This is a genomic window from Pseudomonas sp. W2I6 (assembly GCF_030815935.1).
GTDB lineage: Bacteria > Pseudomonadota > Gammaproteobacteria > Pseudomonadales > Pseudomonadaceae > Aquipseudomonas.
This window is the reverse complement of sequence record NZ_JAUSXJ010000001.1, coordinates 5,663,884-5,779,226: the sequence shown is the minus strand read 5'-3', so window position 1 is coordinate 5,779,226 and position 115,343 is coordinate 5,663,884. Positions and strand designations below refer to the sequence as shown.

The 115,343-nt window shown below is 57.5% G+C and carries 102 protein-coding genes, 1 tRNA gene and 1 pseudogene (2 of these 104 only partly in view); 48 read left to right on the top strand and 56 right to left on the bottom strand.

What is annotated here, in order from left to right; all coding sequences use genetic code 11:
* The 9 genes from bioF to QF039_RS26720 form a co-directional block, all read left to right on the top strand.
* Positions 1 to 737 carry the 3' portion of an 8-amino-7-oxononanoate synthase gene (bioF, locus tag QF039_RS26760; protein ID WP_307521544.1) on the top strand. Its footprint begins 442 nt before the window's first position, so 737 of the gene's 1,179 nt are visible here — the last part of the coding sequence; the start codon falls outside the window, past its left edge; its stop codon occupies positions 735 to 737.
* Complete coding sequence (locus QF039_RS26755; RefSeq protein WP_177122386.1) at positions 730 to 1,461, top strand: alpha/beta fold hydrolase; 732 nt, start codon at positions 730 to 732, stop codon at positions 1,459 to 1,461. Before bioF ends, QF039_RS26755 begins: the two co-directional genes overlap by 8 nt.
* Positions 1,454 to 2,263 carry a malonyl-ACP O-methyltransferase BioC gene (gene bioC, locus QF039_RS26750; protein ID WP_134327422.1) on the top strand — a complete coding sequence of 270 codons (810 nt, stop codon included), beginning with the start codon at positions 1,454 to 1,456 and terminating at the stop codon, positions 2,261 to 2,263. The genes QF039_RS26755 and bioC overlap by 8 nt, the downstream gene beginning before the upstream one ends.
* Entirely contained in the window at positions 2,260 to 2,940 is a 681-nt protein-coding gene (bioD, locus tag QF039_RS26745) for a dethiobiotin synthase (RefSeq protein WP_003211064.1), read from the top strand. Before bioC ends, bioD begins: the two co-directional genes overlap by 4 nt.
* Before the next feature lie 107 nt (positions 2,941 to 3,047).
* The gene (locus QF039_RS26740) at positions 3,048 to 3,329 is read left to right on the top strand and encodes a hypothetical protein (protein WP_008434375.1); all 282 of its coding nucleotides are present in this window, start codon (positions 3,048 to 3,050) and stop codon (positions 3,327 to 3,329) included.
* Between the two features lie 338 nt (positions 3,330 to 3,667).
* Entirely contained in the window at positions 3,668 to 5,473 is a 1,806-nt protein-coding gene (locus QF039_RS26735) for a phenylacyl-CoA dehydrogenase (RefSeq protein WP_087694738.1), read from the top strand.
* 206 nt (positions 5,474 to 5,679) lie between these two features.
* On the top strand, positions 5,680 to 6,969 hold the full coding sequence (locus QF039_RS26730) for a diguanylate cyclase (protein WP_023659318.1): 1,290 nt from the start codon (positions 5,680 to 5,682) through the stop codon (positions 6,967 to 6,969).
* Between the two features lie 90 nt (positions 6,970 to 7,059).
* Complete coding sequence (locus tag QF039_RS26725; protein WP_307521536.1) at positions 7,060 to 8,847, top strand: acyl-CoA dehydrogenase C-terminal domain-containing protein; 1,788 nt, start codon at positions 7,060 to 7,062, stop codon at positions 8,845 to 8,847.
* A gap of 119 nt (positions 8,848 to 8,966) precedes the next feature.
* Positions 8,967 to 10,745 carry an acyl-CoA dehydrogenase C-terminal domain-containing protein gene (locus tag QF039_RS26720; RefSeq protein ID WP_307521534.1) on the top strand — a complete coding sequence of 593 codons (1,779 nt, stop codon included), beginning with the start codon at positions 8,967 to 8,969 and terminating at the stop codon, positions 10,743 to 10,745.
* Positions 10,746 to 10,971: 226 nt separating this feature from the next.
* Here the strand turns inward: QF039_RS26720 and QF039_RS26715 are convergent, their stop codons facing one another.
* Positions 10,972 to 11,862: a LysR family transcriptional regulator gene (locus QF039_RS26715; RefSeq protein ID WP_003211052.1), complete on the bottom strand. Its 891-nt coding sequence runs from the start codon at positions 11,860 to 11,862 to the stop codon at positions 10,972 to 10,974.
* A gap of 209 nt (positions 11,863 to 12,071) precedes the next feature.
* On the opposite strand from QF039_RS26715, the gene QF039_RS26710 reads away from it, so the two are divergent.
* Both QF039_RS26710 and QF039_RS26705 read left to right on the top strand, forming a co-directional pair.
* Positions 12,072 to 13,352 (top strand): aspartate aminotransferase family protein, encoded by a 1,281-nt coding sequence (locus QF039_RS26710; RefSeq protein WP_177066805.1) that lies wholly within the window; start codon positions 12,072 to 12,074, stop codon positions 13,350 to 13,352.
* Positions 13,353 to 13,538: 186 nt separating this feature from the next.
* Entirely contained in the window at positions 13,539 to 13,697 is a 159-nt protein-coding gene (locus tag QF039_RS26705) for a YqaE/Pmp3 family membrane protein (protein ID WP_003211049.1), read from the top strand.
* A gap of 6 nt (positions 13,698 to 13,703) precedes the next feature.
* Here the strand turns inward: QF039_RS26705 and pqqE are convergent, their stop codons facing one another.
* From pqqE to QF039_RS26660, 9 genes are all read right to left on the bottom strand, one after another.
* A complete protein-coding gene (pqqE, locus tag QF039_RS26700) occupies positions 13,704 to 14,843 on the bottom strand; it encodes a pyrroloquinoline quinone biosynthesis protein PqqE (protein WP_008434380.1) in 1,140 nt (379 codons plus the stop codon).
* A complete protein-coding gene (gene pqqD / locus QF039_RS26695) occupies positions 14,836 to 15,111 on the bottom strand; it encodes a pyrroloquinoline quinone biosynthesis peptide chaperone PqqD (RefSeq protein ID WP_003211043.1) in 276 nt (91 codons plus the stop codon). Before pqqD ends, pqqE begins: the two co-directional genes overlap by 8 nt.
* A complete protein-coding gene (gene pqqC / locus QF039_RS26690; RefSeq protein ID WP_003211042.1) occupies positions 15,108 to 15,860 on the bottom strand; it encodes a pyrroloquinoline-quinone synthase PqqC in 753 nt (250 codons plus the stop codon). Before pqqC ends, pqqD begins: the two co-directional genes overlap by 4 nt.
* A gap of 11 nt (positions 15,861 to 15,871) precedes the next feature.
* Positions 15,872 to 16,783 carry a pyrroloquinoline quinone biosynthesis protein PqqB gene (gene pqqB, locus QF039_RS26685; RefSeq protein WP_003211040.1) on the bottom strand — a complete coding sequence of 304 codons (912 nt, stop codon included), beginning with the start codon at positions 16,781 to 16,783 and terminating at the stop codon, positions 15,872 to 15,874.
* Between the two features lie 77 nt (positions 16,784 to 16,860).
* Positions 16,861 to 16,935 (bottom strand): pyrroloquinoline quinone precursor peptide PqqA, encoded by a 75-nt coding sequence (pqqA, locus tag QF039_RS26680; RefSeq protein ID WP_003194766.1) that lies wholly within the window; start codon positions 16,933 to 16,935, stop codon positions 16,861 to 16,863.
* 159 nt (positions 16,936 to 17,094) lie between these two features.
* Positions 17,095 to 19,467 carry a pyrroloquinoline quinone biosynthesis protein PqqF gene (gene pqqF / locus QF039_RS26675; protein WP_307521530.1) on the bottom strand — a complete coding sequence of 791 codons (2,373 nt, stop codon included), beginning with the start codon at positions 19,465 to 19,467 and terminating at the stop codon, positions 17,095 to 17,097.
* Between the two features lie 50 nt (positions 19,468 to 19,517).
* A complete protein-coding gene (locus QF039_RS26670; RefSeq protein WP_307521528.1) occupies positions 19,518 to 20,312 on the bottom strand; it encodes a carbon-nitrogen hydrolase family protein in 795 nt (264 codons plus the stop codon).
* Between the two features lie 10 nt (positions 20,313 to 20,322).
* Positions 20,323 to 22,005 (bottom strand): NAD(P)/FAD-dependent oxidoreductase, encoded by a 1,683-nt coding sequence (locus QF039_RS26665; RefSeq protein ID WP_032899288.1) that lies wholly within the window; start codon positions 22,003 to 22,005, stop codon positions 20,323 to 20,325.
* A gap of 167 nt (positions 22,006 to 22,172) precedes the next feature.
* Positions 22,173 to 22,655 carry an Lrp/AsnC family transcriptional regulator gene (locus tag QF039_RS26660; protein ID WP_301050766.1) on the bottom strand — a complete coding sequence of 161 codons (483 nt, stop codon included), beginning with the start codon at positions 22,653 to 22,655 and terminating at the stop codon, positions 22,173 to 22,175.
* A gap of 161 nt (positions 22,656 to 22,816) precedes the next feature.
* Here QF039_RS26660 and QF039_RS26655 point away from each other — a divergent pair.
* Positions 22,817 to 25,176: pseudogene (locus QF039_RS26655) on the top strand (glucose/quinate/shikimate family membrane-bound PQQ-dependent dehydrogenase).
* A gap of 42 nt (positions 25,177 to 25,218) precedes the next feature.
* Here QF039_RS26655 and QF039_RS26650 read toward each other — a convergent pair.
* Complete coding sequence (locus QF039_RS26650; protein ID WP_307521525.1) at positions 25,219 to 26,085, bottom strand: LysR family transcriptional regulator; 867 nt, start codon at positions 26,083 to 26,085, stop codon at positions 25,219 to 25,221.
* Positions 26,086 to 26,198: 113 nt separating this feature from the next.
* Here QF039_RS26650 and QF039_RS26645 point away from each other — a divergent pair, with 113 nt between their 5' ends.
* The 4 genes from QF039_RS26645 (at position 26,199) to QF039_RS26630 (ending at position 28,713) form a co-directional block, all read left to right on the top strand.
* Complete coding sequence (locus QF039_RS26645; RefSeq protein WP_003211024.1) at positions 26,199 to 26,624, top strand: VOC family protein; 426 nt, start codon at positions 26,199 to 26,201, stop codon at positions 26,622 to 26,624.
* A 10-nt stretch (positions 26,625 to 26,634) separates the two neighbouring features.
* A complete protein-coding gene (locus QF039_RS26640) occupies positions 26,635 to 27,888 on the top strand; it encodes an amidase (RefSeq protein ID WP_307521523.1) in 1,254 nt (417 codons plus the stop codon).
* A 185-nt stretch (positions 27,889 to 28,073) separates the two neighbouring features.
* On the top strand, positions 28,074 to 28,256 hold the full coding sequence (locus QF039_RS26635; RefSeq protein WP_003211022.1) for a type II toxin-antitoxin system HicA family toxin: 183 nt from the start codon (positions 28,074 to 28,076) through the stop codon (positions 28,254 to 28,256).
* A 55-nt stretch (positions 28,257 to 28,311) separates the two neighbouring features.
* Complete coding sequence (locus QF039_RS26630) at positions 28,312 to 28,713, top strand: type II toxin-antitoxin system HicB family antitoxin (RefSeq protein WP_003211020.1); 402 nt, start codon at positions 28,312 to 28,314, stop codon at positions 28,711 to 28,713.
* Positions 28,714 to 28,805: 92 nt separating this feature from the next.
* On the opposite strand, the gene QF039_RS26625 is transcribed toward QF039_RS26630, so the two are convergent.
* The 4 genes from QF039_RS26625 to QF039_RS26610 form a co-directional block, all read right to left on the bottom strand.
* The gene (locus tag QF039_RS26625) at positions 28,806 to 29,315 is read right to left on the bottom strand and encodes a cupin domain-containing protein (RefSeq protein ID WP_003211018.1); all 510 of its coding nucleotides are present in this window, start codon (positions 29,313 to 29,315) and stop codon (positions 28,806 to 28,808) included.
* A 636-nt stretch (positions 29,316 to 29,951) separates the two neighbouring features.
* Positions 29,952 to 31,079, bottom strand: coding sequence for a hypothetical protein (locus QF039_RS26620; protein WP_011167587.1), 1,128 nt, complete (start codon positions 31,077 to 31,079; stop codon positions 29,952 to 29,954).
* Entirely contained in the window at positions 31,063 to 31,707 is a 645-nt protein-coding gene (locus QF039_RS26615; protein ID WP_080394783.1) for a hypothetical protein, read from the bottom strand. Before QF039_RS26615 ends, QF039_RS26620 begins: the two co-directional genes overlap by 17 nt.
* A gap of 325 nt (positions 31,708 to 32,032) precedes the next feature.
* The gene (locus tag QF039_RS26610) at positions 32,033 to 32,287 is read right to left on the bottom strand and encodes a hypothetical protein (RefSeq protein WP_011167585.1); all 255 of its coding nucleotides are present in this window, start codon (positions 32,285 to 32,287) and stop codon (positions 32,033 to 32,035) included.
* Between the two features lie 775 nt (positions 32,288 to 33,062).
* On the opposite strand from QF039_RS26610, the gene QF039_RS26605 reads away from it, so the two are divergent.
* From QF039_RS26605 to QF039_RS26595, 3 genes are all read left to right on the top strand, one after another.
* Positions 33,063 to 33,884, top strand: coding sequence for a hypothetical protein (locus QF039_RS26605; RefSeq protein ID WP_307521515.1), 822 nt, complete (start codon positions 33,063 to 33,065; stop codon positions 33,882 to 33,884).
* 468 nt (positions 33,885 to 34,352) lie between these two features.
* On the top strand, positions 34,353 to 36,701 hold the full coding sequence (locus tag QF039_RS26600; RefSeq protein ID WP_307521513.1) for a hypothetical protein: 2,349 nt from the start codon (positions 34,353 to 34,355) through the stop codon (positions 36,699 to 36,701).
* Complete coding sequence (locus QF039_RS26595; protein ID WP_307521511.1) at positions 36,691 to 36,861, top strand: hypothetical protein; 171 nt, start codon at positions 36,691 to 36,693, stop codon at positions 36,859 to 36,861. The genes QF039_RS26600 and QF039_RS26595 overlap by 11 nt, the downstream gene beginning before the upstream one ends.
* 366 nt (positions 36,862 to 37,227) lie before the next feature.
* Here the strand turns inward: QF039_RS26595 and QF039_RS26590 are convergent, their stop codons facing one another.
* The 9 genes from QF039_RS26590 to rraA all read right to left on the bottom strand — a co-directional run bounded on the left by QF039_RS26590 (position 37,228) and on the right by rraA (position 46,181).
* Complete coding sequence (locus QF039_RS26590; protein ID WP_307521509.1) at positions 37,228 to 37,479, bottom strand: hypothetical protein; 252 nt, start codon at positions 37,477 to 37,479, stop codon at positions 37,228 to 37,230.
* 246 nt (positions 37,480 to 37,725) lie between these two features.
* The gene (locus tag QF039_RS26585) at positions 37,726 to 39,267 is read right to left on the bottom strand and encodes an LA2681 family HEPN domain-containing protein (protein WP_307521507.1); all 1,542 of its coding nucleotides are present in this window, start codon (positions 39,265 to 39,267) and stop codon (positions 37,726 to 37,728) included.
* Positions 39,268 to 39,314: 47 nt separating this feature from the next.
* Positions 39,315 to 40,487: a DUF3800 domain-containing protein gene (locus QF039_RS26580; protein WP_307521505.1), complete on the bottom strand. Its 1,173-nt coding sequence runs from the start codon at positions 40,485 to 40,487 to the stop codon at positions 39,315 to 39,317.
* Between the two features lie 61 nt (positions 40,488 to 40,548).
* Positions 40,549 to 40,917, bottom strand: coding sequence for a hypothetical protein (locus QF039_RS26575; RefSeq protein ID WP_038443869.1), 369 nt, complete (start codon positions 40,915 to 40,917; stop codon positions 40,549 to 40,551).
* Positions 40,918 to 41,270: 353 nt separating this feature from the next.
* Positions 41,271 to 42,521 carry a PrpF domain-containing protein gene (locus QF039_RS26570; RefSeq protein ID WP_307521501.1) on the bottom strand — a complete coding sequence of 417 codons (1,251 nt, stop codon included), beginning with the start codon at positions 42,519 to 42,521 and terminating at the stop codon, positions 41,271 to 41,273.
* 30 nt (positions 42,522 to 42,551) lie between these two features.
* Positions 42,552 to 43,865, bottom strand: a complete 1,314-nt coding sequence (locus QF039_RS26565) for an MFS transporter (protein ID WP_307521498.1) — start codon at positions 43,863 to 43,865, stop codon at positions 42,552 to 42,554.
* A complete protein-coding gene (locus QF039_RS26560) occupies positions 43,862 to 44,749 on the bottom strand; it encodes an amidohydrolase (RefSeq protein WP_307521497.1) in 888 nt (295 codons plus the stop codon). Before QF039_RS26560 ends, QF039_RS26565 begins: the two co-directional genes overlap by 4 nt.
* A 25-nt stretch (positions 44,750 to 44,774) precedes the next feature.
* Positions 44,775 to 45,605: an alpha/beta fold hydrolase gene (locus tag QF039_RS26555; RefSeq protein WP_307521495.1), complete on the bottom strand. Its 831-nt coding sequence runs from the start codon at positions 45,603 to 45,605 to the stop codon at positions 44,775 to 44,777.
* A 42-nt stretch (positions 45,606 to 45,647) separates the two neighbouring features.
* Positions 45,648 to 46,181 (bottom strand): ribonuclease E activity regulator RraA, encoded by a 534-nt coding sequence (gene rraA / locus QF039_RS26550; RefSeq protein ID WP_307521493.1) that lies wholly within the window; start codon positions 46,179 to 46,181, stop codon positions 45,648 to 45,650.
* 115 nt (positions 46,182 to 46,296) lie between these two features.
* On the opposite strand from rraA, the gene QF039_RS26545 reads away from it, so the two are divergent.
* Positions 46,297 to 47,040 (top strand): GntR family transcriptional regulator, encoded by a 744-nt coding sequence (locus tag QF039_RS26545; RefSeq protein ID WP_307521492.1) that lies wholly within the window; start codon positions 46,297 to 46,299, stop codon positions 47,038 to 47,040.
* A gap of 489 nt (positions 47,041 to 47,529) precedes the next feature.
* Positions 47,530 to 47,976 carry a hypothetical protein gene (locus QF039_RS26540; protein WP_307521490.1) on the top strand — a complete coding sequence of 149 codons (447 nt, stop codon included), beginning with the start codon at positions 47,530 to 47,532 and terminating at the stop codon, positions 47,974 to 47,976.
* A gap of 70 nt (positions 47,977 to 48,046) precedes the next feature.
* On the opposite strand, the gene QF039_RS26535 is transcribed toward QF039_RS26540, so the two are convergent.
* Complete coding sequence (locus QF039_RS26535; RefSeq protein ID WP_307521488.1) at positions 48,047 to 48,379, bottom strand: hypothetical protein; 333 nt, start codon at positions 48,377 to 48,379, stop codon at positions 48,047 to 48,049.
* A gap of 465 nt (positions 48,380 to 48,844) precedes the next feature.
* Between QF039_RS26535 and QF039_RS26530 the strand changes: the two genes are divergently transcribed.
* The 3 genes from QF039_RS26530 to QF039_RS26520 all read left to right on the top strand — a co-directional run bounded on the left by QF039_RS26530 (position 48,845) and on the right by QF039_RS26520 (position 51,927).
* A complete protein-coding gene (locus tag QF039_RS26530; protein ID WP_307521486.1) occupies positions 48,845 to 49,312 on the top strand; it encodes a 3'-5' exoribonuclease in 468 nt (155 codons plus the stop codon).
* 49 nt (positions 49,313 to 49,361) lie between these two features.
* Positions 49,362 to 50,348, top strand: coding sequence for a hypothetical protein (locus QF039_RS26525; protein ID WP_307521484.1), 987 nt, complete (start codon positions 49,362 to 49,364; stop codon positions 50,346 to 50,348).
* Between the two features lie 88 nt (positions 50,349 to 50,436).
* Positions 50,437 to 51,927 (top strand): Shedu immune nuclease family protein, encoded by a 1,491-nt coding sequence (locus tag QF039_RS26520; RefSeq protein WP_307521482.1) that lies wholly within the window; start codon positions 50,437 to 50,439, stop codon positions 51,925 to 51,927.
* Between the two features lie 55 nt (positions 51,928 to 51,982).
* Here the strand turns inward: QF039_RS26520 and QF039_RS26515 are convergent, their stop codons facing one another.
* Positions 51,983 to 53,170 (bottom strand): hypothetical protein, encoded by a 1,188-nt coding sequence (locus QF039_RS26515; RefSeq protein WP_177015397.1) that lies wholly within the window; start codon positions 53,168 to 53,170, stop codon positions 51,983 to 51,985.
* A 203-nt stretch (positions 53,171 to 53,373) separates the two neighbouring features.
* Positions 53,374 to 53,865, bottom strand: coding sequence for a helix-turn-helix domain-containing protein (locus tag QF039_RS26510; protein ID WP_169907394.1), 492 nt, complete (start codon positions 53,863 to 53,865; stop codon positions 53,374 to 53,376).
* A 226-nt stretch (positions 53,866 to 54,091) separates the two neighbouring features.
* Between QF039_RS26510 and QF039_RS33850 the strand changes: the two genes are divergently transcribed.
* The 3 genes from QF039_RS33850 to QF039_RS26500 all read left to right on the top strand — a co-directional run bounded on the left by QF039_RS33850 (position 54,092) and on the right by QF039_RS26500 (position 55,447).
* A complete protein-coding gene (locus QF039_RS33850; RefSeq protein ID WP_373462067.1) occupies positions 54,092 to 54,484 on the top strand; it encodes a hypothetical protein in 393 nt (130 codons plus the stop codon).
* Positions 54,485 to 54,526: 42 nt separating this feature from the next.
* Positions 54,527 to 54,973, top strand: a complete 447-nt coding sequence (locus tag QF039_RS26505; protein ID WP_169907393.1) for a hypothetical protein — start codon at positions 54,527 to 54,529, stop codon at positions 54,971 to 54,973.
* Between the two features lie 90 nt (positions 54,974 to 55,063).
* Entirely contained in the window at positions 55,064 to 55,447 is a 384-nt protein-coding gene (locus QF039_RS26500; RefSeq protein ID WP_307521477.1) for a hypothetical protein, read from the top strand.
* A gap of 112 nt (positions 55,448 to 55,559) precedes the next feature.
* On the opposite strand, the gene QF039_RS26495 is transcribed toward QF039_RS26500, so the two are convergent.
* Entirely contained in the window at positions 55,560 to 56,114 is a 555-nt protein-coding gene (locus tag QF039_RS26495; protein ID WP_307521475.1) for an HNH endonuclease signature motif containing protein, read from the bottom strand.
* Between the two features lie 32 nt (positions 56,115 to 56,146).
* Complete coding sequence (locus tag QF039_RS26490) at positions 56,147 to 56,845, bottom strand: helix-turn-helix domain-containing protein (protein WP_177114167.1); 699 nt, start codon at positions 56,843 to 56,845, stop codon at positions 56,147 to 56,149.
* A 234-nt stretch (positions 56,846 to 57,079) separates the two neighbouring features.
* On the opposite strand from QF039_RS26490, the gene QF039_RS26485 reads away from it, so the two are divergent.
* Complete coding sequence (locus QF039_RS26485) at positions 57,080 to 57,469, top strand: hypothetical protein (RefSeq protein WP_307521472.1); 390 nt, start codon at positions 57,080 to 57,082, stop codon at positions 57,467 to 57,469.
* 418 nt (positions 57,470 to 57,887) lie between these two features.
* Positions 57,888 to 58,466 (top strand): transglutaminase domain-containing protein, encoded by a 579-nt coding sequence (locus QF039_RS26480; protein WP_307521469.1) that lies wholly within the window; start codon positions 57,888 to 57,890, stop codon positions 58,464 to 58,466.
* 57 nt (positions 58,467 to 58,523) lie between these two features.
* Here QF039_RS26480 and QF039_RS26475 read toward each other — a convergent pair whose 3' ends face one another.
* Entirely contained in the window at positions 58,524 to 59,018 is a 495-nt protein-coding gene (locus tag QF039_RS26475) for a hypothetical protein (protein ID WP_177114161.1), read from the bottom strand.
* Complete coding sequence (locus QF039_RS26470) at positions 59,015 to 59,224, bottom strand: hypothetical protein (RefSeq protein WP_177114159.1); 210 nt, start codon at positions 59,222 to 59,224, stop codon at positions 59,015 to 59,017. Before QF039_RS26470 ends, QF039_RS26475 begins: the two co-directional genes overlap by 4 nt.
* A gap of 277 nt (positions 59,225 to 59,501) precedes the next feature.
* Here QF039_RS26470 and QF039_RS26465 point away from each other — a divergent pair, with 277 nt between their 5' ends.
* The 3 genes from QF039_RS26465 to QF039_RS26455 all read left to right on the top strand — a co-directional run bounded on the left by QF039_RS26465 (position 59,502) and on the right by QF039_RS26455 (position 64,135).
* Positions 59,502 to 62,330, top strand: coding sequence for a metallophosphoesterase (locus tag QF039_RS26465; RefSeq protein WP_307521466.1), 2,829 nt, complete (start codon positions 59,502 to 59,504; stop codon positions 62,328 to 62,330).
* A gap of 852 nt (positions 62,331 to 63,182) precedes the next feature.
* Entirely contained in the window at positions 63,183 to 63,584 is a 402-nt protein-coding gene (locus QF039_RS26460; protein ID WP_307521464.1) for a hypothetical protein, read from the top strand.
* A gap of 164 nt (positions 63,585 to 63,748) precedes the next feature.
* A complete protein-coding gene (locus tag QF039_RS26455) occupies positions 63,749 to 64,135 on the top strand; it encodes a hypothetical protein (RefSeq protein WP_307521462.1) in 387 nt (128 codons plus the stop codon).
* 232 nt (positions 64,136 to 64,367) lie between these two features.
* On the opposite strand, the gene QF039_RS26450 is transcribed toward QF039_RS26455, so the two are convergent.
* The 11 genes from QF039_RS26450 to rpsU all read right to left on the bottom strand — a co-directional run bounded on the left by QF039_RS26450 (position 64,368) and on the right by rpsU (position 81,743).
* On the bottom strand, positions 64,368 to 64,925 hold the full coding sequence (locus QF039_RS26450) for a hypothetical protein (RefSeq protein ID WP_307521460.1): 558 nt from the start codon (positions 64,923 to 64,925) through the stop codon (positions 64,368 to 64,370).
* Positions 64,926 to 65,036: 111 nt separating this feature from the next.
* Positions 65,037 to 67,202, bottom strand: a complete 2,166-nt coding sequence (locus tag QF039_RS26445; RefSeq protein ID WP_307521458.1) for an AAA family ATPase — start codon at positions 67,200 to 67,202, stop codon at positions 65,037 to 65,039.
* Positions 67,199 to 67,672 carry a hypothetical protein gene (locus QF039_RS26440; RefSeq protein WP_020308644.1) on the bottom strand — a complete coding sequence of 158 codons (474 nt, stop codon included), beginning with the start codon at positions 67,670 to 67,672 and terminating at the stop codon, positions 67,199 to 67,201. The genes QF039_RS26445 and QF039_RS26440 overlap by 4 nt, the downstream gene beginning before the upstream one ends.
* Positions 67,659 to 68,327 carry a hypothetical protein gene (locus QF039_RS26435; RefSeq protein ID WP_307521454.1) on the bottom strand — a complete coding sequence of 223 codons (669 nt, stop codon included), beginning with the start codon at positions 68,325 to 68,327 and terminating at the stop codon, positions 67,659 to 67,661. The genes QF039_RS26440 and QF039_RS26435 overlap by 14 nt, the downstream gene beginning before the upstream one ends.
* Positions 68,324 to 71,557: a hypothetical protein gene (locus QF039_RS26430; RefSeq protein WP_307521453.1), complete on the bottom strand. Its 3,234-nt coding sequence runs from the start codon at positions 71,555 to 71,557 to the stop codon at positions 68,324 to 68,326. Before QF039_RS26430 ends, QF039_RS26435 begins: the two co-directional genes overlap by 4 nt.
* Positions 71,550 to 72,965 carry a site-specific integrase gene (locus QF039_RS26425; RefSeq protein ID WP_232013046.1) on the bottom strand — a complete coding sequence of 472 codons (1,416 nt, stop codon included), beginning with the start codon at positions 72,963 to 72,965 and terminating at the stop codon, positions 71,550 to 71,552. Before QF039_RS26425 ends, QF039_RS26430 begins: the two co-directional genes overlap by 8 nt.
* Before the next feature lie 159 nt (positions 72,966 to 73,124).
* Positions 73,125 to 73,201 (bottom strand) — tRNA-Ile (locus QF039_RS26420).
* A gap of 137 nt (positions 73,202 to 73,338) precedes the next feature.
* Entirely contained in the window at positions 73,339 to 77,082 is a 3,744-nt protein-coding gene (locus QF039_RS26415; protein WP_177008800.1) for a bifunctional diguanylate cyclase/phosphodiesterase, read from the bottom strand.
* A gap of 120 nt (positions 77,083 to 77,202) precedes the next feature.
* Entirely contained in the window at positions 77,203 to 79,053 is a 1,851-nt protein-coding gene (rpoD, locus tag QF039_RS26410) for an RNA polymerase sigma factor RpoD (RefSeq protein WP_003211014.1), read from the bottom strand.
* A gap of 67 nt (positions 79,054 to 79,120) precedes the next feature.
* A complete protein-coding gene (gene dnaG / locus QF039_RS26405) occupies positions 79,121 to 81,082 on the bottom strand; it encodes a DNA primase (protein WP_307521448.1) in 1,962 nt (653 codons plus the stop codon).
* Between the two features lie 445 nt (positions 81,083 to 81,527).
* Complete coding sequence (gene rpsU, locus QF039_RS26400) at positions 81,528 to 81,743, bottom strand: 30S ribosomal protein S21 (RefSeq protein ID WP_002551877.1); 216 nt, start codon at positions 81,741 to 81,743, stop codon at positions 81,528 to 81,530.
* A 203-nt stretch (positions 81,744 to 81,946) separates the two neighbouring features.
* On the opposite strand from rpsU, the gene tsaD reads away from it, so the two are divergent.
* Positions 81,947 to 82,972 carry a tRNA (adenosine(37)-N6)-threonylcarbamoyltransferase complex transferase subunit TsaD gene (gene tsaD / locus QF039_RS26395; protein ID WP_177020662.1) on the top strand — a complete coding sequence of 342 codons (1,026 nt, stop codon included), beginning with the start codon at positions 81,947 to 81,949 and terminating at the stop codon, positions 82,970 to 82,972.
* A 33-nt stretch (positions 82,973 to 83,005) separates the two neighbouring features.
* Here the strand turns inward: tsaD and plsY are convergent, their stop codons facing one another.
* The gene (plsY, locus tag QF039_RS26390; protein WP_307521445.1) at positions 83,006 to 83,575 is read right to left on the bottom strand and encodes a glycerol-3-phosphate 1-O-acyltransferase PlsY; all 570 of its coding nucleotides are present in this window, start codon (positions 83,573 to 83,575) and stop codon (positions 83,006 to 83,008) included.
* 74 nt (positions 83,576 to 83,649) lie between these two features.
* On the opposite strand from plsY, the gene folB reads away from it, so the two are divergent.
* Positions 83,650 to 84,003: a dihydroneopterin aldolase gene (gene folB, locus QF039_RS26385; protein ID WP_003211007.1), complete on the top strand. Its 354-nt coding sequence runs from the start codon at positions 83,650 to 83,652 to the stop codon at positions 84,001 to 84,003.
* Positions 83,994 to 84,512, top strand: a complete 519-nt coding sequence (folK, locus tag QF039_RS26380) for a 2-amino-4-hydroxy-6-hydroxymethyldihydropteridine diphosphokinase (RefSeq protein ID WP_003211005.1) — start codon at positions 83,994 to 83,996, stop codon at positions 84,510 to 84,512. Before folB ends, folK begins: the two co-directional genes overlap by 10 nt.
* On the opposite strand, the gene QF039_RS26375 is transcribed toward folK, so the two are convergent.
* The 11 genes from QF039_RS26375 to QF039_RS26325 form a co-directional block, all read right to left on the bottom strand.
* Positions 84,482 to 85,717: a multifunctional CCA addition/repair protein gene (locus QF039_RS26375; protein ID WP_008434412.1), complete on the bottom strand. Its 1,236-nt coding sequence runs from the start codon at positions 85,715 to 85,717 to the stop codon at positions 84,482 to 84,484. The two genes, folK and QF039_RS26375, sit on opposite strands and share 31 nt — an antisense overlap.
* A gap of 63 nt (positions 85,718 to 85,780) precedes the next feature.
* Entirely contained in the window at positions 85,781 to 87,343 is a 1,563-nt protein-coding gene (locus QF039_RS26370) for a SpoVR family protein (protein ID WP_102370017.1), read from the bottom strand.
* Positions 87,340 to 88,611: a YeaH/YhbH family protein gene (locus tag QF039_RS26365; protein WP_003211000.1), complete on the bottom strand. Its 1,272-nt coding sequence runs from the start codon at positions 88,609 to 88,611 to the stop codon at positions 87,340 to 87,342. Before QF039_RS26365 ends, QF039_RS26370 begins: the two co-directional genes overlap by 4 nt.
* A 126-nt stretch (positions 88,612 to 88,737) precedes the next feature.
* On the bottom strand, positions 88,738 to 90,660 hold the full coding sequence (locus tag QF039_RS26360) for a PrkA family serine protein kinase (protein ID WP_003210999.1): 1,923 nt from the start codon (positions 90,658 to 90,660) through the stop codon (positions 88,738 to 88,740).
* 285 nt (positions 90,661 to 90,945) lie between these two features.
* Entirely contained in the window at positions 90,946 to 91,275 is a 330-nt protein-coding gene (gene glpE / locus QF039_RS26355) for a thiosulfate sulfurtransferase GlpE (protein WP_102370016.1), read from the bottom strand.
* Between the two features lie 33 nt (positions 91,276 to 91,308).
* The gene (locus tag QF039_RS26350; protein ID WP_008434419.1) at positions 91,309 to 92,160 is read right to left on the bottom strand and encodes a symmetrical bis(5'-nucleosyl)-tetraphosphatase; all 852 of its coding nucleotides are present in this window, start codon (positions 92,158 to 92,160) and stop codon (positions 91,309 to 91,311) included.
* The gene (gene apaG / locus QF039_RS26345) at positions 92,160 to 92,540 is read right to left on the bottom strand and encodes a Co2+/Mg2+ efflux protein ApaG (protein ID WP_003210996.1); all 381 of its coding nucleotides are present in this window, start codon (positions 92,538 to 92,540) and stop codon (positions 92,160 to 92,162) included. The genes QF039_RS26350 and apaG overlap by 1 nt, the downstream gene beginning before the upstream one ends.
* 124 nt (positions 92,541 to 92,664) lie before the next feature.
* Positions 92,665 to 93,477 (bottom strand): 16S rRNA (adenine(1518)-N(6)/adenine(1519)-N(6))-dimethyltransferase RsmA, encoded by an 813-nt coding sequence (rsmA, locus tag QF039_RS26340; protein ID WP_003210994.1) that lies wholly within the window; start codon positions 93,475 to 93,477, stop codon positions 92,665 to 92,667.
* Positions 93,474 to 94,463 carry a 4-hydroxythreonine-4-phosphate dehydrogenase PdxA gene (gene pdxA, locus QF039_RS26335; RefSeq protein ID WP_307521436.1) on the bottom strand — a complete coding sequence of 330 codons (990 nt, stop codon included), beginning with the start codon at positions 94,461 to 94,463 and terminating at the stop codon, positions 93,474 to 93,476. Before pdxA ends, rsmA begins: the two co-directional genes overlap by 4 nt.
* Positions 94,460 to 95,797 carry a peptidylprolyl isomerase gene (locus tag QF039_RS26330; RefSeq protein ID WP_003210991.1) on the bottom strand — a complete coding sequence of 446 codons (1,338 nt, stop codon included), beginning with the start codon at positions 95,795 to 95,797 and terminating at the stop codon, positions 94,460 to 94,462. Before QF039_RS26330 ends, pdxA begins: the two co-directional genes overlap by 4 nt.
* Positions 95,778 to 98,588: an LPS-assembly protein LptD gene (locus QF039_RS26325; RefSeq protein ID WP_087694723.1), complete on the bottom strand. Its 2,811-nt coding sequence runs from the start codon at positions 98,586 to 98,588 to the stop codon at positions 95,778 to 95,780. The genes QF039_RS26330 and QF039_RS26325 overlap by 20 nt, the downstream gene beginning before the upstream one ends.
* Before the next feature lie 130 nt (positions 98,589 to 98,718).
* Here QF039_RS26325 and QF039_RS26320 point away from each other — a divergent pair, with 130 nt between their 5' ends.
* From QF039_RS26320 to QF039_RS26310, 3 genes are read left to right on the top strand one after another with little or no spacing between them, the layout of a single operon-like run.
* Complete coding sequence (locus QF039_RS26320) at positions 98,719 to 99,738, top strand: aminoglycoside phosphotransferase family protein (RefSeq protein ID WP_008434428.1); 1,020 nt, start codon at positions 98,719 to 98,721, stop codon at positions 99,736 to 99,738.
* On the top strand, positions 99,735 to 100,409 hold the full coding sequence (gene murU, locus QF039_RS26315; RefSeq protein ID WP_003210984.1) for an N-acetylmuramate alpha-1-phosphate uridylyltransferase MurU: 675 nt from the start codon (positions 99,735 to 99,737) through the stop codon (positions 100,407 to 100,409). Before QF039_RS26320 ends, murU begins: the two co-directional genes overlap by 4 nt.
* Before the next feature lies 1 nt (position 100,410).
* On the top strand, positions 100,411 to 101,178 hold the full coding sequence (locus QF039_RS26310; protein ID WP_003210983.1) for a TerB family tellurite resistance protein: 768 nt from the start codon (positions 100,411 to 100,413) through the stop codon (positions 101,176 to 101,178).
* Between the two features lie 180 nt (positions 101,179 to 101,358).
* On the opposite strand, the gene QF039_RS26305 is transcribed toward QF039_RS26310, so the two are convergent.
* A complete protein-coding gene (locus QF039_RS26305; RefSeq protein ID WP_307521430.1) occupies positions 101,359 to 102,333 on the bottom strand; it encodes an alpha/beta hydrolase family protein in 975 nt (324 codons plus the stop codon).
* Between the two features lie 77 nt (positions 102,334 to 102,410).
* On the opposite strand from QF039_RS26305, the gene QF039_RS26300 reads away from it, so the two are divergent.
* From QF039_RS26300 to trpE, 10 genes are all read left to right on the top strand, one after another.
* The gene (locus QF039_RS26300) at positions 102,411 to 104,798 is read left to right on the top strand and encodes a PAS domain S-box protein (protein WP_307521429.1); all 2,388 of its coding nucleotides are present in this window, start codon (positions 102,411 to 102,413) and stop codon (positions 104,796 to 104,798) included.
* 25 nt (positions 104,799 to 104,823) lie between these two features.
* Positions 104,824 to 105,453, top strand: coding sequence for a response regulator transcription factor (locus QF039_RS26295; RefSeq protein WP_003210977.1), 630 nt, complete (start codon positions 104,824 to 104,826; stop codon positions 105,451 to 105,453).
* Between the two features lie 226 nt (positions 105,454 to 105,679).
* Entirely contained in the window at positions 105,680 to 106,792 is a 1,113-nt protein-coding gene (locus QF039_RS26290) for an ABC transporter ATP-binding protein (RefSeq protein WP_307521427.1), read from the top strand.
* A gap of 43 nt (positions 106,793 to 106,835) precedes the next feature.
* Positions 106,836 to 107,876: an ABC transporter substrate-binding protein gene (locus QF039_RS26285; RefSeq protein WP_010167251.1), complete on the top strand. Its 1,041-nt coding sequence runs from the start codon at positions 106,836 to 106,838 to the stop codon at positions 107,874 to 107,876.
* Between the two features lie 173 nt (positions 107,877 to 108,049).
* Positions 108,050 to 109,282 carry an ABC transporter permease gene (locus QF039_RS26280; protein WP_307523036.1) on the top strand — a complete coding sequence of 411 codons (1,233 nt, stop codon included), beginning with the start codon at positions 108,050 to 108,052 and terminating at the stop codon, positions 109,280 to 109,282.
* A gap of 13 nt (positions 109,283 to 109,295) precedes the next feature.
* A complete protein-coding gene (locus QF039_RS26275) occupies positions 109,296 to 110,120 on the top strand; it encodes an ABC transporter permease (RefSeq protein WP_003210970.1) in 825 nt (274 codons plus the stop codon).
* Between the two features lie 202 nt (positions 110,121 to 110,322).
* Entirely contained in the window at positions 110,323 to 111,471 is a 1,149-nt protein-coding gene (locus QF039_RS26270; RefSeq protein WP_003210968.1) for an iron-containing alcohol dehydrogenase, read from the top strand.
* 83 nt (positions 111,472 to 111,554) lie between these two features.
* Positions 111,555 to 112,229 (top strand): ribulose-phosphate 3-epimerase, encoded by a 675-nt coding sequence (rpe, locus tag QF039_RS26265; RefSeq protein ID WP_003210966.1) that lies wholly within the window; start codon positions 111,555 to 111,557, stop codon positions 112,227 to 112,229.
* Complete coding sequence (locus QF039_RS26260; protein WP_003210964.1) at positions 112,226 to 113,044, top strand: phosphoglycolate phosphatase; 819 nt, start codon at positions 112,226 to 112,228, stop codon at positions 113,042 to 113,044. The genes rpe and QF039_RS26260 overlap by 4 nt, the downstream gene beginning before the upstream one ends.
* Positions 113,045 to 113,112: 68 nt before the next feature.
* The gene (gene trpE, locus QF039_RS26255; RefSeq protein ID WP_003210962.1) at positions 113,113 to 114,594 is read left to right on the top strand and encodes an anthranilate synthase component I; all 1,482 of its coding nucleotides are present in this window, start codon (positions 113,113 to 113,115) and stop codon (positions 114,592 to 114,594) included.
* Positions 114,595 to 114,732: 138 nt separating this feature from the next.
* On the opposite strand, the gene estP is transcribed toward trpE, so the two are convergent.
* Positions 114,733 to 115,343 carry the end of an esterase EstP gene (gene estP / locus QF039_RS26250; protein WP_307521422.1) on the bottom strand. It continues 1,312 nt past the right edge of the window, so 611 of the gene's 1,923 nt are visible here — the last part of the coding sequence; its start codon lies off the right edge, out of view; it ends in the stop codon at positions 114,733 to 114,735.

Here is a 115,343-nt window from a genome sequence, read left to right as displayed (position 1 = left end):
ACCTGCACAACGATGCTGAAAGCCTGGCCAAGCGCCTGGAGAAAGCCACCGGCAATACGCTGGTGGTCACCGATGGCGTGTTCAGCATGGACGGCGACCTGGCTGACCTGCCGGCACTGGCCCGTGAAGCCCGAGCCAAGGGCGCGTGGCTGATGGTGGACGACGCCCATGGCTTCGGGCCTTTGGGCGCCAACGGTGGTGGGATCGTCGAGCATTTTGGCTTGAGTCAGGAAGATGTGCCGGTGCTGGTCGGCACCCTCGGCAAGGCTTTCGGTACCGCCGGCGCGTTTGTCGCGGGCAGCGAAGAGCTGATCGAAAGCCTGATCCAGTTCGCCCGTCCGTATATCTACACCACCAGCCAACCGCCGGCGCTGGCCTGTGCCACGCTGAAAAGCCTGGAATTGCTGCGCACCGAGCATTGGCGCCGTGAGCATCTCAATGGGCTGATTCGCCAGTTCCGCCAGGGCGCCGAGCAGATCGGCCTGGAGCTGATGGACAGTTTCACGCCGATCCAGCCGATCATGATTGGCGACAGTGCCCGCGCGGTGCGTTTGTCGCAGATGCTGCGCGAGCGCGGGCTGATGGTGACCGCGATCCGGCCACCGACCGTGCCTGCCGGTAGCGCTCGCCTGCGGGTGACCCTGACGGCGGCCCACAGCAACGCCCAGGTGCAGCTATTGTTAAGCGCATTGGAAGAGTGTTTCCGCTTGTTAGGCCAGGAGCCCGACCATGCGTGATCGACTGATATTGCTGCCTGGCTGGGGCCTCGGCGTTTCGCCGCTGGAACCGTTGGCGGCGGCGTTGCAGGGGCTGGATGAACACTTGCAGGTGCAGATCGAACCGTTGCCGGGCGTGGAGTCGGACGACCTTCAAGAGTGGCTCGATGAGCTGGATTCGACCTTGCCCCAAGACGTCTGGCTGGGTGGTTGGTCCCTCGGCGGCATGCTTGCTGCCGAGTTGGCCGCGCGGCGCGGTGATCATTGTTGCGGTTTGCTCACCTTTGCCAGCAACGCAAGCTTCGTGGCCTGGTCCCGCTGGGACCATGGCATGCACGAAGAGGATTTTATTGCGTTTCTTAACGGTTGCCGCCTTGATCCGGTTGCGACGTTAAAACGCTTCAGTCTGCTTTGCGCCCGGGGCTCCAGCGATCCCCGATCACTTGCTCGGCTATTGCTGGCGGGTGCCCCTAAAACCTCCGCGCAAACCTTGCTCAGTGGTCTGGAGCTGTTGGGCCGATTGGACACCCGTCAGGCGTTGGTCGACTTTCAAGGGCCGCAGTTGCATCTGTTTGCCGGGCTGGACGGGCTGGTTCCGGCTGAAGTGGCGAGTGAGTTGTTCGCCTTGTTGCCTGACGTTGAAATCGGCCTGATTGAACAGGCCGGTCACGCTTTTCTACTGGAGGACCCCCACGGTGTGGCGGGGGCCATCCAGGCTTTTTTGCATGAGTGCGGTGATGACTGATTTGTCCCATGTGCTGCCCGGCGGCTTGCCAGACAAGCGCCAGGTAGCAGCCTCCTTTTCCCGCGCAGCCGCCAGTTACGACAGCGTTGCCGAGTTGCAGCGTGCGGTGGGCAGCGAGCTGTTGCGGCGTTTGCCCGAAGGTCTTTCTCCACAACGCTGGCTGGACCTGGGCTGCGGCACGGGTTATTTCAGTCGTGTGCTGGGCCAGTCATTTGCGGGTAGCCAGGGTTTCGCCCTGGATATCGCCGAGGGCATGCTCAAGCACGCCCGGCCGCTGGGCGGTGCACAACATTTCATCGCTGGCGATGCCGAGCGTTTGCCGTTGCAGGACGCCAGTTGCGGGCTGATCTACTCCAGTTTGGCGGTGCAGTGGTGCTCGGATTTTGCCGCAGTGCTCAGCGAAGCGCGGCGCGTATTGCAGCCCGGCGGCGTGCTGGCGTTTGCCAGCCTCTGCGTGGGTACGCTGGATGAGTTGCGCGAAAGCTGGCGCGCAGCGGATGGCATGGTTCATGTGAACCGCTTCCGGCCGTTCAGTGCTTATGAGCAACTGTGCGCAGCCAGTGGTTTGCGGGTGCGCAGCCTGGAGCAGTGTCCCCACGTGTTGCATTACCCCGACGTGCGCAGCCTGACCCACGAACTGAAAGCGTTGGGTGCGCACAATCTGAACCCGGGGCGCCCAGGAGGGTTGACGGGCCGGGCGCGGATTGTTGCACTGGTGCAAGCCTACGAGCAGTTCCGCCAGGCCCAGGGCCTGCCGGCAACTTATCAAGTGGTGTACGCCGTCCTGGAGAAACCTCTATGAATGCCGCTTACTTCATCACGGGGACCGACACCGACGTCGGCAAGACCACCGTCGCTGCCGGCCTGCTGCATGCCGCGCGGCAAGCCGGCAAAAGTACGGCGGCGGGCAAGCCGGTAGCCTCTGGGTGCCAGCTGACGCCCAAGGGCCTGCGCAATTCGGATGCGCTGGCTTTGCTGGCCGAGTGTTCGTTGCCGTTGAGTTATGCCGAGGTCAACCCGGTGGCCTTCGAGCCGGCCATCGCGCCGCATCTGGCGGCCCGTGAAGCCGGCGTGGCGCTGACGGTGCAGTCGTTGTTGAAACCCATGCAGCACGTTCTCGCCAAGCAGGCGGACTTCACCTTGATCGAAGGTGCGGGCGGCTGGCGTGTGCCATTGGCGGACCAGGACAATTTGTCGGACCTGGCCCAGGCGCTGAAGCTGCCGGTGATCCTGGTGGTGGGTGTGCGGCTGGGGTGTATCAGCCACGCGTTGTTGACCGCAGAAGCCATCGCCCGGGACGGGTTGCCGCTGGCGGGCTGGGTGGCCAATATCATCGACCCCAAGACCTCTCGTCTGGAAGAAAACCTCGCGACCCTGGCTGAACGACTCCCCGCGCCATGCCTGGGAAGGGTGCCCAAGCTCAAGCATCCCAGCGCCGAAGCGGTCGCCGAGTACTTGCAACTGGACCTGCTTGACTAGTTTTGCCTATCGAGAAGGCATTATGCCATTAGTGTTTTTGACGGGCGTTTTGCCGGTAGGTCTGCTTCAATAACAGTTCACGATTCTCTTATAGGCAGGTTCACGCCATGGAAATCTCTGGTAGCAGTGCGTTTTACTCGGGACTGAGCGCGATTCAGACCGGGCAGAACCGTGTCGACCAGGCCGCCGGCAAGATTGCCAGCGCCGCCACTTCCCAGCCTTCGGACGCGCAAAATGATCGTTTGCGTTCGGTAGACGCCAATCAGGCGAGCAACTCGGCGAGCAACATGGTCGAGATGGCCCAAGGCAAGTTCCAGGTTGAACTGGGCGCCAAAGTCGCCAAGGCTTCCGACGAAATGCTCGGCACCTTGATCGATACTTACGCATAACCCCCCCTCTTATCGTGTGAGCTGGCTTCTCTGTGGGAGCTGGCTTGCCTGCGATAGCGTCACCTCGATCCTCCTGATACACCGCGGCGCCCGCATCGCAGGCAAGCCAGCTCCCACACTGATCTTCACCGCTCAATAATCTTTTTCCCCCTGAATCGTCATGCGGCATTTCGCTGCAGGCCTTGCCGTGCCTGACGTTGACCTGCGTCATGACAAACGGCGTTTGCGCGACGCTTGACAAGGATTGGTCGTAAACGTATGTTTCAAACAACTGTTTGACCGCCACAACACATCCATGCGGTTGTTCATCCCAGATACATCAGCAGAGGTTTATCGCTATGCCTGACTACAAGGCCCCCTTGCGTGATATTCGCTTCGTTCGTGACGAACTGCTTGGCTATGAAGCGCACTATCAGAGCCTGCCGGCTTGCCAGGACGCTACCCCGGACATGGTTGACGCCATTCTCGAAGAAGGCGCCAAGTTCTGTGAGCAGGTACTGGCGCCGCTGAACCGCGTGGGTGATATCGAAGGTTGCACCTGGAGCGAGTCAGGCGTTAAGACCCCTACCGGTTTCAAAGAAGCCTACAAACAGTTCGTTGAAGGCGGCTGGCCAAGCCTGGCCCACGACGTGGCGCACGGTGGCCAGGGCCTGCCGGAATCCCTGGGCCTGGCGGTCAGCGAAATGGTCGGCGAGGCCAACTGGTCGTGGGGCATGTACCCGGGCCTTTCCCATGGCGCGATGAACACCATTTCCGAGCACGGCACCCCCGAGCAGCAAGAGGCTTACCTGACCAAACTGGTGTCGGGCGAGTGGACCGGCACCATGTGCCTGACCGAACCGCACTGCGGCACCGACCTGGGCATGCTGCGCACCAAGGCCGAGCCTCAGGCTGATGGTTCCTACAAGGTTTCCGGTACCAAAATCTTCATCTCGGCCGGCGAACACGACATGGCCGACAACATCGTCCACATCGTGCTGGCTCGCCTGCCGGACGCACCGGCTGGCACCAAAGGCATTTCGCTGTTCATCGTTCCCAAGTTCGTACCAAACGCCGACGGTTCGATTGGCGAACGCAACGCGGTGTCCTGTGGTTCCCTGGAACACAAGATGGGTATCCACGGCAACGCCACCTGCGTGATGAACTTCGACGCGGCCACCGGTTTCCTGATCGGCCCGGCGAACAAAGGCCTGAACTGCATGTTCACCTTTATGAACACCGCTCGCCTGGGCACCGCGCTGCAAGGCCTGTCCCACGCTGAAATCGGCTTCCAGGGCGGCCTCAAATACGCTCGCGACCGCCTGCAAATGCGCTCCCTGACTGGCCCGAAAGCGCCAGACAAGGCCGCTGACCCGATCATCGTGCACCCTGACGTGCGCCGCATGCTGCTGACCATGAAAGCCTTCGCCGAAGGCAACCGCGCGATGGTGTACTTCACCGCCAAGCAGGTTGACGTGGTGAAGTACGGCACCGACGACGAAGCCAAGAAACAGGCTGACGCACTGCTGGCGTTCATGACCCCGATTGCCAAGGCGTTCATGACCGAAGTCGGTTTTGAAGCCGCCAACCACGGCGTGCAAATCTACGGCGGCCACGGCTTCATCGCCGAGTGGGGCATGGAGCAGAACGTTCGCGACAGCCGCATTTCGATGCTGTACGAAGGCACCACCGGCATCCAGGCCCTCGACCTGCTGGGCCGTAAAGTGCTGATGACCCAAGGCGAAGCGCTGAAGGGCTTCACCAAGATCGTCCACAAGTTCTGCCAGGCCAACGAAGGCAACGAAGCGGTACAAGAATTCGTTGCACCGCTGGCGGCACTGAACAAAGAGTGGGGCGAGTTGACCATGAAGGTCGGCATGGCAGCCATGAAGGACCGTGAAGAAGTCGGCGCCGCTTCGGTGGATTACCTGATGTACTCCGGCTACGCCTGCCTGGCCTACTTCTGGGCCGACATGGCCCGCCTGGCCGCCGAGAAACTGGCTGCCGGCACCAGCGAAGAAGGCTTCTACACCGCCAAGCTGCAGACTGCGCGCTTCTACTTCCAGCGCATCCTGCCGCGTACCCGCACCCACGTTGCAACCATGCTGTCGGGCGCCAACAACCTGATGGACATGAAAGAAGAGAACTTCGACCTGGGCTACTAAGCCTCGGCCAGTTCGCTTCAAAAGCCGCCGCTCCTTCGGGAGCGGCGGTTTTTTTTTGCGCGATAAAAAACCACAGTACCGCACTCAGGGATTGCTCCGAGCGGCCGTTACAGTGATGGCAATGTGATACGCATCACATTGAATGTGCTTAACTGTGATCAGTGAAGGCACTGTGCCATCTTTTTTTGTGGGTCGGAGCTTTACCCTTGTCGCGCGCGTCTGCTGTACGTTTCAGTCATTTTTTACCTTCACTGCTTTTACTGCTGGCGGGGCTCTCGGCTGCGTATGTGAAGGATCTCAATGTGTTCTTCACTTCACTGTTCAATGTGCTGCCGACCCTCGTGCTGCTGCTGGGCGGTTCGTACTGCGCGGTCTACCGGCGCCAGCGAGAGCTGTTCCTGATGATCACGGTGTACGTGGTCTATTTCCTGCTGGATACCCAGACCGATTACTACCGCGATAACGGTCGCGTGCGGGACGACGCGGCCGTGGTCTTCCATCTGTGTTGCCTGTTGTTACCGTTGCTGTTCGGCATCTACGCGGTCTGGCAAGAAAAAACCCACCTGTTTCGCGACTTCGTCGCACGCTGCGCGGTGCTGTTTGCGGTAGGCAGCGTGGCGCTTGCCCTTGAACAAAGTTTCCCCCATGCCTTGTTGAGCTGGTTGGCCGAAATTCGCTGGCCCGCCTTGCATGGCCGCTGGATGAGCCTGATCCAGCTGTCCTATCCGATGTTCCTGATTGGTTTTGTGACCCTGGCCGCGCAGTACTGGTATCAACCAAGACCGCTGCACGCCGCGCAGTTGGTAGGGTTGCTGGGGTTGTTCTGGATGTTGCCGCAGACGTTCATCCTGCCGTTCACCCTGAACATCATGTGCAGCCAGGTGATGCTGATGATTGCTGCCGGGGTGGCCCACGAGGCTTATCAAATGGCCTTCCGTGACGAGCTGACCGGGTTGCCGGGCCGCCGCGCGCTCAATGAGCGCATGCAACGCCTGGGGCGCAATTATGTGCTGGCCATGGGCGACGTCGATCACTTCAAGCGTTTCAACGATACCCATGGCCACGACGTGGGCGACCAGGTACTGCGCCTGGTGGCCAGCAAGCTGTCCAAGGTCAACGGCGGCGGCCGGGCCTACCGCTATGGCGGTGAGGAATTTGCCGTGGTATTCGCCGGCAAGACCCTGGATGAATGCCTGCCGCACCTGGAAGAGATCCGCGAGATCATCGCCAACTACGACATCAAGCTGCGTAACCCGGACCGTCCCCACGACGACCAGCAGGGGCGCCAGCGTCGTGTAGGCAATGGCGCTTCCAGCGTGTCGGTGACCGTCAGCATCGGTGTGGCCGAACGCCAGGCCGAGCAGCGCAGCCCTGAAGAAGTGCTCAAATCCGCCGACCAGGCGCTGTACAACGCCAAGGGTGCGGGGCGTAACTGCGTGGTCGCTGCGGGGCAGACCCGCCGCGGCGCGGTCCGCATGGACAGCGCTGCCGGTTGAGTGATGGTGGTGTATTCAGCGGCCCTACAGTGATTGTCCGGTGGGCCGTGGGGCAGTAGGTTGAAGGCATCTGCTGCCGGAGACATTGCCATGCCTGACTATAAAGCTCCCCTGCGCGACATGCGCTTTCTGATCGATCACGTCTTTGACTTCCACGGCCACTACGCCGCGCTGGGTGCAAGCGATGCCAGCCCGGACATGGTCGGCGCGATCCTCGAGGAAGGTGCGAAGTTCTGCGAAAACGTCCTGGCGCCGTTGAACCGCTCCGGCGATGAAGAAGGCTGCCATTTCGACAACGGTGTGGTGACCACGCCCAAGGGCTTCAAGGAAGCCTTCGCGCAGTACGTGGAAGGCGGCTGGCACGGTTTGGCGGCTGACCCGGCCTACGGCGGGCAGGGCTTGCCAATGTCCCTGGGCCTGGTGCTCGCGGAGATGATCTCCTCCAGCAATACGTCCTGGGGCATGTACCCCGGCCTGACCCACGGTGCGATGTCGGCGATCCGTGCCCACGGCACTGAAGAGCAGAAAAACACCTACCTGAGCAAACTCACCGCGGGCCAGTGGACCGGCACCATGTGCCTGACCGAAGCCCATTGCGGCACCGACCTGGGCCTGATCAAGACCCGCGCCGTACCGCAGGCCGACGGCAGTTATGCAGTCACCGGCAGCAAGATTTTCATCTCGGCCGGCGAGCATGACATGAGTGACAACATCATCCACCTGGTGCTGGCCAAGCTGCCGGATGCGCCGGCCGGCACCAAGGGAATCTCGCTGTTTATCGTGCCCAAGTTCCATGCCGACTCGGGCGAGCGCAACACGATGAGTTGCGGCTCCATCGAGCACAAGATGGGCATCAAGGCGTCGGCCACCTGCGTGCTGAACTTCGATGGCGCCCGGGGTTTCCTGATCGGTGAGGCGAACAAGGGCCTCAACTGCATGTTCACCATGATGAACCATGCGCGCCTGGGCACCGGCATGCAGGGCCTTTGCCTGGGGGAAGCGAGCTTCCAGGGTGCGATCAAGTACGCCAACGACCGCTTGCAGATGCGCTCGCTGACCGGCGCCAAGGCACCCGAAAAAGCCGCTGACCCGATCATCGTCCACCCGGATGTGCGGCGCATGTTGCTGACCATGAAAGCCTTCAATGAAGGCAACCGCGCATTGACCTACTTCTCGGCACAGTTGCTCGATACCGCACACCTGAGTGGCGACGAGGGGCAACGCCAGGAAGCCGAAGACCTGTTGGCCTTCCTTACGCCGATCTGCAAGGCGTTCATGACCGAAACCGGGCTGGAGGTGACCAACCACGGCATGCAGGTGTTCGGTGGCCATGGCTTCATTCGTGAATGGGGCATGGAGCAACTGGTTCGCGATTGCCGGATTGCGCCGATCTATGAAGGGACCAACGGCATCCAGGCCCTGGATTTGCTCGGGCGCAAGGTGCTCGGCAGCCAGGGCAAGCTGCTGCGCGGCTTTACCAAAATCGTCCACAAGTTTTGCGCGGCCAACGCCGAACATCCGCAACTCAAGGCCCATGTGGCTCAGCTCAACCAGTTGAATCAGCAGTGGGGTGAGCTGACGGTCAAGGTAGGCATGGCAGCCATGAAAAACCCGGATGAAGTCGGCGCTGCAGCCCTGGATTACCTGATGTACAGCGGCTACATCATCCTTGCCTACTTGTGGCTGCGCATGGCGCTGGTGGCACAAGAGCAGTTGGACAGCGGTAGCGGTGATGCCGATTACGCCCGAGGCAAGCTGGCGACCTGCGAGTTCTACTTCAAGCGCCTGCTACCGCGCACGGCCGCGCACCGGGCGGCGGTGGAGGCGGGCAGTGAGTGCCTGATGAGTCTGCCGGCGGAGCTGTTTGCGCTTTGGTGACCGTAAAATACTTGTTGGTCACAAGCAGACCCTATGTGTCACAAAAGTTGTTCGGTTACACTCGGGGTCTGTAAAACCGACCCCACCCGAATAACGTTAAAGTTCTCACGAGGTTTGCCATGGCTGACTACAAAGCGCCGCTGCGCGATATGCGCTTCGTCCTCAACGAAGTTTTCGAGGTCGCCAAACTCTGGGCCCAACTGCCCGCGCTGGCGGAGACCGTCGACGCCGAGACCGTTGAGGCAATCCTCGAAGAAGCCGGCAAAGTCACCTCCAAGACCGTCGCCCCGCTCAGCCGCGGCGGCGACGAAGAAGGCTGCCGCTGGGAGAATGGCGCGGTCTTCACCCCGGCTGGCTTCAAGGACGCCTACAAAACCTACGCTGAAGGCGGTTGGGTAGGTGTTGGCGGCGACCCGGCGTACGGCGGCATGGGCATGCCCAAGGCGGTGTCGGCCCAGGTAGAAGAGATGATCAACTCCTCGGGCCTGGCCTTCGGCCTGTACCCGATGCTGACCTCCGGCGCCTGCGTGTCGATCAACACCCACGCCAGTGAAGAGCTCAAGGCCACTTACCTGCCGAATATGTACTCCGGCGTGTGGGCCGGTTCCATGTGCCTGACCGAACCTCATGCCGGCACTGACCTGGGGATAATTCGGACCAAGGCCGAGCCTCAGGCAGACGGTTCCTACAAGGTCAGCGGCACCAAGATCTTCATCACCGGTGGCGAGCACGACCTCACCGAGAACATCATCCACCTGGTGCTGGCCAAGCTGCCGGACGCACCGGCGGGTCCCAAGGGTATTTCGCTGTTCCTGGTGCCCAAGTTCATGGTCAATGCCGACGGCAGCCTGGGGGCGCGCAATCCGGTGACCTGCGGCTCCATCGAACACAAGATGGGCATCCAGGCGTCTGCGACCTGCGTGATGAACTTCGACGAAGCCGTGGGCTACCTGGTGGGCGAGCCGAACCGTGGCCTGGCCGCGATGTTCACCATGATGAACTACGAGCGCCTGGGTGTGGGCATCCAGGGCCTGGCCTCCGGTGAGCGCTCTTATCAGAACGCTATCGAATATGCGCGCGACCGCCTGCAAAGCCGTTCGCCAACCGGTCCGAAAGCCAAGGACAAGGTCGCTGACCCAATCATCGTCCACCCGGACGTGCGGCGCATGCTGCTGACCATGAAAGCCTCGAACGAAGGTGGCCGTGCGTTCTCCACCTATGTGGCGATGCAGCTCGACACCGCCAAGTTCAGCGAAGACGCCACCGCCCGCAAACGCGCGGACGATCTGGTTGCTCTGCTGACCCCGGTTGCCAAGGCGTTCCTGACCGACCTGGGCCTGGAAACCACCGTGCACGGCCAGCAGATTTTCGGCGGCCACGGCTACATTCGCGAATGGGGCCAGGAGCAACTGGTGCGTGATGTGCGCATCACCCAGATCTACGAAGGCACCAACGGCATTCAGGCCCTGGACCTGGTGGGACGCAAGATCGTCGGCAGCGGTGGGGCGTTCTACAAGCTGTTCGCTGATGAGATCCGCCATTTCACCGCCACTGCCGGCGCCGAACTGGCCGAATTCACCAAACCGCTGGACGCGGCCGTGGATGACCTGGACGAACTGACCGCCTGGCTGCTGGACCGCGCCAAATCCAACCCGAATGAAATCGGCGCGGCATCCGTGGAATACCTGCACGCGTTCGGCTACATGGCTTATGCCTACATGTGGGCCCTGATGGCCAAGGCGGCTCTGGGTAAAGAGGCTCAGGAAGACTTCTACGCGAGCAAGCTGGGCACCGCGCGTTTCTACTTTGCGCGCTTGCTGCCGCGGATCGAGTCCCTCAGCGCCTCGGTAAAAGCCGGTAGCGAATCGCTGTTCTTGCTGGATGAAGCACTGTTCTAAGGGCTTGGAGGGCGTGTAAGCATTCTCTTACATGACGTGCTGCTATTCGTCCTCTATCGCCAAATTGGATCCACGGATAATCTACTTCACATGGACGTCGCGCAGGAAGCGCAAAGCAACAACACGGACACGTAGGATTCTGCCAGGAAGGCGGAGTGAAATGGATGTCAGGGAAACAGTCTGCAAAGCCCCGCTTCGGCGGGGTTTTCTTTTGCCTGCGAAAAAGTCAGGCGGGCGCGTTCATCACGTCTTCCAGCAGCGTGCGCAACAATTCCAGCGTCGCCTGCTGGCGCTGCACATCCCGGCACACCAACCCCACTTTCAACGGCACCCGTGGTTCGCTCAAGGGTTTCCACAGCAACGCCTTGCTGTTGTGTTCATCCTGGGAGCGTCCGGGAAGCACCGTCGCCAGCTTGGTGTGGGGCAGGCTGTCGAGAATCCCCGCCATCGTATTCAACTCGGCCTGCACTTGCGGGCGTCGGCCCAGGTTGGCCAATTGACCTTGCCATATCTGGCGCACCTGAAACTCTTCCCCCAGCAGCAACATGGGTAACTCGGCGGCTTGCTTCAGGGAGACTTTCTTGAATTCCCGCAGCGGGTGATCAGCCGGGATGACCACCTTCAGTTCATCTTCATACAGCAGCACGCCGTGCAGCCCCGGCTGGCGTGGCGGCAGGTAGCTGATGCCGATATCCAGCGAGCCGTTGAGCAGCCGGCGTTCGATTTCCATCCCGGTCAGCTCGTAGATCTGTACGACCAGGTGCGGCTGGGCCTTGCGCACCCGTTCGAGCATCTGCGGCACCAGGCTGGTGTGTACGGTTTGCAGCACGCCGATCGCCAAGGTGCGCAGTGCCTGGCCCTTGAAGTTGCGCAGTGCTTCCACCGCGTGCTGCATACCGTCGAGCAAGGGCAGGGCGTGGTTATACAAAGTGTGGGCGGCGAGGGTCGGCAGCAGGCGCTTGCTGCTGCGTTCGAACAGGCTCACATCAAGGTTTTGCTCGAGCTGGCGAATCTGCTGCGATAAAGCTGGCTGGGAGATCGACAGGCGCTCCGCTGCCCGCCCCACATGGCCTTCTTCGTACACCGCGACGAAATAACGCAGTTGCTTGAAATCCATAAGTAATGCTTATCGAAAATGCTGGAAAATCGAAATGGCCGAGTGCCCCCAAGGCGCCTAGTCTAGCGCCTATTCACAGGGCTTACAGGGCCGGAAAGCACGATGAGTAGTGTTTATGTTGACGGTGTTTGCATAGGCAAGGCAAAAAACCTCCGCCATGGGTTTATCGGTAATACCGACCAAGGTGCGATTGCCAAAGGGGTTCATCCATGAACCTGTTCAACCTGCGTCGCCCCGCCCCCAGCCTGGATGATCTGATCCTCGAGGCGAAGACCCCGGCTCTGCGAGACGATCTTTCCAGCGATTGCCTGATGCCCAGTGTGGCCCGCCCGCCCCAGGTGTTTGTACGCGGCCAGGGCTCCTGGCTGTGGGACAGCGAAGACCGCGCCTATCTCGACTTCAGCCAGGGTGGCGGCGCCAACAGCCTGGGCCATAGCCCGCAGGTACTGACCCAGGCGTTGGCCGATCAGGCCCAATCGCTGATCAATCCCGGTAATAGCCTGCACAACCGCGTTCAACTGAACCTCGCCGACCGCCTGTGCCATCGCACCGGCAGCGACCAGGCCTACCTGCTCAACAGCGGCGCCGAAGCCTGCGAAGCGGCTATCAAGCTGGCGCGCAAATGGGGCCAACTGCACCGTGGCGGCGCCTATCGCATCATCACCGCGAGCAATGGTTGCCATGGCCGCAGCTTTGCCGCGATGTCAGCCTCGGCAGCCGCCAGTGAAAACCGTTTTGAGCCCCAGTTGCCAGGTTTCAGCCACGTGCCGTTCAACGACCTGCCGGCGCTGCACGCGGCGGTGGATGCGCAAACCGTGGCAATCATGCTGGAACCGATCCAGAACGATGCCGGTGTCATTCCCGCGACCGAGCATTACCTCAAGGGTGTCGAACGCCTGTGCCGTGAGCTGGGAATCCTGTTGATTCTCGATGAAGTGCAAACCGGCACCGGCCGTTGTGGCACGTTGCTCGCCGAACAGCACTATGGCGTTCGCGCCGACATCATCACCCTGGGCAAGGGCTTGGGGGGTGGTGTGCCGCTGGCGGCTTTGCTGGCACGGGGCAAAGCGTGTTGTTTTGAGCTGGGTGAGCTGGAAGGCACCCACCACGGCAACGCGCTGATGGCTTCCGCCGGTGTGGCGGTGCTTGATACGGTGCTGAACCACGGATTTCTTGAACACGTCTGCGAGGTCGGCACTTACCTGGGTGAAGGGCTTGCCCGCCTGGCGCATCGCTATGACCAGGGTGAACTGCGCGGCCAGGGCCTGATGTGGGGACTGACTCTGTCGGAGGATTCGGCAGATGCGGTGGTAAACGCCGCGCTCAGTGAAGGCCTGATCCTGAGCGCGCCGCAACCCGATTGCCTGCGCTTCACCCCGGCGCTCACATTGAGCAAAAGCAACGTCGACGAAATGCTCCTGCGTCTGGCCCGTGCCTTCTCCCGGGTGCGCACTGCACAGCTGCAATGCCGCAAGGGCATTGCCGTTTAAGCCCCATATTTCCTGAACCGTCTCGCGGTATACGCGGCGCCTCCAGCCTGATTGTTTTGGCTGGGGGCGTTTTTTTGTCCGCGAATTGGACGATGGCTGAGTGCCAGATCCCACTGAACCCTTACCAACGGCCAAGGTCGATTAGCTTGTACGGCTCACACGAGCCGATTTTCTGGAGCTGAACCCATGGATATCATTCGCATCATCATCGCCATTCTGCTGCCGCCACTGGGTGTGTTCCTGCAAGTGGGTTTCGCTGGCGCGTTCTGGCTGAACATCCTGCTGACCTTGTGCGGTTACATTCCCGGCATCGTGCACGCGGTGTACATCATCGCCAAACGCTAAAAGACCTCAGCCTTTCGCGATCAGCCGTGAGTTGCGCTCATTGCGAAAGGCCAGTTGCTCGATGGTCTGGGTGGCGTGCTCCGCTTCTTCGCGGGCCTGGAGGATCATGCCGTGATGCTCCGATTTGCTGCACACCGGGTCGGCGTTGCTGGCATCTCCGGTCAGCATGAACGCCTGGCAGCGGCACCCACCGAAGTCCTTTTCCTTCTCGTCACATGAACGGCACGGCTCGGGCATCCAGTCGTAGCCGCGAAAGCGGTTGAAGCCAAACGAGTCGTACCAGATGTGTTGCATGCTGTGGTCGCGCACATTGGGAAATTGCACCGGCATCTGTCGGGCGCCGTGGCACGGCAGGGCAGTACCGTCCGGCGTTACTGTCAGAAAGATGCTGCCCCAGCCATTCATGCAGGCTTTCGGGCGTTCCTCGTAGTAATCCGGCGTGACGAATATCAGCTTGCACGGGTGGCCTTCGGCTTCGAGCTTGGCGCGGTATTCGTTGGTGATGCGTTCGGCGCGCACCAGCTGTTCCTGGGTCGGCAACAGGCCGACCCGATTGAGCTGGGCCCAGCCGTAGAACTGGCAGGTGGCAAGCTCGACAAAGTCCGCTTCCAGCGCAATGCACAGCTCAATGATGCGGTCGATCTTGTCGATATTGTGCCGATGGGTGACGAAGTTCAGCACCATCGGGTAGCCATGGGCTTTCACTGCCCGGGCCATTTCGAGTTTTTGCGCGAAGGCTTTTTTCGAGCCGGCCAGCAAGTTGTTCACTTGCTCGTCACTGGCCTGGAAACTGATCTGGATATGGTCCAGGCCGGCCTTCTTGAAGTCGCTGATCTTCTGCTCGGTGAGGCCGATGCCGGAGGTGATCAGGTTGGTATAGAAACCCAGCTTGCGCGCCTCAGCGATCAGTTCGGCGAGGTCCTGGCGCACCAGCGGCTCACCGCCGGAAAACCCCAGTTGCGCAGCGCCCATTTCCCGGGCTTCACGAAATACCTTGATCCACTGTTCCGTGCTCAGTTCCTTGCCCTGCTCGGCGAAATCCAGCGGATTGGAGCAGTACGGGCATTGCAGCGGGCAGCGGTAGGTCAGCTCGGCCAGCAACCAGAGCGGCAGGCCGATTTCCGGCTTGGGTGGCAGGTCAGGCAAGTTCGATCCAGTGCTGAGCACGGGCAACCTCCATGAATTGCTCGATGTCTTCACCGAGCTCGGGCACGCCAGGGAACTGCTTGTCCAACTCGGCGATGATTGCGCTGACATCGCGCTCGCCGTCGATCAAGCCACCGATCAACGCGGCGCTGTCGTTGAGCTTGATCATGCCTTCCGGGTACAGCAGCACATGGCCTTTTTGCGCCGGTTCGTACTGGAAACGATAGCCCTGGCGCCAGGTCGGTTTTTTGCTGCGATCGAAGCTCATAGGGTGATCCCCTTATGCCATACACGCTGGTCGGTCACGCTGTGATACGGCGGGCGTTTCAGTTCATAAGCCATGCTCATTGCATCGAGCATGCTCCAAAGAATGTCCAGTTTGAACTGGAGAATTTCCAGCATGCGCTCCTGGCCTTCGCGGGTGGTGTAGTGCTGCAGGGTGATGGCCAGACCGTGCTCCACATCCCGGCGAGCCTGGCCCAGGCGGGTGCGGAAATACTCATAGCCGGCGGGGTCGATCCATGGGTAATGCTGGGGCCAGCTGTCGAGGCGCGACTGGTGGATCTGCGGGGCGAACAACTCGGTCAGGGAACTGCTGGCGGCTTCCTGCCAGCTGGCCCGGCGGGCGAAGTTGACGTAGGCGTCTACCGCAAATCGTACGCCCGGCAGTACCAACTCCTGGGAGCGCAGTTGATCCGGGTCGAGGCCGACGGCCTGTCCCAGGCGCAACCAGGCTTCAATGCCGCCGTCTTCGCCGGGAGCGCCGTCGTGATCCAGCAGGCGCTGGATCCACTCACGACGAATCTCCCGGTCCGGGCAGTTGGCCAGGATCGCGGCGTCCTTGAGGGGAATGTTCACCTGGTAATAAAAACGGTTGGCGACCCAGCCCTGGATCTGCTCGCGGGTGGCGCGGCCTTCGTACATCGCCACGTGATACGGGTGATGGATATGGTAGAAGGCGCCCTTGGCGCGCAGGGCCTGTTCGAACTCGGCGGTGGTCAGCGGTGTGTCAGTCATTTGGCTCGCTCCTACAATTCAATGCTCATGCCGTCGTACGCCACTTCCACATTGCGTCGCAGCAGCTCGGCTCGCTCGGGCGAGTCTTCATCCAGGATCGGGTTGGTGTTGTTGATGTGGATAAGCACCTTGCGCTGCTTGGGCAACTGCTCCAGCACTTCCAGCATGCCGCCGGGGCCGTTTTGTGCCAGGTGGCCCATCTCGCGACCGGTGCGGGTGCCGACGCCACGGCGCTGCATTTCGTCGTCGTCCCACATCGTGCCGTCCACCAGCAGGCAATCGCTGCCGGCCATTATTTCCAGCAACGGTGCGTCAACCTTGCCCAGGCCCGGCGCATAGAACAGCTTGCCGCCGGTGCGCAGGTCTTCGACGATCAGGCCGATGTTGTCGCCCGGGTGTGGGTCGAATCGGTGAGGCGAGTAGGGCGGTGCCGCACTGCGCAGCGGCAATGGTGTGAAGCGCAGGTTGGGGCAGGCGGGGATCGTGAAGCTGGCGTCCAGCTCGATGCGGTTCCAGGCCAGGCCGCCGTTCCAGTGGGTCAGCATGGTGAACAGCGGGAAGCCGGTGCTCAGGTCTTCATGGACCATGTCGGTGCACCACACCTGGTGCGGGCAGCCTTCGCGCAGGCTGAGCAGGCCGGTGGTGTGGTCGATCTGGCTGTCCATCAGGATGATCGCGCTGATGCCGGTATCCCGCAGCGCGCGGCCCGGTTGCATCGGGGCGAAGCCTTGAAGCTGGGCGCGGATATCTGGCGAGGCGTTGCACAGCACCCAGTTCACGCCGTCATCGGAAATCGCGATGGACGACTGGGTACGCGCCTCGGCCCGCAGGCTGCCGTCGCGAAAACCTGCACAGTTCACGCAGTTGCAGTTCCATTGCGGGAAACCACCGCCCGCGGCGGAACCTAGAATCTGGACAAACATGGCCGCTCCATTACACACAACTCAAAAATAAAAACGCCCCGGGCGAGCCGAGGCGTTGCATTGCGATACAAAGCCAATCAGCGGCTGGCAAAGTACATGGTGACTTCAAAGCCGATACGCAGATCAGTGTAAGCAGGTTTGGACCAAGTCATGTTCTTACTCCTACGAAGGGAAGGGACGTTTACTACCAAGTAATACATATAGTCCACCTCCAAGCGGAGATGTTCAGATGTGTGCATGTGAATGTTACGTACTTCTTTTGAAGATAGCGCTGTCCTGCGGGAAAAAGCCTTTTACCGAAGCGGCAATGATCAGCCAGATCGTTGCCAGGAGCCGGCGGCACAAGCGCCATTGGCCACACAGCGCCATCCGCCTGCAGCAGCATCGAGTTGCTGTGCAGCTACCATTAAATCCTCGCGGGTGCGGGTCTGGATGAAATCTTGCAGCTGCTGGATGTAATCCGACGGGTGGCCTGCCAAGTGCGCGTGCCAGAGCAGTTCAGCGGCTTGGGAAGTGGGTAGGGCGTCGAGGGAAAATTGCCGGGCCAGATCGTTCGGCAGTTCGCTGGCGTTGATCAGCGCGGGCAGTTGCTTCAGGAACGCCTGCAGGTGATCAAGTATTTGCTCAAGAGACGCGCTTGGGGATTGCACCCCAAACAGCAGGCCGGTTTGCCCGTTGTACTGTCGGATGCCGCTGAACACCGCGTAGCCCAATTGAAGCTCAACACGCAGTTGCTGGTAGAACGGCGCTTGCACCAGATGTGCGAGGAGGCGCCAGCAAGCCTCGTCCGCCAGGGAACCTGTGGGTGTCGGGCAGAACAGCAGCAACGCGGCGTCGCTGGAATCGGTCCTGACTTCGTGCCAACGATGCTGGCTGCTGATTGACGGCAGTTCGCTGATAGCCGCTTGGGGTTGGCCGGGCAGTTTCCCGGCTGCACTTTTTATCGCCGTCTCGCAGGCGGCGGGCAGTCCCACGGCAAGCCCTTGCCAGCGAGCGGTTGACCATCGGTCTTGCCCGGCAACCTGCTGTGCAGCTGGGATGTCGGCGCAATACTCGGGTAATGCCTTGAGTAACTGCCGGATCGCCATTGCCGGCGCCGGGGAGGATGACGCTCCGGCATTTTCGTCGAGCCGGGTCAGCTCGCGTGCCACTTCCTCCAATATCGCGGGCATGGGTTCGTGCAGCCCTAGCATCTTCAGCTGCCAGTGACCGCCGATTGTCTCGAAAGACAACTGGACGCCAGCCTGGCTGGCGTTCTCACGCAGCCGTGGGAAAAGCTCTGCATCCAGCGGCGAATCCAGATGCCAGCGCAGGTAGAGCGCGCCTTCATCTGTGTCGCCTGGCAAGGCCTGGCTGAAGGTCAGCGCCGAAAAGTCCTTTCGCCCACGGGAGCGATCCTGGGCGAACGTGCGCAGGCCGCGATGGGCGCTGGTTTGCCCGCGAATCAGCCCCGGGCGCTCTTCCCTGGCTGCCGGCTGCAGGAACGGATTGGTGGGCGGCAGTTGCCAGGCGTGCCGGGACGGCGGCAATTGCAGCGAGTCCAGCAGGGTCTTGAGGGAGCTGGCGCTCTGCTCGGACAGGACCAGTTCCTTGTCCTGCCGGGCCAATGCCAGGGCACCACTGACCTGTTGTTTGCGAGCAAGCAGCAAGGCGTGCTCTTCCCGCAGGGGCGCCCAGTCACTGTGTGCGAAAAAGCTCAGCCAGTCGTGCAGCAGTTCTTCGATCAGTGTCGTCTGCTGCGCACCCTGAGTGTCCAGGGTGAACTTGATATCCAACAACGCCTGTCCGGCAAATTGATACAGCGCCGTTGTGTTAATGGCACTGACTAACTGCCGCGACTGCAACTCGGCGAGCAACCCGCCGGGCGCCGAAGTGTTCAGCCACAGGCAGAGGAAATCCAGCGCCTCAGGGGAAGCCTCGCTTGCCACCACCTGATGCCAGTGGTGTTCATCGGTGTGTTGATAAGTACGTTGATTGCCGGCCAGCAACGCTGGCGCCGGCGTCTGTCGCCGCAGAGGTGCAGTCTTCAGCGCAGCGCCAAACTGATGCGCCAATGCCTCCAGCTCCACCAGCGACTGAGGGCCCGCAAGGCTCAAGGTCATCTGCCCGCAATGATAGAAACCTTCATAAAAATCCCGCAACGCCTGCTGAAAATCCTCACGCTCTACCGCCAAGCTATCCCGGTTGCCCGCATGAAACGCGCGCAACGGATGACCCGCCGCAACACCTTCCAGCAACGCTTGTTGCTGTTGCGCCGTGGCATCTTGCGACCAGGCAATAAACTCCGCCTGCAATACTTCGCGCTCACGCAACTGGTCTTCCAGGGCCAGGCGCGGATGGGCGAGCATGTCCCCCAGGCGCTCCAGTGCGGCTTCAAATGCCGTAACAGGCACCTCAAAGAAAAAGTCGGTAGTGCGCTCGCGGGTGCTGGCATTCACCTGCCCACCCTGGCGCTGGACGTAGGCCATCAGCCCTTCGCTTGCAGGAAAACGCTCGGTGCCCAGGAACAATAAATGCTCAAGAAAATGCGCCAGTCCCGGCCACGCCAAGGGTACATCGTGGCTGCCCGCTGCAACGCGCAAGGCAGCCGCGGCGCGCTTCAAGCGCGGCGCATGATGCAAGGAAACCCGCAGGCCGCTGGCCAGGGTCAATTGAAGGTGATGAGGGTGGGCCGGCGCAGGCATGAGCACTTCCGAAACGTAGGAAGTGCCTATGCTAGCGCAAACCTGCGGGATCAGTGCTTGTGCAACGCCCCATAAAGCTCGGGGCGACGGTCCAGCAGGTAGCGATTGGCCGCGCGTGAGTCGACCATCAACTGCCGATCGAGTGTGCCCACGATCAGCGCTTCATCCAGACCGGCCTGGGCAATCCGCTGGCCATCCGGCGCGGCGATGCTGCTTTGCCCGCAATACTGGATCTCGCCTTCCTGCCCGCAGTAATTGGCGTAGGCCACATAACACTGGTTTTCAAACGCCCGCGCCCGCACGGTCACATCGGCGACGAAATCGAAGGGCACCATATTGGCCGTCGGCACCAGGATCAACTCCGCCCCGGCCAGCGCCAGGCGCCGGGTGTTCTCCGGGAATTCCAGGTCATAGCAAATCAGGAAACCCAGCTTCCAGCCGTTCAATTCCACCAGCGGAAAATCATCGTCCCCGGCGCTGAACATCGAGTTGTCGAGATCGCCAAACAGGTGGGTCTTGCGGTAGTTGCACAGGCGTTGGCCGTTGGCGTCGATCAGCTGCACGGCGTTGTAGATCTGCCCGTCTGCACCGCGCTCCGGATAGCCATACAGAATCGCCACGCCCGAGCTTCTCGCCAGCGCGGCGATGGATTGGGCAGCGGGACCGTCCTGGGTTTCAGCCAGGGCGCCGACCGCTTCCACGCCGATGTTATAGCCGGTGAGAAACATCTCCGGCAGTACCAGCAGGTCGGCGTCGGTGGCCTCTTGCGCCAACTGATGCAGGCGCTTGAGATTACCGGCCACGTCCAGCGGCAAAGGCGGGCATTGATACAGGGCAACACGCATGGGCAACTCCTTACTCGGGCAGTGCGATCGGCCCGATCTCGTCGAACACATCCCCCGGCCCCGGGTTCTGCGGGTGAGTGCTGCCACCGAAGTGAGTCATGATGCCCCACACCGCGTTCAGCGAGGTTTGCACGGCGCCTTCAACCCACGCCGGGGTCCAGGACACGTCGTCACCGGCGATGAAAATACCGCGTTGCTCCGCCGGCATGTCCTTCTGCATGAAGTGCGCATACATCCGTTGGTTGTAGCGATAGTGGCCGGGAAGTGCGCCTTTGAAAGCACCGAGGAAATGCGGGTCTGCTTCCCATGACACGGTGATCGGATCGCCGATGATCCGCGCGGCGATGTCGACTTTCGGGTAGATCTTCTTCAGCGCATCCAGAGCCAGTTTCACGCGTTTCTCGATGGGTTGCGGAAGCATTTTCAGCGCATCGCTCATCCAGGAGTAGGACAGGCAAATCACCCCCGGCTTGTCGTCACCGTTGTCGAACAGATAGGTGCCGCGGGTCAGGCGATCCGTCAGCGTCATGCTCATCAGGTCACGGCCTGTCTCTGGATCCTTGTCCTTCCAGAATGGCCGGTCGACCATCACGAAGGTCTTCGACGACTGCATGTAGCGGGTGCGGTCCAGGGCCATCCACATCTTTTGCGAGAACAGGGTTTCGTCGCACTCGATCTGGGTGGTCAGCAGCCAGCTCTGGCAGGTGGTCAGCACGGCGGCGTATTCGCGGGTGTCACCGTAGTTGTCGGTGACGGCGAAACGGCCGTCCGGCGCGTGGGCAATGCGCTTGACCCCGGCCCGTGGCGCACCGTTGTGCAGGGAACTGAGGCTGGTGCCTTCCGGCCAGTGGGCGCAACGCTCCGGCACATGGCGCCAGATGCCCATGGGCACTTGGGCGACGCCGCCGACCACTAGATGCTGGTGATCGTCGCAGTTGGTCATCACCACGCGGAAGATTTCCAGCATCGAGTTGGGGAAGTCCGAGTCCCAGCCGCCGGTGCCGAAACCGACCTGGCCGAACACTTCGCGGTGATGAAAGGACAACTTGGCGAACGCTTTGGAGGTCGCCACGAAGTCGTAGAAGGTGCGGTCGTCCCACAACGGAACCAGCGTATTCCACAGCTCTTTCAGGCGCGGTACGTCACGGTCGCGGATGGCTTGCTGGATATCGGCGAACTGCGAGCCGGCTTCCAGGGCGTCGGCCCAGGCGTCAGCCACTTCCTGGAACAGTGCAGGAAGGTCAGCGAGTTTCTGTGCGTAGTGCGTCTGGCCTTCGAGGTCGATGACCGTGCTGCCGGAAGCCGGCGTCAGCGGGTTGGGGAAGGGTTTGGTCTCCAGCCCGAGTTTGTCGACGTAGTGGTAGAACGCGGTGGAGGACACCGGGAAACGCATGCCACCCAGTTCCGCAATGATGCCTTCGGCGCCTTCAAACGCCTGGGAGCGCAGGCGGCCACCCATTTTCGAGGCTTCATACACCACGGGTTTAAGTCCCAGCTTCATCAGCTCGTAGGCGGCCACCAACCCGGCAATCCCGGCGCCGACGATCGCCACTTCGGCGCCGTGGTTGGCCGCCGGAATGCTGCCCAGGCCCGCCGGATGTTCGATCCAGTCATCAAAGGCAAACGGGAAGTCCGGGCCAAAGATGGTGATCGGCTTTTTACCGGTGGCGGGGTGGCGATTGGTCTTGCTGATGGTGCTGGAAGGAATGCTCATGGCTGACCTTGCTGGCGGCTCGGCGGGGCGCGACCCGCTGAGTATAGGAAAAGATGGCAGCCATTCTAGGGAGCGTAGCGTTCGTTAATAAGACGCAATGTGTCGTCGGATTGAATTGTTTTTAGTCAGAATGACGAGATTGCTGGTCAGATTGGTTGTCCGCGATCCAGTTTGTTACTGAGGATGATCGAGGTGGTGGTCTTCTCCACGCCATCGACGCTGCCGATCTGGTCCAGCAGTTGATCCAGCTGTTCCGGCGAATCGGTGCGCAGCCAGGCCACGTAATCGAACTCGCCGCTTACCGCACATAACTGCTGAACCTGCGCCATGGTACTGATCCGGCGCAGCACTTCCTTGCCGGAGCGCGGTTGCACGGTGATCCCCACGTAGGCCTGCAAACCACCATCCACCACCCGCTGGCTGAGGCGCACGCCATAGCCGGTAATCACCTGGGTTTTTTCCAGGCGCGCCAGGCGTGAGGTGACGGTGGTGCGCGCGATGCCCAGTTGCCGGGCAAGCATGGCCACACTTTCACGCGCGTTGATCTGCAAGGCGGCGATCAACTGGCGATCGATTTCATCGAGGACGGGAGGGTGAGAGGCGGACAAGGTGTTCTCCGGCGCGGGCATCAATGGGCGAGCATGTTACAGGCTCGGTCCTGGCGATACTGCCCGCCCGGCCGGGAATTTATTTTCGCCGCTGATCGAACACATTATTTTGTGCCAGATTGTGAAAAGTAACTGTTTGGTACATTATTTTGCGTTAGGTATACAGGAAGGACGTTTGCGCGATGAATAACTTTGGGGCTGCCACCGGCAGCAGATGGTTGCTGGTTGGGCTGGGCCTGCTGATCGCCTTGATCGGCCTGGGTTTGGCAGGCGGTGGCGGTTACCTCGTAGTGCTGGGCGGCAGTTGGTATTTCCTGCTGAGGGCCTGGCGATGCTGGTCTCTGGTGTGCTGATCGCCAAGCGCCGGCCTCAGGGCGCATGGCTGTACGCCGTGGCATTGGTGCTGACGGCGACCTGGGCGGTGTGGGATACCGGTCTGGAATACTGGCCGTTGGTTTCGCGAGTCCTGACCTTCGCCGTCATCGGCCTGGTAGTCGCGCTGATTTATCCACAGCTCGCCCGCGCTTCCGGATCGACACCCGGGCGCGGCGCCTATGGCGTTGCCGGGCTGCTGGGCCTGGGCGTGGTCGCCACCCTGGCGTACATGTTTGTACCGACCCACGTGGTCAAGGCCAGCAGTGAGCCTGCGGTGACTGCGGTAACGCCGGGCACCGAGCAAAAAGACTGGGCCCACTGGGGCAACACCACCGCCGGCAATCGGTTTGCCGCGCTGGACCAGATCAACAAAGGCAACATCGACAAGTTGCAGGTGGCCTGGACCTTCCACACCGGCGACATCCCCGAGAGCAATGGCGCCGGTGCCGAAGACCAGAACACCCCGCTGCAGATCGGTGACAGCGTTTACGTGTGCACCGCCTACGGCAAAGTGTTTTCCCTGGATGCCGATACCGGTGCCCAACGCTGGAAATTCGATCCCCAGGGCAGCGGCCCCAACTGGCAGCGTTGCCGTGGCCTGGGGTATTTCGACAGCAGTGCCAGCGAGCAACCCGCCGGCGCCAAAGCCTGTGTGAAACGTCTGTTTCTGCCGACCGGCGATGCCCGGTTGATTGCGATCAATGCTGAAACCGGTGCGCCTTGCGAAGACTTCGGCGACCACGGCACCGTCGACCTGAAGACCGACATGGGCGAAGTGAAGCCCGGTTATTACCAGCAAACCTCGACGCCACTGGTGGCGGGAAATGTTGTGATCGTGGGTGGACGCGTGGCGGACAACTTCTCCACCGGTGAACCGCCAGGCGTGGTGCGCGCCTTTGACGTGCACAGCGGCGAACTGGTGTGGGCCTGGGATCCGGGCAACCCGAACACCACCAAACGCCCACCTGCAGGAGAGACCTACACCCGTGGCACGCCGAACGTATGGTCGGCCATGTCTTACGACGCCAAGCTCGGCCTGGTCTACCTGCCCACCGGTAACGCCACCCCGGACTTCTTCGCCGGTGAACGTACCGCCTATGACGACAAGTGGAGCTCCTCCATCGTCGCCATCGACGTGAAGACCGGCCAGGTGCGCTGGCACTTCCAGACCACTCACCACGACCTGTGGGACTTTGACCTGCCGGCGCAACCGCTGCTCTACGACATTCCGGACGGCAACGGCGGCGTACAGCCAGCACTGGCTCAAGTCACCAAGCAAGGCGAGATCTTCCTGCTCAACCGCGAAACCGGCGTGCCCATCGCCAGGGTTGAAGAGCGCCCGGTGCCCCAGGGCAACGTGCCCGGCGAGCGTTATTCGCCGACTCAGCCGTTCTCGGTGGACATGCCTTCGATCGGCAATCAGCAGCTGACCGAATCCGACATGTGGGGCGCCACGCCGTTTGACCAACTGATGTGCCGCATCCAGTTCAAGGGCATGCGTCACCAGGGCGTCTATACGCCGCCAGGCCTGGACCGTGCGCTGCAATTCCCGGGTTCGCTTGGGGGTATGAACTGGGGCAGCGTGTCGGTGGACCCGAACACCCACTATATGTTCGTCAACGACATGCGCCTGGGTTTGGCCAACTACATGATTCCGCGCGACAAGATCGCCGCCGGTGCCAGTGGCATCGAAATGGGCGTAGTGCCGCAAGACGGTACGCCATTCGGCGCGATGCGCGAGCGCTTCCTCTCGGCGGCGGGCATTCCGTGTCAGAAACCGCCGTTTGGCACTATGTCGGCCATCGATCTGAAAACCCACAAGCTGATGTGGCAAGTGCCGGTGGGCACGGTTGAAGACACCGGGCCGCTGGGTATCCGCATGCACATGCCGATTCCGATTGGCATGCCGACCCTTGGCGCATCGCTGGCGACCCAGTCTGGTCTGTTGTTCTTCGCCGGCACCCAGGACTTCTACCTGCGCGCTTTCGACACCGGCAACGGCAACGAGATCTGGAAATCACGGCTGCCGGTGGGTAGCCAGTCGGGGCCGATGACCTACGTGTCGCCCAAGACCGGCACGCAGTACATCGTGCTCACCGCTGGCGGCGCGCGACAGTCGCCGGACCGTGGGGATTATGTGATTGCCTACGCGTTGCCCAAGAAATAGGGCATGAAAAAGCCGCATGGATGTGCGGCTTTTTTTTGCGTCTTAGATCGTGTCTGCCAGCAGGCATCGGGCAAAGAGTTGTGGCACCGGAAGGTTGCGCTGGCTGTAGCGGCTCAGCAAGATGATTTCCCGGTTAAAGGTCAGCTCGCCCAGCGGGATGACACGCACCTGCGGGGATCGGTCCAGCCATAGTCCGGCGTGGGGAACCAGTGAAACGCCCAGGCCGCATTCGACCATTTTGACCAGCGCCTCGATCTCGTCCAGTTCCAGCGCCACTTGCACGTCCAGCCGCTGATCCCGCAGGAAGCGACTGACCAGCCGCCCGCCAAACGAAGCCCGGTCGTAGCGCACGTGAGGATGAGCGGCGAGCAGTTGCAGCGGGTCATCACCCTCGATCGTCAGCGGCGCGATCAACACAAACGGCTCCCTGCGCAGCAGTTGCACGTGCAGTTCCTTGGGCAAGTCAAAGGGTGGGCGAATGATGATCGCCGAGTCGAGTTCGCCTGCATCCACCTGGCTGAGCAGCTCCAGGGAAACTCCCGGCACCAACTTGCACTCCACCGTCGGCGCCGCCTGGCGCAAACGCACCAGAGCCTGGGGCAGCAGGCCGGTCTGGGCGGTGGTGATGGCGCCGACTTTCAGCTCGCCACGGAATTCGTTGGCATCCACCGGCACGGCCATGCGGTTGAACGTCTCGAGAATCTCCCTGGCCAGCGGCAGCGCGCGGATCCCCGCCGCGTTCAGCGTGGCCTGGCGCCCGGTTCGGTCGAACAACTGCACGCCGAGCACCTGCTCCAACTGACGGATCTGCGCACTCACCGCCGATTGTGTCAGCCCGATATGCATGCCCGCTGCGGCGAACGTGCCATGGCGGGTAACGGCGATAAAGGTTTTCAGTTCCCGCAGCATGGGCCTCTCGATTGATCAAAATAATTTGAGCTCGCTGCGAAAACTATCGTCTTTCCATCGGTTACGGCAAGGCTAGACTCGCAAGGACTTAATACCCATAGAGGTTAGACCTGATGGCACTGGCTCCTTTTCACCTGGCAATTCCGGTATTCGACCTGGCGGCAGCGCGGCAGTTTTATGGCGAGGTGTTTGGGTTGGAGGAGGGACGAGCCAGTGATCACTGGGTCGACTTCGACTTCTTCGGGCATCAATTGGTGATTCATGAGCATCCGAAAACCGCTTCTCAAGAGGCGGCGCACACCAATGCGGTAGACGGTCACGACGTGCCGGTGCCGCATTTTGGCGTGGTGTTGAGTTGGGATGATTGGCATGCGTTGGCGGAGCGTTTGCAGGCGCGCAATACCCAGTTTGTGTTGGAACCGCATATTCGTTTCAAAGGCCAGGTGGGCGAGCAGGCGACGTTGTTTCTGTTTGACCCGTGCGGCAACGCGTTGGAGTTCAAGGCGTTCAAGGACATTGGGCAGTTGTTTGCCAAGTGAGGGCGCTTTGATGAATGGCCTGGATGCAACGGGCATCGCCGAGGCGGTGGGTTCGGGGGCGATTACGCCGGCTTTGGTTGCTGAACACTTTCTTGCGCGCATAGGTGTCGACGAACCAGATATCCAGGCGTTTGTATCCTTCGACGCTGAGGCGGTGAGCAAGCAAGCCTGTGGGCTTGAGGGCTGCGCCGGTCTGCTCGCCGGCGTGCCCGTGGGGGTCAAGGACATCTTTGATACCGCCGACCACCCAACGGAATTCTATTCGCCGATTTACCTGGGTAATCGTCCATCGCGGGATGCCCATGTGGTGACGCTGCTACGCCAGGCGGGCGCGATTATCATGGGCAAGACCCACACCACCGAATTTGCCTACATGAACACCGGGCCGACGCGTAATCCGCTGGATTTGTCCTGCACTCCGGGTAGCTCCAGCGCGGGTTCCGCGGCGGGGATGGCGGCCGGGTTTTTCCCGTTGGCGTTGGGGACCCAGACGGCTGGGTCGTTGCTCAAGCCTGCGGCTTATTGCGGGTTGTTTGCCTTCAAACCTTCGTTTGGACTGGTCTCGCTGGAAGGCGTGAAACCCCTGGCGCCGAGCTTCGATACCGTGGGTTGGTATGGCCGTTCGGTGCGTGATCTTGAGCGGGTGGCGCAGGTGTTGATTCGAGGGTTTCCGGCTGTTGAGGTCGGTCGTCGGCCTTTGCGGCTTGGTTTCTGCCGTACTTCTCGCTGGTCGGATGTGCAGCCGGTGGTGGCCCAGGCGATTGAGCTAGCGATAGCCAGGTTGGGGCCTCTTGTCAGTGAAGTCGTGTTGCCCGAGGCGTTCGACGGAGTATTCGACGATCACCAGTTGATCAACGATTGCGAAGGTGCCCGTTCATTGGCCAAGGAGTTTCAGTCTCATCCCGAACTACTCAGCGACTCGACGTTGGCCATGATCGAGCGCGCCCAGACGACGAGTTGGGAGCAGGAGTCGGCAGCCAAGGCCCGCTTGGTACAACTCGCCCCGCAGCTTGCGCAAATCTGCCAGCCGTTTGATGCGATGTTGAGTGTTTCCTGCGGGATGTTGGCGCCGTTGGGGTTGGCGACCACGGGCCCGTCGGACTTCATCAAGTTCTGGGGCGCGTTTGGATTGCCGCAGGTGAATGTGCCGGTGATGCGTGGGGAAGGGGAGTTGCCGGTGGGGTTGCAGGTGATTGGGGCGTTCAGAGGGGATGCGCCGTTGCTGGGTACGGCGCAAGTCATTGTTAATGCGTTGGTAAGCTGAGAGTCAGTCAAGGCACAAAAACTGACATTAGTTCGCTGGCGAAGCGGCGATAGGCGTAGTCATCATATTCTTCGCATGAGCCCGTTCAGAAATGAGCGGGCTTTTTTCATTGGTGTGTCCTGTGTGTATAAAAGATGCTGCAGGATACCTTCGGTGTGTAAGATACACACTGTGGCGCGGGCGCGATGAGAAGCAGAGAGGTAATTGACTTGCTGATGGCGGATGGATGGTTTGAGGTGGCGGCGAAAGGCAGTCACCATCAATTCAAGCACTCAACCAAGCCCGGCCGGGTGACGGTTCCTCATCCTAAATCAGAGATAGCCAAGGGGACCTTGCACAGCATTTTGAAATCAGCAGGCCTGAAGTGATGACCGTAGGTTATGTGGTGAATGATCCCGCTGCGGCTCATTCAAAGGAGGAAAAATGAAATTTCCAGTGGTGATACACAAAGACGCTGATTCAGATTACAGCGTGACCGTCCCGGACGTGCCAGGTTGCTTTTCTGCGGGCACAACCTTTTCCGAAGCTCTGGATAATGTCCGCGAAGCTTTAGCGCTGCACCTCGAGGGATTGGTTGCTGATGAGGAGCGGCTTCCTCAGGCTAGAGAGGTCGACGTCCATTTGGAGAATCCGGACTTTGCGGGTGGCGTGTGGGCGGTGATCGACTTTGATCTCACTCCTTACCTGGGCAAGTCAGTCAGGTTCAACGCCTCACTGCCTGAGCAACTTTTGAATCGTATCGATGAGCGAGTGCAAAAAGACCATCGCTATGCCTCGCGCTCTGGGTTCCTGGCGACGGCGGCTTTGCGCGAACTTTCCGTTTGATAACGGGCCGGTAGAGCACGCAGTACAAAAAAGGCTTACGCCGCAAAGCGTAAGTCTTTCTTTTTTTCGAGGAGGTGTGATCAGCGAGACTACTACCCCTTGCACACCTTCGCAGCCGCAGGATCGTTCGGGATAAATGAATCCGGCGCGCCCGGCTTCAGCACCACGTACCCTCGCCGCCACGGTTGATCGTCCACCAGATTCCAGCGATGCCCGGTGCCGGTATTGTCTTCGGCGATCAGTACTTCACCCGGATGCAACGTGAACTTCTCACCGCCGCGTGTCACGAACGCCAGGGTGCCGGACAGCGTCATGACGTACTGTGGCTCCGGGTCGTTATGCCAGCCATACGAGGCGTGCGCCGGGGTTTGCTTGAAGTGAATGGCAGTCACGTCGTTGCGCGTGCTCTGGTCGATAGTGCCTTCCAGTACGTGGGAGTTGTTGTCGGCGCCGGTGCACAGCTTGAATGCCTTGATGGTGTCAGTGGCGGCGGGGGCAGCTTGTGCACCGCTCAAGGTGGCGAGGGTGATTGCGACGGTGGCTGCGGCACGCATGCCCAGGCTGTGGATTGCGTTGCGCGGCGAGCGTTTTTGCTGATGCATGGAACAAGTTTCCCTCGTGCTGAATTGGCGTTGACTGGGAATCATGGTCAGCGCCTTAGCCGTTCGGGACAACTAACTAATGTTTCATTGCTGCACGACTCACGCGCCAGAAACGACAAAGCCGCGCAATGCGCGGCTTTCAAGATGGTGGGCCCAGTAGGACTCGAACCATTATGTGGTGCGTAAATATCCTGTTTAGATACTGTCCGTCCGGTCTTGTGGCCTGTAATCTCTAGAGGGAATGGGCAATTTTGGTAATCGGAAGATTCAGTGGCAACGTTTTTCAAATATCACCTCGGTGTGGCATTTGAATAAATGTCACCTCATCCCAGTTTTTAGATATCTATTGCTTCCGACAACGCAAGGCATCCGATCTTGCCCAGCAGGCGCCCTCCGGAGCGTACTCGGAATATCCTAGTATTGTCAGGTGAGCCGCTGCCTGAAATTTCTCAGATGCAGCGGAATGGAACCCCGCGCTTCATCGCCGATGTCGCCAACTATGCACTGGAATTCAAGTGGTCACAAAAAAACCGACCTTAACCAATGACTGGTAGCCAGCGGATAACTCATCTGCATGGCAGTCGGCATCCAGCTCGGTGGATCTCTGCACGGGTCTCCAAACGCTGCACGCGATCTTTACAAAATGATCGCGTTGGTCACAGCTACCCTGCTGGCATCGAGCATAGGCTTCTCGGATAAGCTCAGCAGGAAGCTTTGCTCTTTAGCGACCTCCCGAAGGAGACTGTCCATGGCCACGGAGAGATGCATCAAGCCGTTAAACTTGTCTTCCGTGTTAAATATAAAGCGAGATCCATCTGGCACTATCAGTCGCCTCGCTTCTTCCTTGTTGTTCCACAAGTAATCCAAATATCTTTGGGTCTCAGCTAATATCGCTAATTCATAGTAGGCGCCAACGGAGAGACTATGCATGTTGGCGTGGTACATTATTGAGGCAATATCAAAGCTGGAGATCGTTACAGCTTTTCCTTCCGCCTCGAGATCTGCCTTTATGTTTTTACATAATCTTATTGATTTGCGGAGCCCACCACTCGTGGTTTCACATCGTTCTCGTATTTTTTTGATGTGCAGGAAAGGCCAGTTTTCAATCGTGGTGTTTTTATGCGAATCTAGGATGGTGACAGCACGGTCATGTTTCTGACCAGATGCTTGATAACTAATAGTGTCATGCCAGTGGGAAGGCACGACATCAACTGGACGCGCTAATGACCCTCCTTGCAATTTAATGGCCTTGGAGCCAGAGGTGTCAATTGTCGCAGCGGGAAACGCATCGCGAAGAGCTTTACTAATTTCCCCCCTGCGAGCAGTTAACACCCCAACTGAGGTGCGTGAGGTCGGTGAACGGTACTGACCCGATGTACTCATGTACCCACGGGCATCATAGGTATGAAAGTCAGCTTCTATCGCTAAAAGGTCGACATCACTGACCCCTCGAATATGGACATTCAGTGGTACTGATCCCTGTAGCTCGAATTCAAGATTGCCGCTTGTCCTCTTAGACAACTGGTTGCTAACCCGTTCTGCGGTTTCGATGCTGATGCGGGTGTAGGTAGGATCTACCTCCTGCATAGCGCCTAAAGCAAATGTTGTATTCGGCTTGTCTTTAACCCTATGTTCCCACGCCTCTTTTGTAAGGCTTCGGTTCACGATGAAATCCTTCGCATCCATCGCGATTACAGAGGATCTATCAAGGCCCGAGCGTCTGGAGCGCAGACGATTGATTCGTTCGTTAATTGGTGTGTTCATTTTTTCTCCTCAGCTCCATTCGCCCATAGGTGGGCCGACCGTAACCGTTAAAATAGTCACCCTGTGCGCAATCTAGTGATTTAGTAAACAAAAGGTTTGCGCTGCCAACATGTCCCCGAAGCTCAGGTTCGCCGGGATTAGGATCATTCCGGTAGTTATAAAGAAGGCGGTATCCGTCAGCTTCATCGTGAACCAACGCCGCAGTGATACTGTTGGAGCCTGATTGATGTGTCTTCAATCGCACTCTAATCTTGTCCCAAGTTTGACAAATATATACATCGGCTTGCCAAGAACGAATCGGATTTCCTTCGGTGTCCAGTGTTGTTCCAGTGCACTGCCACTCTCCCGACAGATCAGGAACTTTTAGATATTTAACTGCCCAGCGCCATTTCCAAACTGTCTTATTGAATAGAGCGTACAGCAGGGCAAAAACTATACCTGCGCCAATTAGTGACAGGGCTGTCGGTGGAAGATTTACAGGCAGGTCATACTTTTTAGCCAAATCTTCAGCTGACAGCAGCAAAAAAACCGCAATGCCGGAAATCGCGCTTGCCAGTAGTGTCAAGTACCGGCCAATCAGAGCTCGATTTACCCCGCCCAATAGGCTGTATTCATGATCGTGAATCATTAGGCGCAACCTTCATCAGACGCAACTTTGAATAGACTTAATGTCCCGGAAGCCCATTAACCTGCAGAAGATGGGCAGCAGCAAAGCCGCCCAGAGCTTCCGATGAAACTTCAAAATTACTGGGTATGGCATACCGAGGAACACGTCCGGCAACCGTTCGACTGCTGGTAGGTGTTGCGAGCCTGGCGAACAGCGGTCACACAGGTGGTGTGATAGCCAAGATCAAGGCGGTTATGGAGTGCCGGCAAATAGATGCACGTACTGGTATGCACCTCGTGGTCACCATTGGTCTGTGCATTACGGTTCACGAAATACTGAGCCATTTTTACTCACCCCGCTCTTTGTTCGATTGGGCGAGTACCGAGGCCGCTAGGGTCTTGGTGGTGGCGTTGTACTTGTTGCTGTCGAGGACATGACTGGCTTTAGTCTCCATATCGGCACCGGTTTGCTTGCCGGTCGAAGCTTGAGCCATGGCCGACCCTGCCAATTCCTTCTGGATGGCCGAGGAGCTATCACTACGCAGGATTTTGGAGGCCAAGCTGGCCACGTGAGACGAAGTTTGTTTAGGATTTTTCGGCACGATTAGGTGCTCCTGTATCTAGAAAAAATCGAGTAGGCAGGAGCAACCCTTGAGCGGAAAGCCGAGCTGAATGGTTGACATCCAAAGTCGGTTTTTCTCTAATGCGCGTCCCACCAGTGTCCGCATTGGCTCAGGGATTGGCGGGTATGTGTGCTCGGCGTCCAAACTTTGCACTCATATCCGCTGTGTTCACTGAAACCTCAGCCTCTCGCCAAAAACACAACATGTAGTGCTGTTGTAGAGATGATCTACAAGATAATGGGGTTAAAATGACATTGCAAGGCAACAAGCCTGTGGATAACTTGTGCGCAAATCAGTGGTTGGATCCATTTTTCACCTGTATGTATGCCCAGCCCTTCTAAATCGCGGGATACGACGTTTCTCCCTTGAAATATTTTGAAATACACTCCTTTTGCATGTCCCTGTTTCCTATAGAACAGCCACCCTCAGCGTTTAAAAGTGACAATCCAGTGGCGTCATTTCTTCGTTAGATCTGGTTTGGTTTTATCCGTCAGGTGCTGTTCCTAAACTCTTTCCACGGCCAGTGGATGACGCTAAAAAACTCTACTGAAAACATTCAGCGGGGTATTGCGGGGGCTATTTCCTCTGACCTATGATCACGCTAGGCGGTGATGGTCGCCTGGCGCCTGTTTCGCGAAGCAATAGCCCATCGTTGATACACACCCTCGTTTTACATCGGCATGTCCCTAACCAGACGCTGCCCGGTGAACAGGCAATCGGTCACCAGAGCGTCGTAGGTTTTGGAGCTAATGCCATGTCTGACTTTTCCTTGCTGAACATCTTCAAATCTCAAGCCAAACAACTCGCTCACGATCAGGGCCTGAAGCTTTCTGCCGCTCAGAAAACTCTAGCGCGACAGGCTGGCTTTGCTGATTACCATGAGTTTTCTGTGGTCGCCAAACGGAACCCCAAGAATCCACGTCTGATGATGGCTGTGTTTGGGGTCAAAGATTTCAGCGATGCGATTTATGAAGATGATGTCTTCACCGCTTTGGATCTAGAGCTAGAGGAGCAACTATCCGGAGCAATTGCGGAGACCAATGCAAGCGGCTTCACGATAGATGACTTGAACGTAGGATCCACTGAATATAACGAAGTGAACGGGGTACTGACTTTAGCGGTCAAGCTAACCTATCAAGGAGAGCAAGACCCTGAACGAATGTACTCCGGTACAGCGTTTTTCCTAACAGTTACGGTCGAGCTATTGCGACGTGATGGTAAGTGGTTTCTTGCAGAGGGAGGCTTATCGATCTCCAGCGGCGAGTCTGATGCGGATCGCGACCATAGGTCAGAATGGGAGCATTGGGCTCAAGAGGAAGAGCCTGAAAGTGGCAAACGCATATCGATGGCCCAGGCCCTAGCGAACGAGTTGAAGATTACTGTCAACGACGCAGAGCTTCTGGCCGATGCACAAGTCACGGCCAATGATTCGAATGATGGACTCCCATACAGCTACTGGATTGATTTTGAACCAGTGGCCCTGGATGGGCTAAGAGCAGACCTGCTTGCGCGATTTGGCTCTCTGCAGTCCGAGTTACACGCCAACTTTTTCGACGATATCCATCCAGACTTCTAACTCTGACCAGATAGTGGCCAGCTTAAGGCTGGCCATTCGAGAAACCAACTTTACATGCCCGTGGCTCCGCAGCACAAAGCGGACGCCAGTTCGTGCGCCTGCTGGTGGCCGGCATTCACTTAAATTCCCTTGGCGATCTCAAGCACGCTGCTCCCAATGTAGGCGATAGATTCCAACGGGCACACCCTTCTGGATACACGAGTCACCGCTCCCCGATCCCTCACCGAAGGAAAATCAGTTACGAGCTTCCCCACTCCTCAGTCCAAGACCGCAGGAAGACTCTTCCCGTCACATTCAGTATTCACTTAAGCAGCAAAACAATGGCGAATAGCCACTTCTCACCTACGCTCAGGAATCCCTTCCTGAGATAAGCACACCATGTCGACGATAGAGACAGTGCCGGTGGTAGCCGATGATTTCGAAACTTGGCTGAACGGACGACCCAAGTGGCTGCAGACAGCAGCTCGAATGATCATCGACTCGAAGCGGCAGTTGAACCCGGATGAAGTTAGAACGCTAGCTAGGCTTTGCAAGCTCGAAGCCAAGGATGAAGCTGATCCAGGTTTTTTGACCGTAACCCCAGGCACGTTATCGCAGGTTGCCAATAGACCGTTGCTTCGGATCGAGGAGATCCTGGATGTGCATGGGTTGAACGCAATCAAGGCTGGCGCCCACCTTCCATTCGGCAAAAGCAATCTCTCGGTGATCTACGGACAGAATGGAACCGGCAAGAGCGGTTTTGCCCGGCTGCTAAAGGAGATCTGTGGATCACGCTCCAAGGACGAAATACGCAGCAACGTCTTCGACCCGACCCCTACGCCCTGCCGTGCTCATTTTAAGGTGTCAATCGACAGTAAGCCGGCGGACGTTCACTGGGACGTCCCAAGCGGCCCTCACAAAGCTTTACGACACGCACAGGTGTTCGACAGCAAGGCTGCCCAGCAGTACATGACCAGGACTGAAGCATGCTATGAGCCCAGCCGGATGAAGTTTGTATCCGCGCTGATCGTCACAGCGGACGCTGTTAGCGCAGAGCTTTCTAGAGAGAAGGCATTGCTCAGCAAAGCGTTACCCGCCATCCCAGAAACGCTTGGTCACACCGCTGAAGCAAAATGGCTTCAGGGCCTGAAGAGCGCGACCACGAACGCGAGTATTGATAAAGAGTGTCTGTACACGGATCTGCTTGATCGGGAACGTGTAGAGAACGAGGCGCTACTCGCAGAGAAGGATATTGCGGGTCGGCTGCTGACCATCACCAAAGAAAAGACTGCGCTCAAAAATATCGAAACTGCGATGTCGGCACTCCAGCTTGGATTGAGCGATGTTGCAGCGGGCGAACTGGAGAACCTGAAGAATTCTGCCGTCAAGGCGAGGAATACCAGTGAAGAGGCGGCGGCAGCCATCTTCGGAAAAGCCGAGCTTGAAGGTGTCGGTTCTGCAACCTGGCAGCAAATGTGGGAACACGCACGCGCCTATTCCAACGGCGCAGCCTATGCTGAAAACTCGTTCCCCAACGTCTCGGCAGATTCACGTTGCGTGCTTTGCCACCAAAGCCTAGACGAGGAAGCAAAAGTCCGTCTGGGAGGGTTCGAGAAGTTTGTAACCGACGGCCTCGAGACAACCGCCAAGAAAGCTGAAAATAGCTTCACTGATCGAAAAAAACGGCTACCGGCTCTTCCAGCACAAGCGGACTGGATTGTTCAAATGTCCACCCTCGGTTTCGAGGAGCCCGATGGAATCGCTTGGCTTGGAACACTAAAAGCGCGGCTTGACCAAATTGTACTCGGGAGCCCCGCCAGCACTTTGGAGGCTTTCGATTGGACAAGGATAAACGAAGCGGCAAAAACCAAGTCAGCAGATTTGATTACCGAAGAAGCGAGCCTGTCGGCCCTGATGAAAGATGAGCATCGCCAGGTAATGCATGACCGAGTTCAGTGCCTTCAAGCCAAGCAGTGGCTCTCACAAAACAAGACCTCTATCAGCGCTGAAAGGACTAGGCTGATCGCAGTTGCAGCGATAGACAAAGCTTCACGCTCAGCAGCCACCAACGCTCTGACCACCAAGAAAAATGATCTGGCCAAGACTGAGCTGGATGCTGGTTACCAAGCTCGATTCATCGAAGAATTAAAGCTGCTGGGCGGCCATCGCATTCCAATTGCTCCGCTGAGTAAGTCCGGTGGAAAAGGCAAGATCACCTTCGGCTTGAACCTCGTAGGTGCGCATGGCTCACATGGCCTGGATTATATTTTGAGTGAGGGTGAAACCAGAATTGCTGCATTGGCTGCGTTTCTAGCGGACACCACGGGCTCGAACCAACTGGCCCCCTTCATTTTTGATGACCCAATTTCGTCACTTGACCAAGATTTTGAGGAGAAAGTCGTCGAGCGTTTGGTGTCCTTATCAGCGACGCGACAAGTCATAATTTTTACTCACAGGCTCTCTCTAGTGTCATTAGTCGACGCGGTGACGGAGAAATGGAACAAGATGCCAGGGATGCCATCCGTCAAGCCGACCCTGACCTCGCTTAGGAGAATGGACAAAGTGGCAGGCATCGTCGCCACCGCTAGCGCTAGAGACCTGAAACCGGAAAGCGCTGTTCGCGGATTGATCGACAACACTATTACGCGTCTGAAAAAACACCAGGAAAGGACTGAGGTCGACGATTACGAGACGCTCGGCAAAAGCGCATGCAGTGACTTCAGGGTGATCGTCGAGAAAACGATTGAGCATATCCTTTTGGCGGATGTCGTAGGCCGTTTCAGGCGCGCGATCAATACCCAAGGCAAGCTGCACAAAGGTAGCCAAGGTGACAAATGAAGACTGCGTATTCATTGATGACCTGATGACTCGCTACTCAGTGTTTGAACATGCTCAGTCCGATGAGAAGCCCAGCAGCACTCTTGAACTGGATGTATTTGAAGCCGATGTAACGGCCTTGCAACGCTGGATCACCGAGTTTGGGGCTCGAGCCGCTTGATGTTCTGAATAGGGGTCAGAATCGATTTGAAACCTCGGATTCTGACCTCTGCAGATGCGTTCGCTGTTTTTTTGCCGTCATGGTCGACGGATCTTAATTGCCAGCGCACAACCCTCCTCATCACTTGATCTAGCGATATGGAGAGAGCATCTTATTTTTTGACAGGGCAGTTTCTAGCGTCGTGGTTTCTGCCGTTACAGATGCTGCAACGACGAGCCTCAGGACAAGTTTGCGCGTTGTGCCCAGATTTGTTGCAAACAGAGCAGCGACTAACATTGGGGCAATTTCTTAAAGTGTGGTTTCCCGCACCACAAGCACTACAGGACATAACTTTTCCTCGTTAAAAAGTTTAAAACCGAGCGAGCACTAGCTCTGAGCCAAAAGTCTTTGAATCGACTCTGGGTCATAACCTCGATTTTTGAGTTCACCATGCGCCGCGCCAGCTTTCAAAGGTGAGGAGCTACGCTCTTTTTTCACGATTGCCAGGAGCTCATTATCAGAAAGGCTAGGCATCATCTCTTTGTACTCCCGAGAGCGATCCCCAGCGGCCTTTGCCTCTTGCACCGCATAGGATCCGGCCTTTTTTGCGAGTTCCCCAGCTTTATCCCAGAAGCCCATATCCATCTCCATATCGAACTATCAAAACTGGATCCACTTCCCAGCGGCTCAATGCTACTAGACTGGTGGCACTTTGACCACGCAAGGCATCCTACCGATTACCTTGAAGACGTTAACGCATGAACAAATGACCCGTCTCAGGGAGGTAGAGCCTGGTGGACGCCAGATAAGGAGTAGGCGCCCGATCAATAAAATCGTGGGCAGGGACAGTGACGGGTGGTTGCCTGACTACTCAATAATAGGGAATCAGAGCTCTTCATCCTCCCCACGAATCCAGTGGTGATCATGAACGATCAGGGTTCCGATAATGCCATCCGTTTGCTTTCTCAGGACTTCCTCGTGCTGAGAAATTGCCAGTGCCAGCATCTGGATTGCAGATCTTGCGACCCGCAGAGCACCCAGGGCTTCTTCGACAAAGTCTGAGTGGTTGAGATGCTCGACTTCAGGAGCTTGCCTCGCTCGCGAGGGATCTCCAAAGTCATGAAGCACTACGAATCGGTGCGTACCCGCGTTGCGCAGATCCTTCTGTGAGCGGAGAATTCCCTCGTTGCCATCATAGTCTTCTGCCAGCTCAGCCAAGCCGTACATCGCGTACACGCCTGCACGAATTAGTATCTCTACTTTTTTTGCGAGCGGAGTACCTGTTTTCTTGTCTGCGGAATCTCTCCACAGCCTTCCGAAACTTACTTTTTTGGGGGCTAATCCAAGCTTGAAATAGTGGTTTGCCGTTACGGCTACCTTGTCGAGCAGGTCAAGGGCTGTTCGATGTGCCAGCATAAGTGCCGAGGTATCAGGGCCGTACATTGCATAATCGAGCGTGTCCGCAAACTGTCCTGTCCTCGGCCAAACGCTTGCATCACTTGCACGCCATGCCAAATCTCGGGCTAACAGAAAATCGCTCTTCAGCAGATTGAACATGGCAAACAATGGCGGCGGGCTCCCCCCCATATCTGTCTCACGCTCGAGAATTCCTGGAAGGGTAAGCCAATCTAGCTTGCCCAAGGATGGATCGACGAGCTCGACAGTTGGGGCTAACGTCAGGCGCTCCTCCTCCACCCATTTGATGAATGGGTCGATGTGCTCAGGCCGCGATGGCGGGTCACTTAACTCACCTGCTAGCGCTTCAACCTTGGCCGCTACGCGTGCGCCGGCGTACTGGACAATTCGCTCCTTATTTCGAAGTGCCTGTCTGGCTAGCATGACGGCTTCCATCTGCGTTAACTCTGAGCAGCCCCCACGCTCAAAAAGCCACATCAGACCCAATGCCGCGCAGAACGCAGCTACACCGTTCGTTGGATCAACCTTCAGAGCGGCAAGCCGTGCATCATGAGCTTCAGAAAGCCGGTAGGTTTTTGCGAACAAATTAGCGATGTTCGTCCAGGCCTGTGTGCGTAATTCGACATCGGCATCTACGTCTTGCGACACCCTCCAATAGCCTTGTCGCGCTTCGGCCCTGTAGGCACGGGTTCGTTCCTGATGATCTAACCAATCGGAGTCATCGCCACCAAATTTTGCGGCTTCCACGAGCGCGTTTGCTAGGTTGTAAGTGACATATGCTGTCGGATATAGACCATGAAGCTCGCGGTACAGCTCAAGCCCCTCCTCAATGGCGTCTTGTTGTCCAACCGAGGCGCCGGCATTCACCAAAGTAGCTGCGCGCAGGGACATCCAATTAGCGCGATCACGCCCATCTAGATCAATTTCACGAGCTTTTTGCAATGCAAGCTTGGGATCAGTATCCACCAAGGAACTGAGGTGTGATGAGAGCTTCGAAAATACGCTCAACATGTCTGGTACCTCCTTTCAAGTGAACGATTCAGCGATGCAGGCATGTCTCACTCATCCGCAAATACCTCAAGCGTGGCGAGCAGCTTGGCTAGCTCAGTAAGGTTGGCCGCAGTGACGATGTCATATTCTCCTCGACTACTCAGCCGATACACCTCTCGAGCCTTTTTGACACGTTCCAGCAGAGGGACGACTATGCCTGACGCCCTTTCCAGAAACTCGTTGATGTCAGCCCGTGTCTGAGGAATTTTGTAGCCTTTGGCCGCGCTTGTGATAATCACGTCCGAATCTCGAAGCTTGGCGATGCCGCTGGAGCGGATCCTCTGGTCGTTGATATCTCCGAAGCCGCTATCTTTTAGGTGGCCGACTATTTCTGCGGTTGGCACGTAGTCTTTGGTGACGAATTCGCTTTGGAATCTCAGGAACCGCAAGATGCTCAGCTGCAGGCGCTCATCCTCATTAGGATGCTCACCAGCCCTTTCGCTAAAAAGGTCAGCCTGGCGGAGAGCTTCTTGGTGTACCTGGTAGTCTGCATACCCAGATTCATCCGCCGGCGGCGGCAGAAGAGACTGGTACTTGGATGGCCACTCAAGCATTCCAAGGGTCAGGCTTCGTAGAATCTTTTTGTAGGCAAGAACTGCTTCTTCCGATGCTTTCTCTTCGTAGATCTGAGCGACTGAGCCAGCAAAAAAATCTGCAACCTGAACCAAGACGTTGTCCTTACTGGCCATCGTCTGGAAGGCATCTTTATCGCCAAATAGGTCATCGACGAACCGTTCTGAAACGTAGCTTTTGAGGCTCTCCTGAAATTCCTGGCCACCATGCTCGTCTACGATCATCTGGAGGTCTGGGTATGCGCGGAACAAACGTTCATAGAGCAACCCATTCACATATTTTATGAATGAGGTCTTGAAACGTAGGCCACCGTCTTTGCGAATTTGGGACTTATCAACGACGGTGAAATAGAGCCTGAATGGCAGATCGGCTAGCTCGTTTAGGATCCGGGCACGGCGATCTGAATCCTTGGGCTTAAGATTGCTGGATTTGATCTCGCCCGTTTGAAAATGCCGCTCGCGGAGTGCTTCAGCTTGGGCATAAGCAGCCTCCAGGTCTTTCTCTGCCACTAGAATGGAGCAGACGATGAAGAAGCCCGAGCTTCCACCCTTTGACGTATCTAGGTCGGAATTCCCGGACTCATCCACGAAGGCATATGTTCTGTCCATGAGCTTGCTCCATCAACAACGTACTGAGCGCGGCGGGTCGCCCAATGACAAGGTGGCGAACTTAGTTCGTCGCAGTGGTAGTGCCTGGAGCGGGGCCTTCGCTGAACGTGTAGTTGATGACCACGTCATTTCGGATCAAGACGTCGAGGGTCTTCTGAGTGCCCGTAGTCGTCACCTTCATGGTGACCACGTAGCTTTGGGCATGCGCTGAGCCATTGGTGTAGGTGTAGATCCACTTCTCGTCAGTCTCGCTGACTGCGCTCTTAGCGTAGGGCTCACCAAACAGCGACTTCAACTCAGTAGTCGTCGTTTTACCTTTGGTGATGCTCGCTACACTGGCCGACGGAAAGTCTCGCCCTGCGGTGTAGTGGGACGTAGCGCAACCGCCAAGTGCGACACAGATCCCCATTACTGCGATGAGCTTTTTCATATCCTTCCTTGATCGTAGAAAGCTCCAAATCTAGCTGGCATCTAGGCTAAAAGCCATCGCCACCTTGACCACCTGCGTTCGCGGTCGCCGACAGGGCACTGAACGCCTAAACAACAGTGCTAGTGCCTAAGATGACCAGAGGCAAACTACTAATGTCTCGACCTAAAAATTACGGGGCCAAATATACTTTTGCGTGGGAGAGATGATTTCGGTTATCAATCGACTGGCCGTCGCTTTGGGGGCAGTAGCCGACGGGTGTTTACGGCCAAAAGCAGCCATTAGGGCTCACGCTAGGTCACCTCCTACAATAATGCGTCGGTCGCGTGCTGACTCAAAACACTCGAAGATGACGCTCAATCGATCACAGATTTCGCCGCTGTCTCCATCGCTTCGATCAATTGCGCTGACGCTCGATAAAGGGGGACATGGCCGCGCATCAAGATTTGGGTATTGCGTCGGTAAGCAGCGGCGCGAATGTCTATGCTGTCGGCATGAGCCTTGACACTGACCGTGGTATCCAACTTGCCAGCCGGATTCTCGATACTCACCTCCACATCCGAGTACGTCGCTGATGGGCTTTTCAGACCCACGGCCACTGCATGGGCGGTGCTTCCCGCTAGCAGGCATGCGGCGGCGAGACAGCAGCCGCCAGAGACGGCCATCGAAGCGTGCCCCGTCTGGGGCGTGAAATACCGGACTGCAATGTGCCCGCCGTGACGCGGCGCGCCCACGATGCACACTTTGGGAATGGTTTCACTTCGTTCGAGATCGCCCAGGCTCATGAGCTCGCCGTCGCGACGCCGAAGCTGCATCTTCAAACCCGCCTCAATCCAGACTTGCCTCAGCTTCGCCATGAACAGAGCGTCGGCTTCGAGTTCTGAAATGGCTTCGTGGCCTGTTTTGCCAAAGCTGGCGGCATCGGCAATTACCATGGGCACAGCCACGTCCACACACGAAACATTGTGCCCGGCGAATGTGTCCAGGACGTTGCCTGTAGGTAAAAGAGCGCCGGTCTTGTTGCCTACCGGTGACTGCAAAAAAAGATCGACGCGGGGAAACGCGCCGGTAACACCTGGAATTTCAGCATTCACAAATCCGCCCCGGGAATCCTGGGACATCCGTGCGACAGTAAGAACGCCCGTGTTGGTGTTCTTGATTTCGATGTCGAAGCTCCCAGCCGCAGGCACTTCGATCAAGCCCATGTCGATAGCCCAGAGCGGCAACGCGGAAGACATGTTGCCGCAGTTCACGCTCCAGTCTATGTCGCTATGATCACTGGCCAGTTGAGCAAGCGTACTGACGATCTGAGGCCCCGAGGGGGTGTCCTCCACCCGTGCCAAGAACACCTTATTGCTGGTGGCAGGGCCACGACCAAGCCCGGTTATCTGCCGATTGCCCTGCTGATTTCCATCCAGAGGTACGCCCATGAGGTGGCGCAACAGCTCTGCACGCTGCCCCTCATCACGGGGAAGCAAGGGCTCCCAAATCACCACACCGGTGGAAGTACCACCCCTCATGTGGTGCACTGGCAGCTCCATCACGCCGGCGTGCATCTGAGAGCTAAAGCCATTTTGGGAGAAGGGAAACATAGGTGATTTGAACATCGACAACTCCACACATCATTGAGGCAGCCCTTAGACAGGCTCCTGCACGGATTCAGAAGTATTGGTTGCAGCGTCAGCTCTGAGTCGCGCCAGGCGTTTGGCCAGCACTGATGCTGCAACGACGCTCAACGCCAATGGCAAGGATGTGGCCACGATACCCAGCGTAAAGGAACCTGTCTGGTCTTTGATAAGACCGATCACGTAAGGCCCAATGAATCCGCCGAGATTGCCAAACGCATTGATGAACGCTATGCCCGCCGCCGCCGCTGAGCCGGTGAGAAAGCTGCCCGGTAAAGTCCAGAATATCGGTCGCGCTGCAATCACACCCAAGGTGCTGATTGAAATGCCCACTATGGCTCCGGAAAGCGTGGGTGTAGCCGCAGCTATCAACAGGCCTATAGCACCCAGCGAACAGCTGGCAGCCACATGGATGGAGCGGTTTGGACTTTTATCAGACAATGCGCCCCAAGCGATCATTCCTATAATCGCGACACCGTAAGGGATCATCGACATCAGTCCGATGTGGAAACTGCTCAAGCCGTGCCCTTTGAGGATCTGCGGCAGCCAAATCGCAATCCCATAGGAGCCGACGGCGAATCCCAAATGAATAACACCCATGAGCATCACGTTCAGGCTTTTGAAGGCGTCCTTGAAGCTGGAGAGATGACCGCCCGTTTTTTCCACGGAGAGCCTGGAAATCAGCCAATCTTTTTCCTCTGGAGTGAGCCACTTGGCTTCAGACGGCCTGTCGGTGAGATACACCAGCACCACTACGCCCAAAATGATCGCTGGAATGCCTTCGATGATGAACATCCACTTCCAGCTGGCGATACTCCAAAAACTGGCGGTTTCGAGCAAAAAACCAGACAACGGCGCACCAATAAGAGCAGACAGGGGAATCGCGGTCATGAACAAGGCTGTCAATCGCCCGCGATACTCCTGCGGAAACCAATAGCTTATGTAGAGCACCATACCGGGGAAAAAGCCCGCTTCGGCGATTCCCAGCAAGAACCGCAAAGCCATGAATGATATTGGCCCCTGAACAAAGGCAAAGCAGGTAGAAACGATCCCCCAGGTAATCATGATTCTGGCAATCCAGCGACGTGCTCCTACCCGATGAAGGGCCATATTGCTGGGCACTTCACAGAGAAAGTAACTGATGAAGAACAGTCCTGCTCCCCATCCGAATACGGTTGCAGTGATTCCAACATCTTCGTTCATGTGTAATGCGGCGAAACCTACGTTAATACGGTCTAGATAATTGACTAGGTAGCAAACCAGCATCAGCGGAATCAGCCGCAGTCCAACTTTCTTGATGGTGCGCTTCTCAATCGTCGTGTTCATAGGGCACCGCCTCCGCGCGTGGTCAGTTTGACTTGATCGGTAACCGGCAAGCGATAAAGACTGCGCCCGTTACTCCAAAGCGCCTTACGCGCCAACTCTTGCCCCAGGATAGATTTGATAAGTTCTATATCGGCAGCCTGGAATGGCCGCTTGGTGCGTGTGGACGGCATATCCGACCCGAACATCAAAGCGTCAGGGCTGCGCCGGGCAATAAGTTCGAGTGCGCGAGGCACATCCAGATTGACCCTGCCAAATCCTGAAGCCTTGACCTTGGCACCGGCGTCAACCAGATCCAATAGCACAGGCAAGCCCGCTTCGGTCATGCCGAGATGATCAATAACTAGGCCACGCAGCTGACTCAGCTGCGGCACATGCGCTCGTATTTGGGAAGCATCCAGATAGACTTCTGGATGCCATCCTGCAAGATCGAATGCTCGCTGGGAAAGCGCCACCAGTTGATCCATCGAAATTTCATCACCGCGATAAATATTGAAGCGAATGCCGCGAACCCCAAACTTCGCAAGTCTAAGGATTTCCGCGTCCGAAACATCCATAGGCAATTGGGTGATTCCGACCCATTCAGTTCCCAGCTTGGTGAGTGCGTCGCATAACCAATCCTGCCGGTAGCCTTGGAAAGAGCTGCCGACCAAAACGCCCGAGCAAATCCCTAATGGGGTCGCAAGCCGCTGGTAATCAGCCTGGGAAAACGTAGGTGGCGTGTACCCACCATTAGCGTCTATCGGGTAAGCAGGGTCGAACAAATGAAAGTGTGCATCGAATACGGGCTCGTATGAAGTTTCCCCAGCGGCTAACAGATCGCGCAGCGGAATGCACGCAAGTGCGGCAGCCGACCCCATCAAAAAACTTCTTCTTTTTATTGTCATTGTCGAATCCTTCAGTGATACCGGGTTACAGCGATGCCAAAATAGAGTCGATGTTCGCAGCCACAGATCCCGGCGTTTCGATGGGTGTGTAGTGCCTCGCTTCAGGGACGACCTGGAGCACTGAATTCGGCAGCAGCCGCTGAATGTCCATCGCCATAGAAATCGGAGTGGCGTAGTCATCCTCTCCGACGACGATCCGCGCAGGCCCTTTATAGCGGGGCAGCAGCCCCCTTTCGTCGGCTTTGCCCAACATCAGGCATGCCTGGTGGTAGGCCATGGTGTCATTGGCCAGGAAGACGTCGAGCGCTCGACTGACCACCTGTGGATGAAGTTGGCGGTATTGCGCACTGAACCAGCGCTCACACTGAAAATCTGCCAGCGAGGCCATCCCGTCGCGCAACGCTTGCTCGCCTCGGTCTGACCATCTCGAGAGAGCCCCTTCGCCGTAGCTGGCTGTGGTGTCGATGGCGACTAGGCCAGCCACTCGCTCCGGGTATCGACCAGCCATTCCCAAGGCTATGGTGCCACCCATGGAACAGCCCACCACCACGGCCCGATCTACCTTCAGGTGGTCAAGGACGCTGCACATGTCCTCGCTGAAGCGAGCGATATCGTAAGGCCCCACTGGCTTGTCAGATTGACCATGACCACGACAGTCGACAGCGTAGACATTGGCCTGCGTTTGTAATGCTCGAACAGTGTCAGTCCACATCTGAGAGTCCATAGCCAAAGCATGAATCAATACGACTGTGGGGGCAGTATCAGCGGCATGTTTCAAACATCTGACGGCCAACCGGCATCCATCTTGGGTGTGCACGAAGAACAGAGGGTTATCTATTTCGGAGTTTAAGTTCATATCTTTCCTTGTCGCACTTCCAGCTAACGCCTAGAAACGCTTTTATTGTTCTGTCAGTGCTTCTGCCGGGAGTTCGAGTGCGCGCTTGGAAACGATCAGACCGTCGCTATCCACATAGACCCAGTCGCCCTGCGCGATGGTTATATTCAGGAAACTGACGGCGCCGCCGAGATGCCCCGCACCTGTCTTCAGAGGCCTGAGGGGTACAGTCCCTAACGCGAACACCGCGAAAGGCAGCAAGGCTAGGAGCTCTCGATCCCTTACATAGCCATTGATCACTAGCCCAGCCCAACCGTTGTTCATTGCCTTGGCCGTCTGGACGTCGCCCAGCAGGGCACGGTTTGCAGATGCCCCTCCATCGATCACAAGCACCTGGCCATTGCCTGGGGAAGACACCAGTTCCCGGATCAGCATGTTGTCGTCGACGCACGTGACTGTCATGGCAGGGCCAGCGCAGGTGCGTTTGCCGCCCAGGGAGACTAGGCCCGGAAAAGCTTGCTGGATGTTGGGCCCGATGGAATCCCAGTAGAGATCGCACAGATCCGCCGTTGAAACGCGGCTTGAGCAGGTCGTCATAAGTATCTCCTAGGTAGTTCTGTACAGAAGTATAGATTTATTGAGCAACCTGTCAACGTCTGGTAATGTGCTCTCCCTGCTTACCGCGCCACGCTTAAACTCAAGGATTAGTGAAATGTTTTCTGATCACGCTTCTAGCCAAAAGCCGGATAGCCGCCTGCCCCGCTACGTGCAGATCCGTGACGACTTGGCGCAAAGAATCAATCAGAGGACTTGGGCGACTGGCATAGCGTTGCCTTCAGAAGACAAACTCGCCGCAGAGTATTCAGTTTCGGTAAGCACAATGCGGAAGGTGCTTGACGCGTTAGTGCAGGACGGTTTGGTCGAGCGTATCCGAGGGCTGGGAACGTTTGTGTCGCGTTCTTTCGAACGTTCCTCGATGCTGCGCTTCGTGCGATTCAGGGGGACAAAAGGAAACGAATTGCCCACCGCCCAAATCCTCGCGACAAAAATCCTGCCCGCTCCAGAAAAAGCTGCGCAGCAATTACGGCTCTCGCCTGGGCAAACCGCGCTCTACATGCATCGATGCAGATCTTTCGGTGGGGAAATTGTGCTGGTGGAGCATATCTGGCTGCCGTTACCGAAATTTGAGAAGTTGTCTGCGTATCTTGAATCTAACTCTCCGGTCTTGCTGTACCCAGTGTACGAATCCGAATGCGATGTACTGGTGGCCCGCGCGGTCGACGATCTCACCGCACAGCCACTGACCGACCAGGATGCTAAACTCTTCCAACTCGCTCAGGGGACTATGGCAATCCAGATCGAAAGAACGATGCACGATCATGTTGGCGCACCGGTCGAATGGAGACTGTCGTATATACCTGCCGACAGATTTCATTACACGGTGGAGATCAAGTAGTTAAGGATTTGTTAGCGAGCACGGAAAATAAAAAACCTTCCACATACAATAAATCTTTTTCAACACCAATTTATGGGCTGCATCAACCGCATCGTCGGAGCGGAAGTCAGATTTCACTAAGAACGGATATCGCTTAGATCAACCACCAGTTTTGACACCCGGCATACCTGAGACCGCCCAGGTAGCGGCTGGTACCGTGGGAGTCATATGGTGGAATTATTCGCCCCGAAGAGTTGGACACCATTCGGGTGGCCTGACATAAATTAAGGACAAAATATGTTCAGCAAATCTCAGATCATTACCATCCCAGTCATGATCTCATTGGTACTTTAACTCACCGGCTGCCCGCCACCAGCGTCTTTCACCCAATGGAAACGCGCTTCTACCTCCGTCGAGGGCGTTAAAGCCGCAATGGCAGAATGTGGTGACCCTGTGGCAGGGCCACTAAACCGTTTCCCAATAAACGAAGAGATAATTCACTTTCAGTGCATGCAACGTCTCGGTTTTACCCGTAAAGACGGCTTTGAATACTGTGAAATAATGGAGAATATGCCAGCCTGCGTCGAAAAAAGGCAGGGTCGTCCGCTTAGTTTGTCGCAGCTCGAAGCGTTGCCGTTTGTAGAAGATGAAGCATTTCACCCAATCAAACCTAATTCTGGTCGGGATGAACGTATGCAGGTCTCATGGCGTAAAGCGGGAGCATCACTCCATTTCTCAGTCCAGGTAGCAAATGATAGTGAATCCTTGCCGATGATGTATGCGTGCGGCTATGCGAAGCCACTTGGGTCGAATCTGGACGTCGCAAGCATCGGGCGCACTGCAGAAGTGCAGCGTTGCATGATTGATCATGGCTTTGAGCCCAAAAACAAAATTATGCAGGTTTGCCAGACTTACCCCCAAGTGACGGGCTGTTCGTTGACAACGCCACCCAGTTGATGCAGATAGAGCGCAGAGCCAAGGGGCGCGCTCGTTGGAGATAGAGAGCTCATCGGCCCAGCGGCGTCGTCTACATCGATTTAACCGATACCACGTCCACGTACTTGTACTTCTTCCTAGCAGCCTTCACAGCCTCCTGCTCAGCAAGCAACGAGCTCAACGTATCAGCCTCGTGAATCAGCTCGACCATTTTCCCTTCAAACTCGTTTCCAACCCGTAACGTAACCCTCAGCCTGGGCGTAAAAGCTTTCGCTTTCTTCTTTGCTGCTGGAGCAACCACCGGTTTCGCGGGCACAACTTCTTCCACAGGCTCTTTTACTAGAGGTGCGGGCACATGCTCTTCGGGCTGAGGCGTACCGAATAGGGCACGACGCATTTCTTCTTCAGTTAATTCAGAGCTCATAGAACATCTCAAAGGGACGCATTTCGCTGGGCAAGTTTTAATAAGATTGTTGCTGACTGGTATTCGTGGAGCCTGTGCGGACGTCAAATCCCCAGTTCGATTTCAAGACAAGAGCCTCGTAAGGCTTGCGAAAGCTTCACCTTTGGCAGCAGTGTAATGAGCCCATCAACTAAGTTGCTAGCGTGACGAGCGTACCGCGTGACTGTGCCTGCATCAGGCGTTCGACCTGGCACGATGGCACCTACCCGCTGCTGGGCAATTTTCAGTATGCTCAAGACGTCCTGACTCACCTCATTGGTGGACAGGTGTTCAACCAATGGTCTGGGTGGAGGGGCGGCGCGGCTCCACATTTCTATGACCGCTTGGAGGAGTCCGTCTGAGCCAAGATGCTCGAGGGCCATTTCCCATAGCTGACCTTCCTGCGCCATATCCAGGCGAGCCCTAGTCATTACGGAGTTCTAACAAGTGAGGCTCTTTCTTGATTGCGAGTTTTCCCAGCTCTCGGCGGCTGCGAAGCTGATATCACTCGCATTGGTGGCTGAGGATGGGCGCGAATTCTACGTGGAATTGCTCGATGCTTGGCAAGAAGAAGACTGCAGTGATTTCGTTAAGGAAATCGTGCTTCCGCAGCTGTGGGGTGGGAGCTACGCATTGCCCATTGTTGAAGCCAGGATGTCGCTGCTCAGGTTTCTGACGTCGTTCAAAAAGGAGGTCGAGATCGTCACTGATGCTCCCCAGTACGACTGGGAGCTTTTTTGCGATCTAGTCTATGACGGCGGGCGATGGCCCAGAATCGTTCGTAACTTTCCTACTGACGCAACGACACTTACTCCGACTAGCGAGGGTGAGGAACTGCCTCACCACGCCTTGCTCGACGCCAGGATTATTGCCGGCATGTTTGCGCCAATGTACCGAGGGAGCGGGTTATCCTGATCAGAGCACGGATCAACCATTTGGATTGGGCTGAAGAGTGGGGCGAAGCATGAAATGGAAAGCGCGCACGACAGAGCAAGTCGCGGAGCTAATCTGCGGGGACAACACAGAAGGCTATTTCCGCTACCTCACCGGCCCCAACTTGACTCGGTTCTTCAGGGGCGCCGACACAGATTTCGTCCATGACGGCTCAACGCGCCGATTCTGGGTCGCGGATGTCCTTCAAAAAATCCTGGATTTTCCAAGCTCAAATCCGTTGATGCCACCAGATGCAATGCTCCGTGTGATTCGCCTTCTCATGGATAATGAAGATGCCTTCAACGAGAAGCCGCCCCGCTTGAACGCGCTCATGGCAATAAACGGAGCGATCAAGCGCGAGGGCTTTGAGGCATTCTTTGCAGATGACGACCAGTGCTATCTGCGTCACTGCCGCACCGGCGCAATAGGAAATGAATCCGCGAGCCCCCACCGTCCTCTTTCTGCCGCAGAAATTGAGAAGAAAAATCAGCTGATCTTGTACCTTGATCAGTGCTCAGAGGACGATCTGATTGAGCATGTCCTGCTTCCTCTGTTCAGGCAGTTAGGATTCGCTCGGATCACATCTACAGGGCACAAAGACACAGCCTTGGAGTATGGCAAAGACATCTGGATGAAGTTCACGCTTCCCACCCAGCACGTCATCTACTTTGGCATTCAAGTGAAGAAGGGAAAACTAGATTCCTCCGGAGTGACGAAGGGAGGACAAGCCAACGTCGCCGAGATCCATGACCAGGTGCTGATGATGTTGGGCCACGAAATCTTTGATTCAGAGCTCAGCAAACGCGTCTTGGTCGATCACGCTTTCATCGTCGCGGGTGGAGAAATCACCAAGGCTGCTAGAAACTGGATCGGTGGCAAGCTCGATCAATCCAAGCGGAGTCAGATCCTCTTCATGGATAGAGAGGACATCGTCAATCTCTTCGTGGTGTCGCCCTTGATCGTTCCGCAAGTGCCGAGAAAAGCATCTGTACTATTCGACGACCCAATCCCCTTTTAGATGGGTATGGCTAGTCGCCTATCGTGGAATTACATCCCTAGTTCCAAATCGATCTATAAAGATGCCCTACGACCAAGGATGATCGCCAATGCCTTCTATGCGCCCCTCTCAATACGCCATGCAGCAGCGCACCGACGGAGGGCCTTTCCTTCGTATTGATCTTAGTGACGCAGTGGTGCTGACCGAGGAGGAGCTTAAGGCCGTCGAATTAGGAGAGGAGTATGAGTCGATTAGCGACGAGATCTATGGGACGTCTCGTGTCTACTACAGCGATGTCGCTCTGTTAGATGATGCGCCTGGTTGGCATCTGATTTTGGAGGTGGCTCCAGAGTATCTGACTCTTTATCCCATCAATGCTCGGTCTGAACATCCTGAATACGCTCAGCCCAAGTACGAAGCCATCACTTCGATCATCATTACCAGACCCGTTTACCAGCCTTATACACATCCGACCGATGAGTACGAAGTCGATGAGCTGCTTAGCGGTATACCAGCTGGGTTATCAAAGGATTGGCGATACGGCCTAGGTTTTCATTACGAATACCGATACCTAGTAAACGCGCTGAGTCCGTTGGAGGGAGTGGACACGCTCATCCTGCACGGCGGTACTGGTAGCAACGCTGCAAAGGTTAAGGGCAACGAGTTCTACATTGGAGTTGATCTTCTTGACCGTCTGAAGAAGAGCTTGGATCGATTGACGCAGCGACATCAGCGAGAGACTGCAGCGGACAAAAAACTCGTCTGTTACACCAGCTTGCTGCATCAGGCAGCGCCGGAGCTGTACCCAGCCAAGGCACGAAAGCTACCTCCGGATCTGCTTGCTAGCTTAGTTTCATTGGGGTCGGCGACGCCTACTCTTTCATCTAATGATCAGCAGCAGGCAGTCAAGCTGGCGCAACAGAGCGTCCCTACCCTGGCGAAATCCGCACCACACGCTCTCTACAACCTGAAGGCGGAAATTGAACTGGTCACCCTTGGCCAGCTCATTGACGTCTATAAAAAAATGATGGAAAGCAACGTTGCGGAGCCGAAATGGCAGAGCTTCCTCAGCGGAAACCCATTTATTCTCGATATGGCCTTTGGATACCCCGTTAAGAAAATTGCCGACCAACCCTACGTAGGCGGTAAGAATTTTAGTGGTCGGGGTGGGCAGTATTCCGACTTCCTAATGGCAGCCAAGGCTACCGGCAACCTTGCGTTGATCGAGATCAAACATCCCCAGCATGATCTATTGGGGAGACAGTACCGGCAAACCTATATCCCGTCCTTCGAACTGAGTGGATCGGTCGCCCAGATCGTCAGTCAGCGAAGCAACGTACAGCGTGAGATAGATAGCCTAGCGCGTGGCTTCAAAGAGCGTGTTCACGCACATGCAGTTGCGGCCATCGTCATAATTGGCCGCACTCCGGAAGAAGAGGATAAGCAGGAAGCTTTTGAGCAATATCGAAATGGGCTCAAGGATGTGCTTGTGGTCACCTTTGATGAGTTACAGATTCGTCTTGAAAGTATCTATCAAGCGCTGACACCACAAACTCCAGAGGAGCCTGAGGGGATAAGAGATGAAGACCTGCCCTTTTAGAGACCGACGCAGCCATTGGGAGTCTGATAGTAACGAGTGTCTGTCCCTCCAGGCGCTAGTAGTCCATGTTGGTGTGAAGCTCCCACAGATGACTCCAGTGGTCGATAAACCTCTCCAACGCTTCCTCCCCGCCCGAGGTTGCCTCCTTGTAAGACTGCAACGATTCTTCGTCGAACGAAGGGTCAATGCCAGCCTCCATCAGCCGGTAGGCGCCGGCGAGATGCCCCATGGATAGCAACTTGTCTACATCATCGAAGATGGCGCAATTTAACTCGTGATCATTGGCCCCTATAGGGATCAAAGAGAACCGGGCACTTTTGCCAAATTTTGTCATATTCCCAGGAACGGTTCCGATGCTCGGTATATGCACATGCAACGCCCCTTTATCATTTTCGTAACCACCGTGGGCGAATGGATTACGAATACGTTCCTTGATATCTCGCATTCCCTGAAGCGTTTTCCGTGCTTTAGGCGATGGATTTGCTCCTAAAAGCTCGTCGAGCTTCTCATTCCAAGTCTTAGACATGAAGGCTTTGAAACCATCCTCAGGCAAAGGAACGCCGGTAAAGGCACGGAGCAAATTCAATCTATGCTCTAAAGCGCTGAAATATGCATCAACCATGGCAACCGAGTGATAAAAGCCTTCCTGCTGCGCCTTTATGCTCCGGTTGTAACTATTCATAAGCGTAGAAATGAAGCCTTGAGGAAATTCGTGCCCTTCCTTGAGCTTTTCCTTAGCTTTACGCTTGGCACGTCGAAACGCTTTTTCTGCTTGGCCTCGGAAAAACTCATAACGTGACACGAATTCATTGAGGTGATTGCCGATAGTCACATTGCCTGAAGAAACCTGCCGTTCGAGCACCGGTTTGAGGAATTTCTCGACAATGTTTACAGCGCTTTTGAGCTGCCCCTCGATACGCTTTCTACTCTTATTCAGGGCTAGCGAGCTGAGCAAGTTAAGGCCGAATTTGCCGAGCTCAATGGCGATTGGCTCTCCACTGAATGTGCCATAGACTGTCCAGCGAACCTTCTCGCGAGGCCCATACCATTTCCAACCCAGAAAATTTCGCAGCATAAGCAAGAGCATTTCCGGCACTGGAAAATCCTCACGATGCAATCGCGAGCTGCTCAGTTCGTAGATATCAATGGTAGGAGCGTCGCTAGAAAATCCTACTAATCTTTTGGCCAGATCATTACGTAACAGCTCAAGCCGCCCCTTTTCCAATTCGCCGCTTTCTCGCATTACCGACCTCCTTTGTCGAATCGTCTATCCGCTAAAGGCTCAGCATGAACGGAATAGATACTGTTTTACTAACGGTCAACCGGACATCCGCCCATGCCGCGCCTACAACCTGATGAAGATCCGTTGGGCCAAGGTGTTCCTACGCAATTCTCCAAAGCAGTCCTTCCTGTGACATTTCTAGCCGGTAGCTTGTCGTTGAAAAATCATTCGGAATCAGTTTGCTCGGATGTGGTTGTTTTAAGATATCTGCGAACAGTGGTCTTCGACAGTCCCAGCGCTTCCGCGATCTCAGCGACCGGAACGCCCTCACTATTCAGGCGATTAGCCTCCGCCGCCTTTTGCGCCGCATCGGATCGGACAGGTCGACCAGGCGGCAGCTTTCCTGCTTGTGCTAATGACTCCATCTCCTGATCAATCCTGTCCTTCGAAATCCTATTTAGCTGCTTATTCAGACGCTTTAGCCCCTCCCTAAACGGCTCATCGGACTGTAGACACGTCGCCATGAGAATCAGCGAGGCCGGCTCCACCTCCAGCAGCGCTGCAAGACGAATGAGCACATCAATCGTGATGTTCACCTCTCCACGCTCTATCCGGCCCCAGTAGGAACGGTCAATCGTGATCAGGTTTTCCTGCGTAAAACCCTTTCTTCTTCGCAATGCTCGTACTACTACAGCCAGGGCTTCTGCGGCCTCCATTACATTTCCCCAAGTAAATCGAGGATAAGGCCATATTGCGGAGAGCAATAACACGGACTATCATCCGTATTATGGTGCAATCACCGCTTTCAGGCTGGCTTCCCGCGATTCGATTGACGCCTCCAAGCCAACGCAGCTGCCGTGCGGAGAGACTCTTTGCGAGGGGCGAGCGCCAACAAGCGGGGTTGAATTGTCAATTTCCGGGTTATTAATTGAGGTAAATCCTATGGCTAGCGTCCAAGAGCCCGACTTTATGAAAGGGCCGAGAACGCCCCTTGAGGGCTTGTTAGGTACTTCCGAGGCACGAGCTTTATCAGTCGAACGATTTCCTAGAAAGCCCTACTGCCTAGTCAGAGACTGGACAATATTTCGAATCGAAGTAACTCCCGACGAACTCGCCAAACTGCATGCAGTGGGCCAGCTCCCAATGATCGTTTTTGCTCACAACGTGGTCGAGGATAGCCAAGGTCGTTTCGAGAGGGGGGATTGGGTTCGTTCAAGCATGTGCACCGGTTTCCACGACGGGGTCGTGTTCGAAACGAGGAACACTGTCTACGTCTTGATCGGCCCTGGCCATGAACAGCCTGCCAGCCTGAAGGAAGTATTTTCCTTCTTCTAACATGCGCTTCGTAACGGAGCCCTTTGAGGCTCAGGAAATACAATGTTTAGAACACACGACGCCGATATGCTTGGCATGCCGGGGATGTTTGGTGAAGGCCAGTACCAATGGCATCAGGTATCCAAAGTTCTTCGAAATCACTGGTATCACGTCACCGTCCAGGCTCAGCACAAGGGCCGAACCACAGAAGTGGTTCTAATGATCGACAGTGAACCTCGACTACAGCAGGTGCTGATTGCACAAGACGAGGAGACGATCATCACCGACGTTCAGGTGGTCACGCCGGCATATATGAATGGCTCCGCAGGATGGCGCATGGAAGCACTGACCAAGGTGACGCTTGGCGAAGACCAAAACGAGTGTGTTGTGTGCCTGCTAGATGTGGAGAACGGCTCCAAGTATCACAGCTCTCACCAACCTGGCTTCAACACTGATGCACTGAGCAACCTTCGTCCGATCTATCACGCGAACATGATTCGTACAGCCTGAGATTTACCAAGAATCCCACACGATATCAGCGCAGATGTTTCCGTGTGGATTTCCTGGTAACGCCATACGGGCTGCGAAAGGAGCGCAATTATGTTGAACACTCTGGATGTGAATTTTCATGGAAAACGACATACGGATTTCGATCTCGAACGAATCCTAAAAGCACAAGCGCAAGGCTTCGACAAACCGATAACAGCCTATCTCTGCAGAGTATCCATAAAGGCTCGTGCCGGATTAGGCGTCGTGTTTGGTCACAACCGTAAAGACCAATATGGGCGGTTTGGTGATGGTCACCTGATCCGGACTTCTGACGTGATTAAGGCGGAGCGCGAGGGCCGATTTTGGGTACTTACCACAGAGAATTCACGCTACGTGATCGCGACGTTTCAGCACGGTAATGGGCGTGCGAGCCTGCGAGATTTTCTACGTATTTCACAGGGGCAGCACCATTTCACTCCACCAGTGTTGCAGTAGTGTCGTTTTCCTTGTTCGCTAGGGATGAGACGGGGATTGAGTGGGCTTGACCAGTGACTGCGTTCGATCTGACAAGCCGATAATGCATTCTTAGACATCAGGGCTGACCGTGTCATGAGACCGCAGTCATAACCACTGACGGGGGAACTGCCCCCTCAGGAGCAGAACCGATTACAAACTCCCCCTGAACGTATGCAACACTCAACACTATCTGTCCTTTGGGACTGACGAACAGAACCGTTTCACGCTTACCCAACTTGATTGCTCGCTTAAGCTTGTTAACACCAAGGAGCACCTTGAATCCACGCTCCGCCAGAAAACCTATGACGTCTTCATCACCGCAGTTAGCGTGTTTCCTGACGTTATCAGTTTTCGTGATCACTCTCAGATTCCAGGGTACATGCAACCCGCAAACATGCTTACCTTGAAGAGGAATGATGTGATCTACGTCATGCTTACTACCTGTCATTACTGAAAGCCGCTTGGCCTCAGTGTAGTACGCGTCAATTGCCTCATGGTCAGCCCAAGACGGCGTGGCGTTCTGCAACGCTATTCTTCGCTTCAGGGCATTCCACTTCAGAACGTCCTTGCGCCTCTGCACTCTTAGCAAGGCATCTACGTCTCCTGCGGCAGCCCGAAGGACGTCATCTCGTTCGAACTGTCGCATGGCGTCGATGAAGCATCCTTTGGCGGTTCCGGTCAGAATGGAAAATCCAGTTTTTTCTGCACCGCAAACTCGCCTGGTGCTTTTCCTCGTTCGAAAGCAATTAAATACGACATCTGGACGGTCAAGGGCTTCGCCTCTGACTGCTCGCCAGAAATCTTCAGATGTACTTTGCGAGTCGCATATTGAATTGATACCTCAAGCCCTTGCAGCTCATTGATCAGCTCCTGCATCTCGTCGTAAACGGCAAATTTGGCGCTTTCTGAATAATCGCTGGCGCAGTCCCTATAGTCGCGAAAATAGTCCACGAGCGACGCAAAGACCTCGTGGGCATCACGCTGCATTTCAAATCCGGGTTGGGAAATATCTACTGTGGAGCTTTCTGCAAGCTTAGCGAGCTGGTGTCCAGTCGACAGAGGCAGCGCCGGTAGTGTGATGTAGTCGCGCTCAATACGGGCTTTCTCTGCTCTCAACTCCTCTTCTGAGGGGATGTCGAAAGGCTTGTTGAAGGCATCGATGTCTTCGATCTCGAAAGCAACTGCGAGCGCACGTCGAGTATCAGTGCTTGCCGACTTGGCATTCTCAACGCGTTGTACAGTCCGTACGTTCAAGCCTGCAAGCTCAGCCAGAGTCTCCTGTGACCATTGAAAAATCTCCCGCATTTTGCGGATGAGTGCGGCAAATTCTTCGAGGCTCAACACGCGAGGCTGGCTAGACGAGGTGTTTGTATTCATTTTCAAGCTCCATGAGATTGTCGGTACGGCTCATGATGAAGAAGCTGCTGATGACACAACACGACAGGAACCCGACAGAGAGCAGACAAGTCCTGAGGCCTTACTGAGGTCTCGATGAATTGGGGTCGGCTGCAGACACTTGCACCTCTTTGCTCAGCGTAGTCGTGATACCGTCCTCCGAGCCCGTGATCCGAGTGTAGGCCGGGAATGACAATTACCTACTAGGACAGCGAAATGGACATTCGGTACTTCCTTGAACAGCGGCTAGCTTTTATCAAGCAGCTTTATCTGAATGGGGCGAGCCCGTTTGACGACCGCAAAAGGAAAATTGAGAACGAAGAAGCCCCCTTCATCCCGCCCTATAGCGAAGATGGGGAACCTGCATATTTGAATGAATGGCTAGAAGCTGATTCATCAGTGCAGGTGCTGGGTAGCGCATGCTTATCAATGATTGCTGCGTCACTACACTTATATCTAAAAGAATGGGAGCGTCAGCTTGGGCCTGCTCCAGGGCCTTCACTCAAATCAGATTCAAAAATGGCGGATGGCCAAATGGCTACAGAGCATTCTACCTGGCCCATGGTTCAGACCGGTTTGAGGATGGCCCATTCGATTTCGCTTTGATTGAAGAACTCGTGCTGGCGAGGAATAGCATCCAACATCCCGACTCCCTGATCTTCGAAACATCTCGATATTCTGACGATGCGCTCCAGAAGATGCCAAGCCCATTTTTCGTGAGTGATCGAGAGAAAAACTTGATTGAGGACGCGGATGACGAGAGTCGGCAATGGCTATATCGCCCCCACATTCACATCACTACCGAGAAATTTCTGCACGCTGTTTCACAGGTCTCTGTATTCGTGAAGTGGCTAGAGGATCAAGGGGAGAACATCTTGTACAAGCGTTATCTTGAGCGAAAGCGTCAACGCGAGATCGACGCTGGCTCCAATTCTTTTTAGCCCCAACCGGAAGCAGTTTTGCCGATTGAATCTGAAGCAACGGTTGGTCAGAACGAACGCAAATGACCGACAAGGTCGAATAAATGCCCAAGGGATCCTTTGTGCCTTCAACCTTAGTAAACATTATTATCCGCGACCGTGGCGCGGTGGCCTATTCCGATTACGCAGGGTTCCAGATTACCGATCCCGATGTAATCATTAGCGCCGCCAGGCAAACGCTCGAATCGATCCCTCCATCATTTGGTTCTTGCGTCATGGTCAGTGCTGGCTTCACTGCCATTCTCAAATCTCAAGGGATACCCGCAGTTGTCGTCTTGGGAGACCTGCTGATTAACGGCCAGTATGCTTTCGAATGCAGGGGGAACATTCCAGGGGCAGCCTACGAGGGAGAGTTTGTGGACGCCAAGTGGGACGGTCACGCCTGGGTAATGCTCGCAGGTGTCCTCTGCGACCTGTCGATCTTCCGAAGCGCTTACGCCACTAAAACGCCAAGCGACCTCAAAACCTTCATCAGCCAGCAGTTCGGTGAGGGTAAGGGAGCACTGATGTGTCCTCACGATAGCTTGCCGGTCGGCATGGAGTTTGTGCCCAAATTTGCGCTCAATGACGATCAGATTCTGGGGATTCTGGATGGTTTGTCCAGACAAGCACTTGATAGCTGAGTGACGAGATCCGAGGGGGAGTACACAGCTGAGCTGGGAGCTGAATACGGCTAGAACCTAAGAGCGGCGCTGACTGCACTGTAAGCTTAGCCAGGCTTCCATTTTTTGCAGCCTGCCCATTTCGAGAAGCTTCGGTTTTCCTAAATCTAAAAGCATGACGAGCCCTTGCCTGTCCCCTGGGGAGGGAAACCAATCAGCCACTTCAACATTGCAGTGCCTGGACTCACTCAGGGCCCATTTCACAACCATGTCCGCCGCAGCTCTGTAATGATCCGCAATGAAGATACTGGCTCCCTCCACTGGCCATCCACGCTCTGCCAGTCGGACGGTTACGTCAAGGATTCCCGAATTCCCGAAAAAATCAGAGGTGTCCGGATAATGGATGCCTGCCAACGATACCTTCGCCACACCCGCTTCTCGGTCGAAGTACGACATAAAATGCCATCCACCTGTTGTGCTCCCAGCGTGCGGAAAATTGATGGCGGCTTTACCCGTGATGTAGTGCTCGCGTGACACACGCTTGAGATCAAAATCAAAGAGCGGCTGCCTCATGGGAGTTTTTTGAGCCGGGCCAGCCCCTGTTTGATATGACCAGCGTTCTCACCAATTGTGTAAAGCGCACCACGGACGTTTTCGCCGACTTCCGCATGCCCCTGGGCTTCCACCTTGAGGGTTAGCTCCATGAGAGCCGCCTCGAGGGCTAGCTGGTTTTGGTACATCCTTTCCAGAATGTCTGATATCGAATACTCACCACGCATATACCTAGACTCCTTTTTGATAGCTGGTCAAAAGAGCAAAGAGGGGCAGCATTGTCCTTTATGCCCTGCTGAGCAGGAGCTTATCGAAAATACTGCGAAGAGAGGTGTCACCCCCCATAGGTCTCAAGGGTAGCTTGTTTGAGCATTTCGATGGCGCAGACGATTCAGTCGAAGGATGTAGCGCAGCCGGAAGGATTTTTTAGCAGGAAAACCAATTAAACAGTGGCCATTGGCCTTTATATTTGATATTTAGTCTTTCCCAATAACAGTTTCAGGGATGGGCATAGTTTTGCGGACTTTAAAGTGGTTGCATCTGTCTGATTTTCATTTCGGTAAAAAACCTCACAACCAGTATCAACAACCTTTTGTTGCATCGAAGATAGTGCAGCATGCGATATCGCAAAGCAACAAAGAGGGTGCGCCAGATTTCTTTTTTATAACTGGCGATATCGCAAATTCCGGTTTGGCTGATGAGTACGCTTTATTCAATGAACATGTTATTCATCCATTGACTGAACATTTTGGCGAAACATACTTAGATAGAATTTTTGTTGTTCCTGGTAATCACGATATCCAGAGAGATGTTCACAGAAACTTTGGGCGCGATGAACATCTTGTACTCCAGGGAAATTTCGAGCCCACCCCCGAGTCTAGAAAAGACAGATCAATGCTGATTGACAGACTCCAGAACTTTATTAATGAGTCTTATGGCACTGATTTGGCTTCGTTCGAAAAAGACGCTGGTGCATACTGCCGTATAATGACGGTAAACGAAGTGCGGATTGGAATCGTTGGGCTCAATACGTCTTGGTTATGCAGAGATGAACATGACAAAGGGAAACTTACTCCCGGCATCCCGCTCGTCAGAGATATTCTAGAAAAAACTAATGAGTGCGAATTAGTGGTGGTCTTAGGGCATCATCCTCTAGACTGGCTATCTCCAAACCATATTGAGCCAATTAAAACATTGCTTGGCAAGCACAATGTGCTCTACCTTCATGGACATATGCATAAGGTTTGGGGTAAGCCCGAATATGCTAATGGCTCGTCCTTTATGACGGTTCAAGCCGGAGCTTCATTCCAAGCGCCTGAAACAAGCGAGTGGAAAAACAGCATCTTGTGGGGTGAAGCCAAAATAGATACTAAGATTGTAAGCTTCCAACCATTTATTTGGAGTTTTGCAGAACAAGATTGGAAATTAGACTCCGCCGGGTTTCCAGAGGCCCATCGGGTGGGTGTGACTTGGGATTATCAGTTGCCTCAGCCGCTTACTGCCCCTAGAGCCCCTGCCGCAAGACTAGGCGCGCTCCCGGGGGGATGGAAGATCATAGGTATTGAGTCTTTAGTAGATTATGTGAAGCCTATAGAAGAAGATTTGGCAGTATATTTTTTTGATGGTGCGAGTCCTACTTGGGAAGTCGCACTATCGACGTCAATTCCAAAGCGAGAGATCGTTTCTGAAATACAGGTGGCCTTTAACAGGCTTAAGTCTAACTCATCTGAACTTCCTGCAGTATTTACCCTGCTAGCTGCTGGGTGTGAAGGGAAAACGACGGCACTGTTACAGGCAAGTTATGAAATTATTAAAGAGCGCCCAGGCAAGAAAATCCTATACAGAAATAATAACCTCCGCCCCTTTGATGCTGAAGCGTTACTGCCTTTTTTAAATACCCATGATGATTGGTTGTTTGTCATCGATGAGGCGGATCAGGTAGCGAAATCCTTGCTCGACTTTATTGAGGGGGATTTTAATGGATACTCGGGTCAAGTAGACATGATCCTGGCTTGCCGCGATTCAGATTGGCGAGCGAATGAAGCAAGCTCATTGCCTTGGAGCTTTTCTTGCGCATACAAGGAAATTGTACTAAAGGATTTGAATAAGGCCGACGCTGAGAGAATTGTCAATTCGTGGGAAGCGTTTGGACAAAGAGGATTAGGCGACGGGGGGTTGGCGAATTTAGACAGCTCAGGCAGAGTTGAAAAACTGAGATTTTTCGCGAAGCAAGAGTCCAAGAGAACTTCCGGAGCTTTTTTTGGAGCCTTGTTACTTAGTCGGCATAACGGACAGCTTTTAGATCATGCAGAAGCAATGCTTTCGCGGCTTGATGAAACAGAGGTCTCTGAAGGTAAAACGCTCAGAGATGCTCTTGCCTATATTGCAGTTATGCACGCAGAAGGTTTCGAGAAGTTAACATACGACGTATTGGCTGCGGCTATGAATATGAGTATTCCAAGGCTAAAAAATATAGTCCTTAATAAGTTAGGGGACGAGGCTGCTGCCACTGGGACATCTACTACAGTGTTTACCCGGCATCGCTATATAGCTGAAGCCTTGGTGGAAGTCCTTGAGAGAAACTTTGACGTCGATACAGCCTCACTATTTGTCGACTTGGCGGTCGCTGCAGAAGAAAAAGCTAAGACAGAGCGTGTATCAAACTTCGATTTCTGGCGCTTTAAAATGGCTGATGCTTTTTTTGAAAAAGGGAAGAATGTTGTTGCAATCTCTCTTTCGGAATCACTTCTTAAAACCGATCCTGGAAACTACAAGCTACTCACCAAGCTTGCCAAATTTTACCGAAGAGAAAATAGTTCTGCTGATGCGCTTGTTCTTTTTGGGAATTACAAAGGCGAAATTCCCGAGCAAGGATTTTACTTCGAGTGGGCACTTTGTGAGCTCGAGAGTCGTAATCTAATCGAGAGTGCGACATTTGCGTTGTTTTCTCTTTCTGATGAGGCTGAGAATACGCGGCTAGACATACCGGGCGCCCTCATGTATCTCACAGGTGTCACAAAGATATTGGTCGCGTTACATCGTGATTACGCTGATGAAGTCTTCGTGGAAGCATTAGATGCTGTTTGGTCTATTATGGATCTTTTCATAAGGCTCAATCCGGGCAAGCCATTCCCAGGCCACAAGGCTTATCTCAATAAAGTTGAGAAGAAGAGGGCGAAAAATTACTTGGGCGCAGATGCTGTTAGGGTGCTGCTAGAGCTTTGTGAAGCACTATCCAATTATAAGTCTAACGCCTCGCTCCCAGATGGCTACCGGATACAAAGCTTGTCATTTCAAGCCTTAAAAGTCCTCGTAAATAACGTATCTCGCTGAGGATACTTGGTCGTTCAATTGTTTAGCCGGCAGTGATTTTCTTCGCACTGCCTGGTTAATTAAACCGCTCATGACATATTCAATTCAGCTTGTATTTCTCCGCAATCTAGGTTAGCTCTAAGGCACGAGAAGAGGCTTCCAGGGATTCGATACAAATCTTTAGTTGTGCCAGATCACTTAGCTGTGAAATCTATTAAAGCAAGCACATTGCGTAGGCCGCAGCCGAAGGCTCTAGGGAGGAATTCTACAAGGGGAGTCACTGGCTTCCACACCAAGGCAGGTTAACGACAGCATGCTCCATAAGTGTTGATTTCAACGAAGCTATAATTCGCACTTACAAACCCTTTGACTTCAGTTCTAGTGCCTTATGTCCTAAGTGCTAAACAGCGCCACCGGATCAGTGCCGAAGCGATCCCCCGAGTCAAACGACCAGCGCCGCCCATCAAGGCTGACGCATTCTTCGCGGTAGTGGAGCTGATTTCAGTTGTTGTAAATCGATATCCGCCAACCCTCGACATCCACTAGACGCTCGAGATCGCGAACCGCTTGGTAGGCTCTGCTTGGTACGCGTCGGAGTTTGTCCATTCACGGATCCCCAGAGGCTAATGAATAAGGACGACTAAATTACTTTCAGAACGATAACAGAGCGCTTTTAATAACAATGCTGAGCTGCGAATCCTGAGGGCAGGATGCGTTACGATCTATGTTTCAAAGAGGCGAAAACAAAAAGCAAGCGGAGCAGGCGTGAGGGATGCGAGCCCGCAGGGGCGAGACACTCCTTGGCGGGGCTCGATTCACGGCAGCCTGACGCCGCTGGCGGCACGCCATCAGCGCCAACAAGAGGTAACTCAAATGCCCGACGATGAACTCCGCGAGCTGGAAGCCAAGAGACGAAAGGCTTTGTGGATGCTTGCGAACATATCTCCAAGCGATTCGAAGGCGTTCGATGCTTTATCCATACTCGATGACCTTGACCTTCAAGAGCGAAAAGACTCCCCTCATGCTTACAAGGCACTCGAGCTCAACCAGCTTCGGGATTGTGTCACGCTGCAGCATCACCACTCCGGCATCGACATCATCCTGGAGCAGACTATTCCGCAGCCATGGAGGGAGCGCTTCAATCAAGCAAGTGTCGGTTCGACCAGGTTTTTTGACGGGCCATACGCCTCAGACTGGGATAAATTTCTGGTTGAATGGGAGCGTGAGATGCAGCATCTGCAAGAGCATCGACTTGCAAAGGCTGCTAACAGCTAGAACGGCTGGTTCGAGCGATGGCGGCGCAAACACACAAGCAGTCGGTGTTGCCGCTGAAAGTCGCAACCTTCAAACAGGAGTAGCAAGGTGGAACGGCCTTCTTTTTTATCGATTTCGAGGCATCAGGGATAGCCCCAGATAGCTATCCCATTGAGGTGGCTGTCGTGTCGAGTGAGTTTGCCTTCAACACGCTGATCAAACCAGCTAGGTACTGGACTCACTGGTCGTTTGATGCGCAAGACATGCACGGTCTCTCTCAAAATCAGTTACATCACGAAGGTGATACCCCAGTGGCTGTGGCGAGAAATATGAATCAGCTGTTTTCAGGGCAGGTGCTTTGCAGCGATTCACCACAAGATGGTTTTTGGCTCGATGTGCTTTTCGAGGCCGCAGATCTGATGCTGACCTTTGAGTTGAAGCCTTTGGAAGTTTTTGTCGGTCGGGAGGCGGCTAGTGACATTTATCGCCTACTGCCAACAACTAGGCACCACCGAGCTCTCCATGACGCGACTGCTTTGATGGAAGCCTGCGGCGCTTTTTTCAAAGATTGAACTACCTCCCCTAAACTTACGAAAGCTCTGATTCCTGTGGTTTTGGATGTAGCTCACCTTGTCTGACCGCCCGATCCGAAGCCAGGTAATTATGCGGCTGGATAGGGCAAGCGGAGCGCGCAGACGTGTGGGATGGACGCCCGAAGGGCTGAGATGCCGGCGCTTGCGCCAAGGCTCGGTTTACGACAGCCCCTCCCCGAAAGGTCACGCCCCAACTGAACGCTCAGGGTCATCAAAGCTCCGCATCCCAAGCATCCATAGCCTCGCTCACAGCCGCGTACCACTGGAGATCACCAAGTTGTAGAGCGTTCGCGATTTGCCTATTGGTATTGCCATCGACCCAAATGGGGAGACTCTCTATGGCTCCTGTGAACATGCTTGCTGAAGCGACAGCGAATTGTCCCTTACTCATAGACTGGAGGCACACGTAGCGAACTGCAGCGCCAGTCTGCATCCGACGCCAAGCCACCACCTCAATACAGTCCATGGCGCTCGCCGGTGCCTCTACGGTGAGACTCACTAGCTGTACCACCTGGGCATCTTCCGATGCTCTGAATGATCGGTTAGGCGCTTCTGGCCTGTGGACAAGATGCTTCAACTGCTCACGCGAGGCGACTATCTGGTCGCGGAGCTCTTCAGGGTCGATAGACATGCCGCCCCGGTCGGTGACTGAAAGGGTTTTTAGGCTGTTCGCTGCCAAGATGAACTCGCGTTCTCGCGCTTTCTCCCAGTCAGGGCGACCGTCGGGGTTGATGAGATTCCAAAGGCTTGTGAACAGCTTCAATGACATTCTCCTACCTTGAGGCATTGGGCGCGGATTCTGCGATCATACAAGGAGGGTAAGGCGCCTGAAGCGAAAGCCCTGCCCGCAATATTGTAGGGCTAACGACCTGTTTGGTATTCAAACCGAGAAGCCAACACAGAGGGTGTCGCTTCGGTTTGGGCGAGCTACCCCCTGCTGCATGATGTTCTGCGTGCTTAGGATCAAAGCCAGCCGCTTAGATCGGGAGACGGCTGTGTACAGCATGCTTCGTTCCACAAATTCGCTTTGACTCAGAGTGCAAAGGATCGACGTCTCGTACTCGCTGCCTTGCGCCTTATGAATGGATATGGCGTAGGCAAGCTTCATTCCCAGCACGAACAAGTCCATCCTGGACAGGGTCACTTCGAACCCATTGAAGAAAAACACACCTGAAGTCTGGCCATCGATTGACGTAACGCCAGTCATAATCCCGGTGTTGCCATTGAACAAATTATGTTCGTAGCTATTCTGGGTGACGATGACGGGGTCGTTAACTCGCAGCCAGTATTTGCCCATCCAGATGCCTTGCGTCTCGTCTGTATGCTGGAGGGCGCTTTGCAGATGTTTGTTTATCTTGTGCCCGGAATCCGGCATGCGATCAGACATGTGTGGCGTCAGGATCTGAGCGTCAGGGATGATCTGCTTGATCTTCGCGAGGTGTGTCAGCATGTCCTGCGTGTTTGTGCAGGGGATCAGATAAACCCCATCGCGCTCGCCATTCCAGAATGGCAAGGTATCCAGATGACCAGATCTAATCTTCATGGCGATGTTCTGAAGGTGACTGTTCTGGATAGACCTGTGAACCTTTATCAGGTGGGTCGACGGTATCGCCTTCGATTTGGCCAGTGCATGGAAGAAGATTCCATAACCTACCGGTGATAGCTGACCAGTATCGCCTACGAGCAAGAGAGACAGTTCTTTCTTCGCGAAGGCATTCAGCAGTTTCAGCATCAAGGCGATGTCTACCATGCTGGATTCATCAATGATTACCAGAGGGTCGCCTCCAGTGCTGATCCCTGAGCTTGCGGTGCTGATTTTGATTAAGAAGCTGTGGATCGTGTAGGTGTCTCGGCCAACAGACTCCTTGGCGCGCTCCTTGGCTTTTCCACTCAGTGCTAAGACATGCACTGGGCGGTGCTGAGAGGCTATATCAACGATGGCTTTCAGCACCGTTGTCTTGCCCGTACCGCCAAATCCAGTCAGCGTGCTGATGCGATTAGTAAGCGCCATCAGCACTGCATTTTTCTGGTCTCGGGTGAGTGGGTATCCAGACGCGCTCTCACCGTGTGCGCAGTAATCTTCAATCGCTTGCTCCAGTTCCTGCGGAGAACCGTGAAGCAATGAGGCCTGAGCGGACAGTAGACTCGCGACTCGCTGCTCGAGTTTACTTTCGACAAGGGCCGCTCCCAGTGGCTGGATAAGCGTCGTCCCTTGATCCTTCTTAACGCATACAGCACGCCTTTGTAGGGCGCATTCGATAGCTTGGTCTACCAGTCTGGCGGATGGAAGCTTCTGCATCAGGGCGGCTTTTAGCTCTTCTATGTCGTATGCGGTATGGCCCTGATCCAAGCGCACATAGAGCAAATTCTCCACAAGCCCGGCCAGCCTGCGTGGGTCATCACGAGGTATGCCTAGCTTGGCTGCTGCGGCGTCTACGATTTTCCACATGTTTGGGTGGATGCCTTGAAACGCAATGAGGCTGTACGGATTAAGCTTCAGGCGCTCTACCGTATCCGTCTGGCAAACCTTGAGAACGCTTTTGGCGAGCCCAGGATCGAAGTCGTGCTCCATGAGAAATTCAATTGTTGAAATCTCGTCCTGCAGTGTCCTCCAGGCATCCACGACCTTTTGGGCGAGATCAGGATTAATCAGTTCCGCCAGGTGGCTGACTCTGCCTGCAGTCAATGCCTGAGCAAGGTTTTCTGCGCCAAATGCCCTGACCAGTTTCGAGACTTTCGCTTTGCCGAATGACAGCCCGCGAAATGCAGGATGCTTTATCAGCAATCGTTCCACATATGCCGCTATGGGCAGGTTTACGATGTGACAGCTTTCGATCAGAACGAAATCCCTGTACTGATCATGCCCTGTGATCGAGCCTTTGAACTGCCAGCATTCACCGGGTTGAGGAATGCGGGTGATGACTTTATAGCTTGCTCTGCATGTGTAAATTTTGTTTTGGCCAATGATGCGCCCGGAAAAGACTGCACCGCCAAAACTGCCTGGCTTCACCGAGCTCACCTGGATCACGCTCGACAGATTGCTCATAGGATGAATGACCGCCCGGAGTCGATCATCAAGTCCTGCTGGCTACTGATTTCCTGTGCAGATGTGCGAAGCAACCGCAGCTCGGCAGAGAGTTGCTCAACTTGCTCGCGGAGCAGTTCGTTTTCCTTCGACTTTTGCTCAAGCATTACTCGCAACCGATTCGCTTCGCGACTTTTCGAATCCGCCATATCAATCGCCAGAGACTCAGGATCTTTGGCCGCAACAAACTCACTGCCTATGCGGCGAATGTCCTTCGCGATGACCTGCTCAAGGGTTTTGCCCTGTGAGCAAAAGATCTTCTTGGCGCTTTCAGAAAACCACTGCCTACGATTACCACATTCATCAGCGATTTTGCTGAAGTTGACGGCGCCAAACTGATTCACAGGAAACTTTTTTCCAGCCTGTTCAAGCTGCAGCACATAGTCCCTGTAGCGGTCGTACGGAGAGCGCTTTTGATCACCGGTCGCCATTAGTGCTTTCCTTGGCTTTCATCCAAAGGACGAAGGGTTCGGCAATATCTTTTGGAACTAGCCCTTCAGCAGGTTCGAGATCATCAAATGTGCAGGTGATTTTTCCGGCCTTCATGTCAACAACGAACATGCCGTCGCTCGCTTTGAGCACCAGCATAAGGGCACGGCAGGTCTTATCAAACTTCGTCATGAAGGCTTGATCACTGTGCTTTGAATCCGAAATGGGAGCCAGGGTGGCCCCGTGAGTACGAAGCGCTGATTTGAGAGCCTCTATTTCTTTCTTCAGCCTTTCTGTCTCTGCTTGGAGCCCATCTGCCCGATGCGCTGATAGCTTCTCGACTAGCTTGTTCTTCGTGGACTCCATGTTGCCAGCGGAGTCCCAATATCTATGGAACAGTGGGCCGATCAATGCCCAATAATCGGTGCTTTGAACCAGTGTGCGATAGCCTATCTTCTTCTCGTTTACGGGCAGATCGGTGTTGTAAAGCTCTGCACAAAACCTGGAAAAAGGGGTAATGCCGTCAAAAGATGTCTTCCCCACAAACGTCTTCAGTCTCGGGACAACTTCATCCTTTATCCGGCTGATCCTGAACTCGCTATTTCTCTTCTGGGAGCCTGCAAAGCGATTTTGGCCAGGTTTTGCACCCTTGCTCATGCTGGGACACTCCCAGGGCTCGAAATTAGCTTCAGAATCGAATCAGGGCGATTCAAAGCCATAGGCTTGGTCATTGCATCGCTCAGTTCGTGTAGCGAAATGCCGAGGACTTCACAGGCAGATCGAATCAGTCCCCTGAATTCATCGATTAACGTGAAACCAGTCGGGGCTTCTTCCAGCATGCGGTTGAAGTCTCCTGTGAACGCCAGCAGCTTGTTCCTGGCTACCTTGAGCTGCTGGTTCAGTTGTGGAGTGAAATACTCTGCATGTGACTTGGCTTCAGCAGTGCGGGCGATGAGATTGGAGAGCGAGTGCTCTTTCAGCTCCAGACGTTCCAGATGTTCTGACACGATTTCAGGCTTCTCTACCAAGAAACTTTCACGCGTTTTAATCTCGCTATACATTTGTTCGAGACAGTGTGCTGTGACGCTCCAGGAGATGATCTCCGTAGCCAGGAATTTGCGACGGTTGGCTTTCTGTACAAGGCTTTCTAGCGATGCACCATTCCTTTTGGCCTCTGCGATGTACGCCTCTAGCTCGCTGCATTCATCAGTTAAAGCTCGGATATGGCCGTGAATCCTAGGCAGATGGTCGACAGTTTTGACTGAGTAGTAGCAACCACCGCATGGCGTACTCAGTCCAGGGATGGCACCCAAGTCTTTCACCACGTCCGCTGGACAGTGATTGCCGTACGGGCAGATGTGTGTGGGCATGAAAGCCAGCGAATCAATTGGGCGCTGTTTTGCGGCCCTGACGCCTGACACGACATCGTCCTTCATCTCGCGGTCAAAGGAGATGGCGCCGAAATCAATCAGAGACTTTTCCTTGTCTCGACGGAAAGCCTGCTGGAGCTTTGAGGAGACATCTTCGGCTTTAATATTGGACATTGCTGGACGATCAATGAGCCAGCCCTGCTCGACACTCATCTTCTGAAACTGGGCTACCGACTTCAGGTATGCAGGGTCGACTTTCGCGTAATACATGACGTGTTCTTCAGTGGCTTGCCCCGTGATGAACGCGCCTATGATATGTGGCGGCAATACCCTGATGTATTCGGATACTACTGAAACTCGACAAGAGTGCGGAGTATGCTCGATGAGCTTACAGGCTTGTGCTTCGAGTTTCAGTGCCGCCAAGTAATCGAGAGGCGCATCAATTGACTCTAGGTCACCCACAGCTTCTGGCATCGCGTTCGTAGTATTAATTCCCAGCTGGAATCGGCAGAACAAATCAAAAGAATAGACAAGCCTCTTGAAGTATTTGCCATAGGCTTCTCCTGTCAGTACACCAGGAGTTTCGCCCTTAGGGAACAGGGAGGTGATTTTTCCAAATGGGCTTTCTTCATGGTAGTCGTACCAAACAGGAACATCCATTGACGGATCGTTGAACCATTTAATCATGGCCTTTTGGCGGTCTAAAACATAAATTACGTTTCTGGAAACAGTGGAATCCCAAGCGCCATTTGCCTTGTCTGTGTTGATTCGCAACTTACAAAGAGGCGGTAGCGGTCTAGATCGATCAATGTGCATATCATAGGTTAGCTTTTCCAGCCACCGAATGTGAATGCTTCGAACGCCGGTTTCCAGCGCTACGATGTTGTGTCGAATGTAGTTCAGTTGGGGATAGAAAACCCATTGCCCATTCCTTTCGACACTGTGTTCGATAATGGGCACTACGAACCTAGGGAGAAGGTGTAGAGCTTCATATTTCATCGGGCGGTTGATATCTGACTTTGGCTGACTGGCGTCAAAGTCTGGGTTGCGATAGAAAACAACCGGTACGTACCCGAGTTTTTCAGTTTGAATAACTTTCTGGGCTTCGTTCCAGTTCTTTGTGGGTATATCTGCCCTGAATTTTTTGTCATACAGATTGATCTGCTCTTCATGAACCCTGTCGGCAAGGTGCGTTGAGAAAGACTCAATTGCGTAACAGTATTGCAGCAGAATGGGAAAGTGCTCGGATTCGAAAGCTGGCTTGTTGGTGCCAGAGCTTCTGCTTACAATTGGATAATCGATGTGGGAAATCGGATTAACGAAGCCAGATAATTCCTCATCGGCGCTAGAGTTGACTATCAGGTAGTCAAACAAAGCTTCCAAGTGATACAGGGACTTTTGAACGGCTGTGCCCGACCGACCCTTGCGAAGATAACTGAGAAAACCAACCTGGCCGTCTCCTTCGATGTGTGTACGATTGAGATCTCGAGGCCCTGGTGGAAGTAGACCAGTTCTTCCAGGATATTCACTAAATAGGAACGTGTTGAACACCGTGAAGCTGCTTTCATAGTGCCTAAAAGTCTTCATTCCTTTGGTTTTTAGCAGTTGAATAAACTTGCCTTGATATTTCAACCAGAGATCGACGCTTTTTTGGTGTTCAGCAGGGATGTTGAATTCACCAGAGATTAATGCCTTTTTACTGGCTGTCTTATCATTTTTTGGAGGGGTAGTGGCTTGCTGGCACCTTTCAGGGTATAGCTTCTGGACGTAGCTCAGAAAAGCCGCAGGGGCAATTGGATACATGAACCAGTCGATTTCGCCACGGCGTGTTTTAATTAGATGTTCAATAAGATCAGAGATGTCAACCGGCCTGATGTCTTCAATTTGGTGCCAGTCGGTGGCGCGAATCATCCGCCAGGCATACCACTCGAAATTCTTGATGGCGCTCGGCTTCATAACAGTAGTTATATCAAGAATGTTCTCGTATGTGACATGAGGAACGAAAGGCTTGCTGACCAAGGCGAGAACTTCAGTGTAGTCAGCTGCAGCAAACTCGAAATGCTTCTTCTTAGTTTCGTTGCTGCCAGTGGGCTTCTTGGTATCTAACGGAAGAAGTACGGCTTTTTCCTGCCAGAGAAAATGCAAAATCAATATTGAATCTTTAGCAAGCCTTTCCAGTGAAGACTTGTTAATCCAGTCGTGTGCGGTCTTCGGAACCACCTGCTTGGCAATTTTCGCGTCCGGAGTTTTCTTCGTGCAGGTATGGAGATTGTGTACCCAATCTTCATCGTATACCGGGGCGTTAACCGGATCCAAGTGGTCGTTAAAGAAACGTAGGACGGAGGCCTGGTAATACTCATTAACGGAGCCGCTTGAGATTTTGCTAGGGGCGATGTGCTTGGACTCAAAAAGTACCTTTGAAACACATGCCTTAGCTTTGGCAATAGCCTCCTTGATCGATCTCTCCAAGTCCTCTCCTGACTTGATAATGAGAATATCTTTGGTGAGATTAATCATTTTTTTCTCCTTCAATACGCTTGGCTTCTTCCTCGAGTAACTCTAACTGCCGGTAGTGGAAGTCTGCTCGAATCGTCTTGAAAGATGCTTCGCCACGTTGTGATACGTACTGATTGGCGTGTTGGATATAGGCTTCAATTATGTCAGTGTCGTGCTTGGCGTACTTCATGGTAGAAGAGGCACTAGCGTGACCCATTAGGATTTTTACATACGCTAGAGGCAGTCCTGGAATGCTCTGTCCGGGAACTGGCAAGTAATTAAGAGTGTAGGTTCCGTACATATGTCGCAGCGAGTGAGCGCTAATGCCTGTGACGTCCTCTACCCCTGCTTTTTGGGCGTAGCTCTTGAAGGTTTTGTCTCGACTGCTTCGGTCGCTAGCGAAGAATGGCCTGCCATCGAGGTTTTGAAAGAGGAAGTCATGGTCGACGCTCGAGTTGTACTCACGGGTCAAATACTTCTCAAGGTTTTCCCAGAACATCCCGGCAAAGGGTTCGATCATGAACGTCATTTCGGTCACCCGTCCCTTCCAGGCAAGGAACTGGTATTCATCCTCTGTAATTCCAGGCGTTTTGCGTGCAAAAGGGTCGCGGAGGAAAACTGCGAACTCATCATCGTCGATATCGGGCATCCTCACCTGCAGGGCCTCGCTAGAACGAGCGCCTGTTGCCGCGAGTAGGGAATAGAGGGTCATATCTCTATAGAAAGTTTTGGACTTCGCTGGCTTTGACTGCCTGATGAGATCCACGGATCGTTCGATGGGAAATGCTACCGTCTTGAACGGTTTTTGGTCGTTCTTCCTGTCCCTGCGTGCTGCCTGGGGAAATAGTTTGTCTCCCTTGCGCTTAGGCATCACCGACTTAATCGAGTCACGAATGACTGCGGCCAACCAAGAATTGGCCTTGTGCGCCGAAATCTCATACTGGCTGCGGTACTCAGCTCGCTTTGTGTAGAACGCGCTGAATAACTGGTCTGGCGCTATTCTGTTCTTAGTTTCCGATACATCAAGAAACCATTTAATCGACGATTCGATGGTCTGCGCTAGGGAGTTTTGGCCTGTGAGCTTCTCCTTCCCTAGGCTGTCAGCCAATTTCAATGCTATCGGGTTCGCAGCGCCCTTACCGAACAGCAGATACGCCTGGTAGCTGTTGATGACGGTCTCAATTGTGACGTCGACATCCGCCGCGAACTGGGTTTTTGATGCTTCATACACGTAATCCACAAACCGCCCCACGTGCTCGGCATAAAGCTTCGCTGTGTTGGGGGCATAACCCCTACGTGCCAGCCAGATGGTGTAGTGGGTAAAAGGCTTGAATTCCCGCAGCTCGTCGGGCATATCCGGGTCAAGGTGAAGCAATAGGTGTTTAGCTTCGCTTGTGAGCGGTGCCTCGACCAAGATGAAATTTTTCACGAGCGCATTTCCAAATACAACACCCATCTAGCTTTCGGTGTTGCACTTGCCATGTCAAGCAAAAGTCTTGAAATGAGGATTTTTTAGCACGCGAAAAACTCCGACAGCGTTGTCAGAGAAGTTGTGCAGAATTCATGAAGTGCTTGATATACAAGGAGATGGGGCCACCGGCGGGAATCGAACCCGCGACCCACCGATTATGAGTCGGTTGCTCTAACCAATTGAGCTACAGTGGCGCTGAGGTGATGCAAAACTACCAGAAATGAGGTTCAAATGCCACACCGACATTCATACCACATAAGAACCTACGACCAAGGGATTATGAGTCCCCTGCTCTAACCAACTGAGCTATAGGCCCTCAGTAGGCCGCGGATTATAGCGATGGTTTCTTCGCTGTGCCATCCGAAAAGTCCGAAACGCTCATACGAAGGAACGTAGCGGCGAAAAGGTCCGGCGGCAGCGGCAGGCTGACGATATAGCCTTGCATCTGCTCACAACCTTCAGCCGCCAGAAACGCTTGCTGGGCCGGCGTTTCCACACCTTCGGCAATGATGGTGAATTGCATGCTGTGCCCCAGGGCAATAATGGCGCGCACGATCGCCGCATCGTGTGGGTCATCGGGCAGGCCGCGGACGAAGGATTGGTCGATCTTCAGGAAGTCCAGCGGCAGGCGTTTCAGGTAGCTGAGGGACGAATAGCCGGTGCCGAAGTCATCAATGGCCAGTTGCACGCCCAGATGCTTGAGCTGGTGCAGCACCTCCAGCGCTTCTTCGGCCTGGCTCATGATGAAGTTTTCGGTGATCTCCAGTTGCAGGCAGCCAGGCTCCAGGCGGTTGTCCCGCAGCAGTTGCTCGATGCGCGCCAGCAGGTTGGGGTGGCGCAGTTGCGCGCCGGCGAGGTTGACGGACAGCGGGCCGAAGTCATCAAAAATTTCTCGCCAGTCGTGCATCTGTCGGCAGGCCTGCTCCAGTACCCAGTCGCCAATCTGCAGGATCATGCCGTTCTCTTCGGCCAGGGCAATGAAGTGCTCGGGCGGCACTTCGCCGAAGGTGGGGTGGCGCCAGCGAATCAGGGCTTCGGCGCCGATCAGTTGTTGGGTGTCGAGGCTGAGTTTCGGCTGGTAATAGAGAGACAATTCGTCGCGCTCGATCGCTCGGCGCAGTTCGTGTTCCAGGGCCACGCGCTCGTTGGCTTGCGCAGTGAGGTCCTGGGTGTAGCTTTCGACGCGGTTGCGGCCTTTGGCCTTGGAGCGGTACATGGCGGCGTCAGCGTTTTTGACCAGGGTGGCGACGTCGTTGCCGTCCCGTGGGTACAGGCTGGTGCCGATGCTGGCGCTGATGAAGAACTCATGCTCGCCCGCCTGGAACGGTGGGGTGAAGCAGGCCAGCAGCTTATTGGCCAGGTGTTCGGCGTCGCTGGCTTGTTGCAGGCCGGGCAGCAGGATGATGAATTCGTCGCCACCCAGGCGCGCGACGGTGTCGACGTCTCGCAGTTGGTCCTTGAGGCGAACGGCGATGTCCTTGAGCAGCAGGTCGCCAATCGGGTGGCCGAGGCTGTCGTTGATGTGTTTGAAACGGTCGAGGTCGAGGAACAGCACGGCGCCCTGGCTGCCGGTTTCCTGTTGGTTGTTGAGGGCGGCTTGCAGGCGGCTTTCAAACAGGGTGCGGTTGGGCAGGCCGGTCAGCGGGTCGTGGTGGGCCTGGTAATCGAGGCGCGCCTGGGCGTGCTTGAGGCTGGAGATGTCGGCAAACACGGCGACGAAGTGGGTGATCGACTCCTCGCGGTTGCGCACGGCGCTGATGGTCAGCCAGCTGGGGTACAGCTCGCCGTTCTTGCGCCGGTTGGAGATCTCGCCTTGCCAGTGGCCGTTGGCCGTCAGTTGGTGCCACATGGCGGCGTAGAAGGCGCTGTCGTGCAGGCCCGAGGCAAGCAGGCGCGGGGTTTGGCCAAGGGCTTCGGCTTCGCTGTAGCCGGTGATCTCGCTGAAGGCGCGGTTCACGGCGCTGATATTTTGCCGGGTGTCGGTGATCAGTACGCCTTCGGCCGTGCTCTCGAACACGGTGGCGGCCTGTTGCAGTTTTTCCTGCATCAGTTGGCGTTCGGTGATGTCCCGGGCGATGGTCAGCATGCAGTCGTCGTCGCCGATGGGCAGCGGGCGGCTGGAGACTTCACACAGGCGAATTTCGCCGTCGCTGCGGCGGATGTGGCAGACAAAGTCGCGGACAAATCCATCCCGTTGCAGCCGCTCCAGCATGTCTTTGCGTTCGTTCAGGTCGACCCAGATCCCGAGGTCCAGGGTTGACTGGTCCAGCGACATCACGCTGTTGAAGCCGGTAATACGGCTGAATCCTTCGTTGACCTCAATCAGCAAACCGTCGCTTTGGCGGGACAACAGCAGGCCGTCGGGAGAGGCATGAAAGGCCTTGGCGAATTTCTCTTCGGAGGTCTGCAGTCGCTGCTGGGTTTCTTTCAGCTGGGTGATGTCACGCACCACCACGACCAGGGCTTCGGTGGTATCCAGTTGAAAGGGTTCGGCGGAGATCAGTCCGGTGAAGGCCTGGCCGTTGCTGCGCAGGAAGGGCATTTCCAGGTTGCGGATGCTGGTGGTCTGTACCCGTTGCAGCAGGCCGGGGCCTACGCCCTGGATGCCCCAGATATTCAGTTCAGTGGCGGTTTTTCCTACGACTGCTTCGGCGCTCAGGCCGATCTGGTCTTCGAATGCCTTATTGACCTCCATCAGGCAGCCGTCCGACAGCCGGGCGATGACCAGGATGTCCGGGCATTGCTGGAACACAGAGGCGAATTTCTGTTCCGAAAGCTGCAACGCTTCCTCGGTGCGCTTGGCTTCGCTGATGTCGATCATCAGGCCGCGCAGCACGGGTTCGTGGCCGTGTTCGATCAGGCTGACGATGTCCCGTACCCACAGGCAGCGTCCATCGGCGGTGATCACCCGGTAGTCGACACTGTGGTCGCGGTTGGCCCGGGTTTCGGCGTAGCAATAGGACTCGGTGCGGGTCAGGTCCGCGGGGTGGATGATGTTGCGCCAGAAGCCCGGGATCAGCCAGTGGGCACGGGGGTAACCCAGCAGTTCCTCGGCGTGGGGCGACACGTAGCTGTAGGTGAAATCGCTGATGCTGGCTTCCCAGGCGATCGCGGAAAGGCTCTCCACCAGGCCGCGATAGTGGTATTCGCTGCTGCGCAGTTCCTGTTCGAGGGCGACCCGGCGGGAAATTTCCGAGCTGAGCCGACGATTGATCCGGATAACCACGGCCAGCACGATGCTCAGCAACAGCACGGCAGGCAACCCGTAGAGCAGCACATCCGTCCAGAGCGTGCGGTGGTCGATGACGTTGCCGACCCAGCGCTGCTGGATGGCCTCGGTCTCAGACGGGCTGATGTCGGCCAGGACTTTATCGAGGATGCCCACCAGCATCTTGTCGTCCTTGGGTACGCCCATGGCCAACTGATAGCGGTAAGGCGTTTCGCCGCTGATGTACAGGCCTTCCAGCTTGAGTTGACGCAGGCTCCACACGCTGGACGCCAGATCGCCCACTACGGCGTCGACCTTGTCGGTGGCCAGGGCCTGCAGCGTAGCGCTGACATTGGGCATGGCCACGAGATTGAGGTCCGGGTGGTGAGTGCGCAGCAGTTCATGGGGCGCGTAGTTTTCCACCACGGCCACTTTCAACCCGTACAGGTCTTTGAGGCTGCGTGGTTGCGGGCCGCCTTCGTGGGCGAGGATGACGATGGGGAAGTCGAGATAAGGCCGGGTAAACGACAGGAAACCCTGGCGTTCCGGTGTGGACATGATGCCCGGCAGCAGGTCGAGCTGGTTGTTGCGGGCCTGTTCCAGCACGGCGCTCCAGTTCACCGGCTCGATCAGTTTGATCCTGACGCCAAGGCGATCCTGCATCAGCCGCACATAATCAGCGGCCAGGCCCTGGTAGCGACCATCTTCATCGCGGTATTCAAAGGGTGGCCAAGAGGCGTCGACGCCCAGGCGCAACTCTTGGTGGTCCGCCAGCCAGCCACGCTCTTCATCGGTGAGAGTCAACGCGCCAGCCGTTGCGGTCCAGGTCAGCAGCGACAGCAGTAACACGGTCGGCAATCTGGGCATAACGGTCTCGTTATGGCACGGGGAATGTTTCGAGTGTAGACGGGCATTGCGGGGGAGGGGAGTCAGCGAGGATTTAATCTGTAGAAGCAAAAACCCCGGCCTGGGCCGGGGTTTTTGTGATCACTCGTCGAGGAAGGAGCGCAAATGCTCGCTTCTCGTCGGGTGGCGCAGCTTGCGCAGCGCCTTGGCTTCGATCTGACGAATCCGCTCACGGGTAACGTCGAACTGCTTACCAACCTCCTCAAGGGTGTGGTCGGTATTCATGTCGATGCCGAAGCGCATGCGCAGTACCTTGGCTTCACGGGCAGTGAGGCCGGACAGTACGTCGCGAGTCGCTTCTTTCAGGCTCTCAACGGTAGCAACATCGATTGGCGACTGCATGGTCGAGTCTTCGATGAAGTCACCCAGATGGGAGTCTTCGTCATCACCGATCGGGGTTTCCATGGAGATCGGCTCTTTAGCGATCTTCAATACCTTGCGGATTTTATCCTCAGGCATTTCCATGCGTTCGCCCAACTCTTCCGGGGTCGGTTCGCGACCCATTTCCTGCAACATCTGCCGGGAAATACGGTTGAGCTTGTTGATCGTCTCGATCATGTGCACCGGAATACGGATGGTGCGGGCCTGGTCGGCGATCGAGCGAGTGATCGCCTGACGGATCCACCAGGTGGCATAAGTCGAGAACTTGTAGCCGCGACGGTATTCGAACTTGTCCACCGCTTTCATCAAGCCGATGTTGCCTTCCTGGATCAGATCGAGGAATTGCAGGCCACGGTTGGTGTACTTCTTGGCGATGGAGATCACCAGACGCAAGTTCGCTTCAACCATCTCTTTCTTCGCGCGGCGGGCCTTGGCCTCACCGATCGACATGCGACGGTTGATGTCCTTGATCTCGGCAATCGTCAGACCGGTTTCGGTCTGCAATGCAGTCAGCTTCTGCTGGCAACGAACGATGTCGGCCTGGAAGCGACCAATGGCTTCAGCGTATTTGCTTTTGCCTTTGGCCAGTGCGTCGGTCCAGCTTTCGTCGACTTCGTTGCCCGGGAACTGGCGCAGGAAGTCGGCACGCGGCATGCGCGCATCACGGACACAGAGCTGCATGATCGCACGCTCTTGTGCACGCAGACGCTCAAGGGCGCTACGAACCCGCTCAACCAGGCCTTCGAATTGCTTCGGTACCAGTTTGATCGGCATGAAGAGTTCAGCCAGGGCCAGCAATTCAGCAGTTGCCTGCTTGCTGCCGCGACCGTGCTTCTTCAGGGCCTTGCGAGCCAGTTCCATCTGATCGGAGACCGCGCCAAAGCGCTGGGCTGCGATGATCGGATCCGGACCGCTTTCGACTTCTTCTTCGTCATCGGTGCTGGCTTCAGCTTCGTCGTCGTCGGTGTCGTCGTCTGCTTTCGCAGCCTTGGCATCGATCGGTGGCGGAATTTCAGCCGCAGGTGGCGCAATGCCGTCGTCCGGGTCGATATAACCGCTCAGGACGTCGGACAGGCGGCCACCTTCGGTGGTGACGCGAGTGTACTCGGAGAGAATGTGGTCAACCGTGCCTGGGAAGTGCGCGATTGCGCCCATCACTTCACGGATGCCCTCTTCGATACGCTTGGCGATTTCGATTTCGCCTTCACGTGTCAGCAGCTCTACCGTACCCATTTCGCGCATATACATGCGCACAGGGTCAGTCGTGCGACCGATGTCGGTCTCGACCGCTGCCAACGCGGCGGCTGCTTCTTCAGCGGCTGCCTCGTCGGTATCGGCGTCGGCCAACATAAGGGCGTCCGCATCCGGAGCACTCTCGTGTACGGGGATCCCCATGTCATTAATCATGCGGATGATGTCTTCCACCTGCTCTGGATCTGAAATATCCTCAGGCAGGTGGTCGTTGACCTCTGCGTAAGTCAGATACTTCTGCTCACGACCAAGGGTGATCAACTCTTTGATACGAGACTGCTGTTGCGCTTTTCCGGACATAACACCCTATCCACTGAAGGTCTTGGCGGGCAAAAAACAAGCCGAGGATTATACCCGAGCTATGACCTCACACGCCAGCTGAGGTCGGGTTTGATGCGGAAACATTGCGACTTAAAAGGTCGCGCAGTTGATTTTTCTCTTCGGCGGTCAATTCACTCTGACGCGCTTTTCGAAGAAGTTGTTCCAGGTTTCGCTCGCGTTGACGAGCTACCAAGCTAGTAATGGTGTCGAAAAACTGTTGTTCAAGGTTATCGCCATCAATCAGCCATTCCTTTTCTGCCAATGCCTTCAGCAAGCGGCCCTGTTCGGTGCCGTGCCAGCGTGCAATCAGCTGGAATGAGTTTAGCTTAGGATTCTTCTGTACGGCTTCGAGCAAGGCCACCAACAGTTGCGTATTGGTGTGGTCTTCGGCCGCAAAGTGCCCCGCATCCTCGACTTTTTGTGCCAGTTGCGGGTGGTGCAAAAGTGTACGCAGGGCTGCCATGGTGGGCGGCTCTACTGCTGCTGGGACGCGTGGGCCGCGCGGTTCGTCACGGTCACCGCCACGTTTGCCGTTTTTGTCCCAGGGTTTCTTGTCCCATTTCTTGCCGCCGGCGCCGGGTTTCTTCGGTGTCCACTCCTGCTGGGGCGTGTAGGCCTCCTGCGGTTGGTGGAAGTCGGAATAGTCCGGCATGGCGTCGTAATCCATGCCCGGGTCGTAGGCCGGCGGCGCCTCTTGCGGCGCGCTGCGGGCCAGCTGGCTGACGGCCTCGCCACTCAAGCCGGTGATTTCCAGCAGGCGCTGGCGCATCAGGGTCCGCAGGTTGGCGCCCGGAACCTTGTCGATCAGCGGGGCCGCGAGGGTGACCATGTGGGCCTTGCCTTCGAGGGAGCGCGGGTCGGACTCTTCGGTCAGTTGCTGGAAAAAGTAATCGGCCAGCGGTTGTGCGTGTTGGTTGATGCGCGCGCGGAACGCGTCGGTGCCTTCGGAGCGGACCAGGGTGTCCGGGTCTTCGCCTTCGGGCAGGAACAGGAAGCGTGCGCGCCGCCCGTCCTGCAGGCTCGACAGGGTCGACTCAAGGGCACGCCACGCTGCGTTGCGGCCGGCCTGGTCGCCGTCGAAGCAGAACAGTACGTTGGGCACCACGCGAAACAGGCGCTTCAAGTGCTCTTCGCTGGTCGCGGTGCCCAGGGTCGCCACGGCGTTACGCAAACCTTGCTGGGCCAGGGCAATCACGTCCATATAGCCTTCAACCACGATGATTTCGTCGAGGTTGCGGTTGTTCTTGCGCGCCTCAAACAGGCCGTAGAGTTCCTGGCCTTTATGAAACACCGGGGTTTCCGGTGAGTTCAGGTATTTGGGCTTGTCGTCCCCCAGCACCCGGCCGCCGAACGCGATGATGCGGCCGCGGCTGTCGCGGATCGGGAACATCACGCGGTCGCGGAAGCGGTCATAACGCTTGCCGGTCTCGGCGTTTTCCACCAACAGGCCGGCGTCGATCATGGCTTTTTGCTGCAGGGTGTCGCTGCTCAGGTGCTTGCACAGGTTGTCCCAGCCCGGCGGGGCGAAGCCGAGGCCGAAGTCGCGGGCGATTTCACCGGTCAGGCCGCGGCCCTTGAGGTAATCGACGGCGGCTTTGCGCTGCGGGTGGCTTTTCAGTGCCTGGCGGTAAAAGTCGGCAGCAGCGGTAAGCAGCGGGTACAGCGGCGAATCGGTGGGTTGCCGCGGTTTGTGCGGGCGGCCACTTTCTTCGCGGGGGATTTCCATGCCGGCGGCTTTCGCCAGTTCCTCGACGGCCTGGGGGAAGTCCAGGTTGTCGTGGTCCATGATGAAGCCGAGGGCGTTGCCGCCAGCGCCGCAGCCGAAGCAGTAGTAGAACTGCTTGTCGGGGCTGACGCTGAACGACGGAGTCTTTTCCTTGTGGAACGGGCAGCAGGCGGTGTAGTTCTTGCCGGCCTTTTTCATCTGCAGGCGCGAGCTGACAACATCGACGATGTCGGTGCGGTTCAGAAGGTCGTCAATAAAGCTCTGGGGAATTAGCCCGGCCATGGCGTTCTCGTCATCACTGCGTGTAAAAGAGGGCCCGCAAAGTGCTCAAGGCGCGCGTGTTGTGCGGCTCGATCTACTGTCGTCTGCTTGGTCTGTCAGGAAGTGTATCTGCCGAACATTCACTGACGTTAGTTCCGATCAGTGCCCGGCGTAGAAATGTTGCCCGGGAGTCCGGTCTTGGCCATGTGGGGGCCTCGGAAGCTCATCGGTGGGCGCAGCCGACCTGTTGATCGCCTGTTAAAAAATAAGTGTGCTCGTCAGTAGCCTTGTTAGGCTCGTCAGAAGAGACGTGCACCGCTGGCAAAAGAGCCAGTCCTGACGTGTGAAGCAGTTCGTTTCAGTCGCGTGTGCGGCGTCAACGGTGAAGCATCAAGCGATATCCGCAAATGCCAACAGCCCGGCTGAGGGCCGGGCTTGGCAGAAGCTTGCTACGAACGTCTGTGTATTAGTACAGACGAACGGCGCGGCGCTGCTCGCGCTGAACTTTCTTGGCGTGACGCTTAACAGCGGCTGCTGCTTTACGCTTACGCTCAGAAGTTGGCTTCTCGTAAAATTCGCGGCTACGAACTTCAGCCAGAACACCGGCTTTTTCGCAGGAGCGCTTGAAACGACGCAGAGCTACGTCGAAGGGTTCGTTCTCTTTTACTTTGACGGCTGGCATCCAGAGCTACCTTCTTTCATTACCGGGAATCAACGTTCTCGTCGCAAAAAATTCGCGGCTGAGGTCGTCGGTTTTTAAGGGTTGCGGATGTTAACCCCTCATTGCCCGGAATGCAAAGCCTCTGATCGAAAACCGCTAGTCGGGAGGGGGAGTGGCGACTATTATGCGCGCCTTCGAATTCAGCCTCTACAAGGCGCAAACCCATGCTAGTTCTGGGATTAGAAACCTCGTGCGACGAAACCGGTGTCGCACTTTACGACAGTGAACGCGGGCTTTTGGCCGACGCACTGTTCAGTCAGATCGACCTGCATCGCGCCTATGGCGGCGTGGTGCCGGAGCTGGCCAGCCGTGATCATGTCAAACGCATGCTGCCATTGATTCGCCAGGTGCTGGACGAGGCCGGCTGCGTGCCGACCGAGATCGACGCCATTGCCTATACCGCAGGCCCCGGATTGGTCGGAGCCCTGCTGGTTGGGGCCTCTTGCGCTCAGGCGCTGGCATTTGCCTGGGGCATTCCGGCCCTTGGTGTGCACCACATGGAAGGCCATCTACTGGCACCGATGCTGGAAGAAAACCCGCCAGGGTTCCCGTTCGTCGCTTTGTTGGTTTCAGGTGGCCATACGCAGCTGGTTCAGGTCGACGGAATCGGTCAATACACGCTGCTGGGCGAAAGCCTGGACGACGCTGCCGGTGAAGCTTTCGACAAGACTGCGAAGATGATGGGCCTCAATTATCCAGGCGGCCCGGAAATCGCCCGCTTGGCAGAAAAAGGCGTTCCGGGGCGCTATACCTTCCCGCGCCCGATGTGCGATCGCCCTGGCCTGATGTTCAGTTTCAGCGGCCTGAAAACCTCTGCCCTGAACACCTGGCAGCAGAGCGTCAGCGCCGGAGACGACAGTGAGCAAGCCCGTTGCGACATCTCGCTGGCGTTCCAGCAGGCCGTGGTGGAGACTTTGACCATCAAGTGCAAGCGGGCCCTGAAGCAGGCGGGCATGAAGCGCCTGGTGATCGCGGGCGGCGTCAGCGCGAACAAGGCGCTGCGCAGCTCCCTGGAGAAAATGCTCGGCGACATGAAGGGCGACGTGTTTTATGCGCGTCCCGAATTCTGCACCGACAACGGTGCGATGATCGCCTATGCCGGTTGCCAGCGTTTGCAGGCCGGGCAGCATGAAAGCCTGGCAATCAGCGTGCAGGCGCGCTGGCCGATGGAGCAGTTGCCGCCGCTGTAACGGGCGAACGTGAGCCGGGTTCACCGGGCGTATTTAAAAATGCCGTTCGCGCCCGGCAAACAGGTCGCGTAAATTGCCCCGGTGGCGCCAGACGATCAGCAGCGTGAGCACGCTCATCGGCACCAGTGCCTCCGGTTCCTGCCACGCCAGCAACGGCAGGGTCAGGGGCGTGGCGATGAGGGCGGCCAGCGAGCTGGTGCGTGTCAGGTAGAACGTCAGCAGCCAGGCCAGGATGGCCAGCAGCGCCGCCGGTGGGTAGATCCCCAGCAGCATGCCGGCCGCCGTCGCAACGCCTTTGCCGCCGCGAAAGCGAAAGTACAGCGGGAACAGGTGGCCGAGCACCGCGCAGACGCCGATCCAGGCTTGCTGTTGCAGCGACAGCCCGGCGAGATTGGCGATCAGCACCGGTAGCAGGCCCTTGCAGACGTCGCCGAACAGCGTGAGTACGGCGAGTTTCTTGCCGGCCAGGCGCAACATATTGGTGGCGCCGGCATTGCCTGAGCCACTCATTCGCGGGTCGGGATTTCCCGTCAGGCGGCTGAGCAAAATGGCGAAGGACAGCGAGCCGAGCAGGTAGGCGAGAGTCGCCAGTAACCAAAACATGCTAACTATTCCGGGCGAGGACGCCCTGATTCTAACGGGGCATCGCGCCCTTGTCGTGCAGCGGAGAAGAGTGCTTGGACAGAGTGTTTATCGAAGGCCTGGAAGTCGACACCGTGATCGGGGCCTACGACTGGGAGCGCGGTATCCGGCAATGCCTGCGTCTGGACCTGAGCTTCGCCTGGGATAACCGCCCGGCCGCTGCCGGTGATGACCTGACCCTGGCGCTGGATTACGCGAGCGTGTCCGCGCGGATCCAGGCCTTTGCCGAGCAGGCGCAATTCCAGCTGGTGGAAACCTTCGCCGAGCGCCTGGCTGAAGTGTTGATGAGTGAGTTCCAGATTCCCTGGCTGCACCTCAAACTGACCAAGCCCGGCGCCGTACCGGCCGCCAAGGGTGTGGGCGTGGAGATCGAGCGCGGATGTCGCTAACTCAGGTTTACCTTGGTCTTGGCAGTAACATCGAGCGTGAGGCCCATTTGCACGCTGGCCTTGATGCGCTGGCGGGTTTCCTGACGCAGATGCGCTGTTCGCCGGTGTTTGAAAGCCAGCCTGTGGGCATCAAGAGCGGGCCATTCTTCAATCTGGTGGTGTCGGCGTATACCGACCTGCCGTTGATGGAACTGGACCGCCGGCTGAAATTCATCGAGGCCGACAATGGCCGCTACGCCCCGGATCGCAAGGGCTTGCCGCTGGACATCGACGTGCTGCTGTATGGCGAGCTGGTGGGTAACTTCGATGGCCTGATCCTGCCCCGGGCCGAAATCCTGAAGAACGCGTTTGTGCTGTGGCCGCTGTCGTTGATGGCGCCGCAGCGTGTGCATCCTGAGGTGGGCAAGTCATTTGCCGCGCTGTGGCAGGATGCACACATTGACCAGGTACTGGCGCCGGTCGCGTTCGAATGGCGGGATCAGCCGTTGACGCCGGACTCGCTCTTGTAGGCTTTTAGCGCCTTGAGCCGTTCGCGTTTCAGCGCTTCGCCCAGTTCGGGACCTTTGTAGCCTTGTTCCAGTAGCGGCGCGACGGCCACACCTCTGGCCGCCAGCGCCGCACCGCGCAAATAATCGGCTTGTGGATAACTTCTCTGCTCAAGGCCCTTGCGCCCGCGGGCGTCCATCTCGCATGCCACCACAAACTCTTCAAAGCGTTGCGGGCGACGGTAAACGTCGAAGCTTTGCAGCAACTCCAGCAATGTCGAGGGCCTCAGCTCCAGTGCGCGGTGGCCATGGGTGTGATATTCGCCCACCAGCAACGCCAACTCCTGGCAATCCCTTGGCACCTTGAAGCGTTCGTTCATCGCCTTGATCAGCTTCACGCCGCGTTGCTCATGAGCGATGTGCTGCGGCAACTTGTCCACAGGCGTGAGGCCCTTGCCCAGATCGTGCAGCAGGCAGGCCCAGCGGACGGTCAACGGTTGGGCATGGATGGCCGCCTGTTCCAGCACGCTCAATGTGTGCACGCCGGTATCGATTTCGGGGTGATGGGCCTCGGGTTGCGGCACGCCAAACAGTGCGTCGATTTCCGGCATCAGGGTTTTCAGGGCGCCGCAATCGCGCAGCACCTGGATAAACACCTGTGGCTGGTTTTCCATCAATGCGCGGGAAATCTCCTTCCAGCTGCGTTCGGGCGTCAAGGCTTCCAGTTCGCCCGACGCGCTGAGTTCGCGCATCAGTTCCAGGGTTTCGGGCGCTACCGTAAAGCCGAGGCCGGCATAGCGCGCAGCAAAGCGGGCAACGCGCAGGACACGCAATGGATCTTCGGCAAACGCCGGGGAAACGTGACGCAGAATGCGTGCGTCCAGATCCTGCTGGCCGTGATAAGGGTCGGTCAGGTTGCCCGCGTCATCCTCGGCCATGGCGTTGATGGTCAGGTCGCGGCGGATCAGGTCTTCTTCCAGGGTAACTTCGGGGCTGGCGTGAAACACAAAGCCGCCATAACCCCGGCCGCTCTTGCGCTCCGTGCGGGCGAGGGCGTACTCGTCACCATTTTTCGGGTCAAGAAATACCGGGAAGTCCGACCCCACAGGCTTGTAGCCCAGGGCGAGCATTTCTTCAGTGGTAGCGCCGACTACGACACGGTCGATATCGGTAACGGGGATGCCCAGCAGGCGATCACGTACCGCACCACCGACTTTGTAGATTTGCATGAAAAAGCCTCCATTAGCGGCACAGGATAACGCCTGCGGCCCGCCAATGGAGGCTTTGCCGTTTCACAGATGCACGACTGCCAGGTCCAGGCGGCCGTAATCGTTGTCGCTGTGCTCGTTACGCGGCGGAACGTGGTGGGTTTTCATCACCTGGTCGCCTTGCAGCGTTTCCAGGTGGATATCGAACCCCCACAGCCGGTGCAGGTGCTTGAGAACCTCCTCAGTGGACTCTCCCAGCGGTTTGCGGTCGTGCTGCTGGTGGCGCAGGGTCAGCGAGCGGTCGCCGCGTACGTCGATGCTGTAGATCTGCACATTGGGTTCGCGGTTGCCCAGGTTGTACTGCGCCGCGAGGGTTTCGCGGATGGTGCGATAGCCCGGCTCGTCATGAATGGCGGGCACCAGCAGATCGTCCTTGAGGTCGTCGTCCATGATGCTGAACAGCTTGAGGTCTCGAATCACCTGGGGGGACAGGTACTGCAGGATGAAGCTCTCATCCTTGAAGCTGCTCATGGCGAACTTGATGGTCGACAACCAATCGCTGCCGGCAATCTCCGGGAACCAGCGGCGGTCTTCTTCGGTGGGGTGCTCGCACATGCGCCGGATATCGCGGTACATCGCAAAGCCCAATGCATACGGGTTGATACCGCTGTAGTAGGGGCTGTCGAAGCCCGGCTGGAAGACCACGCTGGTGTGGGACGTCAGAAACTCCATCATGAAACCGTCGGTGACCAGGCCTTCGTCATACAGGTCGTTCATCAGGGTGTAGTGCCAGAACGTGGCCCAGCCTTCGTTCATCACCTGGGTCTGGCGTTGTGGGTAGAAGTACTGGGCAATCTTGCGCACGATTCGCACGATTTCCCGCTGCCAGGGCTCCAGCAATGGCGCGTGCTTTTCGATGAAATACAGGATGTTTTCCTGAGGTTCGGCGGGGAAGCGCGCATTGTCCTTGTCGTTGTTCTTGCCGGCGCGTTTGGGAATGGTGCGCCACAGGTCGTTGATCTGCTTTTGCAGATGCTCTTCACGGTCCTTCTGGCGCAGCCGTTCTTCTTCGGCGGAAATCGGATACGGGCGTTTATAGCGGTCGACGCCGTAGTTCATCAGGGCATGGCAGGAGTCCAGCAGGTCTTCCACCGCATCGATGCCGTGGCGCTCCTCGCACTGCATGATGTACTGCTTGGCAAATACCAGGTAATCGATGATCGAGCTGGCATCGGTCCAGGTGCGGAACAGGTAGTTACCCTTGAAGAAGCTGTTATGCCCGTAGCACGCGTGGGCCACCACCAGCGCCTGCATGCAGATGGTGTTTTCTTCCATCAGGTAGGCGATGCACGGGTCGGAGTTGATGACGATTTCGTAGGCCAGGCCCATCTGGCCGCGGGTATAGGACTTTTCAGTGCTGAGGAAGTGTTTGCCGTAGGACCAGTGGTGATAGCCCAGGGGCATGCCCACGGACGCATAGGCATCCATCATCTGTTCGGCGGTGATCACTTCGATCTGGTTGGGGTAGGTATCCAGGGCATAACCCGCCGCGATGCGGCTGATTTCCCGGTCATAGGCCTGGATGAGTTCGAAGGTCCATTCGGACCCCGTGGATATGGGTTGGCGCTTATGCTCTTTGGCGGTCATGTCACTAACCTGCGCTGGAAGAGTTCACGGAAGACCGGATAGATATCGCCGGCCGAGACCAATTGTTGCTGGGCGAAGGTGTCAGCGAAGGCTTCGCTGATGCGCTCGTATTCGAACCACAGGGCCTGATGCTCGCGCGGGGTGATTTCGACGTAGGTGTAGTACTGCACGAACGGCATGATCTGGTTGATCAGGATGTCGCGGCAGATCGGCGAGTCGTCGTTCCAGTTGTCGCCGTCGGAAGCCTGGGCGGCGTAGATGTTCCACTCGTTGGCCGGATAGCGTTCGGCCATGATTTCCTGCATCAGCTTCAAGGCGCTGGAGACGATGGTGCCGCCGGTTTCCCGCGAGTAGAAGAATTCCTCCTCGTCGACTTCCCTGGCGCTGGTGTGATGGCGGATGAACACCACATCGATCTTGTCGTAGTTACGCTTGAGAAACAGGTACAGCAGGATGAAGAAGCGCTTGGCGATGTCCTTGGTCGCCTGGGTCATGGAGCCGGACACGTCCATCAGGCAGAACATCACCGCCTTGGAACTGGGATTGGGTTGCTTGACCAGCAGGTTGTACTTCAGGTCGAAGGTGTCGAGAAACGGCACACGATGGATTCGCGCGCTGAGTTTGGCGATTTCGGCTTCAATTTCCTGGATATCGCCGAAGTTGTCCGGCTCTTCGCGTTTCAGGCGTTCCAGTTCCGCCTTGGCATCCCGCAGTTTTGCCCGGCTGCTGCCAGACAAGGCGATACGTCGCGCATGGGCCGAGCGCAGGGTGCGGATGATGTTGATCCGTGACGGGTTGCCTTCGTTGCTGATCCCGGCACGCACGGTCTTGAAGGTGTCGGTACCGGTCAGGTTGCGTTTGACCAGGTTGGGCAGTTCCAGGTCTTCGAACATGAATTCCAGGAACTCTTCCTGGGTGATCTGGAACACGAACTCATCCATGCCTTCGCCGGAGTTGCCGGCCTTGCCCGGGCCTTTGCCGCCCGCGCCGCCCTGGGGCCGCTGGATATGTTCGCCGCTGGTGAATTCCTTGTTGCCGGGATGCACGACGGTCTGTTTGCCGCCCCGGCCGTGGTGCAGCACCGGTTCATCGATGTCGCGCCCGGGGATGCTGATCTGTTCGCCATGCTCCATATCGGTGATGGAACGGCGGCTGACGGCCTCTTCGACGGCCTTTTTGATGTGGTCACGGTAACGCCGCAGGAACCGCTGGCGGTTTACCGTGCTCTTGTTCTTGCCATTGAGACGTCGGTCGATCACATAGCTCATGTAGGAGCCCTCCGGGCAGCTTCAAGTTACAAGCTTCAAGCGGCAAGCTGGAAGCTTAAAGACAAGCGGTCGATTGCCAGGCTGACCGGCGCACCGGGAGCCTGGCATTGCACGCTTGTCGCTGCCTTACTGCGATTTGCGGACCCGCAAGTACCACTCGGAGAGCAGTCGTACCTGTTTGTCGGTGTAGCCACGCTCGACCATGCGAGTGACGAAGTCGTTGTGTTTTTGCTGATCCTCCTTGCTGGCCTTGGCGTTGAAGCTGATGACCGGCAGCAGATCCTCGGTGTTGGAGAACATTTTCTTCTCGATGACCACCCGCAGCTTCTCGTAGCTGAGCCAGGTAGGGTTCTTGCCGTTGTTGTTGGCCCGGGCGCGCAGCACGAAGTTGACGATTTCGTTGCGGAAATCCTTCGGATTGCTGATGCCGGCGGGTTTTTCGATCTTTTCCAGTTCCTCGTTGAGGGCTACGCGGTTGAGGATCTCGCCGGTTTCCGGGTCGCGGTATTCCTGGTCCTGGATCCAGAAGTCTGCGTACAGCACATAGCGGTCGAAGATGTTCTGGCCGTATTCGCTGTAGGACTCAAGGTACGCGGTCTGGATTTCCTTGCCGATGAACTCGATGTAGCGCGGTGCCAGGTATTCCTTGAGGAAGCGCAGATAGCGCTCGCGGGTTTCAGCCTGGAACTGTTCCTGTTCGATCTGCTGTTCCAGCACGTAGAGCAGGTGCACCGGGTTGGCGGCGATTTCGTGCGGGTCGAAGTTGAAGACCTTTGACAGGATCTTGAACGCAAAACGTGTCGACAGGCCGTTCATGCCCTCGTCCACACCGGCGGTGTCGCGGTACTCCTGGATCGACTTGGCCTTCGGATCGGTGTCCTTGAGGTTTTCGCCGTCATACACGCGCATCTTCGAGTAGATGTTGGAGTTTTCCGGCTCTTTGAGGCGCGACAGCACGGTGAACTGGGCCAGCATCTTCAGGGTGTCAGGCGCGCAATGGGCCTTGGCCAGGGAGCTGTTGAACAGAAGCTTGTCGTAGATCTTGATTTCATCGCTGACCCGCAGGCAGTACGGCACCTTGACGATGTAGATCCGGTCGATGAAGGCTTCGTTGTTCTTGTTGTTGCGGAAGGTGTGCCATTCCGATTCGTTGGAGTGGGCCAGCAGGATCCCGGTGAACGGAATCGCCCCCAGGCCTTCGGTGCTGTTGTAGTTACCTTCCTGGGTGGCGGTAAGCAGTGGGTGCAGCACCTTGATCGGTGCCTTGAACATCTCCACGAACTCCATCAGGCCCTGGTTGGCCCGGCACAGTGCGCCCGAGTAGCTGTAGGCATCGGCGTCGTTCTGCGGGAATTCTTCGAGTTTGCGGATATCGACCTTGCCCACCAGTGCCGAGATGTCCTGGTTGTTCTCGTCACCCGGTTCGGTCTTGGCCACGGCAATCTGGTTGAGGATCGAGGGATAGAGCTTCACCACCCGGAACTGGCTGATGTCGCCGCCGAATTCGGCCAGGCGCTTGGTCGCCCATGGCGACATGATGGTATTGAGATAGCGCCGTGGAATGCCGAAGTCTTCTTCGAGAATCGCGCCATCTTCCGTGGCATTGAACAGCCCCAGGGGCGACTCGAACACCGGTGAGCCCTTGATGGCGTAGAACGGCACCTTCTCGATCAGTTGTTTGAGTTTTTCGGCCAGGGACGACTTGCCGCCGCCGACGGGGCCGAGCAGGTAGAGGATCTGTTTCTTCTCTTCCAGGCCTTGGGCGGCATGGCGGAAATACGAGACGATCTGGTCAATGCATTCTTCCATACCGTGGAAGTCTTCAAAGGCCGGGTAGCGACGGATCACCTTGTTCGAGAAAATCCGCGACAAGCGCGAATTGGCTGCGGTGTCCACCAACTCCGGCTCGCCGATCGCCAACAGCAGGCGTTCAGCGGCAGACGCGTAGGCGCTGCGGTCCTTTTTGCACAGTTCGAGATACTCCTGAAGCGAGAGCTCTTCCTGGCGGGTGGACTCGAAGCGTTGTTGGAAGTGGCTAAAAATACTCATGACGTCGTCACCTCGCTCGATACGTGGAGCCGACGCCGGATCAATCAGTCGATGCTGGCAGTCATTGGTGGACACCAATGGCCGTTTTCCCCCCAGAACACCCTGAAACGCTACCGATGACCCGCACGCCGGTGTACCGGCTCTCCCCTGTTTTGGATGGCCTGCGCTTAAGGATAGTTCGGAATCGGGGAGGTCAAGGCGCGATACGAAATTAGTTTGGCCGCGCCGTTCGTCAGAAACGGCGCGAGGCCAAGCGTCACGCGGGATAGCGGGGTTTGAAAAAAATTATTGCGCGTCGCCTGCGGCAATTTCTGCAGGATAGGTCGCACGCCATAGCTCAAAGCCACCGTCGAGGCTATAGACGTCGGAGAAGCCCTGGCTCACCAGGTAGGCGGCCGCGCTTTGGCTGGAGTTGCCGTGGTAGCACGCCACGATGACCGGCGCGTCGAGGTCGGCGGCGCGGATGAAGTCGGCGATGTTGTGGTTGTCCAGGTGCCGGGCACCACTGATGTGGGCGGCGTTGTAGGTCGGCTGGTCGCGGATGTCTACAACCACCGCGCCTTGCTCGCGCAGGGCCTGGGCTTGCTCGGGAGGGATACGTTTGAATTCAGTCATGGCGGGCTCCTTTGGCCTGTATGAAAGCGCGGCTCAGCGCTTTGCCGTGGCCTGCAGTTGTTCGGGAATGGGCGAGTCGCACTGGCAGCTCGAGCGCTCGCCGGTGTCGACATTCATCAGGGTCATCGCGCCGCCCCACACGCAGCCGGTGTCGAGGGCGAATACACCGGGTTCATCGCATTTGCCTTCCAGGGCTGCCCAGTGGCCGAAGATGATCTTCGTTTCACGGGTCTTGCGCTCCTTGTGGGCGAACCAGGGCTTGTAGCCGGGCAGCGCAGTGTCGGCGCCTTCCTTGCTCTTGAGGTCCAGCTTGCCTTCGGCGGTGCAGAAACGCATGCGGGTGAAGTAGTTGGTGATCACCCGCAGCCGCGCGACGCCGGTCAGTTCGTTGTCCCACTTAACGGGTTCGTTGCCGTACATGCCATCCAGGTAAGCGGTGTACAGGTTGTCATCGGCCAGGGCTGCTTCGACTTCACTCGCGCACTTGAGGGCTTTCTTCAGCGTCCACTGGGGTGGAATGCCGGCATGCACCAAGGCGGTGTCGCGGCTCTCGTCGTAGTGCATGAGTTTTTGCCGGCGCAGCCAGTCAAGCAGCTCGGTGCGATCCGGCGCTTCGAGGATTTCCCGCAGGGTATCGCCCTTTTTCAGGCGCTCGATGTTATTGCCGGCGGCCAGCAAGTGCAGGTCATGGTTGCCCAGTACGCACACCAGGGAGTCGCGCATGCCATAAAGGAAGCGCAGGGTTTCCAGGGATTGCGGGCCACGGTTGACCAGGTCGCCCACCAGCCACAGGCGATCCTTGGCCGGGTCGAAGGCCACACGCTCGAGCAGGCACTTGAGCGGTTCCAGGCAGCCTTGCAGGTCGCCGACAGCATACGTCGCCATCAGTGCAGGGCTCCAGGCACCGCGAGGCGGAACGGGGCGATGATGGCGTCGAAGTGTTTGCCGTCGTCGGCGAGCATCTGGTAGCTGCCTTGCATGTTGCCGACACGGGAGGTCATCACAGTGCCGCTGCTGTAGGTGTGGCTCTTGCCTGGGGCGATCAGCGGTTGTTGGCCGACCACGCCGGCGCCGCGTACTTCCTCGACCTGGCCGTCACCGTCGGTGATGACCCAGTGGCGCGACAGCAGCTTGGCAGGCAGCTCGCCGTTGTTTTGCACGGTAATGGTGTAGGCGAACGCAAAGCGGTTCTGCTCGGGTTGCGATTGTTCCGCCAGAAAGCGGGTGACGACGCTGACGTCGATCTGATAACGAGGATCGGACATGCAAGAGGCCTTAAAAGCAAAAGCGGGGGAACAGCGGATGCCGGTCAGTCTAGGCCCGTAGGCGCTGGCTTGCCAGCGATGGCGATCGTGAGTGCGCCATCGCCGGCAAGCCGGCGCCTACTATTTATTCAGCCACTGGCGCAGGCTGAATGGCGAGCTGGTCAGCCAGGCGCACGAAGGCGGCCAGGTCCAGCTGCTCGGGGCGCAGGCTGCCGTCGACTCCGGCGGCCTCGATTTCAGCGTTGCTGAGCAAGGCCTTCAGCGTATTGCGCAAGGTCTTGCGGCGCTGGTTGAAGGCTTCGCGCACCACGCGCTCCAGCAACTTGTGATCTTTGGCCGGGTGTGGCAACACCGCGTGAGGCACCAGGCGCACGATGGCGGAGTCGACCTTCGGCGGTGGGTTGAACGCGCCCGGGCCGACGTTGAACAGGTGCTCTACGCGGCAATGGTATTGAACCATGATCGACAGGCGACCCCAGTCACCGCCTCCAGGACCCGCTGCCAGGCGCTCGACCACTTCCTTTTGCAGCATGAAGTGCATGTCGCGGATGATGCCGGCGTTGTTCAGCAGGTGAAAAATCAGCGGGGTGGAGATGTTGTACGGCAGGTTGCCGACCACCCGCAGGCTGTTGGGCGCTGCATTGAGGCTGGTGAAGTCGAACTTCAGCGCGTCGCCCTGGTGCAGGTTGAAATTGGGCATGCCGGCGAACTGCTGGTTGAGGATCGGGATCAGGTCCTTGTCCAACTCAACCACGTCCAGCTGGCCGCCGCTTTTCAGCAGGCCTTGGGTCAGGGCGCCCTGGCCCGGGCCGATTTCCAGCAGGCGGTCTTCGGGCTTGGCATGGATGGAACGCAGGATGCGATCGATCACGCCAGCGTCGTGCAGGAAGTTTTGCCCGAAACGCTTGCGCGCCCGGTGTTGGTAATGCTCGGTCATATACGGGTCTCGGCCATCTGATAGGCGGTTTCCAGGGCCACGTGCAGGCTGCCGGTATCGATCTTGCCGCTGCCTGCGAGGTCCAGGGCGGTGCCATGGTCGACGGAGGTGCGGATGATCGGCAGGCCCAGTGTCACGTTGACCGCGGCGCCGAAGCCTTTGTACTTCAGCACGGGCAGGCCCTGGTCATGGTACATCGCCAGCACTGCGTCGCAGTGCTCCAGATATTTGGGGGTAAACAGAGTGTCGGCAGGCAATGGGCCGCGCAGGTCCATGCCTTCAAGGCGCAGACGCTCCAGGGTTGGTTCGATGATGTCGATTTCTTCATGGCCCAGATGGCCACCTTCACCGGCGTGGGGGTTGAGCCCACAGACCAGGATGCGTGGTTGGGCGATGCCGAATTTCTGTTGCAGGTCGGCGTGCAGGATGCGTGTCACACGCTCCAGTCGCTCGGGGGTAATGGCGTCGGCAATCTCGCGCAGGGGCAGGTGAGTGGTCACCAGCGCCACCCGCAGGTCGCCCGTTGCCAGCATCATCACCACTTGTTCGGTATGGGTCAGCTCAGCGAGGAATTCGGTATGCCCGGAAAAGGCGATGCCTGATTCGTTGATCACGCCCTTGTGTACCGGGGCGGTGATCATCCCGGCAAAATCCCCGTCGATGCAGCCCTGGCCGGCACGGGTCAGGGTTTCCAGGACGAAGGCAGCGTTGGCCTTGTCCAGTTGCCCGGCCACGACCTTGGTCGCCAGCGGGGTATCCCATACGTACAGGCTGTTGGCCGGTGCCGGCAGATCAGGCCAGTTGCCCGGGCCCACCGGCAGCAGATCGACAACCACACCCAGATGCGCGGCCCGCTCAATGAGCAGGTCGCGGCTGGTAATGGCAATCAGGGGGTGTGGCTGGGGGTGCGAGGCGAGCAGCAGGCACAGGTCAGGACCAATGCCGGCCGGCTCGCCGGGTGTCAGTGCGAAACGCTTGGGTGTCACTGGGCTGCCTGGTCGGTGCCTGTTTGGTCGGCACCAGGAAGCTTGTTCTCTACGTAGGCTTCGTCACGGATCTGACGCAACCAGGTTTGCAGCTCTTCGTCGTATTTGCGGTTACGCAGTACGGTCAGGGCTTGCTGCTCGCGGGCCTGGGTGGTGTTGTCAGTGGCGCGACGGCCAAGGACTTCCAGCACATGCCAGCCGTATTGGGTCTTGAACGGCTTGGACAGAACGCCTTGCGGGGTCTTGGCCATGACGTCCTGGAACTCTGGAACCAGTGCCTTCGGATCGATCCAGTTCAGATCGCCGCCGTTAAGCGCCGAACCCGGGTCTTCGGAATAGCTCTTCGCCAGTTCGCCGAAGTCTTCGCCCGCTTCGATGCGGTCATAGAGCTTTTGGGCCAGTTCCTTGGTTTGGGCTTCGGTACGGATCTCGCTTGGCTTGACCAGGATGTGACGAACGTGAACTTCGTCCTTCATCTGGGCTTCTTCGCCACCGCGCTTGCCGAGCAACTTGAGGATGATGAAACCGCCAGGCGTACGGGCAGGCTGGGTGATGCCACCGACTTCCATGGCACTCAGCTCGCGGTCGAACGGTGGTGGCAGTTGCGCGGCTTTACGCCAGCCCATGTCACCGCCTTCGAGGGCGTTGTCGCTGCCGGACTGGGCAATTGCCATCTGGGCAAAGTCGGCACCTTGCTTGAGACGGTCATAGATAGCCTGGGTTTTCGCTGCGGCAGCATTGAGCTGTTCAGCGTTGGCGCTGTCTGGCGTAGGCACCAGGATGTTGGCCAGGTGCAGTTCTTCGGAAAGCTGCATCTTGCCAAGGTCGGAGGCGAGGAAGTTCTTCACTTCCTGCTCGGACACCTGAATCCGTTCGGCCACGCGACGCTGACGTACACGGCTGATGATCATTTCCCGGCGAATCTGGTCACGGGCGTCCTCATAGGACAGGCCGTCGTGAGCCAGGGCTGCGCGGAACTGATCAACACTCATGTTGTTGCGCTGGGCGATGGTGCCGACAGCCTGGTTCAATTCTTCGTCGCTGATACGGATACCGGAGCGATCGCCGATCTGCAGTTGCAGGTTTTCAACGATCAGGCGTTCAAGCACCTGCTGGTCCAGCACGCTGGTCGGTGGTACGCCGCCGCCACGCTTGGCGATGGTTTGCTGAACTTCCTTGACCCGTTGGTCCAGTTGGCTCTGCATGATCACGTCGTTATCGACGATGGCCACTACCTTGTCCAGCGGTTGAACCGCAGCGTGAGCTGCGGCGGTACCCAGGAACAGCGCGCCCAGCATCAGCGGGCGCAGACAATCAGAAAGCTTGGTCTTCACGTTCACGATAACCTTCAATGCCTTTGTCGAGGAAGCTCTCTACCTTGGCGCCGGTCAGGCCGCCGAGTCCTTTGAGGACAACTTGGAAGAAGAGCCCGTGGTCACCCTTTTCGTTCAGCGGGGCGATCTGGCTGTATTCGTCGTTGGAAACCCAGTAACGGTTGATGACGCGCAGTTTCCAGCAGCAGTTGTCGTACTCGAAACCACCGAAGGCCTCCAGGGTACGGTTGCGGGCATAGTCATACTGCCAGCGGGTGATCAGGTTCCACTGCGGAACGATCGGCCACATCATCGAGAAGTCGTGTTGCTGGATTTTGTAGTAATCCTTCACGAAGTTCGGGTCGCCTGGCTGCCCGTAGTCGCCACCAAACTGCCATTTGCCGGTCAGCTGGTTGTACACCACCTGGTCGTTGCGATAGCGGTAGCCGACGTTGATAACCTTGTTCGGGTTGTCTTCCGGCTGATAGTGGAACATCGCGCTGCCGGAACGTGGGCTGTGGCTTTCCGGGTCCCAGTTGTAATCGGCAGTGGCGCGCCAGTCACGGTTGAAGCGGAACTCGTAGTCCAGGGCGATTGGCGAAACATCAGACTGTGCGTCCGCACGGTCCGCGGCCAGGATGCCCGGCAGTTGAACTTCGCGGTTCTTGAAGTACACGGCCTCGCCGATGCTGACGCGTTGGCGTTCGAAGCCGTTTTCTTCGATCCAGCGGCTGGTCACGCCCAGGGACAGTTTGTTCTCGTCGCCGATGCGGTCAGTACCGCTGAAGCGGTTGTCACGGAACAGCGACGCGTAGCTGAACGAGTACTCACCGCTGTCGAATACCGGGATATCGCCCTGGTCCTTGTTCGGTACATACAGGTAGTACGCACGAGGCTCCAGAGTTTGACGGTAGTCTTTGCCGAACAAGTTGGTGTTGCGGTCGAAGTACAGGCCGCTGTCGATGCTGGCAATCGGAATTGCACGGTCTTGCGAGCTTTTGAAGGTGCCGCCAGCATAAGGGTTGGCTGCAGTTGACGCGGCTTGCGCTGCGATAATCTGGTTCTTGCCGATGCTGTCCAAATCAAGATCGTACTTGGTATAGACGTACTTCAACTTTGGCGTAATAAAACCGTAGGTCCAGTTCATCGGGTAGTCGACTGCCGGCGCAACGTTCAGGCGAGTACCGTTTGCACGGGTCAGGCCGGTTACGTAGGTGTCGAGCCGCGGCGATACGAGCCCGTTTTCATCCGTGAAGCTTCCGTTCTCCAAGTCCCGATCAAAGCGTACGGCTTCGGTCTCGTAGGTGAAGTTCACCCCGCCTGGATGGTACGGCAGCGTGCCGTTGAAGGTGATCTGTGGCAAGCGGTCATACGGCGTGATCTGGGAGATCGTTGCCAGCTGGTACGCCTGCAGGTTCAGCTTCGCCTGGAAGGTATCACCGCGGTAGGTCACCGAACCTTGCTGGTTCACGTAGTCCTGGCTCTTGATCCCTTCCTGATAGGACTTCAGATCCTGGAAGTAATAAGGGTCGCTGATGTTGGTGTAGTCGACCTGGGTCAGTACACGCGAGTCCAGCCCGCCCTTGTGCTGCCAGTTGATCATGTAGCGATCTTTTTCGTAGTCGGTCTGGCCTTTACGCTCGCTGCTGTCGTCGTTCAGGTACGCGCCGCCGAACTGGCCTTCGCTGGACTTGGTGAGGTAGCGGAATTCGCCTTCCATCAACAGGCCGCGCTTGGTCATGTATTGCGGGTACAACGTGGCGTCGTAGTTTGGCGCCAGGTTGAAGTAGTACGGCGTAACCAGCGTGAAGCCAGTCTCGCCACCGGTGCTGAAGCTCGGCGGCAGGAAGCCGGATTGACGACGGTTGTCGATCGGGAAATAGATATACGGGGTGTAAAGGATCGGAATGTCCTTGACCCGCAACGTCACGTTGGTCGCGGTACCGAAACCGGTGGCCGGGTTGAGCGTGATGTTGTTGCCCTTGAGCTGCCAGGCGTTGCTGTTCGGCTCGCAGGTGGTGTACGTACCGTCCTTGAGACGGATGATCGCGTTTTCGGCACGCTTGGCGTACAGGGCGTTACCGCGGATGCGCGATTTGTGCATCACGTATTCGGCGTTGTCGACCTTGGCGGCGCCGGTGTCCAGTTGGACTTCAGCGTGGTCGCCCACCAGCAGGGCACCGTTGTCGCGCAGACGGACGTTGCCGTTCAGCTCGCCACGGTTCTCGGCCTGGTACAGGTTGGCCTCGTCGGCCTCGACCTGCATGCTGCCCTGGCGCATGACGACGTCACCGGCCAGGGAAGCAACTTGTTGTTCCTGCTCGTAACGAGAGACCTTGGCGCCGATGAAGGTCGGCGCGTCGCTCTTGTTCGTCTTGTCGTTCATGCCAGGACGGATCGGCTCGATGTACGCGCCGGAGCAGTACGGGCCGGTTTCGGCCAGTTGTGCGGCGGTGAGCTTCTCGCGAGGGACCCAGTCCAGGTGGCTGTAGTCGGCGCTGCGCGAACGCAGGCCGCGGCCCTTGGCTTCGGTGACCAGAGCGGTCTGCGGCACGGCCTCGGCGGCGCCGCCGGACTCGCCTTGCGGCGTGCCACTGGCAGAGCTGACGGCACTGCCGTCATGCACCGGGCGCGGTGGCAGCGGGGCTGCGGCCGTTTTCGGCGCGCAATCCCAGGCACCCGAAGCAGAGACTGAGCAGTCATACTGTTCCGCGGCGACCACGAATGAGGTGGCGAAAGGTTGCATGGCCAGCAGACTGCCGGTTACCAGCAACGGAAATTTTCTACGAAACGCGGGGGATTTCAATGCCATCTTATTAGTCCGGGCTTCCTGCGTGCCATCTGCCCGCGGTGTGGGCCGCACGCCTCTCGATGGTCTGAAAAAGATGCGTGATAATAAAGCATGACCCGCTTGACGGCTAGCGCCGTCGGAGACCCTTGTAATGCCCGACCAAGATCTACGTTTGCAACAGCTGAAAGTCTGGCTTGATGAGCAATTGCCAGGCCTCTTTACCACCCAGGGCTGGGGTGTCGTACCCCCGGCCACGTTGACTGCGGCCAGCAGTGACGCGAGTTTCAGGCGTTACTTCCGGTGGGAGGGAGGAGGTCGCAGTTTTGTCGTGATGGACGCTCCACCCCCCCAGGAAAACTGCAAACCTTTCGTCGATATCGCTCATTTACTCGGTCAATCGGGAATAAATGTTCCGAAAATTTATGCGCAAGATCTGCTTCGCGGCTTTCTTTTGCTGAACGACCTGGGGAAAAAAACCTATCTGGACGTGATTACGGCTGAAAATGCCGATCAATTGTTCGCCGATGCCATAGACGCATTGCTGGCTTTCCAGCAATTGCCGATGGAAGCCCCATTGCCCAGTTATGACGTCGCGCTGTTGCGTCGGGAGCTGGAATTGTTTCCTGAATGGTACGTTCGCCGGGAGCTGGGCATCGAGTTCGACGCCCGGCAGCTTGGCCTGTGGCAACGCGTCAGCGAACACCTGATCGACAGCGCCCTGGCCCAGCCCAAGGTCCTGGTGCATCGCGACTATATGCCGCGCAACCTGATGATCAGCGAGCCGAATCCCGGCGTGCTGGACTTCCAGGACGCGGTCTACGGCCCGGTGACCTACGACATCACGTGCCTGTTCAAGGACGCCTTCCTCAGTTGGCCGCAGGCCCGCGTGCGGGAATGGCAGCGCGGTTACTGGCAACGCGCCGGCGCGCTGGGTATCCCGGTGCAGGCGGACTTCGAGGAGTTCCTGCGGGCCAGCGACCTGATGGGCGTGCAGCGTCACCTCAAGGTGATCGGCATCTTTGCGCGCATCTGCCACCGCGATGGCAAGCCGCGCTACCTGGCGGACGTGCCGCGCTTCTTCGCTTATATAGAGGCGGTGCTCGCGGACCGACCAGAGTTGAGCGAACTGGGTGAATTGCTGGCGAGCCTGCGCGTCGAGGCGGTGGTATGAAGGCCATGATCCTGGCCGCCGGCAAAGGTGAGCGGATGCGCCCGCTGACCTTGCACACGCCCAAGCCGCTGATCCAGGCCGGCGGCAAGCGCCTGATCGAGTACCACCTCGAGGCGCTGGCGAAAGCGGGCTTCACCGATATTGTCATCAACCATGCGTGGCTCGGCCAGCAGATCGAAGGCTATCTGGGCGATGGCTCGCAGTACGGCGTACGCATCCAGTACTCGGCCGAAGGCGAGCCGCTGGAGACCGGCGGCGGGATCTTCAAGGCCTTGCCGCTGCTGGGGGACGAACCGTTCCTGGTGGTCAATGGCGACATCTGGACCGACTACGACTTCGCCAGCCTCCACCAGCCACTGGATGGGCTGGCCCACCTGGTGATGGTCGACAACCCGCCGCACCATCCGTCCGGTGGTGATTTCTACCTGAAGGACGGCGCGCTTCATGATGCCGCCGCCGGTGCCGATAACCTGACCTTCAGTGGCATTTCCGTACTCCACCCCCAGCTGTTCGCGGGTTGCAGTGCGGGTGCCTTCAAGCTGGCGCCGCTGTTGCGTGACGCCATGGCGAAAGGGTTGGTGACGGGGGAACACATGAACGGACGCTGGATCGATGTCGGGACGCTGGAGCGCCTGGCGCAAGTCGAAACCCTGCTGACAGCGGGGCACTAGGATGTTGTGGCCAGGGACTCTGATTGGAGCCGGGGCGGGCTTTGCCATTGCCAGCATTCCGGGGGCCATGTTGGGCGCGCTGCTGGGCCAGGCGCTGGACCGGCGCCTGGAACTGCAAAGTTGGGCCCAGTTACGCGAGCGCCTTGGCGGCCGGCCGGCGTTGCGCAATGACGAGTTGCTGTTCGTGTTGCTCGGTCGCCTGGCCAAGAGCAACGGCCGGGTGGTGGACGGGCATATCCAGCAGGCGCGCCAGGAAATGCGCTCGCTGGACATGGCCGAGCCGGCCCAGCGCCGTGCGATTGCCGCGTTCAATCGTGGCAAGTCCGGCTCGGACCGGGTACGCAGTTACCTGGGCGTGCTCAAGGCCCAGCCCCATGCGGCGGAAGGTGTGCTGCGTGCCTGTTGGCGCATGGCCTGGGCGGACGGCAAGGCCAGTACGGCCGAGCGCGAGTTGATTGAACAATGGGGCAAGTGGCTCGGTTGGACGGTCCAGCAGATCCAGGCGCTGGCGGCTGACTATGAGCCGGAGCGCAAGCCGTTGGCCAATCGTGGCGGGGCTTATCAGGAGGCGTTGCGGATTCTGGGGGTGACGTCGACGACGGAGCCCGCGGTGATCAAGCGCGCTTACCGGCGCCTGCTGAGCCGGCACCACCCGGACAAGATTGCCGGCAGTGGCGCCAGTCCAGCCCAGGTGCGGGAGGCGACCGAACGTACCCGCGAGCTGCACAACGCCTACGCGCTGATTCGCGAAAGGCGAGACTTTCGCTAACAGAATTATCAGGCGCTGCTTTTTTATGGCGTAAACCGGATCAACTGTGGGAGTGGCGGTGCGACGATTCGACTTGCTCGCGAATGCGGTGGATCAGTAACAGATGCAGTGACTGACTCACCGCATTCGCGAGCAAGCCCGCTCCCACATTTTGTTCTCCAGTGTTTTTGAGATTTACGATCAGTCTCCGGGATTTTGCGGGCTCAGCCACCCGCGAATCCGCCGGTACAGCTGCTCTTGCCCTGCCTGGCTGTTATCGGGGAGGGCCTTCAACGACACCTGCTTGTAGCTGTCATTCTTCAAACGCTTGCTGGCCTGGGAACGTTCCTGGGCCGCTTTGCGTGCCTGGGCGTTGTCCTGGTAGAAAAAGTCTGCCGTGGCCAGCTTCAGTTTCGGTGCCAGTTGTTGCAGGTCCGGGGCACGGCCCGCCGGGGTCTGCCCGGCCACCATGACAAATTTCTGCACCTGCGCCGGTTGTTTTTCACTCAGGTAACGCGCGGCCCACCAGGCGCCGGTGCCGTGGCCGAGCAATACGACGCTGCGGGCATTCTGGGTCTGGGCGAAGGCGAGGGCGGCGTCAATGCGCGCGAAGATTCGCGTGGTGTCGGTCTTGTCTTGTTCATCGGTGCCGGGAACCACGGCCGGGTCAGTGCCTTCCGCTTCGGCGCTGGCGGCTTGCTCCACGGGTTTGGCGACGGTGCTGGCGTCTTTGCTGCTGGTCTCCACGGTCGCCTTGGGCGATTCGATGACGCGGGGTGGCAAGGTGTCCAGGGTCAGGTCCGGCAGCGACAAGCTCAGGGTGCCCCAGGAGGCGTCCGGCAATTTCTTGCGCAACGGCGCGATTGCTTGAGGCCAGTCAGCACTTTCGCCGTTGCCCGGGACGATAATCACCACGCCTTCAGGCTCACCGCTGTTGGCCGGCTTCCACAAAGCCAGGAAAGAATCGCTGCCCGCCTGCAACTGTTGTTGTTCCTGCTGCGGGATTTGTCGTTCCAGGGCGTTGGCTTCTTCCTGGCTGCGCTCCGGCAAGGGCTGGCGCACCACCGGTTTTTCCGGGGCGGGAGCGGGAGTGTCGGCGGCCTCGACACAAAAGGCGCTGGTAAACAGCAGCGACAGGCACAATGCTGGCAGTGCCGAGCGGTAGGAAAGTGGCATCGTTGATTTCCGGCCAGAAGTGATTCCGGCAGCCTAATGGGTTGGTCAGTATTTGTCAGTGATATGAGACGTGGATCATGGGTTTTCGCTACCTGCTGGTTATCGGCTGTATATGCTTTCCCTTGATCGCGGGCGCCGTGCCTGCGCCTGCCACTCATCAGGCGCAGCTCGATGCCGGCCAGCGCGAATGGCTCGAACAGCATCCCGACCTGCGGGTCGGGCTGGTGTTACAGGCGCCTTATGCCCAATACGATCGGCGCTTGCAGCGGCTGTCCGGGGCCAATGTCGAATTGATGCAGTGGTTGGCCAAGGCGCTGAATATCGAACTGACCTGGCGCAACTTTCCCAATCAGGAGCAACTGGAGGCGGCGGTGCGTGACGGCGAGGTCGACCTCGCCCCCGGCCTGCTGCAAACCCCGGCCGGCCTGCGCCTGTGGTTGTTCTCCGATCCGTATATGCGGGTGCCCCAGCACATTGTCGGGGTTCGTGATGGCAGCACCGCAGTCGACCTGGAGAAACTCGACGATCAATCCCGCGTCGCCGTGCGCATGCCCAGCGCAGTGGCGGATTACCTGCGCAGCACCTACCCGAGCCTCAACCTGCAAGGCGTGCCCATGGAGCGCCAGGCCCTGCAATTGCTGGTGAGCCAGCAGGCGCGGTATGCGGTGGTGGATGAGGCGCAATTGAGCCGGTTGTCGGGCGAAACCGAGTTCGCCGGCCTTGCCGTGGTCGGCGATATCGGCCTGCCGCAATTGCTGCGGGTGGCCACGCGGCGCGACTGGCCCGAGCTGGCCGATATCATGCAAAGCGGCTTGCGCGCGATTCCCGCTCGTGATCTGGACCAGTTGCACAGCCGCTGGCTGCAGCCCAAATACCCACGGGTGACCGAGTCCCCCGGCTTCTGGCAAAACCTCACGTTGCTGCTGGGCCTGCTATTGCTCGCCAGCCTGGCCGTGGTGTTCTGGCAGCGCCGCCAGCAACGCGGCCTGGAGCGTAATCTGCTGGCCGCCCGCGAAGAAAGCGCCGCCCGCGCCGCGGGTGCCGAAGCCTTGCGCCTGACCCAGTTCTCCATCGACCAAAGCACCGTCGGTATCCTCTGGGTCAATTGGGACAGCCATGTGCGCTACGCCAATCAGGCGGCGGAAACCATGCTCGGCTACGCCCCCGGCGCCCTGATCGAACGCCCGCTGATCGAATTCGACCCGACGCTGACTATGGACCGCTGGCTCAACCTGTGGAAGCGCGCCCGGGCCAGCGAAGACGGGCCGCAGAGTTTTGCCACCAATTGCCTGCGCGCCGATGGCAGCGTATTGCCAGCCGATGTGTCCCTGAGTTTCCTGCGCTTTGCCGACGGCGAATACCTGGTGGTCTACCTCAACGATGTCACCGAGCGTCGCCGGGCCCTCGCGGCCTTGCAGGAAAGTGAGGCGCGGCTGCAAGGGATCGCCGCCAATGTGCCGGGGCTGGTGTTTCGCCTGGAGCGCTTGCCGCGCAGCGAGGCGATCGAGTTCGCCTACATCAGCCAGGGCAGCGAGGGCCTGGTGGGTTACGCGCCGGAAGTGCTCAGCCATCCGGCCATGGGCATTCGCAGCCTGGTGCATCCCGACGACCGCGCCAGTTATCACCGCACCCAGGACCAGGCCATCGAGACCGAGAGCAACTGGGCCTGGCAGGGCCGCATCCTGACTCGCCTGGGCGAGCAGCGCTGGGCCGATATCAAGGCCGTGACCCGACGCCTGGAAGACGGCGCCGTGGTCTGGGACGGAATTGTCTGGGACATCAGCGAGAGCAAACGCATCGAGCTGGAGCTGGATGCCTCCCGCGCGCAATTGCGGGAATTGTCGGCCCACCTGGAAACCGTGCGCGAGGAAGAGAAGGCCCGCATCGCCCGGGAAGTGCACGACGAGTTGGGACAGATGCTCACCGTGCTCAAGCTGGAAACCTCGATGTGCGAGCTGACCTACGCCCAACTGGATCCTGGCCTGCACGAGCGGCTGAACAGCATGAAGCGCCTGATCGCCCAACTGTTCCAACTGGTACGCGACGTGGCTACTGCCCTGCGCCCGCCGATTCTCGACGCCGGGATTGCCTCGGCAATCGAATGGCAGGCCCGGCGTTTCGAGGCCCGCACGCAGATTCCGTGCCTGGTGCAGGTGCCGGATAATCTGCCGGCGCTGAGCGACGCCAAGGCCATCGGCCTGTTCCGCATCCTGCAGGAGGCACTGACCAATGTGATGCGCCATGCCCAGGCGCATACTGTCGAGCTGACGCTGGTGGTGGAGGGCGCGCACCTGCGCCTGACCATCAGCGACGACGGCGCAGGTTTCGTCCAGGCCCCCGGGCGCCCGGTATCGTTTGGCCTGGTGGGCATGCGCGAGCGGGTGCTGATCATGGGCGGGCAGTTGAGCCTGGACAGCGCATTGGGCGAAGGCACCACCCTGAGTGTGACGGTGCCGCTGGATTGATAACCAAAAGAAGAGGACATCCACAGTGATCCGTGTACTGGTAGCTGAAGACCACACCATCGTTCGCGAAGGCATCAAGCAACTGATCGGACTGGCCAAGGACCTGCTGGTGGTGGGCGAGGCGAGCAATGGCGAGCAGTTGCTGGAGACCCTGCGCCACGTCCCCTGCGAGGTGGTGTTGCTGGACATCTCGATGCCTGGCGTCAACGGCCTGGAAGCCATCCCGCGGATCCGTGCGCTGAACAATCCCCCGGCGATCCTGGTGCTGTCGATGCACGACGAAGCGCAAATGGCCGCCCGTGCGCTGAAGGTCGGTGCCGCCGGCTACGCCACCAAGGACAGCGACCCGGCGCTGCTGCTGACCGCGATCCGCAAGGTCGCGGCGGGCGGGCGGTACATCGACCCGGACCTGGCAGACCGCATGGTCTTCGAAGTCGGCCTCACCGATTCCCGCCCATTGCACTCGTTGTTGTCGGAGCGCGAGTTCTCGGTATTCGAGCGCCTGGCCCAGGGCGCCAACGTCAACGACATCGCCCAGCAGTTGGCGTTGAGCAGCAAAACCATCAGTACCCACAAGGCGCGCCTGATGCAAAAGCTCAATATCACCTCCCTGGCGGAACTGGTGAAGTACGCCATGGAGCACAAACTCCTATAGCGGCATACCTGTTTGCGACTACCTGCCGAGCGTCGCGCTGCCCGGTCTTGCTGCTTGTAGCGTGGGGTTTGTAACTGCTCTGTTCTATCCCCGCCATCCGTGTAGGGCAATCCCTACCCCAAACCTTCCATCCTGCTGATGCCAATCTCTCCGGGCCCCCGATTTGCGCGGCCTTGCCCTGGGACTACGCTTGTTCCACGGCAGTCCAAAACAAAAAGGTGCGGGTATGAGCGAGGTGGATTCAAATGATGTGCTGGTCAGCTTTCGTGGCGTGCAGAAGAGCTACGACGGCGAGAACCTGATCGTCAAAGACCTCAACCTGGAGATTCGCAAGGGCGAGTTCCTGACCCTGCTCGGGCCGTCCGGGTCGGGCAAGACCACCAGCCTGATGATGCTCGCCGGTTTCGAAACCCCCACCGCCGGCGAGATCCAGCTGGCCGGCCGCTCCATCAACAATGTGCCGCCCCACAAGCGCGACATCGGCATGGTGTTCCAGAACTACGCGCTGTTCCCGCACATGACCGTCTCCGAGAACCTGGCGTTTCCGCTCTCTGTACGCGGCCTGAGCAAGACCGACATCAGCGAGCGGGTCAAGCGTGTACTGAGCATGGTCCAGCTCGATGCCTTCGCCCAGCGCTACCCGGCGCAACTCTCCGGTGGCCAGCAGCAGCGGGTGGCCCTGGCCCGGGCGCTGGTGTTCGAGCCACAGCTGGTGCTGATGGACGAACCCCTCGGCGCCCTCGACAAGCAACTGCGCGAACACATGCAGATGGAGATCAAGCACCTGCACCAGCGCCTCGGCGTGACGGTGGTGTACGTGACCCACGACCAGGGCGAAGCACTGACCATGTCCGACCGGGTGGCGGTGTTCCACCAGGGCGAGATCCAGCAGATCGCTGCCCCGCGCACCTTGTACGAAGAACCGAAAAACACCTTCGTCGCCAACTTCATCGGCGAGAACAACCGCCTCAATGGCCGCCTGCACAGCCACACCGGCGACCGCTGCGTGGTCGAACTGGCGCGCGGCGAAAAGGTCGAGGCGCTGGCGGTGAACGTCGGCCAGGTCGGCGGCCCGGTGACCCTGTCGGTGCGCCCCGAGCGCGTCAGCCTGAATGGCTCCAGTGAAAGCTGCGTCAACCGATTCTCCGGGCGCGTGGCCGAGTTCGTCTACCTGGGCGACCACGTGCGGGTGCGCCTGGAAGTCTGCGGCAAGACCGATTTTTTTGTGAAACAACCGATCGCCGAGCTGGACACAGCCCTGGCGGTCGGCGACGTGGTACCGATTGGCTGGCAAGTCGAGCACGTTCGCGCACTCGACCCACTTCTAGAGGCGAATTGATCGCCCCCTTGCTTCACCAACCTCGCACGTGGAGAGAACAACAATGTTGAGATCCCTGAAATATTCCGCCCTGGCTCTGAGCTTGATGGGCGCGACACAGGCCATGGCAGGCCCTGATTTGACGGTGGTGTCCTTTGGTGGCGCGAACAAGGCGGCGCAGGTCAAGGCCTTCTATGCACCGTGGGAAAGCGCGGGCAACGGCAAGATCGTCGCCGGCGAATACAACGGTGAAATGGCCAAGGTCAAGGCCATGGTCGACACCAAGAGCGTGTCCTGGGACCTGGTGGAAGTGGAGTCGCCGGAACTGTCCCGTGGCTGTGACGAAGACATGTTCGAGCCCCTGGACCCGAAACTGTTCGGCAACCCGGGCGACTACGTGAAGGGCGCGATCCAGCCGTGCGGCGTGGGTTTCTTCGTGTGGTCCACGGTGCTGGCCTACAACGCCGACAAACTGAAAGCACCGCCAGGCGGCTGGGCCGATTTCTGGGACACCAAGAAATTCCCGGGCAAACGCGGCCTGCGCAAGGGCGCCAAGTACACCCTGGAATTCGCCTTGATGGCTGACGGTGTGGCGCCGAAGGATGTGTACAAGGTGCTGGCCGGCAAAGATGGCCAGGACCGTGCGTTCAAGAAGCTCGATGAGCTCAAGCCGTATATCCAGTGGTGGGAAGCGGGCGCCCAACCGCCGCAGTACCTCGCTTCTGGCGACGTGGTGATGAGTTCTGCCTACAACGGCCGGATCGCTGCCGTGCAGAAAGAAAGCAATTTGAAAGTGGTGTGGAACGGCGGGATCTACGATTTCGACGCCTGGGCCATTCCAAAAGGCCTGGCCAAGGACCGTGCTGACGCGGCGAAGAAGTTCATCGCCTTCTCGGTGCAGCCGCAGCAGCAGAAGACCTATTCGGAAAACATCGCCTACGGCCCGGCCAACACCCAGGCAGTACCGTTGCTGGCGAAGGACATCCTGAAGGATATGCCGACTACCCCGGAAAACATCGCCAACCAGGTGCAGATCGACGTGAGCTTCTGGGCGGATAACGGTGAGCAATTGGAGCAGCGCTTTAACGCGTGGGCGGCCAAGTAACTCGGTCGCTGATGTGACACCCACCTTGTGGCGAGGGAGCTTGCTCCCGCTGGACTGCGCAGCAGTCCCATCTTTGGGGGCCGCTTCGCGCCCCAGCGGGAGCAAGCTCCCTCGCCACAGGACAAGCGCCACACCCACGTTTTGCATTCATGTTTAAGAACCCGGAGTTCGCCATGGCCCTCGCCATTCCCAGCCCCACCCTGAAACAGCGCCTGGCGCGTGCCGAGCGGCTCAACCGCTGGAAGGCCCAGGCCCTGATCGCGCCATTGGTGGTGTTTTTGCTGCTGGTGTTCCTGGTACCGATTGTGGCGCTGCTCTACAAAAGCGTCGGCAACCCGGAAGTGGTGGGCGGCCTGCCGCGCACGGTGGTGGCGGTGACGGCCTGGGACGGTCGTGGCCTGCCCGGCGAGCCGGTGTACCAGGCCATCAGCGAGGACCTGGGCGAAGCCCGGAAAAACTCGACCCTGGGCGACCTCTCCAAACGCTTGAACATGGAGCTGGCGGGCTATCGCAGCCTGCTGACAAAAACCGCGCGGGCAATGCCGTTCACCGAAGCGCCTGCCTCCTATAAAGAAGCGCTGGAAAACCTCGACGAACGCTGGGGCGACCCGGCGTACTGGCAGGCGATCCGGCGCAACACCAGCAGCCTCACGCCATACTACTTGCTGGCCGCCGTCGATCACCGCATCGACGACCTCGGCGAAATCGCCCCGGCCACCCCGGACCAGGCGATCTACCTCGATATCTTCGCCCGTACGTTCTGGATGGGCCTGGTCATCACCGTGTGCTGCCTGCTGCTGGCCTATCCGTTGGCTTACCTGCTGGCCAACTTGCCGGCGCGGCAAAGCAATTTGCTGATGATCCTGGTGCTGCTGCCGTTCTGGACCTCGGTGCTGGTGCGCGTGGCGGCCTGGATCGTGTTGCTGCAGTCCGGCGGCTTGATCAACAGCGCGCTGATGGGCATGGGGCTGATCGATAAACCCGTCGAGTTGGTGTTCAACCGGCTGGGGGTCTACATCTCCATGGTGCACATCCTGCTGCCCTTCATGATCTTGCCGATCTACAGCGTGATGAAAGGCATCTCGCCCACCTACATGCGGGCGGCAATCTCCCTGGGCTGCCACCCATTCGCCAGCTTCTGGCGCGTGTACTTCCCGCAGACCTACGCAGGCGTTGGTGCCGGCTGCTTGTTGGTGTTCATTTTGGCGATCGGCTACTACATCACCCCGGCCTTGCTGGGCAGCCCGAACGACCAGATGGTCAGCTACTTCGTGGCCTTCTACACCAACACCAGCATCAACTGGGGCATGGCCACGGCCTTGGGCGGCTTGTTGCTGCTGGCCACCGTGGTGCTGTACCTGATCTACAACTGGCTGGTGGGCGCCAGCCGCCTGCGCCTGAGCTAAGGAGACCGTTGCGATGCTGAGCCCTTATATGTCGCCCGTGGAACGGGTCTGGTTCTACAGCTTGCGGATCCTCTGCGGCCTGATCCTGTTGTTCCTGATCTTGCCGGTGCTGGTGATCATCCCGCTGTCGTTCAACAGTGGAAGTTTCCTGGTTTACCCGCTGCAAGGTTTCTCGCTGCACTGGTACCAGGATTTCTTCGGCTCGGCGGAATGGATGCGCGCCCTGAAGAACAGCATCATCGTGGCTCCGGCGGCTACAGTGCTGGCGATGGTGTTCGGCACGCTGGCGGCGATCGGTCTGACCCGGGGGCACTTTCCCGGCAAGGCGCTGGTGATGGCCCTGGTGATTTCGCCGATGGTAGTGCCCGTGGTGATTATCGGTGTGGCCAGTTACCTGTTCTTCGCGCCGCTGGGCCTGGGCAACAGCTTCTTCTCGCTGATCGTGGTGCACGCGGTGCTGGGCGTGCCGTTTGTGATCATCACCGTGTCGGCGACCTTGCAGGGGTTCAACCATAACCTGGTGCGGGCGGCGGCCAGCCTGGGCGCGTCACCGCTGACGGCGTTTCGTCGGGTGACCTTGCCATTGATTGCCCCGGGGGTGATCTCCGGGGCGCTGTTCGCCTTTGCCACCTCGTTCGATGAAGTGGTGGTGACGCTGTTCCTCGCCGGGCCCGAGCAGGCAACCTTGCCACGGCAGATGTTCAGCGGCATCCGTGAAAACCTCAGCCCTACCATTGCCGCCGCAGCGACCTTGTTGATCGCCTTCTCGGTGGTGCTGTTGCTGACCCTGGAATGGCTGCGCGGGCGCAGCGAGAAACTGCGTACGGCCCAGGTCTAAAGCCAAACAGAGATCAAAATGTGGGAGCGGGCTTGCTCGCGAAGGCGGTGTGTCAGTCAACAGAGATATCGACTGGCCTACCGCCTTCGCGAGCAAGCCCGCTCCCACATTGGGTTTGTGTCTATTCAGTAGCTGAATGCAAGACAACCAGCCCAAGTCAGCTAATCTTGTGCCAGCCCATAACTGATAAGAGGCTGCGCACATGAGTACTTCCTCATTCAAGATCGCCCACAAACTGCTCACCGGCCCAGGCGCCATCGAGCAACTGGCCGCCGAGCTGACGCGGCTGGATGTCGACAACCCGCTGATTGTCACCGATGCGGCACTGGTCAAGTCCGGCACCGTGGCGCTGGCGCTGGAACACCTGGGCGAACGGACCTACGAGATTTTCGACCGCGTGCTGCCCGACCCGGAAATCGCCATCGTCGAGGACTGCATGCGCGTCTACCGCGAAGGCGGGCATGACGGCCTGATCGGCGTCGGCGGCGGCAGCGCCATCGACATCGCCAAGAGCGTGGCGGCCTACGCCGGTTACCACGGCGCCCTGGCCGACCTGTTCGGCGTGGACCAGGTGCCGCGCAAAGGCCCGCCGCTGATCGCGATTCCCACCACGGCCGGCACCGGTTCGGAGGTGACCAACGTGGCGATTCTGTCGGACAAGGTCGCGCAACTGAAAAAAGGCATCGTCAGCGATTACCTGCTGCCGGACGTGGCCCTGATCAGCCCGCAGATGACCCTGACTTGCCCGCGCAGCGTCACCGCCGCCAGTGGGGTGGACGCATTGGTGCACGCCATCGAATCCTACCTGTCGCTGAATGCCTCGCCGATCACCGATGCACTGGCCATCGGGGCGATCAAACTAATTGCCAAGGCGCTGCCCAAGGCCTACGCCAACCCCGCCAACCTTGAGGCCCGGGACGACATGGCCACCGCCAGCCTGATGGCCGGGATGGCGTTCGGGAATGCCGGCGTGGGGGCGGTGCATGCGTTGGCCTACCCGTTGGGCGGGCGTTTCAACATCGCCCACGGCGTAAGCAATGCCTTGCTGCTGCCCTACGTGATGCACTGGAACAAGCTGGCGTGTGTGGAGCGCATGCAGGAGATTGCCGAGGCCATGGGCGTGAATATCACGGGGTTGAGTGCGGTGGATGCCGCCGACCAGGCCGTCGATGCGATGACGCGACTGTGTGCCGCAGTCGAGATTCCGTCCGGCCTGCGCAGCTTCGGTGTGCCTGAAGATGCGATCCCGGCCATGGCGGTAGAAGCGGCAGGGATCGAACGCCTGATGCGCAACAATCCGCGCAAGCTCAGCGCCGCTGATATCGAGAAAATCTACCGGGCAGCTTATTAACCATTGAGCGAGGTCACGGTGCGCGCGGCAAAGCATGAGGTATACAATGCGCGCCATCGTGATTTAGCTCAAAAAGGTGCGTCATGCAGCCCTTCGTCATTGCTCCATCGATTCTCTCCGCCGACTTCGCCCGCCTGGGCGAGGAAGTGGACAAGGTGTTGGCCGCCGGTGCCGACTTCGTTCACTTCGATGTCATGGACAACCACTATGTGCCGAACCTGACCATTGGTCCGATGGTCTGCGCCGCCCTGCGTAAATACGGCGTGACCGCGCCTATCGATGCGCACTTGATGGTCAGCCCGGTGGACCGCATCGTCGGTGACTTCATCGAAGCCGGCGCGACCTACATCACCTTCCACCCGGAAGCCACGTTGCACGTGGACCGCACCCTGCAACTGATCCGCGAGGGCGGTTGCAAGGCGGGCCTGGTGTTCAACCCGGCCACGCCGCTGAGCGTGCTTGAGTACGTGATGGACAAAGTCGACATGGTGTTGCTGATGAGCGTCAACCCGGGCTTCGGCGGGCAGAAGTTCATCCCCGGCACCCTTAACAAGCTGCGTGAAGCGCGGGCGCTGATCGATGCGTCGGGCCGTGATATCCGCCTGGAGATCGACGGTGGCGTCAACGTCAACAACATCCGCGAAATCGCCGCGGCCGGTGCCGACACCTTTGTGGCCGGTTCGGCAATCTTCAATGCCCCGGACTATCAGGAAGTGATCGCCAAGATGCGTGCAGAACTGGCGCTGGCGCGTCCATGAGTGGCTTTGAGCAACTGTTCCCCGGCAAACTGCCACGGCTGGTGATGTTCGATCTGGACGGTACGTTGATCGATTCAGTGCCGGACCTGGCCGCGGCGGTGGACCAGATGCTGCTCAAGCTGGGGCGCAAGCCGGCGGGTATCGAGTCGGTGCGCGAGTGGGTCGGCAATGGCGCGCAGATGCTGGTGCGTCGAGCCTTGGCCAACAACATCGAGGCCGAGGGTGTCGATGATGTGGAAGCCGAGCATGCGCTTGAGCTGTTCAACGTGGCCTACGAAAACGGCCACGAACTGACCGTGGTTTATCCCGGCGTGCGCGACACCCTGAAATGGCTGCACAAGCAGGGCGTGGAAATGGCCCTGATCACCAACAAGCCGGAGCGTTTCGTCGCACCGCTGTTGGACCAGATGAAGATCGGCCGGTATTTCCGCTGGATCATCGGCGGCGATACCTTGCCGCAGAAGAAGCCCGACCCGGCGGCGCTGTTCTTCGTGATGAAAATGGCCAATATCCCGGCGTCCCAATCGCTGTTTGTCGGCGATTCGCGCAGTGATGTGCTGGCGGCGAAAGCGGCGGGGGTCAAGTGCGTGGCCTTGAGTTACGGCTACAACCATGGCCGGCCGATTGCCGAAGAATCCCCGGCGCTGGTGATTGATGACCTGCGCCTGTTAATCCCCGGTTGCTTGGGAACGGGCGCTGAGATAACGTTGCCCGACGCTGTTCCATCCCCTTCTGGAAATCCCATCGTGGTGGTCACTCGCAAACTCTGGATGAAAGTCATCAAGGCCCTGGCCCGCTGGCGTTGGCGCGCCTGACTGATCCTCGCCGCGCTGCGGCACGTTTGCACACCTGACCGTTAGACCCTCAAGCCACGAGGCACCTCATGATCCGCGAAGAATTCCTGCGTTTGGCCGCTGCCGGCTACAACCGTATCCCCATGGCCTGCGAAACCCTGGCCGACTTCGACACGCCATTGTCGATCTACCTGAAACTGGCCGACGAGCCCAACTCCTATCTGCTGGAGTCGGTGCAGGGCGGCGAGAAGTGGGGCCGTTATTCGATCATCGGCCTGCCGTGCCGCACAGTGCTGCGGGTACATGATCACCATGTGAGCATCACCCTGGACGGCGTCGAGATCGAAAGTCACGATGTGGAAGACCCGCTGGCCTTCGTCGAGGAATTCAAGGCGCGCTACAACGTGCCGACCATCGCCGGCCTGCCGCGCTTCAACGGCGGCCTGGTGGGTTACTTCGGCTACGACTGCGTGCGCTACGTGGAAAAACGCCTGGGCAAATCCCCGAACCCCGATCCGTTGGGTGTGCCGGACATTCTGCTGATGGTTTCCGACGCGGTGGTGGTGTTCGACAACCTCGCGGGCAAGATGCACGCTATCGTGTTGGCGGATCCTTCCCAGGCCGATGCGTTCGAGCAAGGCCAGGCGAGCCTGGAAGCGCTGCTGGAAAAACTGCGCCAGCCGATCACCCCGCGTCGCGGCCTGGACCTCAGCCGTCCACCGGCGGCTGACCCGGTATTCCGCTCCAGCTTTACCCAGGATGACTACGAGCGTGCGGTCGATACCATCAAGGAATATATCCTTGCCGGTGACTGCATGCAGGTGGTGCCGTCGCAACGCATGTCCATCGACTTCAAGGCCGCGCCGATTGATTTGTACCGGGCGCTGCGCTGTTTCAACCCGACGCCGTACATGTACTTCTTCAACTTTGGCGACTTCCACGTCGTGGGCAGTTCGCCGGAAGTGCTGGTGCGGGTCGAAGACAACCTGATCACCGTACGCCCGATTGCCGGCACCCGCCCTCGCGGTGCGACCGAAGAGGCGGACCTGGCGCTGGAACAGGACCTGTTGAGCGACGACAAGGAAATCGCCGAGCACTTGATGCTGATCGACCTGGGCCGCAATGACACCGGGCGTGTCTCGGAAATCGGTTCGGTGAAGCTCACCGAGAAGATGGTGATCGAGCGTTACTCCAACGTGATGCACATCGTGTCCAACGTCACCGGCGAGCTGAAGGCCGGGTTGACGGCGATGGATGCACTGCGGGCGATCCTGCCGGCGGGCACCTTGTCGGGCGCACCGAAGATTCGCGCGATGGAAATCATCGACGAACTGGAGCCGGTCAAGCGTGGTGTGTATGGCGGCGCGGTGGGGTATTTCGCCTGGAACGGCAATATGGACACTGCGATCGCGATCCGTACGGCGGTGATCAAGGACGGCGAACTGCACGTGCAGGCGGGCGGCGGGATTGTGGCCGACTCGGTACCGGCCCTGGAATGGGAAGAGACGCTGAACAAGCGCCGGGCGATGTTCCGCGCGGTGGCGTTGGCTGAGCAGACCCCGCAGGACTGAAGTCAGACGTAGATCAAAAATGTGGGAGCGGGCTTGCTCGCGAAGGCGGTGTATCAGTCGATATATAAGGTGACTGTCGCACCGCTTTCGCGAGCAAGCCCGCTCCCACATTTGGTATTTGTCAGTTTCAAGTCCGAGTCAGAAATCCAGACTCACCCCGACACTCAGCCCTTGCTGGGTAAAGTTGTCATCCTTTCTCACGTTATAGGCCGCGTTCAGCGCCAGGTCCTTGGTCACCTTGTGGGTAATCCCCAGGTTCAAGCGATCCGAATTGCTGCGTGGCGTGTAGCCGTCCAGTTTGAAATCAATCCCCGGCACGCTGTTGAGGGACATGCCCACTCGCTGCGTATCGTTTTCAAACTCGTGCTCGTGGGCCACTTCGCCAAACACCAGGGTTTGCGGGGTGAAGCGGTAGTTGGCTTGTAATCCGATTCCCAAACGCTTGGAGTCGCGCTGTTGGTCATCAAAGGTCAGCGCGGTGGAACGGGCATCTTTCTCCGAGTAACCATTCACCTCGACCCGCGAATAGTCAGCGCTGATAAAGGGTGAGAAGTGCCATTCGCTGTTTGGCTCGGCGATGTCATACCCAACCCGTGCGCTGAATGCCCATAGCCAGCCGTCGGTGTCGCCTTTCTCGGTGCCTTCGCTGATGCCCAGGGCGAACTTGCGCTTGAGGTTGTCGAAGTCCAGTTTGCCGCCGGTCAATGCGGCGTCGGCCCACCAGTGATCTTCCTGATACTGGGCGAACG

Excerpts from the sequence above, each read along its gene's own strand:
- QF039_RS26285 (WP_010167251.1), top strand. The coding sequence starts at position 106,836 with ATGTTGAGATCCCTGAAATATTCCGCCCTGGCTCTGAGCTTGATGGGC.
- folK (WP_003211005.1), top strand. The coding sequence starts at position 83,994 with ATGTCGCTAACTCAGGTTTACCTTGGTCTTGGCAGTAACATCGAGCGT.
- QF039_RS26305 (WP_307521430.1), bottom strand. The coding sequence starts at position 102,333 with ATGCCACTTTCCTACCGCTCGGCACTGCCAGCATTGTGCCTGTCGCTG.
- tsaD (WP_177020662.1), top strand. The coding sequence starts at position 81,947 with ATGCTAGTTCTGGGATTAGAAACCTCGTGCGACGAAACCGGTGTCGCA.
- QF039_RS26535 (WP_307521488.1), bottom strand. The coding sequence starts at position 48,379 with ATGAGCTCTGAATTAACTGAAGAAGAAATGCGTCGTGCCCTATTCGGT.
- QF039_RS26430 (WP_307521453.1), bottom strand. The coding sequence starts at position 71,557 with ATGATTAATCTCACCAAAGATATTCTCATTATCAAGTCAGGAGAGGAC.
- pqqC (WP_003211042.1), bottom strand. The coding sequence starts at position 15,860 with ATGACTGACACACCGCTGACCACCGCCGAGTTCGAACAGGCCCTGCGC.
- bioD (WP_003211064.1), top strand. The coding sequence starts at position 2,260 with ATGAATGCCGCTTACTTCATCACGGGGACCGACACCGACGTCGGCAAG.
- QF039_RS26575 (WP_038443869.1), bottom strand. The coding sequence starts at position 40,917 with ATGAAAAAGCTCATCGCAGTAATGGGGATCTGTGTCGCACTTGGCGGT.
- QF039_RS26510 (WP_169907394.1), bottom strand. The coding sequence starts at position 53,865 with ATGGAGGCCGCAGAAGCCCTGGCTGTAGTAGTACGAGCATTGCGAAGA.
- QF039_RS26545 (WP_307521492.1), top strand. The coding sequence starts at position 46,297 with ATGTTTTCTGATCACGCTTCTAGCCAAAAGCCGGATAGCCGCCTGCCC.
- QF039_RS26555 (WP_307521495.1), bottom strand. The coding sequence starts at position 45,605 with ATGAACTTAAACTCCGAAATAGATAACCCTCTGTTCTTCGTGCACACC.
- rraA (WP_307521493.1), bottom strand. The coding sequence starts at position 46,181 with ATGACGACCTGCTCAAGCCGCGTTTCAACGGCGGATCTGTGCGATCTC.
- QF039_RS26310 (WP_003210983.1), top strand. The coding sequence starts at position 100,411 with ATGTTGTGGCCAGGGACTCTGATTGGAGCCGGGGCGGGCTTTGCCATT.
- pqqF (WP_307521530.1), bottom strand. The coding sequence starts at position 19,467 with ATGCCTGCGCCGGCCCACCCTCATCACCTTCAATTGACCCTGGCCAGC.
- QF039_RS26635 (WP_003211022.1), top strand. The coding sequence starts at position 28,074 with ATGAGAAGCAGAGAGGTAATTGACTTGCTGATGGCGGATGGATGGTTT.
- QF039_RS26375 (WP_008434412.1), bottom strand. The coding sequence starts at position 85,717 with ATGCAAATCTACAAAGTCGGTGGTGCGGTACGTGATCGCCTGCTGGGC.
- QF039_RS26720 (WP_307521534.1), top strand. The coding sequence starts at position 8,967 with ATGGCTGACTACAAAGCGCCGCTGCGCGATATGCGCTTCGTCCTCAAC.
- QF039_RS26290 (WP_307521427.1), top strand. The coding sequence starts at position 105,680 with ATGAGCGAGGTGGATTCAAATGATGTGCTGGTCAGCTTTCGTGGCGTG.
- QF039_RS26260 (WP_003210964.1), top strand. The coding sequence starts at position 112,226 with ATGAGTGGCTTTGAGCAACTGTTCCCCGGCAAACTGCCACGGCTGGTG.
- apaG (WP_003210996.1), bottom strand. The coding sequence starts at position 92,540 with ATGTCCGATCCTCGTTATCAGATCGACGTCAGCGTCGTCACCCGCTTT.
- QF039_RS26585 (WP_307521507.1), bottom strand. The coding sequence starts at position 39,267 with ATGTTGAGCGTATTTTCGAAGCTCTCATCACACCTCAGTTCCTTGGTG.
- QF039_RS26540 (WP_307521490.1), top strand. The coding sequence starts at position 47,530 with ATGCAACGTCTCGGTTTTACCCGTAAAGACGGCTTTGAATACTGTGAA.
- QF039_RS26435 (WP_307521454.1), bottom strand. The coding sequence starts at position 68,327 with ATGAGCAAGGGTGCAAAACCTGGCCAAAATCGCTTTGCAGGCTCCCAG.
- QF039_RS26470 (WP_177114159.1), bottom strand. The coding sequence starts at position 59,224 with ATGCGTGGTGAGTATTCGATATCAGACATTCTGGAAAGGATGTACCAA.
- QF039_RS26520 (WP_307521482.1), top strand. The coding sequence starts at position 50,437 with ATGCCTTCTATGCGCCCCTCTCAATACGCCATGCAGCAGCGCACCGAC.
- QF039_RS26325 (WP_087694723.1), bottom strand. The coding sequence starts at position 98,588 with ATGGCATTGAAATCCCCCGCGTTTCGTAGAAAATTTCCGTTGCTGGTA.
- murU (WP_003210984.1), top strand. The coding sequence starts at position 99,735 with ATGAAGGCCATGATCCTGGCCGCCGGCAAAGGTGAGCGGATGCGCCCG.
- QF039_RS26370 (WP_102370017.1), bottom strand. The coding sequence starts at position 87,343 with ATGACCGCCAAAGAGCATAAGCGCCAACCCATATCCACGGGGTCCGAA.
- rpsU (WP_002551877.1), bottom strand. The coding sequence starts at position 81,743 with ATGCCAGCCGTCAAAGTAAAAGAGAACGAACCCTTCGACGTAGCTCTG.
- QF039_RS26360 (WP_003210999.1), bottom strand. The coding sequence starts at position 90,660 with ATGAGTATTTTTAGCCACTTCCAACAACGCTTCGAGTCCACCCGCCAG.
- QF039_RS26350 (WP_008434419.1), bottom strand. The coding sequence starts at position 92,160 with ATGGCGACGTATGCTGTCGGCGACCTGCAAGGCTGCCTGGAACCGCTC.
- QF039_RS26715 (WP_003211052.1), bottom strand. The coding sequence starts at position 11,862 with ATGGATTTCAAGCAACTGCGTTATTTCGTCGCGGTGTACGAAGAAGGC.
- QF039_RS26710 (WP_177066805.1), top strand. The coding sequence starts at position 12,072 with ATGAACCTGTTCAACCTGCGTCGCCCCGCCCCCAGCCTGGATGATCTG.
- rpoD (WP_003211014.1), bottom strand. The coding sequence starts at position 79,053 with ATGTCCGGAAAAGCGCAACAGCAGTCTCGTATCAAAGAGTTGATCACC.
- QF039_RS26525 (WP_307521484.1), top strand. The coding sequence starts at position 49,362 with ATGAAATGGAAAGCGCGCACGACAGAGCAAGTCGCGGAGCTAATCTGC.
- QF039_RS26270 (WP_003210968.1), top strand. The coding sequence starts at position 110,323 with ATGAGTACTTCCTCATTCAAGATCGCCCACAAACTGCTCACCGGCCCA.
- QF039_RS26450 (WP_307521460.1), bottom strand. The coding sequence starts at position 64,925 with ATGTCATTGAAGCTGTTCACAAGCCTTTGGAATCTCATCAACCCCGAC.
- QF039_RS26630 (WP_003211020.1), top strand. The coding sequence starts at position 28,312 with ATGAAATTTCCAGTGGTGATACACAAAGACGCTGATTCAGATTACAGC.
- QF039_RS26480 (WP_307521469.1), top strand. The coding sequence starts at position 57,888 with ATGCCCAAGGGATCCTTTGTGCCTTCAACCTTAGTAAACATTATTATC.
- QF039_RS26495 (WP_307521475.1), bottom strand. The coding sequence starts at position 56,114 with ATGCGACAGTTCGAACGAGATGACGTCCTTCGGGCTGCCGCAGGAGAC.
- QF039_RS26300 (WP_307521429.1), top strand. The coding sequence starts at position 102,411 with ATGGGTTTTCGCTACCTGCTGGTTATCGGCTGTATATGCTTTCCCTTG.
- QF039_RS26490 (WP_177114167.1), bottom strand. The coding sequence starts at position 56,845 with ATGAATACAAACACCTCGTCTAGCCAGCCTCGCGTGTTGAGCCTCGAA.
- QF039_RS26415 (WP_177008800.1), bottom strand. The coding sequence starts at position 77,082 with ATGCCCAGATTGCCGACCGTGTTACTGCTGTCGCTGCTGACCTGGACC.
- glpE (WP_102370016.1), bottom strand. The coding sequence starts at position 91,275 with ATGACTGAATTCAAACGTATCCCTCCCGAGCAAGCCCAGGCCCTGCGC.
- QF039_RS26725 (WP_307521536.1), top strand. The coding sequence starts at position 7,060 with ATGCCTGACTATAAAGCTCCCCTGCGCGACATGCGCTTTCTGATCGAT.
- dnaG (WP_307521448.1), bottom strand. The coding sequence starts at position 81,082 with ATGGCCGGGCTAATTCCCCAGAGCTTTATTGACGACCTTCTGAACCGC.
- QF039_RS26615 (WP_080394783.1), bottom strand. The coding sequence starts at position 31,707 with ATGATTCACGATCATGAATACAGCCTATTGGGCGGGGTAAATCGAGCT.
- QF039_RS26600 (WP_307521513.1), top strand. The coding sequence starts at position 34,353 with ATGATCATCGACTCGAAGCGGCAGTTGAACCCGGATGAAGTTAGAACG.
- pqqD (WP_003211043.1), bottom strand. The coding sequence starts at position 15,111 with ATGAGCTTCGATCGCAGCAAAAAACCGACCTGGCGCCAGGGCTATCGT.
- QF039_RS26735 (WP_087694738.1), top strand. The coding sequence starts at position 3,668 with ATGCCTGACTACAAGGCCCCCTTGCGTGATATTCGCTTCGTTCGTGAC.
- QF039_RS26645 (WP_003211024.1), top strand. The coding sequence starts at position 26,199 with ATGGCACTGGCTCCTTTTCACCTGGCAATTCCGGTATTCGACCTGGCG.
- QF039_RS26705 (WP_003211049.1), top strand. The coding sequence starts at position 13,539 with ATGGATATCATTCGCATCATCATCGCCATTCTGCTGCCGCCACTGGGT.
- QF039_RS26505 (WP_169907393.1), top strand. The coding sequence starts at position 54,527 with ATGTTTAGAACACACGACGCCGATATGCTTGGCATGCCGGGGATGTTT.
- QF039_RS26740 (WP_008434375.1), top strand. The coding sequence starts at position 3,048 with ATGGAAATCTCTGGTAGCAGTGCGTTTTACTCGGGACTGAGCGCGATT.
- QF039_RS33850 (WP_373462067.1), top strand. The coding sequence starts at position 54,092 with ATGGCTAGCGTCCAAGAGCCCGACTTTATGAAAGGGCCGAGAACGCCC.
- QF039_RS26500 (WP_307521477.1), top strand. The coding sequence starts at position 55,064 with ATGTTGAACACTCTGGATGTGAATTTTCATGGAAAACGACATACGGAT.
- QF039_RS26640 (WP_307521523.1), top strand. The coding sequence starts at position 26,635 with ATGAATGGCCTGGATGCAACGGGCATCGCCGAGGCGGTGGGTTCGGGG.
- QF039_RS26650 (WP_307521525.1), bottom strand. The coding sequence starts at position 26,085 with ATGCTGCGGGAACTGAAAACCTTTATCGCCGTTACCCGCCATGGCACG.
- QF039_RS26320 (WP_008434428.1), top strand. The coding sequence starts at position 98,719 with ATGCCCGACCAAGATCTACGTTTGCAACAGCTGAAAGTCTGGCTTGAT.
- rsmA (WP_003210994.1), bottom strand. The coding sequence starts at position 93,477 with ATGACCGAGCATTACCAACACCGGGCGCGCAAGCGTTTCGGGCAAAAC.
- QF039_RS26570 (WP_307521501.1), bottom strand. The coding sequence starts at position 42,521 with ATGTTCAAATCACCTATGTTTCCCTTCTCCCAAAATGGCTTTAGCTCT.
- trpE (WP_003210962.1), top strand. The coding sequence starts at position 113,113 with ATGATCCGCGAAGAATTCCTGCGTTTGGCCGCTGCCGGCTACAACCGT.
- QF039_RS26475 (WP_177114161.1), bottom strand. The coding sequence starts at position 59,018 with ATGAGGCAGCCGCTCTTTGATTTTGATCTCAAGCGTGTGTCACGCGAG.
- QF039_RS26755 (WP_177122386.1), top strand. The coding sequence starts at position 730 with ATGCGTGATCGACTGATATTGCTGCCTGGCTGGGGCCTCGGCGTTTCG.
- QF039_RS26275 (WP_003210970.1), top strand. The coding sequence starts at position 109,296 with ATGCTGAGCCCTTATATGTCGCCCGTGGAACGGGTCTGGTTCTACAGC.
- QF039_RS26670 (WP_307521528.1), bottom strand. The coding sequence starts at position 20,312 with ATGCGTGTTGCCCTGTATCAATGCCCGCCTTTGCCGCTGGACGTGGCC.
- QF039_RS26280 (WP_307523036.1), top strand. The coding sequence starts at position 108,050 with ATGGCCCTCGCCATTCCCAGCCCCACCCTGAAACAGCGCCTGGCGCGT.
- plsY (WP_307521445.1), bottom strand. The coding sequence starts at position 83,575 with ATGTTTTGGTTACTGGCGACTCTCGCCTACCTGCTCGGCTCGCTGTCC.
- QF039_RS26565 (WP_307521498.1), bottom strand. The coding sequence starts at position 43,865 with ATGAACACGACGATTGAGAAGCGCACCATCAAGAAAGTTGGACTGCGG.
- QF039_RS26590 (WP_307521509.1), bottom strand. The coding sequence starts at position 37,479 with ATGGGCTTCTGGGATAAAGCTGGGGAACTCGCAAAAAAGGCCGGATCC.
- pqqB (WP_003211040.1), bottom strand. The coding sequence starts at position 16,783 with ATGTTTGTCCAGATTCTAGGTTCCGCCGCGGGCGGTGGTTTCCCGCAA.
- QF039_RS26560 (WP_307521497.1), bottom strand. The coding sequence starts at position 44,749 with ATGACAATAAAAAGAAGAAGTTTTTTGATGGGGTCGGCTGCCGCACTT.
- QF039_RS26460 (WP_307521464.1), top strand. The coding sequence starts at position 63,183 with ATGCCCGACGATGAACTCCGCGAGCTGGAAGCCAAGAGACGAAAGGCT.
- QF039_RS26580 (WP_307521505.1), bottom strand. The coding sequence starts at position 40,487 with ATGGACAGAACATATGCCTTCGTGGATGAGTCCGGGAATTCCGACCTA.
- QF039_RS26625 (WP_003211018.1), bottom strand. The coding sequence starts at position 29,315 with ATGCATCAGCAAAAACGCTCGCCGCGCAACGCAATCCACAGCCTGGGC.
- QF039_RS26485 (WP_307521472.1), top strand. The coding sequence starts at position 57,080 with ATGGACATTCGGTACTTCCTTGAACAGCGGCTAGCTTTTATCAAGCAG.
- QF039_RS26620 (WP_011167587.1), bottom strand. The coding sequence starts at position 31,079 with ATGAACACACCAATTAACGAACGAATCAATCGTCTGCGCTCCAGACGC.
- QF039_RS26660 (WP_301050766.1), bottom strand. The coding sequence starts at position 22,655 with ATGCCCGCGCCGGAGAACACCTTGTCCGCCTCTCACCCTCCCGTCCTC.
- QF039_RS26365 (WP_003211000.1), bottom strand. The coding sequence starts at position 88,611 with ATGAGCTATGTGATCGACCGACGTCTCAATGGCAAGAACAAGAGCACG.
- QF039_RS26605 (WP_307521515.1), top strand. The coding sequence starts at position 33,063 with ATGTCTGACTTTTCCTTGCTGAACATCTTCAAATCTCAAGCCAAACAA.
- rpe (WP_003210966.1), top strand. The coding sequence starts at position 111,555 with ATGCAGCCCTTCGTCATTGCTCCATCGATTCTCTCCGCCGACTTCGCC.
- QF039_RS26440 (WP_020308644.1), bottom strand. The coding sequence starts at position 67,672 with ATGGCGACCGGTGATCAAAAGCGCTCTCCGTACGACCGCTACAGGGAC.
- QF039_RS26445 (WP_307521458.1), bottom strand. The coding sequence starts at position 67,202 with ATGAGCAATCTGTCGAGCGTGATCCAGGTGAGCTCGGTGAAGCCAGGC.
- bioC (WP_134327422.1), top strand. The coding sequence starts at position 1,454 with ATGACTGATTTGTCCCATGTGCTGCCCGGCGGCTTGCCAGACAAGCGC.
- QF039_RS26515 (WP_177015397.1), bottom strand. The coding sequence starts at position 53,170 with ATGCGAGAAAGCGGCGAATTGGAAAAGGGGCGGCTTGAGCTGTTACGT.
- QF039_RS26465 (WP_307521466.1), top strand. The coding sequence starts at position 59,502 with ATGGGCATAGTTTTGCGGACTTTAAAGTGGTTGCATCTGTCTGATTTT.